104 protein-coding genes and 4 pseudogenes (1 of these 108 cut by a window edge) are annotated in these 111,764 nt (G+C 67.4%); 57 read left to right on the forward strand and 51 right to left on the reverse strand.

Annotation, left to right across the window (positions count from 1 at the left end):
• A protein-coding gene (locus ACUVWL_RS05040; protein WP_445978874.1) for a sensor histidine kinase crosses the window boundary here: on the reverse strand, positions 1-795 show its start. 2,235 nt of this gene lie to the left of the window's left edge; the window shows 795 of its 3,030 coding nt (coding positions 1-795); its start codon is at positions 793-795; the stop codon falls past the left edge of the window.
• 95 nt (positions 796-890) lie between these two features.
• On the opposite strand from ACUVWL_RS05040, the gene ACUVWL_RS05045 reads away from it, so the two are divergent.
• The 7 genes from ACUVWL_RS05045 (at position 891) to ACUVWL_RS05075 (ending at position 7,667) form a co-directional block, all read left to right on the forward strand.
• Complete coding sequence (locus ACUVWL_RS05045) at positions 891-1,223, forward strand: hypothetical protein (RefSeq protein WP_046431144.1); 333 nt, start codon at positions 891-893, stop codon at positions 1,221-1,223.
• Between the two features lie 77 nt (positions 1,224-1,300).
• Positions 1,301-1,717, forward strand: a complete 417-nt coding sequence (locus ACUVWL_RS05050; protein ID WP_445978875.1) for a helix-turn-helix transcriptional regulator — start codon at positions 1,301-1,303, stop codon at positions 1,715-1,717.
• A complete protein-coding gene (locus ACUVWL_RS05055; protein ID WP_014647472.1) occupies positions 1,714-2,370 on the forward strand; it encodes a hydrolase in 657 nt (218 codons plus the stop codon). Before ACUVWL_RS05050 ends, ACUVWL_RS05055 begins: the two co-directional genes overlap by 4 nt.
• Before the next feature lie 2 nt (positions 2,371-2,372).
• Complete coding sequence (locus ACUVWL_RS05060) at positions 2,373-2,798, forward strand: DoxX family protein (RefSeq protein ID WP_288495276.1); 426 nt, start codon at positions 2,373-2,375, stop codon at positions 2,796-2,798.
• Between the two features lie 119 nt (positions 2,799-2,917).
• The gene (locus ACUVWL_RS05065) at positions 2,918-4,765 is read left to right on the forward strand and encodes an amidohydrolase (protein ID WP_180835401.1); all 1,848 of its coding nucleotides are present in this window, start codon (positions 2,918-2,920) and stop codon (positions 4,763-4,765) included.
• Positions 4,744-6,027: an alginate export family protein gene (locus ACUVWL_RS05070; protein WP_445978876.1), complete on the forward strand. Its 1,284-nt coding sequence runs from the start codon at positions 4,744-4,746 to the stop codon at positions 6,025-6,027. Before ACUVWL_RS05065 ends, ACUVWL_RS05070 begins: the two co-directional genes overlap by 22 nt.
• The gene (locus ACUVWL_RS05075; protein ID WP_049420754.1) at positions 6,021-7,667 is read left to right on the forward strand and encodes an MFS transporter; all 1,647 of its coding nucleotides are present in this window, start codon (positions 6,021-6,023) and stop codon (positions 7,665-7,667) included. The genes ACUVWL_RS05070 and ACUVWL_RS05075 overlap by 7 nt, the downstream gene beginning before the upstream one ends.
• Before the next feature lie 114 nt (positions 7,668-7,781).
• On the opposite strand, the gene ACUVWL_RS05080 is transcribed toward ACUVWL_RS05075, so the two are convergent.
• Entirely contained in the window at positions 7,782-8,606 is an 825-nt protein-coding gene (locus ACUVWL_RS05080; protein ID WP_014647467.1) for an alpha/beta fold hydrolase, read from the reverse strand.
• A gap of 186 nt (positions 8,607-8,792) precedes the next feature.
• On the opposite strand from ACUVWL_RS05080, the gene ACUVWL_RS05085 reads away from it, so the two are divergent.
• Entirely contained in the window at positions 8,793-9,179 is a 387-nt protein-coding gene (locus ACUVWL_RS05085) for a hypothetical protein (RefSeq protein ID WP_014647466.1), read from the forward strand.
• 75 nt (positions 9,180-9,254) lie between these two features.
• Here ACUVWL_RS05085 and ACUVWL_RS05090 read toward each other — a convergent pair whose 3' ends face one another.
• The 13 genes from ACUVWL_RS05090 to ACUVWL_RS05150 all read right to left on the reverse strand — a co-directional run bounded on the left by ACUVWL_RS05090 (position 9,255) and on the right by ACUVWL_RS05150 (position 21,861).
• The gene (locus ACUVWL_RS05090; protein ID WP_014647465.1) at positions 9,255-9,965 is read right to left on the reverse strand and encodes a DUF2968 domain-containing protein; all 711 of its coding nucleotides are present in this window, start codon (positions 9,963-9,965) and stop codon (positions 9,255-9,257) included.
• Between the two features lie 105 nt (positions 9,966-10,070).
• Positions 10,071-12,221 (reverse strand): TadG family pilus assembly protein, encoded by a 2,151-nt coding sequence (locus tag ACUVWL_RS05095; protein ID WP_445978877.1) that lies wholly within the window; start codon positions 12,219-12,221, stop codon positions 10,071-10,073.
• 8 nt (positions 12,222-12,229) lie between these two features.
• Complete coding sequence (locus ACUVWL_RS05100; RefSeq protein WP_075077222.1) at positions 12,230-12,700, reverse strand: DUF3613 domain-containing protein; 471 nt, start codon at positions 12,698-12,700, stop codon at positions 12,230-12,232.
• Entirely contained in the window at positions 12,697-13,587 is an 891-nt protein-coding gene (locus ACUVWL_RS05105; RefSeq protein WP_032962555.1) for a Flp pilus assembly protein TadD, read from the reverse strand. Before ACUVWL_RS05105 ends, ACUVWL_RS05100 begins: the two co-directional genes overlap by 4 nt.
• A complete protein-coding gene (locus tag ACUVWL_RS05110; protein ID WP_014647461.1) occupies positions 13,587-14,522 on the reverse strand; it encodes a type II secretion system F family protein in 936 nt (311 codons plus the stop codon). Before ACUVWL_RS05110 ends, ACUVWL_RS05105 begins: the two co-directional genes overlap by 1 nt.
• A 28-nt stretch (positions 14,523-14,550) precedes the next feature.
• On the reverse strand, positions 14,551-15,507 hold the full coding sequence (locus ACUVWL_RS05115) for a type II secretion system F family protein (protein WP_445978878.1): 957 nt from the start codon (positions 15,505-15,507) through the stop codon (positions 14,551-14,553).
• 2 nt (positions 15,508-15,509) lie between these two features.
• On the reverse strand, positions 15,510-16,859 hold the full coding sequence (locus tag ACUVWL_RS05120) for an ATPase, T2SS/T4P/T4SS family (protein ID WP_197574543.1): 1,350 nt from the start codon (positions 16,857-16,859) through the stop codon (positions 15,510-15,512).
• Entirely contained in the window at positions 16,844-18,100 is a 1,257-nt protein-coding gene (locus ACUVWL_RS05125) for an AAA family ATPase (protein WP_445978879.1), read from the reverse strand. Before ACUVWL_RS05125 ends, ACUVWL_RS05120 begins: the two co-directional genes overlap by 16 nt.
• 27 nt (positions 18,101-18,127) lie before the next feature.
• A complete protein-coding gene (locus tag ACUVWL_RS05130; RefSeq protein ID WP_032962552.1) occupies positions 18,128-19,486 on the reverse strand; it encodes a type II and III secretion system protein family protein in 1,359 nt (452 codons plus the stop codon).
• Between the two features lie 18 nt (positions 19,487-19,504).
• Positions 19,505-20,539: a Flp pilus assembly protein CpaB gene (gene cpaB / locus ACUVWL_RS05135; RefSeq protein WP_046431112.1), complete on the reverse strand. Its 1,035-nt coding sequence runs from the start codon at positions 20,537-20,539 to the stop codon at positions 19,505-19,507.
• A 25-nt stretch (positions 20,540-20,564) separates the two neighbouring features.
• Positions 20,565-21,041 carry a TadE/TadG family type IV pilus assembly protein gene (locus ACUVWL_RS05140; protein WP_032962550.1) on the reverse strand — a complete coding sequence of 159 codons (477 nt, stop codon included), beginning with the start codon at positions 21,039-21,041 and terminating at the stop codon, positions 20,565-20,567.
• Positions 21,038-21,583, reverse strand: coding sequence for an A24 family peptidase (locus ACUVWL_RS05145; RefSeq protein ID WP_445978880.1), 546 nt, complete (start codon positions 21,581-21,583; stop codon positions 21,038-21,040). Before ACUVWL_RS05145 ends, ACUVWL_RS05140 begins: the two co-directional genes overlap by 4 nt.
• An 89-nt stretch (positions 21,584-21,672) precedes the next feature.
• Positions 21,673-21,861, reverse strand: coding sequence for a Flp family type IVb pilin (locus ACUVWL_RS05150; protein WP_005416979.1), 189 nt, complete (start codon positions 21,859-21,861; stop codon positions 21,673-21,675).
• Between the two features lie 692 nt (positions 21,862-22,553).
• Here ACUVWL_RS05150 and ACUVWL_RS05155 point away from each other — a divergent pair.
• From ACUVWL_RS05155 to ACUVWL_RS05170, 4 genes are all read left to right on the forward strand, one after another.
• Entirely contained in the window at positions 22,554-23,534 is a 981-nt protein-coding gene (locus tag ACUVWL_RS05155; RefSeq protein WP_032962548.1) for an AraC family transcriptional regulator, read from the forward strand.
• A gap of 235 nt (positions 23,535-23,769) precedes the next feature.
• Positions 23,770-29,325, forward strand: a complete 5,556-nt coding sequence (locus ACUVWL_RS05160) for an ESPR-type extended signal peptide-containing protein (RefSeq protein WP_445978881.1) — start codon at positions 23,770-23,772, stop codon at positions 29,323-29,325.
• Positions 29,326-29,386: 61 nt separating this feature from the next.
• Complete coding sequence (locus ACUVWL_RS05165; protein ID WP_329768148.1) at positions 29,387-30,229, forward strand: OmpA family protein; 843 nt, start codon at positions 29,387-29,389, stop codon at positions 30,227-30,229.
• Between the two features lie 148 nt (positions 30,230-30,377).
• On the forward strand, positions 30,378-30,641 hold the full coding sequence (locus ACUVWL_RS05170) for a DUF6959 family protein (RefSeq protein WP_223224455.1): 264 nt from the start codon (positions 30,378-30,380) through the stop codon (positions 30,639-30,641).
• 80 nt (positions 30,642-30,721) lie between these two features.
• On the opposite strand, the gene ACUVWL_RS05175 is transcribed toward ACUVWL_RS05170, so the two are convergent.
• On the reverse strand, positions 30,722-31,549 hold the full coding sequence (locus tag ACUVWL_RS05175; protein WP_445978882.1) for a class I SAM-dependent methyltransferase: 828 nt from the start codon (positions 31,547-31,549) through the stop codon (positions 30,722-30,724).
• Positions 31,550-31,612: 63 nt separating this feature from the next.
• On the opposite strand from ACUVWL_RS05175, the gene ACUVWL_RS05180 reads away from it, so the two are divergent.
• On the forward strand, positions 31,613-32,020 hold the full coding sequence (locus ACUVWL_RS05180) for a MerR family transcriptional regulator (protein WP_046431094.1): 408 nt from the start codon (positions 31,613-31,615) through the stop codon (positions 32,018-32,020).
• 73 nt (positions 32,021-32,093) lie between these two features.
• Here the strand turns inward: ACUVWL_RS05180 and ACUVWL_RS05185 are convergent, their stop codons facing one another.
• The 3 genes from ACUVWL_RS05185 to ACUVWL_RS05195 all read right to left on the reverse strand — a co-directional run bounded on the left by ACUVWL_RS05185 (position 32,094) and on the right by ACUVWL_RS05195 (position 36,828).
• Entirely contained in the window at positions 32,094-32,810 is a 717-nt protein-coding gene (locus tag ACUVWL_RS05185) for an MgtC/SapB family protein (RefSeq protein WP_014647448.1), read from the reverse strand.
• 101 nt (positions 32,811-32,911) lie between these two features.
• Positions 32,912-34,684, reverse strand: a complete 1,773-nt coding sequence (locus ACUVWL_RS05190; protein ID WP_227864338.1) for a chloride channel protein — start codon at positions 34,682-34,684, stop codon at positions 32,912-32,914.
• 62 nt (positions 34,685-34,746) lie between these two features.
• Complete coding sequence (locus ACUVWL_RS05195; protein WP_445978883.1) at positions 34,747-36,828, reverse strand: TonB-dependent receptor family protein; 2,082 nt, start codon at positions 36,826-36,828, stop codon at positions 34,747-34,749.
• A gap of 131 nt (positions 36,829-36,959) precedes the next feature.
• On the opposite strand from ACUVWL_RS05195, the gene ACUVWL_RS05200 reads away from it, so the two are divergent.
• Entirely contained in the window at positions 36,960-37,880 is a 921-nt protein-coding gene (locus tag ACUVWL_RS05200) for a M14 family metallopeptidase (RefSeq protein ID WP_046431082.1), read from the forward strand.
• A gap of 87 nt (positions 37,881-37,967) precedes the next feature.
• Here the strand turns inward: ACUVWL_RS05200 and ACUVWL_RS05205 are convergent, their stop codons facing one another.
• The gene (locus tag ACUVWL_RS05205) at positions 37,968-38,819 is read right to left on the reverse strand and encodes a LysR family transcriptional regulator (RefSeq protein WP_014647444.1); all 852 of its coding nucleotides are present in this window, start codon (positions 38,817-38,819) and stop codon (positions 37,968-37,970) included.
• Positions 38,820-38,981: 162 nt separating this feature from the next.
• On the opposite strand from ACUVWL_RS05205, the gene ACUVWL_RS05210 reads away from it, so the two are divergent.
• The 4 genes from ACUVWL_RS05210 to betT all read left to right on the forward strand — a co-directional run bounded on the left by ACUVWL_RS05210 (position 38,982) and on the right by betT (position 42,299).
• Positions 38,982-39,335, forward strand: coding sequence for an SMR family transporter (locus ACUVWL_RS05210; protein WP_010485170.1), 354 nt, complete (start codon positions 38,982-38,984; stop codon positions 39,333-39,335).
• Positions 39,335-39,658, forward strand: a complete 324-nt coding sequence (locus ACUVWL_RS05215; RefSeq protein ID WP_014647443.1) for a DMT family transporter — start codon at positions 39,335-39,337, stop codon at positions 39,656-39,658. The genes ACUVWL_RS05210 and ACUVWL_RS05215 overlap by 1 nt, the downstream gene beginning before the upstream one ends.
• Before the next feature lie 97 nt (positions 39,659-39,755).
• Complete coding sequence (locus ACUVWL_RS05220) at positions 39,756-40,136, forward strand: VOC family protein (protein ID WP_046431075.1); 381 nt, start codon at positions 39,756-39,758, stop codon at positions 40,134-40,136.
• Between the two features lie 183 nt (positions 40,137-40,319).
• On the forward strand, positions 40,320-42,299 hold the full coding sequence (gene betT, locus ACUVWL_RS05225) for a choline BCCT transporter BetT (RefSeq protein WP_049407437.1): 1,980 nt from the start codon (positions 40,320-40,322) through the stop codon (positions 42,297-42,299).
• Positions 42,300-42,409: 110 nt separating this feature from the next.
• Here the strand turns inward: betT and ACUVWL_RS05230 are convergent, their stop codons facing one another.
• Positions 42,410-45,037, reverse strand: a complete 2,628-nt coding sequence (locus ACUVWL_RS05230) for a TonB-dependent receptor (RefSeq protein ID WP_046431072.1) — start codon at positions 45,035-45,037, stop codon at positions 42,410-42,412.
• Between the two features lie 230 nt (positions 45,038-45,267).
• Positions 45,268-46,245 carry a zinc-binding dehydrogenase gene (locus ACUVWL_RS05235; RefSeq protein ID WP_445978884.1) on the reverse strand — a complete coding sequence of 326 codons (978 nt, stop codon included), beginning with the start codon at positions 46,243-46,245 and terminating at the stop codon, positions 45,268-45,270.
• A 433-nt stretch (positions 46,246-46,678) separates the two neighbouring features.
• Here ACUVWL_RS05235 and ACUVWL_RS05240 point away from each other — a divergent pair, with 433 nt between their 5' ends.
• The 4 genes from ACUVWL_RS05240 (at position 46,679) to ACUVWL_RS05255 (ending at position 50,984) form a co-directional block, all read left to right on the forward strand.
• Positions 46,679-49,042: a ribonucleoside-diphosphate reductase subunit alpha gene (locus tag ACUVWL_RS05240; protein ID WP_046431067.1), complete on the forward strand. Its 2,364-nt coding sequence runs from the start codon at positions 46,679-46,681 to the stop codon at positions 49,040-49,042.
• Between the two features lie 110 nt (positions 49,043-49,152).
• Entirely contained in the window at positions 49,153-50,193 is a 1,041-nt protein-coding gene (locus tag ACUVWL_RS05245; protein WP_445978885.1) for a ribonucleotide-diphosphate reductase subunit beta, read from the forward strand.
• Between the two features lie 13 nt (positions 50,194-50,206).
• A complete protein-coding gene (locus ACUVWL_RS05250; RefSeq protein ID WP_041864216.1) occupies positions 50,207-50,686 on the forward strand; it encodes a flavodoxin in 480 nt (159 codons plus the stop codon).
• The gene (locus ACUVWL_RS05255) at positions 50,658-50,984 is read left to right on the forward strand and encodes a thioredoxin family protein (protein WP_005409967.1); all 327 of its coding nucleotides are present in this window, start codon (positions 50,658-50,660) and stop codon (positions 50,982-50,984) included. Before ACUVWL_RS05250 ends, ACUVWL_RS05255 begins: the two co-directional genes overlap by 29 nt.
• Positions 50,985-51,071: 87 nt before the next feature.
• Here the strand turns inward: ACUVWL_RS05255 and ACUVWL_RS05260 are convergent, their stop codons facing one another.
• Entirely contained in the window at positions 51,072-52,403 is a 1,332-nt protein-coding gene (locus ACUVWL_RS05260) for an Nramp family divalent metal transporter (protein ID WP_445978886.1), read from the reverse strand.
• Between the two features lie 117 nt (positions 52,404-52,520).
• On the opposite strand from ACUVWL_RS05260, the gene mntR reads away from it, so the two are divergent.
• Positions 52,521-52,991, forward strand: a complete 471-nt coding sequence (gene mntR, locus ACUVWL_RS05265) for a manganese-binding transcriptional regulator MntR (protein WP_014647435.1) — start codon at positions 52,521-52,523, stop codon at positions 52,989-52,991.
• A 114-nt stretch (positions 52,992-53,105) separates the two neighbouring features.
• Here mntR and ACUVWL_RS05270 read toward each other — a convergent pair whose 3' ends face one another.
• From ACUVWL_RS05270 to fabR, 3 genes are all read right to left on the reverse strand, one after another.
• Positions 53,106-53,654, reverse strand: coding sequence for a thioredoxin-like domain-containing protein (locus ACUVWL_RS05270; RefSeq protein ID WP_262225027.1), 549 nt, complete (start codon positions 53,652-53,654; stop codon positions 53,106-53,108).
• A complete protein-coding gene (locus tag ACUVWL_RS05275; RefSeq protein ID WP_445978887.1) occupies positions 53,644-55,803 on the reverse strand; it encodes a TonB-dependent receptor plug domain-containing protein in 2,160 nt (719 codons plus the stop codon). Before ACUVWL_RS05275 ends, ACUVWL_RS05270 begins: the two co-directional genes overlap by 11 nt.
• Before the next feature lie 269 nt (positions 55,804-56,072).
• Positions 56,073-56,729 carry an HTH-type transcriptional repressor FabR gene (gene fabR, locus ACUVWL_RS05280; RefSeq protein ID WP_014647432.1) on the reverse strand — a complete coding sequence of 219 codons (657 nt, stop codon included), beginning with the start codon at positions 56,727-56,729 and terminating at the stop codon, positions 56,073-56,075.
• Positions 56,730-56,821: 92 nt separating this feature from the next.
• Here fabR and ACUVWL_RS05285 point away from each other — a divergent pair, with 92 nt between their 5' ends.
• Together ACUVWL_RS05285 and ACUVWL_RS05290 are read left to right on the forward strand one after the other, a co-directional pair.
• A complete protein-coding gene (locus tag ACUVWL_RS05285) occupies positions 56,822-57,892 on the forward strand; it encodes a ferredoxin reductase (RefSeq protein ID WP_046431056.1) in 1,071 nt (356 codons plus the stop codon).
• A gap of 11 nt (positions 57,893-57,903) precedes the next feature.
• Positions 57,904-59,052 (forward strand): fatty acid desaturase family protein, encoded by a 1,149-nt coding sequence (locus ACUVWL_RS05290; RefSeq protein ID WP_014647430.1) that lies wholly within the window; start codon positions 57,904-57,906, stop codon positions 59,050-59,052.
• A 5-nt stretch (positions 59,053-59,057) separates the two neighbouring features.
• Here the strand turns inward: ACUVWL_RS05290 and ACUVWL_RS05295 are convergent, their stop codons facing one another.
• From ACUVWL_RS05295 to ACUVWL_RS05315, 5 genes are all read right to left on the reverse strand, one after another.
• On the reverse strand, positions 59,058-59,393 hold the full coding sequence (locus tag ACUVWL_RS05295) for a tetratricopeptide repeat protein (RefSeq protein ID WP_014647429.1): 336 nt from the start codon (positions 59,391-59,393) through the stop codon (positions 59,058-59,060).
• Entirely contained in the window at positions 59,390-59,968 is a 579-nt protein-coding gene (locus tag ACUVWL_RS05300) for a flavin reductase family protein (RefSeq protein WP_032962524.1), read from the reverse strand. The genes ACUVWL_RS05295 and ACUVWL_RS05300 overlap by 4 nt, the downstream gene beginning before the upstream one ends.
• Entirely contained in the window at positions 59,965-60,594 is a 630-nt protein-coding gene (locus ACUVWL_RS05305) for a superoxide dismutase (RefSeq protein WP_049440860.1), read from the reverse strand. The genes ACUVWL_RS05300 and ACUVWL_RS05305 overlap by 4 nt, the downstream gene beginning before the upstream one ends.
• Positions 60,595-61,179: 585 nt before the next feature.
• Positions 61,180-62,700 (reverse strand): thioredoxin family protein, encoded by a 1,521-nt coding sequence (locus ACUVWL_RS05310; RefSeq protein ID WP_445979157.1) that lies wholly within the window; start codon positions 62,698-62,700, stop codon positions 61,180-61,182.
• Positions 62,701-62,797: 97 nt separating this feature from the next.
• On the reverse strand, positions 62,798-63,247 hold the full coding sequence (locus ACUVWL_RS05315; RefSeq protein ID WP_346601205.1) for a GNAT family N-acetyltransferase: 450 nt from the start codon (positions 63,245-63,247) through the stop codon (positions 62,798-62,800).
• A gap of 66 nt (positions 63,248-63,313) precedes the next feature.
• Between ACUVWL_RS05315 and ACUVWL_RS05320 the strand changes: the two genes are divergently transcribed.
• The 10 genes and pseudogenes from ACUVWL_RS05320 to ACUVWL_RS05365 all read left to right on the forward strand — a co-directional run bounded on the left by ACUVWL_RS05320 (position 63,314) and on the right by ACUVWL_RS05365 (position 75,015).
• On the forward strand, positions 63,314-64,249 hold the full coding sequence (locus ACUVWL_RS05320) for a TIGR03571 family LLM class oxidoreductase (RefSeq protein ID WP_346601204.1): 936 nt from the start codon (positions 63,314-63,316) through the stop codon (positions 64,247-64,249).
• Between the two features lie 125 nt (positions 64,250-64,374).
• Positions 64,375-64,686, forward strand: a complete 312-nt coding sequence (locus ACUVWL_RS05325) for a DUF3817 domain-containing protein (RefSeq protein WP_041863547.1) — start codon at positions 64,375-64,377, stop codon at positions 64,684-64,686.
• Positions 64,687-64,837: 151 nt separating this feature from the next.
• Positions 64,838-66,034, forward strand: a complete 1,197-nt coding sequence (locus tag ACUVWL_RS05330) for an MFS transporter (RefSeq protein ID WP_014647422.1) — start codon at positions 64,838-64,840, stop codon at positions 66,032-66,034.
• Entirely contained in the window at positions 66,031-67,224 is a 1,194-nt protein-coding gene (locus ACUVWL_RS05335) for an isochorismate synthase (RefSeq protein WP_329767905.1), read from the forward strand. Before ACUVWL_RS05330 ends, ACUVWL_RS05335 begins: the two co-directional genes overlap by 4 nt.
• On the forward strand, positions 67,221-68,873 hold the full coding sequence (locus ACUVWL_RS05340; RefSeq protein WP_197574564.1) for an AMP-binding protein: 1,653 nt from the start codon (positions 67,221-67,223) through the stop codon (positions 68,871-68,873). Before ACUVWL_RS05335 ends, ACUVWL_RS05340 begins: the two co-directional genes overlap by 4 nt.
• Entirely contained in the window at positions 68,873-69,505 is a 633-nt protein-coding gene (locus tag ACUVWL_RS05345; RefSeq protein WP_111205410.1) for an isochorismatase family protein, read from the forward strand. The genes ACUVWL_RS05340 and ACUVWL_RS05345 overlap by 1 nt, the downstream gene beginning before the upstream one ends.
• Entirely contained in the window at positions 69,505-69,762 is a 258-nt protein-coding gene (locus ACUVWL_RS05350; RefSeq protein ID WP_049439394.1) for a phosphopantetheine-binding protein, read from the forward strand. The genes ACUVWL_RS05345 and ACUVWL_RS05350 overlap by 1 nt, the downstream gene beginning before the upstream one ends.
• Entirely contained in the window at positions 69,759-73,649 is a 3,891-nt protein-coding gene (locus ACUVWL_RS05355) for an enterobactin synthase subunit F (RefSeq protein WP_111205411.1), read from the forward strand. The genes ACUVWL_RS05350 and ACUVWL_RS05355 overlap by 4 nt, the downstream gene beginning before the upstream one ends.
• Positions 73,640-74,398, forward strand: coding sequence for a 2,3-dihydro-2,3-dihydroxybenzoate dehydrogenase (locus tag ACUVWL_RS05360; protein WP_445978888.1), 759 nt, complete (start codon positions 73,640-73,642; stop codon positions 74,396-74,398). The genes ACUVWL_RS05355 and ACUVWL_RS05360 overlap by 10 nt, the downstream gene beginning before the upstream one ends.
• Positions 74,399-74,568: 170 nt before the next feature.
• Positions 74,569-75,015 (forward strand): annotated as a pseudogene (locus ACUVWL_RS05365) (REP-associated tyrosine transposase).
• A gap of 249 nt (positions 75,016-75,264) precedes the next feature.
• Here the strand turns inward: ACUVWL_RS05365 and ACUVWL_RS05370 are convergent.
• From ACUVWL_RS05370 to ACUVWL_RS05385, 4 genes are read right to left on the reverse strand one after another with little or no spacing between them, the layout of a single operon-like run.
• The gene (locus ACUVWL_RS05370) at positions 75,265-75,720 is read right to left on the reverse strand and encodes a DUF2894 domain-containing protein (protein WP_343229550.1); all 456 of its coding nucleotides are present in this window, start codon (positions 75,718-75,720) and stop codon (positions 75,265-75,267) included.
• On the reverse strand, positions 75,638-76,276 hold the full coding sequence (locus ACUVWL_RS05375; protein ID WP_049439405.1) for an OmpA family protein: 639 nt from the start codon (positions 76,274-76,276) through the stop codon (positions 75,638-75,640). The genes ACUVWL_RS05370 and ACUVWL_RS05375 overlap by 83 nt, the downstream gene beginning before the upstream one ends.
• On the reverse strand, positions 76,273-78,537 hold the full coding sequence (locus ACUVWL_RS05380) for a DUF802 domain-containing protein (RefSeq protein WP_445978889.1): 2,265 nt from the start codon (positions 78,535-78,537) through the stop codon (positions 76,273-76,275). The genes ACUVWL_RS05375 and ACUVWL_RS05380 overlap by 4 nt, the downstream gene beginning before the upstream one ends.
• Positions 78,538-78,547: 10 nt before the next feature.
• On the reverse strand, positions 78,548-79,201 hold the full coding sequence (locus tag ACUVWL_RS05385; protein WP_014647411.1) for a DUF3348 family protein: 654 nt from the start codon (positions 79,199-79,201) through the stop codon (positions 78,548-78,550).
• A 146-nt stretch (positions 79,202-79,347) separates the two neighbouring features.
• Between ACUVWL_RS05385 and ACUVWL_RS05390 the strand changes: the two genes are divergently transcribed.
• The gene (locus tag ACUVWL_RS05390) at positions 79,348-80,268 is read left to right on the forward strand and encodes a M14 family metallopeptidase (protein ID WP_033835608.1); all 921 of its coding nucleotides are present in this window, start codon (positions 79,348-79,350) and stop codon (positions 80,266-80,268) included.
• Here the strand turns inward: ACUVWL_RS05390 and ACUVWL_RS05395 are convergent.
• The 7 genes from ACUVWL_RS05395 to ACUVWL_RS05425 form a co-directional block, all read right to left on the reverse strand.
• On the reverse strand, positions 80,172-81,980 hold the full coding sequence (locus ACUVWL_RS05395) for a phosphoethanolamine transferase (RefSeq protein WP_445978890.1): 1,809 nt from the start codon (positions 81,978-81,980) through the stop codon (positions 80,172-80,174). The two genes, ACUVWL_RS05390 and ACUVWL_RS05395, sit on opposite strands and share 97 nt — an antisense overlap.
• Positions 81,981-82,053: 73 nt before the next feature.
• Positions 82,054-82,440: a diacylglycerol kinase gene (locus ACUVWL_RS05400; protein ID WP_014647409.1), complete on the reverse strand. Its 387-nt coding sequence runs from the start codon at positions 82,438-82,440 to the stop codon at positions 82,054-82,056.
• Between the two features lie 47 nt (positions 82,441-82,487).
• Entirely contained in the window at positions 82,488-83,741 is a 1,254-nt protein-coding gene (locus ACUVWL_RS05405) for a HAMP domain-containing sensor histidine kinase (RefSeq protein WP_049439413.1), read from the reverse strand.
• Positions 83,738-84,412 carry a response regulator transcription factor gene (locus tag ACUVWL_RS05410; protein WP_014647407.1) on the reverse strand — a complete coding sequence of 225 codons (675 nt, stop codon included), beginning with the start codon at positions 84,410-84,412 and terminating at the stop codon, positions 83,738-83,740. Before ACUVWL_RS05410 ends, ACUVWL_RS05405 begins: the two co-directional genes overlap by 4 nt.
• Before the next feature lie 104 nt (positions 84,413-84,516).
• A complete protein-coding gene (locus ACUVWL_RS05415) occupies positions 84,517-85,047 on the reverse strand; it encodes a nuclear transport factor 2 family protein (RefSeq protein ID WP_049439415.1) in 531 nt (176 codons plus the stop codon).
• A 35-nt stretch (positions 85,048-85,082) separates the two neighbouring features.
• The gene (locus ACUVWL_RS05420; RefSeq protein WP_445978891.1) at positions 85,083-85,535 is read right to left on the reverse strand and encodes a hypothetical protein; all 453 of its coding nucleotides are present in this window, start codon (positions 85,533-85,535) and stop codon (positions 85,083-85,085) included.
• 32 nt (positions 85,536-85,567) lie between these two features.
• Positions 85,568-86,188: a hypothetical protein gene (locus ACUVWL_RS05425; RefSeq protein WP_134808980.1), complete on the reverse strand. Its 621-nt coding sequence runs from the start codon at positions 86,186-86,188 to the stop codon at positions 85,568-85,570.
• Positions 86,189-86,680: 492 nt separating this feature from the next.
• Here ACUVWL_RS05425 and ACUVWL_RS05430 point away from each other — a divergent pair, with 492 nt between their 5' ends.
• A complete protein-coding gene (locus ACUVWL_RS05430; protein ID WP_401729678.1) occupies positions 86,681-86,995 on the forward strand; it encodes a hypothetical protein in 315 nt (104 codons plus the stop codon).
• Positions 86,996-87,045: 50 nt separating this feature from the next.
• Here the strand turns inward: ACUVWL_RS05430 and ACUVWL_RS05435 are convergent, their stop codons facing one another.
• The 5 genes from ACUVWL_RS05435 to ACUVWL_RS05455 all read right to left on the reverse strand — a co-directional run bounded on the left by ACUVWL_RS05435 (position 87,046) and on the right by ACUVWL_RS05455 (position 92,022).
• The gene (locus ACUVWL_RS05435; RefSeq protein ID WP_049439424.1) at positions 87,046-87,393 is read right to left on the reverse strand and encodes an RcnB family protein; all 348 of its coding nucleotides are present in this window, start codon (positions 87,391-87,393) and stop codon (positions 87,046-87,048) included.
• A 134-nt stretch (positions 87,394-87,527) separates the two neighbouring features.
• A complete protein-coding gene (locus tag ACUVWL_RS05440) occupies positions 87,528-88,964 on the reverse strand; it encodes an efflux transporter outer membrane subunit (RefSeq protein WP_445978892.1) in 1,437 nt (478 codons plus the stop codon).
• The gene (locus tag ACUVWL_RS05445; RefSeq protein ID WP_014647402.1) at positions 88,961-89,845 is read right to left on the reverse strand and encodes an efflux RND transporter periplasmic adaptor subunit; all 885 of its coding nucleotides are present in this window, start codon (positions 89,843-89,845) and stop codon (positions 88,961-88,963) included. Before ACUVWL_RS05445 ends, ACUVWL_RS05440 begins: the two co-directional genes overlap by 4 nt.
• 1 nt (position 89,846) lies before the next feature.
• Positions 89,847-90,056 carry a DUF1656 domain-containing protein gene (locus tag ACUVWL_RS05450; RefSeq protein WP_014647401.1) on the reverse strand — a complete coding sequence of 70 codons (210 nt, stop codon included), beginning with the start codon at positions 90,054-90,056 and terminating at the stop codon, positions 89,847-89,849.
• 4 nt (positions 90,057-90,060) lie between these two features.
• The gene (locus ACUVWL_RS05455) at positions 90,061-92,022 is read right to left on the reverse strand and encodes an FUSC family protein (RefSeq protein ID WP_445978893.1); all 1,962 of its coding nucleotides are present in this window, start codon (positions 92,020-92,022) and stop codon (positions 90,061-90,063) included.
• Between the two features lie 79 nt (positions 92,023-92,101).
• Here ACUVWL_RS05455 and ACUVWL_RS05460 point away from each other — a divergent pair, with 79 nt between their 5' ends.
• A complete protein-coding gene (locus ACUVWL_RS05460; RefSeq protein ID WP_014647399.1) occupies positions 92,102-92,896 on the forward strand; it encodes an AraC family transcriptional regulator in 795 nt (264 codons plus the stop codon).
• A 35-nt stretch (positions 92,897-92,931) separates the two neighbouring features.
• On the opposite strand, the pseudogene ACUVWL_RS05465 reads toward ACUVWL_RS05460, so the two are convergent.
• Positions 92,932-93,474, reverse strand: a pseudogene (locus tag ACUVWL_RS05465) (alpha/beta fold hydrolase); the annotation flags it as partial.
• Here ACUVWL_RS05465 and ACUVWL_RS05470 point away from each other — a divergent pair.
• The 8 genes and pseudogenes from ACUVWL_RS05470 to ACUVWL_RS05505 all read left to right on the forward strand — a co-directional run.
• Positions 93,404-95,455: pseudogene (locus tag ACUVWL_RS05470) on the forward strand (RHS repeat-associated core domain-containing protein); the annotation flags it as partial. The pseudogenes ACUVWL_RS05465 and ACUVWL_RS05470 overlap by 71 nt on opposite strands.
• Positions 95,456-95,920: 465 nt before the next feature.
• A complete protein-coding gene (locus ACUVWL_RS05475) occupies positions 95,921-96,256 on the forward strand; it encodes a DUF6984 family protein (RefSeq protein WP_049439430.1) in 336 nt (111 codons plus the stop codon).
• An 83-nt stretch (positions 96,257-96,339) separates the two neighbouring features.
• Positions 96,340-97,206: pseudogene (locus tag ACUVWL_RS05480) on the forward strand (RHS repeat-associated core domain-containing protein); the annotation flags it as partial.
• Positions 97,207-97,381: 175 nt separating this feature from the next.
• Complete coding sequence (locus tag ACUVWL_RS05485) at positions 97,382-97,822, forward strand: hypothetical protein (protein WP_141098601.1); 441 nt, start codon at positions 97,382-97,384, stop codon at positions 97,820-97,822.
• A 318-nt stretch (positions 97,823-98,140) separates the two neighbouring features.
• A complete protein-coding gene (locus ACUVWL_RS05490) occupies positions 98,141-98,464 on the forward strand; it encodes a hypothetical protein (protein ID WP_445978894.1) in 324 nt (107 codons plus the stop codon).
• Between the two features lie 474 nt (positions 98,465-98,938).
• Positions 98,939-99,316 carry a hypothetical protein gene (locus ACUVWL_RS05495; RefSeq protein WP_049439435.1) on the forward strand — a complete coding sequence of 126 codons (378 nt, stop codon included), beginning with the start codon at positions 98,939-98,941 and terminating at the stop codon, positions 99,314-99,316.
• A gap of 98 nt (positions 99,317-99,414) precedes the next feature.
• Positions 99,415-99,801, forward strand: a complete 387-nt coding sequence (locus ACUVWL_RS05500) for a hypothetical protein (protein ID WP_126412430.1) — start codon at positions 99,415-99,417, stop codon at positions 99,799-99,801.
• A 244-nt stretch (positions 99,802-100,045) separates the two neighbouring features.
• Positions 100,046-100,432 carry a hypothetical protein gene (locus tag ACUVWL_RS05505; protein WP_445978895.1) on the forward strand — a complete coding sequence of 129 codons (387 nt, stop codon included), beginning with the start codon at positions 100,046-100,048 and terminating at the stop codon, positions 100,430-100,432.
• A 19-nt stretch (positions 100,433-100,451) separates the two neighbouring features.
• On the opposite strand, the gene ACUVWL_RS05510 is transcribed toward ACUVWL_RS05505, so the two are convergent.
• Positions 100,452-100,826: a hypothetical protein gene (locus tag ACUVWL_RS05510; protein WP_126412428.1), complete on the reverse strand. Its 375-nt coding sequence runs from the start codon at positions 100,824-100,826 to the stop codon at positions 100,452-100,454.
• A 566-nt stretch (positions 100,827-101,392) separates the two neighbouring features.
• Between ACUVWL_RS05510 and moaA the strand changes: the two genes are divergently transcribed.
• The 11 genes from moaA (at position 101,393) to ACUVWL_RS05565 (ending at position 109,240) form a co-directional block, all read left to right on the forward strand.
• Positions 101,393-102,373, forward strand: a complete 981-nt coding sequence (moaA, locus tag ACUVWL_RS05515) for a GTP 3',8-cyclase MoaA (RefSeq protein ID WP_329767888.1) — start codon at positions 101,393-101,395, stop codon at positions 102,371-102,373.
• Between the two features lie 8 nt (positions 102,374-102,381).
• Positions 102,382-103,377: a bifunctional molybdenum cofactor biosynthesis protein MoaC/MoaB gene (moaCB, locus tag ACUVWL_RS05520; RefSeq protein WP_049439441.1), complete on the forward strand. Its 996-nt coding sequence runs from the start codon at positions 102,382-102,384 to the stop codon at positions 103,375-103,377.
• Positions 103,377-104,630 carry a molybdopterin molybdotransferase MoeA gene (locus tag ACUVWL_RS05525; RefSeq protein ID WP_049439443.1) on the forward strand — a complete coding sequence of 418 codons (1,254 nt, stop codon included), beginning with the start codon at positions 103,377-103,379 and terminating at the stop codon, positions 104,628-104,630. The genes moaCB and ACUVWL_RS05525 overlap by 1 nt, the downstream gene beginning before the upstream one ends.
• Complete coding sequence (locus tag ACUVWL_RS05530; protein WP_005409914.1) at positions 104,630-104,890, forward strand: MoaD/ThiS family protein; 261 nt, start codon at positions 104,630-104,632, stop codon at positions 104,888-104,890. Before ACUVWL_RS05525 ends, ACUVWL_RS05530 begins: the two co-directional genes overlap by 1 nt.
• 3 nt (positions 104,891-104,893) lie before the next feature.
• Positions 104,894-105,394: a molybdenum cofactor biosynthesis protein MoaE gene (locus ACUVWL_RS05535; protein ID WP_049439445.1), complete on the forward strand. Its 501-nt coding sequence runs from the start codon at positions 104,894-104,896 to the stop codon at positions 105,392-105,394.
• Entirely contained in the window at positions 105,360-105,926 is a 567-nt protein-coding gene (gene mobA, locus ACUVWL_RS05540) for a molybdenum cofactor guanylyltransferase (RefSeq protein WP_445978896.1), read from the forward strand. Before ACUVWL_RS05535 ends, mobA begins: the two co-directional genes overlap by 35 nt.
• The gene (locus ACUVWL_RS05545) at positions 105,923-106,288 is read left to right on the forward strand and encodes a hypothetical protein (RefSeq protein ID WP_014647390.1); all 366 of its coding nucleotides are present in this window, start codon (positions 105,923-105,925) and stop codon (positions 106,286-106,288) included. Before mobA ends, ACUVWL_RS05545 begins: the two co-directional genes overlap by 4 nt.
• 68 nt (positions 106,289-106,356) lie before the next feature.
• The gene (locus ACUVWL_RS05550; RefSeq protein ID WP_046430997.1) at positions 106,357-107,133 is read left to right on the forward strand and encodes a helix-turn-helix domain-containing protein; all 777 of its coding nucleotides are present in this window, start codon (positions 106,357-106,359) and stop codon (positions 107,131-107,133) included.
• An 18-nt stretch (positions 107,134-107,151) separates the two neighbouring features.
• The gene (modA, locus tag ACUVWL_RS05555; protein ID WP_142234850.1) at positions 107,152-107,895 is read left to right on the forward strand and encodes a molybdate ABC transporter substrate-binding protein; all 744 of its coding nucleotides are present in this window, start codon (positions 107,152-107,154) and stop codon (positions 107,893-107,895) included.
• 3 nt (positions 107,896-107,898) lie between these two features.
• Positions 107,899-108,582, forward strand: a complete 684-nt coding sequence (modB, locus tag ACUVWL_RS05560; protein WP_049439453.1) for a molybdate ABC transporter permease subunit — start codon at positions 107,899-107,901, stop codon at positions 108,580-108,582.
• Positions 108,572-109,240, forward strand: a complete 669-nt coding sequence (locus tag ACUVWL_RS05565) for a sulfate/molybdate ABC transporter ATP-binding protein (RefSeq protein ID WP_445978897.1) — start codon at positions 108,572-108,574, stop codon at positions 109,238-109,240. Before modB ends, ACUVWL_RS05565 begins: the two co-directional genes overlap by 11 nt.
• Before the next feature lie 138 nt (positions 109,241-109,378).
• Here the strand turns inward: ACUVWL_RS05565 and ACUVWL_RS05570 are convergent, their stop codons facing one another.
• Together ACUVWL_RS05570 and ACUVWL_RS05575 are read right to left on the reverse strand one after the other, a co-directional pair.
• A complete protein-coding gene (locus tag ACUVWL_RS05570; RefSeq protein ID WP_445978898.1) occupies positions 109,379-110,908 on the reverse strand; it encodes a diflavin oxidoreductase in 1,530 nt (509 codons plus the stop codon).
• The gene (locus ACUVWL_RS05575; RefSeq protein ID WP_005409905.1) at positions 110,905-111,333 is read right to left on the reverse strand and encodes a PAS domain-containing protein; all 429 of its coding nucleotides are present in this window, start codon (positions 111,331-111,333) and stop codon (positions 110,905-110,907) included. The genes ACUVWL_RS05570 and ACUVWL_RS05575 overlap by 4 nt, the downstream gene beginning before the upstream one ends.
• Positions 111,334-111,764: the final 431 nt, after the last annotated feature.

The following is a 111,764-nucleotide window of genomic DNA, read 5'->3' on the forward strand; positions in this document are numbered from 1 at the left end:
CAACCGCCGTGCCTCGCGCTCGCTGTCCGGCAGCAGGCCTCGTACGTTGGCCAGCGGCGACGTACCGCGCACGCGGTCGGCCAGCCACACTTCCCCCTGCGGACTTTCGGCCAGCGTCGCCATCTGCGAAACGGCGATGCCGGTGTCCTTGAAGGCCGCCTGGCCGGCCGCGCGCACCCAGATCTTCAGGTCGGCCAGTACCCAGAAGGTGCCGCGGCTGTCGTGCAGCAGCCATTGCACGCGATGTTCCGGCACCCCCATGCCAGCGGGCAGCGGCTGCCAGCGTTGGCCAGTGAATTGGCGTAGTCCACCATTGATCGCGGCCCACAGCCGGCCGTCACGGTCCTGGCTGAAGTGTGGCACCACACCCACCGGCACGCCCTGGTCGCGGCCGTAGTTGTGCAGCTGGCCGCGCGCAAACTGACTGATGCCGGCCTGGAAGTAGCCGATCCACAGTGCATCGTCGCGGCCCCGCGCAAGGGTGACCATGTTGGTGGACGGGAAATGGCTGCCCGCGGGAGCGGCCTGGCGTTCAAAGCGACGACCGTCGAAGCGGTACAGCCCTGAGCCGGTGGCCAGCCACAACAGGCCATCGCGGTCCTGGGTGATGTCCCAGATGTCACCGGGGGCGCCCTGGCCGACGCGCCAGGCCGTGTGCTCGTAATCGGGCAACCCGCCGCTCACCGGCGGGCGCTGCACGGCAAGGGCGGGCAGGGCGGTCAACAGCAGCAGGCAGGTCAGCAGCGTCCGCAGGTGACGTTGCAACAGGAAGGGGCGGCCACGCATGGCGCGCATTCTGGCAGGTGCGGGGCAGTCCGGGGTGACCCGAACGGGGTAGGCAGTGGCCGCCGTGGTCGGCTATCACGCCGGCATGACCCCTGGAGCCCGCCATGCAGCGCCTGTTCGTGATGTTCCCTGATCGCGGTCCGGGCATCGGCCTGCTGTGGCTGCGGCTGTGCCTGGCCGCCGCGCTGTGCGCGCCTGGCACGCATGCTGGTTGGGGGGCGGTGCTGTGCGGGCTGGCGGCGGCCATGCTCGTGCTGGGCGTGTTGACGCCGCTGGCGACCCTGATGGCAGCCGCGACCATGTTCGCGCAGCAGGCACCGTGGCCGCTGGTGGCGTTGCCTGCGGCGCTGCTGATGCTGGGGCCGGGCGCCTACTCGGTGGATGCGCGCTTGTTCGGGCGCCGCCTGCTCGGCCGTCGGCCTCCCCCATTCGGGTAGGTGCCGGCCTCGACCGACGGGGGTAGGGCATCGTGCGCCGGCCACGCACCATGGGCCACCCCCTCGCGGCGCCCCGCATGGCCACCGTCAGTCCGTCCGATCCGTCCGCCACCCCGCTTGCCCCGCAGCAGGCCGCCGCACTGCAGCGCGCCCTGCGCTATGTCGATGAGCACCTGTCGCAGCCGCTGCGGGTGACAGAGCTGGCGCGGGCTGCCTGTGTCAGCCGCTTCCACCTGGTGCGCCTGTTCCGTAGTGGCACCGGTGCCAGCCCGCTGCGCTACGTGCGCCGCCGCCGCATCCAGCGTGCCTGCCAACTGCTGCCCGGCGCGCAGTTGCCGATGGCGTGCCTGGCCCAGCAGCTGGGCTTCTTCGACCAGAGCCATTTCGTCCGCAGCTTCCGCGCCGAGACCGGCTGCAGCCCCGGCCAGTATCGGGCCGGCGATGCGGCCCTGCTGCTTCCCCCTGATCATGTTTCCCACGGAGTCCACCCATGAGCCTTGCCACCGCCACGCCCGCCCCGGCCCTGCTGTCGCCCACCGACCATGCCCTGGTGCTGATCGACTTCCAGTCGCAGATGGCATTTGCTACCCACACGATCGACATCTCCGCGCTGCGCAACAACGTGTCGCTGATCAGCAAGGGGGCCAAGGGGTTCAACGTGCCGGTCGTGTTGACCACGGTGGCCGAGACGTCATTCTCCGGCCCGATGTTCCCGGAACTGCCGCAGATCTTCCCGGGCCAGCCGGTGTTCGACCGCACTTCGATGAATACCTGGGAAGACCAGCCGGTAATCGATGAGATCAACCGCATCGGCAAGCGCCGGCTGGTTCTTGCCGGCCTGTGGACCAGTGTCTGCATCGTGGGTCCGGCGCTGTCGGCGCTGGCGCAGGGCTTCGAGGTCCACGTGATCACCGATGCCTGTGGCGATGTCAGCGAAGAAGCGCACGAGCGTGCGATCACCCGGATGGTGCAGGCCGGCGCGGTGCCGATGACCAGCGTGCAGTACCTGCTTGAACTGCAGCGTGACTGGGCACGCGGTGAAACCTACGACCTGACCACCGGCATCGCCCGCGACCACGCCGGCGGCTATGGCATCGGCATCCAGTACGCCAAGCGCATGTTCGGCGCGCAGGAAGGCGGGCACTGAGCATGCTGGCCGGCCACGGCCTCGACCTGGCCCTGCTGATGCTGCGGGTGGCGGCAGGCGGCTTCCTGCTGCCTCACGCGCTGGGCAAGCTGTTTGGCTGGTTCGGCGGACCGGGGCTGGCCGGCTTCGCCACCGAGCTGCGCGGTTTCGGGCTGCCGGCAGTGGCGCCGTTGCCGCTGCTGTTGTCCCTGCTGCAGGTGCTGTCCGGGCTGGCCGTGCTGCTGGGCTGGCAGACCCGCATCGCCGCGCTTGCCGCCGCTGCCTTCATCGGCTTCACCGTCCTGTTGGCCTTGCCCAGGGGCTGGTTCTGGATGCGCGGCGGCAGTGAGTACCCGCTGATGTGGGCCACGGTGCTGCTGGCCATCGCCCTGGCCGGGCCGGGGGCCTGGGCGCTGGACGGTCCACGACTTCCGGGAGCTTTCGCATGAGTCACGATCCCCTCGACCACGGCCGCCGCAACGTGGTGCTGGCCAGCGGTGCCGCGGTTGCGCTCGGCCTGGCCGGTCGCGCCGCTGCCGCACTTGATTCCACTTCCAAGGAGCGTCGCATGAGCACGCTGGTCATCCGCAATGCCCGCATCACCACACTCGACCCGCAGCAGCCGCACGCGCAGGCGCTGGCCGTTCAGGAGGGCCGCATCGTCGCTGTCGGCAGCGATGAGGAGATCATGCGCGGCTGGGGCAATGAAGCGACCCTGATCGACGCGCAGGGCCGGCGCCTGCTGCCCGGCCTAAACGACAGCCATACCCATCTGATCCGCGGTGGCCTGAACTACAACCTGGAGCTGCGCTGGGACGGTTTGCGCTCGCTGGGCGACGCGCTGGACATGTTGAAGGCCCAGGTCGACCGCACCCCGGCACCGCAGTGGGTGCGCGTGGTCGGTGGCTTCACCGCCGCACAGTTCAACGAGAAGCGCCTGCCGACGCTGCAGGAGCTCAACGACATTGCGCCGGATACGCCGGTGTTCCTGCTGCACCTGTATGACCGCGCGCTGCTCAACCGCGCCGCGCTGCGCGCCTGCGGCTACAGCAAGGACACGCCGGATCCACCGGGCGGGCAGATCGTGCGTGACTCGCTGGGCAACCCGACCGGGCTGCTGCTGGCCAAGCCCAACGCGCTGATCCTGTATGCGACGCTGGCCAAGGGGCCACGCCTGCCGATCGAGTACCAGGCCAACTCGACGCGCCACTTCATGCGCGAACTGAACCGGCTCGGCATCACCTCGGTGATCGACGCTGGCGGCGGTTTCCAGAACTACCCCGAGGACTACCAGGTCATCGAGCAGCTGCATCGCGATGACCAGCTGACGGTGCGCATCGCCTACAACCTGTTTACCCAGAACAAGGGCAAGGAAGTGGACGACTTCCGCGGCTGGAGCGAGATACTGCAGCCGCGCCAGGGCGATGACCTGCTGCGCCACAACGGCGCTGGCGAAATGCTGGTGTTCTCCGCGGCCGACTTCGAGCTGTTCAACGAGCCGCGCCCGGAACTGCCGCCTGAGCTGGAACCGGAACTGCACGATGTGGTGAAACTGCTGGTCGAGAAGCGTTGGCCGTTCCGCATCCACGCCACCTATGACGAGAGCATCACCCGCATCCTCGATGTGTACGAACAGGTCAACCGCGAGGTGCCGTTCGATGGCCTGCACTGGTTCATCGACCACGCCGAGACCATCACCCCGCGCAACATCGAACGCATCCGCGCGCTGGGCGGCGGCATCGCCGTGCAGCACCGCATGGCCTACCAGGGCGAAGCCTTCGTCGAGCGCTATGGTGTGCAGGCGGCGCGGCACACGCCGCCGGTCAAGCGCATGCTGGCCGAAGGCGTGCCGGTCGGTGCCGGTACCGATGCCACCCGCGTGGCCAGCTACAACCCGTGGGTGGCGTTGTCCTGGCTGGTGACCGGGCGCACCGTGGGCGGGCTGGCCCTGTATGGCGATGAGAACCTGCTCGAGCGCGAACAGGCGCTGCGCCTGTGGACCCAGGGCAGCGCCTGGTTCTCCGGCGACGAAGCGGTGAAGGGCACGCTGAAAGCTGGCCAGCTGGCTGATTTCATCCTGCTCTCGGCCGACTTCTTCCGCGTTGATGACGCGCAGATCGCCGACATCACCAGCCTGCTGACCGTGGTCGGCGGCCGCATCGTGCACGCCGACGGCGACTACGCCGGCCTGGCGCCGCAGCTGCCGCCGGCGATGCCGGACTGGTCGCCGGTCAACCGCTTCGGTGGCTACCACGTCGGCGGTGCTGCCACCGGATTGGCCGCCGCCCATCGCCACCATCACGGTGTCGCCTGCAGCACCCACGGCGCGCACGGGCATGCGGCCCGGCATGCGGCACCCACCGATGACCTGACCGCCTTCTGGGGCGCGATGGGATGCTCGTGCTTCGCCTTCTGAGCCTGGCGCTGCTGGCCGCGCCAGCGCTGGGGCTGGCCTGCGACGGCGGCCGCCGCACCGACATGGGCACCGGGCAACTGCAGGGGGACGCCTCGCTGCGCTTCAGGGGCATGTACTACGACCCGGCCCGATTCGGTATCGGCGGCAGTGAAGACGGCTACGGTCTGCTGCGTGCACTGGCGTCGGCCACGTATGTCGAGGACAACTGGCAGGCACGGGTGCAGCTGGGCGTGCATGCCGAGAATGGCAAGGCAGGTAGACCCGGCCGCACCGACCGCAGCGCGCTGGACGTGCAGCAGGCGTACTGGCGCTGGCAGCGCGGTGGCTTCCATCTGCAACTCGGCCGGCAGGAAGCCGGCTATGGCAGCTTGCGGCTGTTGTCGGTGCGCGATGGGCCGAACATCCGCCTGGCGTTCGACGGTGCGCGCGTGGGTTGGAAGGGTAGATCCGGCACGCTTGAACTGATGGCGCTGCGTCCGCTGGAGAACCGACCGGGTGCCCTCGATGATCGCGGCGAACACGGCGCCCACCTGTGGGGTGCCTATGCCACCACGGCACGCGGGCGGGGCGCGGGACAGTGGGATCTGTACCTGCTGGACTACCGTCGCGACGGCGCGCGCTTTGCCGCCGGCAGCGGCACCGAACGTCGGCAGACCCTGGGCGCGCGCTGGTTCGGCCAGGCTGGTGCACTGGACTGGAACAGCGAGCTGGTGGCGCAGGGCGGTGAACTGCGAACGACCGCCGGCACGCTCGCTATCCACGCCTGGACGCTGGCCACCGATACGGGGTGGCGCTGGACGGACCTGCCGCTGCAGCCGCGTCTGGGGCTGAAGGCCGACATCGCCAGTGGCGATGGCAATCTGCACGACGGCCGCCTGGGCACCTTCAATGCCTTGTTCCCGAAGTCGGCCTATTTCAGCGAGGCCAGCCTGCTGGCCCCGGCCAACCTGATGGACGTTCAGCCGACCCTGACACTGCGCCTGCACGACGCGCTGACCACGGAACTGGGCGTACAGGTGGCCTGGAAGCATCGTCGCGCCGATGCGGTCTACACCACGCCGGCACCGCTGGTGGCGTTGCCGGGCAGCGCCGGCGGCGCGCGCCGCATCGGCACGCAGTACAAATCCGAAACCCGCTGGCAGGCCAGCGAACACTGGCAATGGCAGCTGCAGCTGGCCTGGGTCGATGCCGGGCCTGCACTGAAGCAGGCCGGCGGCCGGGACACGCTGTTCGCCTCGATCGTTGGAGCATGGCAATGGTGAACGCAACCGCGTCGCAACCCCCCGCACAGGCCGCAGGCGCCTGGTCCCCACTGAAGATCCAGATGTTCCGCTCGATCTGGCTGGCGATCCTGGCCAGCAACATCGGCACCTGGGTCAACGACGTGGCCGCCGCCTGGGTGATGGCCGAACGTACCGGCTCGCCGTTGATGGTGGCCCTGGTGCAGTCGGCCACCACCGTGCCGATCGTGCTGCTGGCACTGGCCGCCGGAACCCTGGCCGACATCGTTGATCGCCGCAGGTACCTGCTGGCCACCCAGGGCTGGATGCTGCTGGTCGCCGCCGTGATGGCGGCGCTGACCGCGATGGACATGCTGACCCCGCAGCTGCTGGTGCTGCTGACCTTCTGCATGGGCTGCGGTGCGGCGATGGCGATGCCGGCGCAGGCCGCTATCGTGTCCGAACTGGTGCCACAGCCGATGCTGGCCTCGGCGGTGGCGCTGAACTCGATCGGCATCAACATCGCGCGCTCGATCGGCCCGGCCATCGGCGGCGTGATCGTCGCCCAGCTCGGTGCGGTCTGGGCCTTCGGCTTCAACGCCATCACCTTCGCCGCGATGCTGTTCGTGGTGTGGGGCTGGAAGCGCGACCCGAAGCAGTCCAGCCTGCCGCCGGAAGGCTTCGGTGCGGGCCTGAAAGCGGGCCTGCGCTATGCCAGCCGCGCCGGGCGGTTGCAGGCGGTGCTGATCAAGTCGGTCGGCTTCTTCTTCTTCGCCGCAGCGATGAATGCGTTGCTGCCGGTGGTGGTGCGTGGGCAGATGCAGGGCGGGGCGGGCCAGTACGGCATGCTGCTCGGCTGCATCGGCATCGGTGCGGTGGGGGGGGCGCTGCTGCTGCCGAAGCTGCGCGCGCAGCTGGATCGCGACCTGCTGGTGCTGCTGGCGACCCTGTCGCTGGCCATGAGCCTGGTCGGGCTGGCGCTGACCCGAAGCTGGTACGTGCTGCCGCTGGTGATGCTGGTCAATGGCTTTGCCTGGATCACCGTGCTGTCGTCGCTGCAGATCGCGGCGCAGACCGCAGTGCCGGCGTGGGTGCGTGCGCGTGCGCTGGCGCTGTACATCATGGTGTTCTCTGCCGGCATGGCCGCCGGCGGCCTGAGCTGGGGCGCACTGGCTCAGCGCACCTCGCCGGAGCTGGCCCTGCTGGTGGCTGCCGCGGGTGCGGTCATCGGCGGGTTGCTGGTGTGGCGCGTGCGCATCGCCGGCACCGAAGACCTGAACCTGCGTCCGGCGGGGCACTGGCCAGCCCCCGAACTGTCGGTACCGGTATCCAATGATCGAGGCCCGGTGCTGGTGACCATCGAGTACCGCATTGACGATGCTGATCGCGCCGCGTTCCAGGCGCAGATGCGCGCACTGGGCACCATCCGCCGCCGCGATGGCGCCGTGGTCTGGGGCGTGGTCGAGGATGTGGCCACCCCGGGCATCCACCTGGAGTATTTCGTGACCCCGTCGTGGCTGGAGCACCTGCGCCAGCACGAACGCATCACCGCCGACGACAGGGCGATCCAGGAAGTGCTGCGCGGATTGCATCGCGGTGAGCGTGCGCCGGTGGTGCGCCACTTCGTGGGTGGGCATGACCCGCTGCCTGCCGCTGTGCCGCATCACCACAACGACATCTGACAAAAAAAGGGGACGGAGGGGATTAAGTCGTTTGTGCACAAACGACTTAATCCCCTCCGTCCCCTTTTTGCGATCGAAGGGGCGGCGGCACCGTTACAGTGCCGCCGCGGCGCATCAACTGCGCGCGAACGCCAACAGGTCGGCGTTGAACTGCTCGGCGTGGGTGATGGTCAGGCCGTGCGGGGCACCGGCGTATACCTTCAGTTCGGCATTCTTGATGATCTGCGAGGAGAGCTTGGCCGAGGCATCGAACGGGACGATCTGGTCGTCATCACCGTGCACGACCAGTGCCGGCACGTCGATCTTCTTCAGGTCTTCGGTGTAATCCACTTCCGAGAATTCGTGCACGCAGTCGTACTGGCCCTTGACGCCACCGAGCATGCCCTGCAGCCAGAACGCATCACGCATGCCCTGGGTGACCGTGTTGCCATCGCGGTTGGCGCCGAAGAACGGGGTGGTCAGGTCCTTGAAGAACTGCGAACGGTCGCCGCCGGTGCCCTTGCGGATGCCGTCGAAGACCTCCAGCGGGGTGCCGGCCGGGTTGCCGGCGGTCTTGAGCATCAGCGGCGGCACGGCGCCGACCAGCACCACCTTGGCCACGCGCGTGCTGCCGTGGCGGCCGATGTAGTGGGCCACTTCGCCGCCGCCGGTGGAATGGCCGACCAGGATCGCGTCCTTCAGGTCCAGCGCCTCGATCACTGCAGCCAGATCGTCGGCGTAGGTGTCCATGTTGTTGCCGTCCCAGGTCTGGCTGGAACGGCCGTGGCTGCGGCGGTCGTGGGCGATCACGCGGTAACCGTTCTGGCCCATGAACAGCATCTGCGGGTCCCAGGCATCGGACGACAGCGGCCAGCCGTGGGCGAACACGATCGGCTGGCCGTTGCCCCAATCCTTGTAGAAGATGCGGGCGCCGTCGGCGACGGTGACGAAGTTGCTCATTGCAGGTTCCTTGGCGGAAGGGAGGGAAGGCACCGGCAGGCTGCCGGTGCCTTCGGCAGTACAGCGCAGGTGCCGGCGACGGACTTGCACCGCTGTGCTGGATTGCAGAGGATGTGACGCATATCGCTCTGGCGGGACCCGAGTCGCGCGCCGAGGATGTCCGCAGCCCGCCTGTGGAATGCCCGGATGCCCGCCACGCGATGGTCCCTGCTGTTGTGCCTGCTGTTGCCGATGGCCGCGCCGGCTCAGACCAATGTCTACAAATGCGTGGATGGACCGCATCCGGTCTACCAGCAGACACCCTGCCAGGGCCGGGCGGCGTGGCGCTGGGATGTCCCGGCGGAGCAGTCATTGTCCCGTGGGGCGGTGGTTCCCGCAGTCACGCCATCGAAGCCGTCGCGTCGCCCGCGTCGTGCCGTCCGGGCGCAGGGCGCATTGATCACGATCAGTACGGATGCGGCGGCCTGCGAGCGTGTGCGCCGCCAGCGCGGACAGGCGCTGCTCAAACGTCGGCGGTTGGATTTCGTGCAGCGCCGGCAGCTGGATGACGCGGTCTACGACGCCTGCCAGTGAAGTGGTGCACTGAAGCGCCGAAAACAACAACGGCGCCCTGGGGCGCCGTCGTGTGCAATGCCGTGAGTGCAGCTCTCAGCGGCCGTCGCTGGTGGCGGCCGGTGCCGGCGAGGGCACGCTGTCCGGCTTGGGCAGGCTCAACTCCGGGTTGCCCTGTTCGGCCTGCAGGATCTGGATGCGGCGCTGCAGGGCGTCCAGCTGGCTGTTGGTGCTCTGCACATCGGTGCTGAGGCTGACTGCCTGCTGCTGGGCCTGCTGCAGGGCGGCGCTGACCTGCGCCGACTGTGCCTGCTGCTGTTCCATTTCCTGCTGCAGGGTGCGCAGGCGTTCTTCGTTGTAGGCCACCAGGCGCTCGGTGTAGCGCTTGCCGGCTTCCAGGCGCGTGGTGTCGATGTAGACCTGGGCCAGCTGCTCGGACTGCTGCGCGAAGGTGCGGTAGACACGTTCGGCGTTGTCCACCGCATCGGTCTTGATCACCCGCCAGAAGTTCTTCTCCTGGAACAGGGCGACGTAGTAGGTCAGGGTATTGGCGTTGAACAGCAGGCTGGCGCCGTAGTTGCCGTTGTAGGTGGTGCGCAGCTCGGTCAGCTGGCGCGAATCCATCAACTGCTTGAGCTCGTCCACGGTATTGCGCACCACCGGCGCGCTGCGCGCCGGTTCGGCTGCAGCCTCGCGGTCGCCACGCGCGGCCATCGCCGCCGGTGCCACCAGCATCATGGCCACGGCCAGCACTGCTGCGTTGCGCGCGTGCCGGGCGAAGACCGCGCCCCCTGAAGTTTCTCGCATGTCTAGACCATCCACGGATGAGTGTGGGTTGAGATGAAGGTGGTTCCCCGCCGGGAGTCTAGCATGGGCGCGGGCGCCGCCAAGGGCGGCGGTCACGGCGCGATTTCAATAGACCAGCTGTGCCGCGCTGCACTGGATCGACTGCACGTTGACGTCGGTCCGGCCCAGTTCCAGGCCCAGCACGCTGGCCAGCAGGTTGGTCAGCAGAGTGCCGACACTGTTGAGCACCGGTCGCAGTGCTGCCAGGATCGGCTTCAGCACGGTGCACAGCAGGCCGCTGCAGCTGACGCTTCCGTCCGGGTTGGCGACGCCGCTGCCACTGGCGCCATCGAGGAAACCCGCCGGCGCGGTCTGGATGTACGACGCCAGGTTGTTGCGCACGCAGCCGTTGTAGTCGATCAGGTTGCCGAGCAGGCTGTCGCAGCGGTTGATCAGCAGGCCGCCGACCAGCGAGCCGAGCAGGCCATCGAGCAGGCCCAGGCCCTGGCCGGTGACGGTCGTCCTGTAACCGGTCCACACCGAACCGTCTTCCCAGCAGGTGGTCAGGCCCAGCAGGCAGGGCTTGGGGACGCCATTCTTCACCGTCCAGTTGCCCAGCGGGGCGAGGTTGCGTGCCGGATCGCCATCGCGCAGCAGCGGGATGACCTGGTCGACGTTGTAGCGTCCGCCAGTGGGAAAGGCCGCCTGCAGGTAACGATCGGCCAGCGCCTTGGCCGTGTCGTTGGCACTCATGCCCTGCTTGGGCGAGCTGAGCATGCCCGACAGCACCCGCAGCAGCTCGTTGACCAGGCTCGACACTGCGTCACCGATCGCGAGCGGATTGATCCGGGTCGAGCCGGTCTCGCCCGCAGCCAGGGTCAGGTTCTGTGAGCCGGTGAGGGCGGGCAGGGTGATCCTGTCGTTGATCAGCGGCTGTCCCAGCAGCTTCAACAGCTGTTCGTTCTGCAGCGTGGCGTCGCAGACATTGGCCTTGGAGAATCGCTGTGCGGGGTCGACGTTGCCGACGCAGGCACGCAGCACCGAGGAATCGACCTGGATGGTGGCCTTGGGGGGACTGCCGCCGCACTGGATGCCGGTCAGGGTACCCATGCCGTTGGCCACGTCGACGTGCAGCGGCAGGTGCAGGCGCGTGCCGAGCAGGTTCAGCAGCGGCCCAAGCGCGAACAGGTTGTTGCTGTCCACGTCCACCATCAGCCGCACCTGCGCATTGTAGGCGCGGGTGCCGACGCCGCCGATGGCGATCGACGGCGGCTCGACCACGCCGCCCTGGATGTTGATGCCCAGCAGGTCCAGCCCCTTGATCGTCACGCCGTTGCCATCGTTGGCGATGGAGATGGCGGTGCTGATCAGGTTGAGCACGTTGATCTTCGATTCCAGTGCGCTGCCGACGGTGCCGTCGGGTGAGACAACTTCCGCGAACAGCCCGCCGCCGCCGGCCTGGCTGCCGAGCACGATGTTGAGCTTGTTGATGTCCAGCTGGGTGGCGACCAGGTCGGACAGGGCGCGCAGCTGCACGCCCACCGTCGAGTCACGGCCGACCACGGTGGCGGTGGCATCGACCAGTTGCGCCAGCGAGATCTTGTTGACCGACAGCAGGCGGTTGAAATCGGCCACGCTGAGGTTGGCGCTCACCGGGATGTTGAGTGCCTTCAGCAGGCCGGATGGGGTGACGTTGGCCTGCGCCAGACCGTCATAGGACAGCACCGTGGCACTGCTGACATCCAGGCCGACCAGGCGCAGGGTCGACAGCAGTACGGAATCGCCATTGGTGCGCAGCAGCTGCGAGCCCACCGCGAACACCGCCGTGGGCTCCGAGCGGCGGGCGACCGCCTGCACGCTGACGGTCGGCAGGCTGGTGTTCTGGCCGAAGAAGGGCAGCACGCTGCGCTCGGCGATCACCTGCACCGCATTGCGCGGGTTGCTGGCATCAACGCTGGTGACGAAACGGTTGCTGGTACCGCGGCTGGCACTCCAGTTGCCGCAGCGGACCTGCAAGGTGCCTGCGAACCTGTTCTGGGCCAGTGCGCTTTGCCGGGCGGCGCTGTTGTCGCTGTTGTCCGCGCTGCACAACTCCAGTCGCTGCGCGCCGGCCAGTGCGGCCAGATCGGCAACCTTCTGCGCATCGCGCTTGGCCCAGAACAGATAGCCGATCTCGATCAGGCCCAGCATCGCCAGCAAGGCCAGCATGACCAGCATCATGGTGACCGACATGCCGCCGCGTGCGCGGCCGAAACTGAACTGGCGTGGGCGTTTCATGGCCTACCTCAGCGTCCGGAGGAGGAGGCATCCTTGGACCGGGCAACATCGGTCTCAAAGAAGTCCGGGATCTCGTGTTCAAAGCTCTTCAGGTAACGCGCATAACTCAGGGTGGCCTGGTCACCCAGGATCGGCAGGCGCTGGCCGGCCTGCTGTCCCGACGCCTGCAGGCGGAACAGGTTGCGGGTGGCTTCGCCGCTCTGCAGGCGCGCACGCGGTGTTGCCGGCGGGGCACCGTCGGTTGCGGGGAGTGCCGGTGGCACCGCTGCCACCGCTGCCACCGCCGCGGATGCGGCGGGTGCGGCCAGCTCCACGGTGGGAAGCGGCTCGGCCTGCATCGGTGCTGCGGCCGGTGCCGACGGCAAGGGGCCACCTAGCATCTGTCCGGTCAATGGCTGTTGCTGGGCCTGCACGGCACCGGCAGCAAGCAGGCAGGACAGCACGGGCAACAGGCGTCGGGTCAGGCGCATCGCAGTCATGGTGTGCTTCCGGTCGGGTGTTCGGTGGTGCTGAAGCGTTCCAGCATCGACGGTGGCAGGCGCTGCGGATCGCGCTCGTCACGTGCTTCGCGGCGTGGTTCGGCTGCCAGCCGGGTGCTGCCCGACGCACGGGCGCCGTGTTCGCTGCTGGCCGCGGACGCAGGCGCAGGGGCGTTGACGGCGGCCGCCGCCTGCCGCTGCTGCAGGCGCGTGCGGATCTGCTGGGCCTGCTGCTGGATGCTGCGGCGCGTTTCGTCGTTGAGGTTGGCCTGTGCCGCCAGGCGCTCCGCGGTGGCCTGGTCGCCGCGCAGGAGCGCCCACAGTGCGAGATTGGCCGTGGCCTTGGCGTTGCCTGGCGACAGTTCCAGGGCCTTGGCCAGCGGCTCGCGCGCCTGGTCGAACTGGCCGGCGCGCAGCCGCGCATAACCCAGGTCGCCCAGGTAGTCGGTGTTCAAGGGCTGCAGTTGCGTGGCGCGCGCCAGCGCCTGTTCGCTGCCGGCGTCGTCATCGCGGCGTGCAGCGATCAGGCCCAGGCCGTGGGCGGCCGCAGCGGCCTGCGGCCCGCTGGACAGCTCGCGATACAGCGCGACCGCTGCGTCGCTCTGGCCAGTCTCGCGCAGGGCGTCGGCCTGCAGCAGGCGCAGGGCGGGGCGATCACCATAGCGTTGGCGGAAGGCCTCCACGTGGGCGAGCGAGGCATACCAGGCGCCCTGCTGCTGCATGCGCTCGATCAGCTCCAGATAGGTGTTGCGGCTGTCCTGCGGATCGGGCTCCGGCGGCGCAAGGCTGGGCGCCCGCACGTACTTCGGCGTGGTCGATGCGCAGCCACTGGCCAGGGTGGCGAGGGCGACGGCAAGCAGCAGGCAGGGGGTGCGCAGGGCAGGCATCAGGGCGATCCCATCTTGGACATGGTGGTGGCCAGCGCGACCAGCGCTGGACCGGCAAGCACCAGCATCAGTGCCGGCAACAGGGTCAGCATCATCACCACGGTCATCTTCACCGAGAGCTTGCCGACCTTTTCCTTCAACGTGTTGCGGCGCTGCTCGCGCAGGCGGATGCTGAACTGGCGCAGCGGTTCCTGCACGGCGCCGCCGTGCGCATGCACCTGCAGGATCAGCTGCATCAGGCTGGCCAGGTCGTCATCGGCGTAGACCTCGCTCAAGCGCCGCAGTGACTGCGCGCGGGTGCGGCCGTGGGTGTAGGCCACGTTGGCTTCCTGCAGTTCGCCGCCCAGTACCGGCAACGCATCGCGCAGCTTGTCGCCCAGCGTCTGCAGGCTCTGGTCCATGCTGAAGCCCACGCCCTGCAGCAGGCGCAGCAGATCGATCAGCAAGGGCAGTTCGTTCTCGACCGCGCGGCGGCGGCGCTTGACCCACGACGACAGCACGAACTTGGGCAGCAGCAGCCCGGCCGCCAGCGCACCGATCACCACCATCACCCTGGCCAGACCGTGCGCGCTGCTGAACGCCAGCGCCAGCGCCAGCACCAGCAACGCAAGCAACAGGCGCAGGCCGAGATAGATGGCGGTGCCGCGGCGCGTGTTCCAGCCGGCCAGGTCCAGCAGCAGCCTGTCCTCGTTGGCCAGCAGCGCGGCCTCCAGGCGGCCACCACTGAGCGAGCGCCCGAAGCGCTCGAGCCAGCCCAGCGAGTCGCGGCGCGTGGCCTCGGTGTCGCGGGCTTCCTCGCGCGGCTGCAGGGCGGTCTTCAGCGCGGCCGAGGTGCGGTGCTCGCGATGGCTGCGCACCCAGCCGGCAATGCCGAGCAGGGCGACGCCCGCTGCCAGCACCAGCAGCGAAAGGGCGAACCAGGCGCTGGCGCTCATCGGGCACCTCCCGGGTAGCTGCGGGCGGTCATAGCGATTTGGCCAGGCGGTACAGCAGCAACGCCCCGAGCAGTTCCAGGCCCAGTGCGATCAGCAGGATCCTGTGGCCGAGCGGGTCATGCAGCACCGGCTGGAAGAACGCCGGGCTGGAGATCGCCATCAGCACCGCACTGGCCGGTGGCAGCAGCCCCAATACCCAGGCCGACATGCGGGTTTCCGAGGTGGTGGCGGCCAGCTCCTGCTGGGCTTGCTCCAGGTCGCGCATGAAATCACCCATGCGCTGCAGGATCTGGTCGGCGCGCCCGCCGATGCGCACGCTCACCCCGATCACCACCGCCAGCACCTTCAGCACGTCCATCCGGTACGGCTGTGCGGCCAGGCTCAATGCACGATCCAGCTCCATGCCGCTGCGCGCATAGCGCACCGTGGTGTCCAGCAGGCCGCGCAGTGGCGCGCTGGTCTGCATCGAAGACACCTGGAACGCGGCCTGCAGGCTGTTGCCCAGCGCGGTGAGGCGGACCAGGTTGTCGAGGAAGTCCGGCATCTGGTGCAGCAGCTGCGCGCGCAGTCTCGTGATCCGGCGCATCACCCACAGCCAGCAGCCCAGCAGGTACAGCAGAAGGGTCAGCGGAAACATCCAGGCCGTGCCCAGCCGCACCGCCGCCACGACCGCAAGCACCAGTCCCGGTACCAGCAGCATCAGTGGCAGCTTCCAGCCCGGCTGCAGGCCGGCGCGCTGCAGGACGCCATCCCAGGGTAATGCGCGGCTCCCACTGCTGGCGGGGCGGGCCGAATCGTTCGCCGCCGCAACGGCAGGCCCGGCCGGCACCGCACCGGCCGTGCTGCCGCGTGCCAGCTGCTGCTCGGTGTGCTGCAGCGAGGCCTGGCGCTGTTCACGGCTGCTGGCGGTACCCCACAGCCAGACGGCCAGCGCCAGCAGCACCGAGATGATGCTCAACACGCCCAGCAGCAGGTCGGTGCCCATGTTCAGAAGTCCCCGTAGAGTGATTCGCGCAGCTGCTGGCGGAACGGCTCCAGCTTGTGCGAATGCGGATGGAAGCCCAGGCCGATCCAGCGGTCGATCTCGCGGCCGGTGCCATCGATCTGCACCTCGTGGCGGAACATCTCCTGGGTGGTGATCAGGTTGTCGCTGACCCCGGTGATCTCGGTGATCGAGACCAGCACCCGGCGCCCGCTGCCCAGTCGCGAGATCTGCACGATGAAATCAATGGCGCTGGCGATCTGCCGGCGCAGGCTGTCTTCGCTGCCCTGGAAGCCGGCAAACCCGGCCAGCATCTCGATGCGGTACAGGCAGTCGCGCGGCGTGTTGGCGTGGATGGTGGCCATCGATCCGTCGTGGCCGGTGTTCATCGCCTGCAGCATTTCCAGCACTTCAGCGCCGCGCACTTCGCCGACCACGATGCGGTCCGGGCGCATGCGCAGGCTGTTGCGCACCAGGTCGCGGATGCTGACCGCGCCCTGGCCCTCGGCGCCGCCGATGCGGCTCTCCAGGCGCACCACGTGCGGATGGTTCAGCGAAAGCTCGGCGGTGTCCTCCACGGTGATGACGCGCTCATCGGCCGGCACGTAGCTGGCCAGGGCATTGAGCAGCGAGGTCTTGCCCGAGCTGGTGCCGCCGGAAACCAGGATGTTGCAGCGCCCCAGCACCATCGCCTTCAGCAGTGCCTGCATCGGTGCGTCGAAGGTACCCTTGGCGAGCAGTTCGTCGGGGGTGAACGGGTCCTTGCGGAACTTGCGGATGGACACCATCGGTCCGTCCACCGCCAGCGGCGAGATGATCGCGTTGAGGCGGCCACCGTTGGGCAGGCGCGCGTCGACCATCGGATTGGAATCATCCAGCCGGCGGCCGAGCGGGGCGAGGATGCGGCGCAGGATGCGCAGCAGGTGGGTATCATCGGTGAAGCGCTGGGTGGCGCGCTTGAGCTGTCCGCCCTGCGAAACGTGCACGTCCTTGAAGCCGTTGATCAGGATGTCTTCGATGGATGGGTCGTGGAGCAGGTCGTCCAGCGGGCCGAAACCGGTCAGTTCCTTGACCAGTCCCTCGGCGACCACCTGCATCTCTTCTTCGTTGATCGGGATGCGCCATTCCTGGATGAAGCCCACGGTCTGGACCTGCACCCAGCGGGCGATGGTGTCCGGGGCCCAGGAATCGATGTCGATGCGCTCGTCCTCGATGCTGTTGAGCAGGTGCTCATGCGCGGCCGACAGCACCTTCTGGTACTGCTCGGTCTGCGCGAACGGCAGGTGGCCCGGGGCAGATTCGGGCAGTACCGGGCGGGCAACGGCGTGCGGGAACGGGGTTACCTTGTCTTCCATTGCGATCCACCCAGGGCAAGGGAGAGTCTTTCCCGCAGGCCATGCGGCTGGACCGGGCAGGCGGCCGGATCCAGGCGCGACACGAGCGGGGCGAGGGCACGCAGATAGGGGTCGCGCGGGGCATCCTGCAGCAGCAGGTGTCCCTGGCTGGCGGCCAGGCGCACGCGCGGTCGTTCGGGCAGCGTCGCCAGCAGCGGTACTTCGAAGCGGCGTGCGATCTGTTCCGGGCTCATGCCGCTGCTGTCATCGTGGCGGTTGATCACCAGTTGCAGGCGCTTCTCGCGCTCACGCTGGCCCGCCAGGTGCTTCAGGGCCTGGTCCAGAGAAACCAGCGTGGCGATCGAGGCATCGGTGACCAGCCAGATCTCGTCGGCCTGGTCCAGCAACAGGTGCGGAAGCTGCCGCAACGGGCAGCCGCCGGCATCGCACAGCACGCTGGCGAACACGCCGCGCAGGCGCTGCAGCAGCGCGCCAGGATCCGAGGGCGGAACGGCATCGCTGCCACTGGCACGATCCAGCAGCACCAGCCCGGAGTCATGGCGCGCCATGGCCGTGCGGGCGAGGGTGGCATCGATGCGGCTGGCATTGCGCAGCGCGTCTTCGTAGTGGAAGCGGCTGTCGAGATTGAGGTACAGCGCGAGGTCGCCGGAGGGCTGCGCCAGCTCCATCAGCAGGCCGTCCTGCTGCACGGCTTCGCCCTGGGCCAGGGCGCGCGTCTGCTGCGCCAGCACCGAAAGATGTGCGGCCAGGGTGCTGGTGCCGACGCCGGCGCGCACACCCAGCAGCACGATCAGGCGTGCCTTGTGTGCGTGCTGGGCAACCGCTGCCGGGCGCGGAGACAGGGCGCGCCGCAAGGCCGCCTCGATGCCTGCGTCGTCACTGTCCAGGTCCAGTACATCGCGCAGGCCGGCGCGCAGCGCGATCACCACGCCTTCGACCTGGCCGGCGCTGGTGGCGCCCACGGCCACCAGCGGCAGGTCCGGTTGGGTCTGCTGCAGCTGCTGCGCCAGCACGCTCGAGGCGGCCGCATGCTCGGGCCGGAAGTCGAGCAGCACCAGGCTCTGCGGGCCGCGTTGCAGGTCCTGGGCGGAGGTGGGGGCGTTGCTGTCCTGCCAATGCAGGGCGGTGCTCGGCGGCAGCTTGGCGGCCAGCCGGGGCAGCAGTTCGCGGTCGATGCCGTACAGGACCAGGTTCATTGGCGGTCCTTGCGGATGCAGCGGCTGGGCGGTGGCGTAGGGCATGGGCGTGGTATCGCAGGCATCATGGAGTCAGCGCGAGAATCCGGGCACCGGGTCCTGGCTGACCGGACCCAGCAACCAGGAACCCCACTCGGGGAGATGCGGCCTGGCTTCGCGCTCGCCGGGCAGCGGCAGTTCGGTGTTGCGCGCCAGTGGCTGCACCAGGCGCGGGGTGACGATGATCACCAGCTCCTTGTCCTGGCGCTTGTAATCGAAGTTGCGGAAGAACGAGCCGATGATCGGCAGGTCGCCCAGCAGCGGAATCTTGCTGACGTTGGAGACGATGTTGGAGCTGACCAGGCCCCCGATGACGAAACTCTCGCCATCACCCAGCTCGACGGTGGTGTCGGCGCGGCGGGTGGTGATCGAGGGAATCTGCACGTTGTTGAGCACAATGGCATTGCTGTAGTCCAGGTCGCTCGCTTCGGGCGCTACCTTCAGCGCGATGCGGTTCGCTGCCAGCACGGTCGGGGTCACGGTCAGGCCGATGCCGAACGGCTTGTAGGTGATGGTGGTAGTGCCAAGCCCCTGCGGTTCCAGGATCGGCAGTTCGCCACCGGCCAGGAAACTGGCGCTCTGCCCGGACAGCGCCACCAGCGTCGGCTCGGCCAGTACGCGGGCCATGCCATTGGCCTGCAGCAGTTCGACATCGGCGTTCCACAGCCCCTTGGTCGAGCCGAAAACAAGGCGGAATGCCGAGGAAATCGGCGAGACGGCCTCGTTGCTGCTGTTGCCTTCCTTCATGCCGGGCAGCAGGCCGGTGTTGCCCGGCAACCCGGTGCCGGGCCGCGCGAAGCCGTAGGCGAAGCCGCCGTTGCGGTTCTGGAAGTTGATGCCGATCTGCTTCATCGCGGTCTTGTTGAACTCGACCACCTTGACCTCGACCTGGACCACACCGCCGCTGCTGATGGTGGACGTATCGGCAAGCGCACCTTCCTTGCCCAGTGCCATCGCCGCCGTGCGTTGTTCCTGCATGTGCGAGAGCACGCTGTCAGTGCTTCCCTGCAAAAGGCCCTGCTGGTCCTGCTGGGTGAACACCAGATCGTTGCCGCCGGTGCTGGCCGCACCCTGTACGGCGCTCTGCACCCGTACTGTCACCCGTTGCGGCTCGGCCTGCTTGCGGTGCCACAGCAGCAGGGTGGTGGTGCCGGGCATCCTGCCCACCAGCAGCGCCTGGCGCTGGCCGCGCAGCATCACGATGTCGGCAACGCCGGGGTCGGCAATGGCCACCCGTTCCAGGTCGGCCGGCAGGTTCCAGGGACGCTGCTCACGGGCCTGCAGCACCAGGTCATCGGCGGCCACGCTCGTTGCCGGTGCCAGCAGCACCAGCAGCAGGGCCAGCCACCGCTGGCGGGGAGAAAGGCGTGGACGGCGGCGACGTTCGGTCATGGATGCGCTCGATGCAGGTCAAAGGGAGCCACGGGGGGCGGAACTGTCGCCACGGATGATCTCGATACCCGAAGCGCGCGGGGGGCTGCGACGGGGCGCCGGCGCACGCGCGGGTGCATCCGCGTTGCTGCGTGGCGGGGCACTGCCGCGGCCGGCCAGCGCGTCGCCGTCGATACCGGCGAAGGCGTGGTTCTCCGGGCGCTGCAGTGCCAGCTGCTGCTCTGCGTCGAGCCCACGCAGCGGATCGATCACGCCGCGCGACTGAGGGAACAGTGCGAGGTCGGGCAGGCCCGTATCAGCGGGATTGCGCAGCGCCAGGAACAGCTTGCCCTGCTGCGCACCCAGCAGCAGTCGATTGGCGTCCGCCACCGGTACCGCCAGCACCGCGCTGCGCGCGGGTTGCGGGGCTTCATTGCTGCTGTGGCTGCCGCCACTGCCGGTGATGTCGGCCGCGCGCGGGTCGTTGCGGGTGTCGGCCTCGCTATTGGAGGTGGCTTCCGAGGCGACCGGCGCGATGTCCTGCTGCCCATAGCTCAGCACGCGCAGGCGCGACAGCAGCAGGCGCGTCTGCGCGGCTTCGGCGGGGCTGTTGATGCTGGGCTGGGCATTGCGCAGGTTGAGGAAGACGTCGACGAAGTCGCCGGGAAGGATGCGGTTGCCGGCACCAACCAGTTCGTCCACGGGCACGGCCAGTGCGCGCTCGCCCGGCCGCAGCTGCAGCGAGAAGCCCTGTGCCAATGCGCTGCTGCTGATCGGGCTGCCTTCGGCGATGTCCTGCACCGGCACCTTGCCGACCACGGCGGCGATGCTGGTGGCGGCACCGGCGACGGGGGAGGTGCGCTGGGCCAGACGCAGGTCGTTGGCGCTGATCGGCTCGCCCGCGGGCAGGCGCGCCACGGCTTCCACCACCGTGATGGCCTGTACTTCGTTGTGCGCGATCGGCGCGGCCGTGACCGGTGCGGCCGGTTTGCGCCCGATCATGAAGGCGATCAGCGCCAGCAGCACGGCCAGGCCGATCAGGGCGACGGCAGCGATGCGGGTCAACTTGAGCATGGAACCGTCTCCAAAATACCGGTCATCAGTTGCCGCTGCCGAGATCGAGCTGGGCGACCGCGACGCTGCGGATGGGAGCCTGCATCACCCACTTGTAGAGCGTGGCGGTGCCGGGCAGGAAGGGATGGCTGGCGTAGTCGTAGCTGACTGTCACGGTCATGCACTGGGCCGTGGCCAGGCCGGCGCAGGGCGCCTGCGCGGACACCACGATGGCATTGCTGCCCCCCGCGCTGCAGTCCACGTTCTGCTTGGAGAACTGCAGCAGCCATTGCATCGAGGTGCGTGCGGCGACGCAGGCGGCGGTGCGCCGTTCGCCGGCGGTGCCGTAGCGCAGCGAGGCGCGCGCACCTTCGGCCGAGGCGGTGGCCAGGGTCTGCTGCGCTGCCATGATCATCACCCCGGAGAAGGTGAACAGCAGCAGCGGCAACAGGCCGAGCATCAGCATCAGGGCGAACTCGATGCTGGCGACGCCGCGTTGCCGGCGCGGGCTGCGGATGTTCATGGTGCACCTCCGTAGATGCTTGCCAGCACCCAGCCGATGGCGGCGAGTGCGAGGTAGGCGGCATAGGGAATGCCACGTCGTCCCTGGCGTGCGGCCTGCATGTCGCGCAGGGCCGGATGCGCGTGCCATTGCGTGCTGGTGCGATTCACCTGCATCTGCAGGTGGCCGGGCAGCAACACGCCCAGGCGCCGGCCCGCCAGCACCAGCACGGCGTGCAACCCGGCGGCGATGCTGGCGACCAGCCAGACCGGCAGCAGCGCCTGCCAGCCCAGCATCAGCCCCAGCACGGCAAAGAACTTCACGTCGCCGGCGCCCATCCAGCGCAGGGCATAGAACGGCAGCAGCGCCAACAGGCCGAGCACCGCGCCGGCAACGTGGGGCAGCCACGGCTGGCGCGGCGCACTGAACTGGCCGAAGACGATCACCACGGTGGCGATCACGCAAGCGGCGATCAGCCAGGCGTTGGGCACCCGACGGGCATACAGATCACTGATCGCGATCCGCAGGGATACGCCGATGGCCAACAATCCCAGCAGTGTCATCGCACACTCCGTCGTCCGTCACTGGACGGTCTTCGCCTGGTTCCATGCGCCCCACCGTCGCGGCTCTGCCGGCCGCGCGCGGTCGCCGCTCAGGTCGTCGAGCCCGACGCCTTGGTGGCCAGTGCGGAGAGGTTCTTGAACAGCGTTTCGAAGAACCCCTTGATCTGGTCGTTGCCGACCGCGATCAGGACACCAGCGATGACGGCAGCCAGCAGCCCGTACTCGAGCGCGGTGACACCGTCTTCTTCCTTCAGGAATTTGCGGATCGATGCGTTCATGACCAATGTCTCCCTCTACCTGTCTGCGGATGCAGTACACCTGCGTTGGGCGGTGGCCCGGCTCCGCCGGGATCGTCCGTGGGCCTCCGCGCGTCCTGGCGGAGGAGGCACGGCGGGATGGGCCCGCTGTGCTCAAGCAGGGTGATCGTCTCCAGGCAGGCCGCCAGCCGCACGGTCGCGACCGCTCGGCCCGGGCCGGTGGTCGAGGCATCCAATGATGCGTGCGTGGTCATGCTGTCCCCCTGGGTGCGGCCGGATGAGTTGGCCGGATCACCGTGCTATCGACTTTGCCTGAATGGAAGTTGGCTGCAACAGGAACCTATATGCAAATTCGGCAGAAACCCCGCGATGCTGAAACTTTCAGGCCGTTTCTGTGACGAGAATCCGTTCGACGGCAAAACGATTCATGGTCGTGCAGATTATGTGATTTCCATTTTCCGGCGCATGCGAGGACCGTGCCAATGGCGCCGACATTTTCTTCATCTGTGTATCCTTTTTCTTCATTGCAGCCCGCGGGTTTACCTTCGCCGATTATCGGGCATACTCCCATTCAAGCTGTTGCATTTCCATGGTTGGCCGCATCGGAGCCGATGCGGCCTGCGCGACAACGGAAGTGGTTTCTGGATCGCTGCGCGCCCTGTCAGGCAGTGGGGGCCGCATCGCATGGCGGATCAACGGGGGACAACACTGTCATGGTCGATGGTGGGGTAGGAGACAGCGGCGACAGCGGCCTGCGGTCGATAGACCTGGCCACGCTGAGCGGCGTGCTTCGTGTCTGTGATGTCGAACTGCTGCTGCTCGATGGCAATGGGCCACGTGCGGCATTCGCTTCGCGCGTGCACGAGGAAGCCCTGTTCTGCAGCATCAGCTGCGGTTTCCACTGCCGCGGCCGTTTCATGCTGCCGCCGGACTGGGCGATGCTCGGGTACCTGCACGCCACCGATGAGACGCTGAGCTGGTGCCATGGCGTACCGCTCACGCCGGGGATGGCGTTGACGATCATGCCGGAAGGCATCAGTGAGTTTACCCTGAGCCCAGGCACGCACATGACCCTGATGCTGCTGCCGGTGGCACGGGTGCAGCGCAAGCTGACCGAACTGAGCCTGCGCAGCACGCCTCCCGCTGGCCAGGCACTGTCACTGTTCAATCTGGCCAGCGAAGGCACGCCGTTGGCACGCCACTACCAGCAGCTGCACCTGCAGCTGGGGCAGGGTGCAGGCCTGCAGCCGGAAGAAACTGAAACCCTGCTGCACGAGCATGTGCAGGCCCTTCTGGGTGCCGGTGCGGCGGATCGCCCGGGTTGCAGCCGTGCACGGCGTACGCATTATCTGATCGCACAGCGGGCAGAGAACTTCATGCGGCTCAACCTGCGCCGCAATATCTACATGAATGAAATCTGCGATGCGGCTGGGGTCAGCGAGCGCGGCCTGCGTTATGCGTTCGAGGACCTGTTTGGAACCTCGCCCAACCGGTATCTCTCCATGCTGCGCCTGTGCGCGGCCTGCCGCAGCCTGTCGATGGCCGATTCCAGCCGTCGCTCGGTGAAAGCAATCGCCCTCAGCTGCGGCCTGTGGGATCTTTCGCGCTTCGCCGACAATTACCGCAAGGTATTCGGCGAACTGCCGCGCGATACCCTGATGCGCGCGCCCGCGCAGATCGGCCAACCGGCCTGAGCCAAGCCCCGCAAGGGTTTTCGCGGCATTCGTGCCGGAATTGCACATCCGCTTGCCGATCATGTTGCCGCTTCTGCATAAACGGCTGCCGATTCCGGCCGTGGATTTGCCGGAATGCGCGATTGCCGTGCCGGATTGAAGTGCGCCGCCACCGTTGCAACCGCTGAAATGTCAGTCACCTGCCTAACGGCAAGTCCACTGACATTCCAGTTGTTCGCCTACGGGGGAAATGCTCATGAACCGCATCTACCGGCGTGTATGGAACCGCCAGCTCAATGCTCTGGTTGTGGCCTCGGAACTGGCCACCGGCGACAGCGGCGGCAGCGCCGCACGCGATCCGCGCGCCTTCCTGCTGATGCCCACCGCGCTGGCCCTGGCACTGCTGTGCGCGCTGGCCAGCGGCCACGCAGGGGCATCGGAAACCAATCAGTCGCTGCGCGACCTGCAAGCGCTTGCGGCGAAGTATGCGCAGCCGATGCCGGTCAAGGTCGACGCGGAAGTGGCCTTGGCTGCCGCCGCGCGACAGGCGCAGAGCAGCCCCGCGATCAGTGCGGACGCTCGCCTGGGCCTGCAGTTGAACACCACATCGCTGCCGGTGGTGCGTGACGTATTGCCGGCCGCCGTGCAGGTGAAGCTGGCAGCGAACACCACGCCGAAGCAGGTGGCCGTGCCGGCGCTGGCGGCCGATGTACGCGCCACTGTCGGCCTGGGCAACACTGCGATCAAGGCGGCACAGGTGGATGCATCGCTGGCAGCGCACGTTGCGCCGGGCGCGCAGGCGCCGCTGGGCGTGGCTGCCGATGCGCGCGCCAGGGCCAAGGTCGGCATCGCTGGCCATCAGGTCGCTTCGATCGATTCGGGTGCCCGGGCGGCAGCGGGCCTCAGCGGTTCGTCCCTGAAGGCCTCTGTCGACGGCGACACCGACGCGCATCTGGCGGTGGCTGGCCATCACATCGAGGGGCAGGGCCAGGCCCGGGCGACGGCGGCGGTCACGCTGCCGGCCAAGGAGGAACTGCCGGGTGACACGCATGATCGCGCCATCAGTGCCGCGTTCGATGCCGGCGCCGCGGGCAAGGTGCGCGTGCAGGCGCCGGACGGCCAGGAAGTAGTCGCCGATCGCAACCTGAAGCTGGCCGGGCAGGCAACCGTAGCCGCGCAGCACAGCGCGCTGGGCGTCGGCGGTCTGGTGGGCGGAGCAGTGGATGCTGTCGGCGGGACGCTTCACGGTGCCGCGGGTGCGGTCGGTAGCACGGTGGGTGGTGCGCTGAACGGCACCGTTGGCACGGTTGGCGGTGCAGTGGGCGGCGCTCTGAACGGTACTGTCGGAACAGTCGGTGGCGCAGTGGGCGGTGCACTCAACGGCACAGTCGGCGCGGTCGGCGGTGCAGTGGGTGGCACGCTCAACAACGCGGTGGGCGCAGTCGGTGGTGCGGTTGGCGGTGCACTGAACGGCACGGTAGGCACGGTCGGTGGCGCAGTGGGCGGTGCACTGAACGGCACGGCAGGCACAGTTGGCAGCGCCGTGAGCGGCGCGCTCAACAACACGGTCGGTGCGGTCGGTGGTGCTGTGGGCGGAGCTCTGAACGGCACCGTTGGCCAGGTCGGCAGCGCAGTGGGCGGTACGCTCAACAACACGGTCGGCGCAGTCGGTGGTGCAGTTGGCGGTGCTCTGAACGGCACGGTCGGCACAGTTGGCGGCGCAGTCGGCGGTGCACTGAACGGCACCGTCGGTACCGTCGGCGGTGCGGTGGGCGGAGCTCTGAACGGCACCGTTGGCCAGGTCGGCGGCGCCGTGGGTGGCGCTCTGAACGGGACTGTCGGTACGGTCGGCGGTGCAGTGGGCGGCACGCTCAACAACACGGTAGGCGCAGTCGGTGGCGCTCTGAACGGCACTGTCGGTACCGTCGGCAGTGCGGTGGGTGGCGCACTGAACGGCACTGTCGGCCAGGTCGGCGGTGCAGTGGGCGGCACGCTCAACAACACGGTGGGCGCAGTCGGTGGCGCATTGAACGGTACCGTCGGCAGTGCGGTGGGTGGCGCTCTGAACGGCACCGTCGGCCAGGTTGGCAGCGCGGTGGGCGGCACGCTTAGCAATACCGTCGGCACGGTCGGTGGTGCAGTGGGCGGCATTCTCAACGGCACCACCGGTAGCCCCGGCACAGGCCTGGGCGGCGTGCTGGGAAGCACGCTGGGCAACGTCGGCAGCGCGGTGGGCAACCTGCTCAACGGCAATCTCAATGGCACTGTCGGCAACCTGGGCAGCGCCGTGGGTGGCCTGGTGGGTGGCACGCTCGGCGGTCTCGGCCTGACCCAGCCGTCGGCGATCCCGCCGACCAGCCCGAAGGCACCGGCGCCGGCCGACCCGAATGCCGGCCTGATCATCGGCACCGGTGGCCTGGTCGGCAATGTCGGCCAGCTGATCGGGCCGACCACCACCAGCCTGTTCGGCGGCAATGGCTACCTGAGCAATGGCAATCTCAAGCTCAGCAATGCCAACGTGATGCAGACCTATTCGACGGTCAATGTGCTGGGCCTGCCGGTGGTCAACCTGTCGCCGGTCGGCAGCACGCTCAACGGTCTGGGCGGCGCGGCCACGGGCGGCAGCTCGCACCTGACCCTGATCGGTGGCGTCACTTCCGACAGCTACATCTACAACATCAACAACGGCAATCCGGGTGGCCTGCTGGGCCTGCTGCTGCCGAAGGATTCCCCGGCCTGGGCGGCCAAGTGCCTGGACATCGCGCTGGCCGACATCTCCTGCTGGGCCGTCAACGCCGCGCAGGACTACCAGGTGCTGATGGGCGATGGCGCCTTCGCCAACGGCTCGAAGGAAGTGGTGATCGGCGCCAACGCACGCCATGAACTGCCGAAGGTCGATGCCAACGTCGCCTTCCCCGGTGATGGCGTGAACGATCCCAGCAACCCGACCGGCGTGCCGACGGCCGACTACGCCGCGCGCATGGGCCATTCGGTGATCGTCGGCGACAGTGCCGTCGGCACCGCCAACGGGCAGACCCTGCTGGGTGCCGAGTCCACCTCCAACCAGGCCAACTCGGTCGCGCTGGGCTACCGCTCGGCCGCACTGCGTGGCGCGCAGGCCAGCTACAGTGCCTACGGCCTCACGGCGCCGCAGGTCTCGGCCGGTGAAGTATCGGTGGGCACCGCCGGTGGGGGCGAGCGCCAGATCACCAACGTGGCTGCGGGCAGCGGCAACACCGACGCGGTCAATGTAGCGCAGTTGAAGGGGGCCATCAGCCTGATCAATGGCGTGGCCGATGCCGCGGTGACCTACGATCTGGACGCCGGCGGCAATCCGAACTATCGACGGGTCACCCTCGGCGCAGGCACCGGCACCACCACCATCGGCAATCTCGCCGCCGGTGCGGTCACCGCGGGCAGCCTCGAGGCCGTCAACGGTGGCCAGCTGGCGGCAACGAACAGCGCGATCGCCAGCTTCTTCGGTGGTCGTGCAGCCTTTGACCCGGCCAGCGGCATCTTCACCGCACCGCTGTTCGAGATCAGCACGATCTCCACCACCGGCGCCATCGCCCAGGGCCTGTACACCAACGCCACCGATGCCTTCGCGGCGGTGGATGGTTCGCTGGTCAACCTCAACACGCAGATCACCGATATCCGCAACGGCGGTACCAAGTACCTGCGGGTGAACTCGACCGGTACCGAGGCCGTGGCCAGCGGCGCCGATTCGATCGCGGTCGGCACCAATGCGCGGGCGACGGCAGCCAACAGCATCGCAGTGGGTGCGGGAAGCCTTGCCGATCGTGCCAACACGGTTTCCATCGGTGCCGCTGGCGCAGAGCGTCAGGTCATCAACGTGGCGGCCGGTACCGCGGCCACCGATGCGGTCAACGTGGGACAGCTGCAGGCCTCGGAGCAGGGGGCACTGCGCTATGACCTCAACGCCGATGGCAGCGTCAACTATGCCAGCGCCACGCTGGGCCAGGCCGGCACCGCCACCACGCTGCGCAATCTCGGCCCGGGCCAGGTCAGCGCCACCAGCAGCGAGGCCATCAACGGGGCCCAGCTGTTCGCCGCCAACCAGGCTGTGGCCACCCACCTCGGCGGTGGTGCTGCGGTCAGCGCCAGCGGCGTGCTGACCGCACCGACGTACTCGATCAACAACGTCGCCGCCAACGGCACCGTGACCAAGGGCAGCTACAACGACGTCGGCACCGCCTTCGATGCGGTCAGCAACTCGCTGGCCAACGTTGCCGACCAGACCGGCGAGATCGACAAGCTGGCCGTGAAATACGATGTCGACGGCAGTGGCAACGTGCTCAACAGCGTGACGCTGACGGGCACCGGTACCGGTGCGGTGAAGATCACCAACGTCGCCGCCGGCAGCATCCTGGCCGGCAGCAGCGACGCCATCACCGGCGACCAGCTGTTCAGCACCCACAGCACCATCGCCAACTACTTCGGCGGCACCACTGCCTACAACGGCACCACCAACGCGTGGACCGCGCCGACGTTCAGCATTTCCAGCATCGCCACCGATGGCACCTTCACCAGCGGCGATTACAACAACGTCACCGCCGCCTTCACTGCCGTCGATGGCTCGCTGAAGGTCCTCAACCAGCGCATCACCAACGGTGGCGGTGGCAGTGCCTACCTGGCGGTGAACTCGACGGCGGCCGCAGCCACCGCGGCCGGTGCGGAAGCGGTGGCGGTCGGCCCGCAGGCCAGTGCAGCCGGTGCCAACAGCGTGGCGGTCGGCAACGGTGCCAGCAGCAGCGCTGGCAACAGCGTGGCACTGGGTGCCGGCTCGGTGGCCAGCGTTGGCGCACAGAGCGGCTATACCGGCGCCTACGGCCAGACCGGTGCCAGCAACTCGGCCGGTGAGGTCTCGGTCGGCAGCAGCGGCAGCGAGCGCAAGATCACCCACGTTGCCGACGGCTCGGACACCTACGACGCAACCAATGTCGGCCAGCTGAAGAACGGCGTGAATTACGCCATCGACGAGTCGAAGAAGTACACCGACCAGAAGATCCAGAACATCACCAACGTGGCGGGCAGCTTCCGCGCCAACAACACCAACAACCTGGCCGATCCGTCCGCCAGCGGCGCCAACTCCGCCGCCGGTGGTGCAGGCTCCACTGCCGCCGGTGCCAACTCGACCGCACTCGGCAATGGTTCACAGGCGCAGGCCGACAACTCGGTGGCATTGGGTGCAGGTTCGGTGGCGAACCGGGCCAACACGGTCTCGGTGGGTGCCAGCGGCGCCGAACGCCAGGTGGTCAACGTGGCCGACGGCTCGCAGGCCACCGACGCGGTCAACGTGCGCCAGCTGCAGGCGTCGCAGCAGGGCACCATCCGCTACGACACCACGGTGAACGGTGCGACCAACTACAACAGCGTCACCCTGGGCAGCACCAGCAGCGGCCCGACCACGGTGCGCAACGTTGCCGCTGGCACCGCCGGTACCGACGCGGTCAACGTGGATCAGCTGAAGTCGGGCATGGCGCAGACCCTGGACTGGTCCAAGGCCTACACCGACGAGCGCATGGGTGGCTTCGAGCGCGACCTGCGCAAGACCGACAACCGTGCTTCGGCCGGTATCGCCTCGGCGATGGCCACCGCAGCGCTGCCGCAGCCCAGCGAGGCGGGCCGCAGCATGGCCTCGATCGCGGCTGGCAGCTACAACGGCGAATCGGGCGTGGCGCTGGGCATCTCCGGTGTATCCGAAGGCGGGCGCTGGATCTACAAGTTCAGCGGTTCGACCAACAGCCGTGGCGAGGCCGGCGTGGCCGTCGGTGCCGGCATCCAGTGGTGATCCCCGCCGCCGGGCCGCGCCCGCGGCCCGGCATCGCGGAAACGTCTACAGGGGGAATGACATGAAACAGCATCGCATCGCCCGCGCCGGCCAACATGCCGCTACGCTGGGCCTGATCCTGGGGATGGGCCTGCTGGCCGCCTGCCGCAGCCATGCGCCGGCCACCGACGGTCCCGTCGAAGCCACCGCCGTGCAGTTCCCGGAGGCCTCCAGGGCCTCGTTGAAGGAAGGCATCTATCCGGACGCCGCCGACCTGCGCCGCTTCGCGCCGGGCATGAGCAAGCGGCAGTTGTACACGCTGCTGGGCACGCCGCATTTCAATGAAGGCATGTGGGGCGTGCGCGAGTGGAACTACCTGTTCAACTTCCGCACCGCGCAAGGTGCGGAGTATTTCACCTGCCAGTTCCAGGTCCGCTTTGACAGCAAGGGCATTGCCCAGGCGGGTTACTGGAAGCCGGAATCGTGCGCGGCCGTGCTGGAGCCGCCGCGGCCACCGGTCCCGCCGGCACCGGCACCGGCACCGCTGCCGGAACAGCCGCTGCGGCTGTCGGCCGACGCGTTGTTCGGCTTCGACAGCGCGGTGCTGAGCGCGGAAGGGCAGCAGGCGGTGCAGGGCATCCTGGCGCAGGTACGCGAAGCCGCACAGGTGCAGTCGATCAGGGTGACCGGCTATACCGACCGTATCGGCAGCGCCAGCTACAACCAGGCGCTGTCGCAGCGCCGCGCCGAGGCCGTGCGCAGCGCGCTGGTGCAGGGCGGCGTGCCTGCGGCCAGCATCAGCGCCGAAGGACGCGGCGCGGCTGAGCCGATCGTGCAGTGCGGGCAGCGCAACCGGCGCGAGCTGATTGCCTGCCTGGCGCCGAACCGGCGCGTGCAGATCGCCGGGATGGCACAGCCACGTTGACCCTCCTGCGCCGGGGCGGTGCCCCGGCATCCCGAGTCCCCCCTGACCGCCGGCAGGCGTGGCAACGTCTCCCCCGTCGTCCACGCCTGCCTGCGGCTCAGGTCTTCAAACGGTGCACGCGATGAATGCCCAATTCCTGCCACTCTCCATGAAGACGGAAGCTACGCTCAGCGTGTACGGCCAGCTCGGCAACCATGCCGTGGTGCGCATCCCGGGCCGGCGCCTGCCCGGCCTGATCCTGCAGGCCGATACCGTGGCAGGGTTCCTGGCCCAACTGCAGGAAGCACAGGCCTGCCTGCGCAGCGGCCGCGCACAGCGCACCGACGCCGAGCTGGACATGCTGATCGACGTGCTGCAGCAGTGGTACGCCTTGATCGAATCGCGCCTGGCCGACGCCGGCGAGGCGCTGTAAAGAAAAAGGGGACGGAGGGGATTAAGTCGTTTCCTGCACACGCGGGGCAAGAACGACTTAATCCCCTCCGTCCCCTTTTCCTACGCGCGGGCGCGGACCAGCCAGCAGGCGGCATCCACGCGTACGCGGTCGCCTTCGATGAACGGCGCGAATGCAGCCAGCGCCTGGTGGCGAAGCACGGTGGCACGGGCTTCCGGCATTGAGCGCAGGGCCAGCCCCAACGGGCCCAGCTGGCCGACATAGGTGGGCAGGTCTTCGCGGGCGATCGAGCAGGGCAGGTCTACCGCAACCACCTCCACATCCTTCCAACCGGCGGCCCGCACAAGCCGCTGTACCTGCCCGCCGTCGGCAAAGGCGAACTGTCCCGGCGCGCCGGGTACCCGGGGCGGCAGATCCAGTGCATCGCCGATGGCGCGCTCGGCCGTGGTCATGAATGGATTCTCGTCGGCACTGCGCCAGGCGATGAAGCGCAGCCCAGCGCCGGGTGTCGCGGCACGATGCAGGTTGGCGAACGCGGCCTGGCTGTCCTCGAAGAACATCACGCCCAGCCGCGACTGGATCCAGTCGAAGTGCGCGGACGGCAGAGGATGGCGCTGCGCGTCTGCCACGATGAAGTCCGCGTCCAGTCCCGCAGCCTCGGCGCGCTGGCGGGCCAGCGCCAGCATCGGCGCGGAGATGTCCAGGCCGGTGCTGTGTGTCGCTGGGCGTGCGGCGGCTGATGCCAGCAGGCTGGCACCGGTACCGCAGCCTACATCCAGCAGTTGCGTGACGGTCTCCGGAAGTTCGGCCACCAGCAGGTCGGCCATGGGCTGGAACAGGCCATCGAGAATGGCCTGCTGCGCAACCCAGACCTGGCCGCCAGGACCGTTCCACAGGGCGCTCTGATCAACGGGGGGTGTACGGGTCATGGTCTTGCCTTGCAGGGAAGTCGCCCATAGGTTGGCGCTTGAAGGTCACTTGAGGTCAAGCCCGTGCGTGAACTGGATATCGGCGAAGTGGTCAAGCGCAGTGGCGTGCCGGCCTCGACCCTGCGTTACTACGAACAGCTTGGGCTGCTGCAGGCAGTGGGCCGTCGCGGCCTGCGCCGGCAGTACGACGAGCAGGTGCTGGAGCGGCTGGCACTGGTCGGCCTGGGCCAGGCGGCCGGGCTGTCGCTGCAGCAGATCGGCGCATCGCTGCCGCCGCAGCGCGGATGCCTTACGCTGGATCGTGAGGCCCTGCTGGCGCAGGCTGATGTGCTGCAGCGGCAGATCATCCAGCTGCAACGGGTGCGCCGGCACCTGCAACGTGCGGCGGCCTGCCCGCAGGCAGAGGATGCCCGGAAGTGCGGCTCGTTCCGGAAGCTGCTGCGGGCACAGCAGCGCATGGCGGGTGGGTGAGGGAAGCGTATCCACGCATGGCGTGAATCCACTGCAGCACGACCTCGGCAGATCCACGCCCTGCGTGGATGATTCAGTCGCGGGTGCTGACTTCCCACGTGGCATGCAGCACCCCCGGCACGTGCTCCATCCGTGCCAGCACCAGATCCAGCTCGTCGGCACTGACCGCAGTACTGACCAGCACCGCGATCACGTCGGTAGGCGCGTCGGCATGCTCGACCACCTGCACATCGCCCACCGGATACTGCGCGGCCTCCAGCGCATCGACCAGTCGCTCGCGCACCCGCGGTACGGCTTCGGCATCCACGCTCAGGCGCACTTCGTAGGTGGCTTCGGTCGCCGCCTCGTTGATCGGGATGCGGTTGATCGCATTCACCAGCGGCCGCAGCAGCGTGTTGCCGGCGATGATCAGCACGGTCAGCAGCACGCCCTCGGCCAGCATGTCCGCGCCGGTGCAGCTGCCGACCGCCGCCGAGCACCACAGGGTGGCGGCGGTGTTCAGGCCGCGCACGTTCATGCCTTCCTTCATGATCACGCCGGCGCCGAGGAAGCCGACACCGGAGACCACGTAGGAGATCACCCGTACCGCCTCGGCGCTGCCGGCGATGCGCATGCCCAGGTCGACGAAGGCGGCGGCGCCCACTGCCACCAGCACGTTGGTGCGCAGGCCGGCGGTGCGTTGCCGGTACTGGCGCTCGGCGCCGATCAGCGTGCCCAGCACGAAGGCGGCCAGCAGGCTGACCACGGTGTCGGCGAAGGGACCGGCCTGGAAGGTCTCAATGAAGCGCATGGCCGGAGTCTACCCGGTCGAGGTGACAGTAGATCCACGCCATGCGCGGATTTCGAAAGTGTCAGAAACGACTTAATCCCCTCCGTCCCCTTTTTGCGGGGTCAGTCCGTGTCGTCGACGCGCTCGCCCATCAGTTCGCGCTGGCGCTTGTCCAGTTCCTCGGCGTAGCGCTTGCGGACGAAGGCTTCAGAGACCACGCCCAGGACCTGGCCGTCGGCGGCGACCACGGCCAGTTCATCGGCCTGGGTCTGGTCGAAGCGCTGCATCACGCTGACCACGTCCGCGGCCGGTGACAGTGACACGTCCCGGTTCTCGGCCAGCTCGCCGATCATGGTCTCCGGCTTCACGCCGTCGCCGTAGACGCGCGGAATCTGCACGATGCCTGCGTAATGGCCTTCGCTGTCGATCAGGATCACCCGGCTGCCCGAACCCAGCGGGAAGCGCTGGCGGAACGTGGTGGCATCGAGATCGGCCGGCGCGGTAGCCACGCCCTTGCGCATCAGCCGGCCGGCGTTGAGGTTCTGCACCCAGCCCACGTCGCGTGCGCTCTTGATGGTCTCGCCGCGCAGGTGCATGCGCCAGGTCGAGAACGAATAACCGAACCACTGCCGTACCAGCGTGCTGGAGACCAGCACCGCACTCATCACCACGCTGGTCAGCAGGAAGTCGTGGGTGCCTTCCAGCACCAGCATGGCCATGGTCATCGGTGCGCCGACCACGGCGGCGGCCAACGCTGCCATGCCAGCCAGCGCGGCGGACGTGGCATCGATCACCGGCACACCAGTGGCCATCGCCAGCAGGCCGGCGAACAGGGCGCCGACCAGGGTGCCCATGAACAACGAGGCGAAGAACAGGCCGCCGCGGAAACCAAACCCGAGCGAGATGCCCGAGGCCAGGCACTTCAGGGTCAGCAGGCCGCCGATCCAGATCAGCGGCAGGTGCGTGGTCAGGTCCAGGTGCAGCGCGCCATGGCCGGACGACAGCACCTGCGGGCTGGCCAGGGCCAGCGGAATCAGCAGCAGGCCGCCCACCACCGGCCGACCCCAGGCAGGCAGCGGGCTGCGCTTGACCGTGCCTTCGATCGAGGCGATCAGCCGCATCACCGCGATGCCGACCATCGCGCAGCAGCAGCCAAGCAGGCCGTAAATGGCGTAGTCGGCGGCGCGGACATCAATCGTCGAGGCAGCCGGCAGCAGGTAGGGCTCGATGCCGGCCTGGTCGGCCACGAATGCACCTGCCAGCGCGGCCACCGCCACTGGCGCCAGTGCGGCCGGGGTGTAGGCGCCGATGACGATCTCGAAGGCGTAGAACGCGCCGGCCAGTGGCGCCCCGAAGGCGGCCGCGATGGCACCGGCGGCACCGGCGCCGACCAGGATGCGCACGTCGTTGCGGCGCAGGCGCATCACCCGGCCCAGCTGCGAGCCGCTGCCCGCTCCCATCTGCGTATACGAAGCCTCCAGCCCGACCGAGGCGCCGCAGCCATTGGACAGCAGGGTCTGGGTCAGCACGATGAGGTTGTCGCGCATCGACATGCGCCCGCCATGCAGGGCATTGGCTTCGACCGCATCGAGCAGGGGCCGCTTGAGCCGGGTCGCGGCCAGGCTGACCAGGCCGACCAGCAGGCCACCCAGCGGCAGCACCAGCAGTGCGGTCCAGGTCAGCGCGGGCAAGGAGCTCAGGCGCATGCCGTCGTCCAGCCCGTACAGGGTGCCCTGCAGCCAGCGTGCGATCCCGGACTGCAGCAGGGTCAGGTAGCCGGCGATCAGGCCGACCAGCAGGGCAAGCGCGATGAACCACAGGTCGCTGCCGCGCAGGCGCAGGCGCAGGCCCTGGAAGGCCAGATGCAGGCGCGATGGCGAAACAGGCAGTGACATGGTGGCGGCATGATACGCCGCCACCGTGTTCGCCGCCGTCACTGCATCGGGCGGTTACCGCGTCAGAAGCGGTAGCGGCCCTGCACGTAGAAGGTGCGTGGCGCAGCCACCATGCGGCCGGCGTTGCCATCGACGTTGCGGGTGTACCAGCGCTTGTCGGCCAGGTTGTTCACGCCCAGCGCGATCTCGCTGTCGTCCAGCCCCGGCACCTGCCAGGCCACCTGCGCGTTCCACAGGCGCACGCCCGGCACGCGGCCCACGCGCGCGTCAGCGGTTTCTTCCCAGGTGTTGGCGGCATCGGAGAACTGGCCGCTCTGGTGGGTGCTGGAGACATTGAAGGTCCAGCCGGCCAGTGCGTAGCGGGCGCCGACGCTGTCGGTGTCGCGCGAGTAGAAGGGCACGTCCAGGCCGCGGTTGTCACCGGACTGCTGGGTCGCCTGGGTCCAGGTGTAGTTGGCGTACAGCTCCAGCCCGGCCAGTGCACTGTCCTGGGCGAAGTGGTACTCCAGCGCGCTCTCCACGCCCTTGTGGTCGGTGGCGCCGATGTTCTGGAAGGTCGGTGGGGTGATCCCCGGCACCTGCAGGATCTGGTTGTCGAAGCGCATCTTGAACACGGTCACTTCCGCGCGCAGTGCGCCGTCCTGCCAGCGCGCGCCCAGTTCGGCGGTCTTTGCCACTTCCGGTTTGAGCGGATTGCTGGCGGTCTGGGAATTCAGCTGGATGTTCTGCACCGGCCCGAACGAGGTGGTGTAGTTACCGAACACAGTCAGCCGCGGCGTCAGCAGGTAGGCGATGTTGAGCGAGGGCAGGGCCTTGTCGTTGCGGCTGCTGAAGGTCGCCGTGCCACCGGCCTGGCGGCGGTCCATGTCGATCCATTCCATGCGCACGCCCGGGGTGATCCGCCACTGGCCGATCGCGATGCGGTCGTCGATGTAGAACGCATGGGCATCGGTCGCGTTGTCGAAACGGGTGGTGGCACTGGCCACGCCGGTGCGGCGGCTGACGGTGTCGCTGCGGTCGTTGCCGCGCTCGCGCAGGAAGCGGTAGCCGGCGGTGATGTCGTGCACGCTGGCGCCCCAGTGCAGGCGCTGGGTGTAGCGCGGCTCGATGCCAAGCACGCGGTAATCGCGCGGCTGCACGGTCAACTGGGTATTGGCCGTGTTGATCAGCGAGCTGGCGCGGCTGCTTTCGTTGTAATAGGCCAGCACCTCGAACTCGCTGTTGGCCGACAGCGTGTTGGTGTAGCCCAGGTCGATGCCGGTGCGGTGGCCCTTCCAGAAATCGGTGGAGCGGGTGTTCTGGAACGGGTCGGCCTCGTATTGCGCGCGGGTCAGGCCGCCCGGGGTCAGCGAGCGCACATCGTAGTACGACAGCTTGGCACGCAGTTCCTGCTGCGCGTCGATGGCATAGGCGAACTTCAGCGCCAGGTCGTTGAAGCGGTCATCGCTGCCCTGGCGCCAGCCACGCCCGTCCTGGCCGGAGTACAGCAGGGCCGCGCCCAGGCCGTTGTCGCCGGTACCGCCGAGGAAGGCGTTGTACTGGGTGCTGTCACCGCCGCCATGGTCGTAGGCGGTGTAGCGCACGCCCGCTTCGCCGTGCAGGCCTGCCTCGGTGGGAATGGCGCGGGTGCTGAAGTTGATGATGCCGCCCACGTTCTGCGGGCCGTAGCGCACCGCGCCGCCGCCGCGCACCACGTCGATCGATTCGATGTTGGACAGGCTGGTCGGCGCGAACGACAGCTGCGGCTGGCCATACGGCGCCACCGCCAGCGGTACGCCGTCCAGCAGTACGGTCGAGCGCGGCGAGTAGCGCCCGGTCAGGCCGCGCACGCCGATGTTCAGCGAGACCGAGCTGCCGGCCGTACCGGAGTTGTCGGTGACCTGCACGCCGGGGATGCGGCGCATGGCATCGCCGATGCTGGCCGCGCCGCTGGCCTCGATGCGCTGGCGGTCGACCACCGTGCGCGCGCCGGCGAAGCGCTTCACGCTGTCATGCAGGCCGGTACCCAGCCAGCTGCCAGAGACCTGGATGCTGTCGAGCGTGGTAGCGCCGTCCTGGGCGAAGACGCTGGCGGCCGGAAGCAGGCACAGGGTGAGGGCGGCGGCCAGGGGCAGGCGGGCCGGTTGCAGGGCGTGGATGGGCATCGGTGCAGGCTGTGGAAGGTCGTAAATGAGAATTATTGCTGATTCGATTCGCCAATGGAATGCGCGTCGGGTTCATGCCGTTGACCCGGTGGTAGAGTGGGCGATTGCTTCCTGACTCGCCGAGATCCGCCATGTCCCAAGCCGCCTTCTACCCCGTCGGAACCCCTGGCCAGCCGTGGGGAGCGGCGGAACGGGAGCTGTGGCGTGGTCGCCAGCAGCGCCTGCGTCGCTATGACCAGGAGGTGCTGCCGCGCATCGAAGCGCTGGCCTCGCGTTTCGACAAGGTGGCCTATGGCCAGCTCGACTACGCTGGCGAGACCTATACGTTGTTCGCCCTGCGCAGCCGCGACTGGAACCCGGCGCTGCCCGCCGCGCTGGTTACCGGTGGCGTGCACGGCTATGAGACCAGTGGCGTGATGGGCGCGCTGGAGTTCCTCGAGAAGCACGCCGCCGACTATGCCGGCAAGGCCAACCTGCTGGTGGCGCCGTGCGTGAATCCGTGGGGCTTCGAGCGCATCAACCGCTGGAACTTCGATGCGATCGACCCGAACCGCAACTTCCGCGCCGATGGCCCGGCCCGCGAGTCGACCGCGCTGATCGAGCTGGTTGCACCGATCAAGGGCCAGTTCGTGCTGCACATCGATCTGCACGAGACCACCGACAGTGATGAAAGCGAGTTCCGCCCGGCGCTGGCCGCGCGTGACGGCAAGCCGTTCGAGCCGGGCCTGATTCCGGATGGCTTCTACCTGGTGGATGACAGCGAGGCCCCGCAGCCGGCGTTCCAGCAGGCGGTCATTGCCGCCGTGGAGAAGGTCACCCATATCGCCCCCGCCGACGACAAAGGCGAGATCATCGGTTCGCCGGTGATCGCCCACGGCGTGATCGAGTATCCGCTGGTGAAGCTGGGCCTGTGCGCCGGCATTACCGGCGCGAAGTACACCACCACCACCGAGGTCTACCCGGACAGCCCGCGGGCCACCCCGCAGCAGTGCAACGACGCACAGGTGGCAGCGGTGTGCGCGGCACTGGATTACGCGCTCGCCCATCGCTGACAGATAAAAAGGGGACGGAGGGGATTAAGTCGTTTGTGCCCCAGTACCGCCGGGGCACAAACGACTTAATCCCCTCCGTCCCCTTTTTCACCCCAACGCGTCGGCCCACCAGAGTGCGGCTGGGCCTGGCGGCGTGTCGCGTCGCCACAGCAGGTCGCTGTGGATGCGCCGCGGCCAGCCCGGCAGCACCAGTTCCACCAGCCGCCCACGGTCATAGCGCTGCACCAGCGCCCGCGGCAGTTCGGCCCAGCCGATGCCGTCCTCGGCCATCTCCATCACCATCAGGTAATCGGTGGCGGTCCACGCGAGGCCGGTGACCAAGCGGGTCTGATCGACTTCCGCGCTCAGGCGCACCTGCCGATGCCGTGCCAGTTGTGCGGCGGCGCGACGCCCGGCGCTGGCCAGCGGGTGTCCGCGCGCCACGTACACCGACAGTTCGCTGTGGTGCGCCAGCGGCCGCGCCACCAGCCCATCGGGATAGCGCTCCTGCCTGGGCAGCAGGCCCAGCGCGGCGCGGCCGCCGCTCACCCGTTCCAGCACGTCCTCGCCTTCGGCATCCAGCCACTCCAGCTCGATCTCCGGGAACGCTTCGGCGAAGCGCTGCAGGATCCGCTGCTCCGGATCCAGCTGGTAGACATCGGAAAACACCACGGTCAGGCGCGGCTCGACCGGCGCGGACAGGCGCACGCTCAACTGCTGCAGGCGCGCATCGGCGGCCAGGATCTCCTGTGCGTGGCCCAGCACCTGGCGCCCGGCCTCGGTCAGCCGCGGGTAGCGCCCGCTGCGGTCGAACAGGCTCACGCCGAGGTCGGCTTCCAGGTGGGCAATGGCGGTGCTGACCGTCGACTGGGTCTTGCCCAGCCGCCGTGCCGCGGCCGAGAACGAGCCCAGCGCGGCGGCTTCCACGAAGGCCTGTAGGGATTCAGGGGAATAGGGCATTGATCCATCGCTCCTGTCGATGGAATCCATTTTGATACCACCGTAAAAGGCGATGATACTAACCCCCGTCGCCCCTGTCTGCGAGGGGCGTTCCGGACCCTCCACGCGCGGCGTGGATCCATTGATGAGGCGGCGCGGTCCCCGTCCTGCAAGGAGTTTCACATGTCCCGTACTGTTCCCGCCCGTGGCGCGCTGGTCGCCTGGGCCTGCCTGACCGTGGCGATCGTCGCCGAAGTGGTCGGCACCTCGTTCATGGCCCACGCCGCCCGCGATGGCGGCTGGACCGGTTATCTGATCATGGCCGGTGCGCTGGCGCTGTCCTACTTCTTCCTGGCGCAGTCGGTGCGTCGCATCGCGGTGGGCGTGGCCTACGCGGTATGGGAAGGCCTGGGCCTGACCCTGCTGACCGTGGTCGGCCTCACCGTGTTCGGCGAGAGCCTGTCACTGCAGCAGCTGGCCGGCCTGGTGCTGGCGGTGGTGGGCATCGTCTGCGTCACCCTCGGGGAGGCACACTGATGAATACCCTGGCTCTGTTTTTCGTGATCTGTTCGGCGCTGATCGATGTCGCCGCGAACATGATGGTGGCCAAGTCGGAAGGCTTCCGCCGCTGGCGCTGGGGTGTCGCTGCGATCGTCATGGTCTGGATCGCCTTCGCCCTGCTGGGCCAGGCGGTGCGTTACATGGACCTGGCCACCGCCTATGCGATGTGGGGTGCGATCGGCGTGATCGGAACCGCCACCTGCGGACGCCTGTTGTTCGGCAACCGCCTGCGTCCGATCGGTTGGATCGGCATCGGTCTGGTCACTGCGGCGGTGCTGCTGCTCAGCACCGCCAAGTAGCAACGGGTCTTTTCGCGGGCGTGGCGGCACCGGTGCGGGCGATTTGCGAAGTCGCCCGCGCTCGCCGACACTGCGGCTTTCCACAAGGAGTGCCCGCATGTTCAGCCACATCACCGTTGGAACGAACGACATGGACGTCGCGCATCGCTTCTACGATGCCCTGTTCGCCGCGATGGGGGCACGTCCGGGTGTGTTCGACGAAAAGGGTCGGCTGCTGTACTTCAAGGATGGGCGGATGTTCGGCGTGACCGCGCCGATCGATGGGCAGCCAGCGTGCCATGCCAACGGCGGCACCATCGGTTTCAGTCTGGGCAGTGCAGAGGCCGTGCGTGCCTGGCAGGAAGCTGGCGTGGCTCACGGTGGTACCGCAATCGAAGATCCGCCCGGCGTCCGCAACATGTCCGGTCGGCAGGTGTTTCTGGCCTATCTGCGTGACCCGGATGGCAACAAGCTGTGTGCGGTGCATGTAATGTCGTGATCGGACAGGATGCGCGTGGCCGCGCCGCGGCCCGCGCGGGCAAGGTTGCGCTCCGGCGCGCGCGTGATAACACGGAATGGTGGGCCGGGCCTGTGACCACAGGCCGCAACTTCATGCTCTGTCCACTGCGGTTCAGCCAGAATCGGTCGGCTAACCCTTTGATCTACCGGAGAACGCCGCCCCATGGATGTACTGGAGCCGCAACAATCCCCGGTGCGCACCCTTCGGCCTGTGTTCGCCTTTGCGGCGATCGTTGTCGTGGCGTTCGCGCTGTTCGTCAGCCTGTTTCCGCTCGGTGCGGGCCGCCTGCTGGTCAAGGCGCAGGACTGGGCCGCACTCAATGTCGGCTGGTACTACCTGCTGGCGATGACCCTGTACCTGGTGTTCGTGGTCGGTGTGGCGCTGTCCAAGTATGGTGGCATCAAGCTCGGCGCCGACCATGATGAGCCGGAGTTCAGCTATCTTTCCTGGGCCGGCATGCTGTTCGCCGCCGGCATCAGCATCACCCTGTTCTTCTTCTGCGTCTCCGAACCGCTGACCCACTACCTGCAGCCGCCGCAGGGCGAACCGGCGGCGGGCGAGGCCGGGGCGCGCCAGGCCATGCAGCTGCTCTTCCTGCACTGGGGCCTGCATGGCTGGGGCGTGTTCGCACTCGCAGCGATGGCGATGGCCTACTTCGCCTATCGCCACAACCTGCCGCTGGCGCTGCGCTCGGCGCTGTATCCGCTGATCGGCAAGCGCATCAACGGGCCGATCGGCTACACCGTGGACGCGCTGGGCATTGTCGCCACCGTATTCGGCATCGGCGCCGACATGGGCTTCGGCGTGCTGCACCTCAACGCGGGCCTGTCGCACCTGTTCAACATCCCGCACTCCAACCTTGTGCAGATCATCCTGGTGGTCAGCATGATGGGCGCGGCGGTGGCCGTCGCGGTTTCAGGCGTGGAGAAGGGCGTGCGCTGGATGGCCAACATCAACATGCTGCTGGCGATCGCGCTGGTGCTGTTCATGCTGTGCGCCGGCCCCACCCAGTACCTGCTGAGTACGCTGATGCAGAACCTGGGCGACTACCTGGGCAGCGTGGTCGGCAAGAGTTTCGATGTGTACGCCTATGGCGGCCGGCCGGAATGGCTGGGCGGTTGGACGGTGTTCTACTGGGCCTGGTGGATCGGCTGGGCGCCGTTCGTCGGCCTGTTCATCGCGCGCATCTCGCGTGGCCGCACCATCCGCGAATTCGTGTTCGGCGTGCTGCTGATCCCGCTGGGCTTCACCCTGGCCTGGCTGTCGATCTTCGGCAACAGCGCGCTGGACCAGGTGCTGCACCACGGCCAGCAGCAGCTGGCGCAGCTGGCGGTGGATGACCCACCGACCGTGCTGTATGCACTGTTGGATGGCTACCCGTGGAGCCGCACGGTGATCGCGGTGACCGTGCTGGTCAGCTTCATCTTCTTCGTGACGTCGGCTGATTCGGGGGCGGTGGTGTTGTCCACGCTGTCCTCGCACGGCGGCGCGCCGGAGGATGATGGTCCGCGCTGGCTGCGCGTGTTCTGGGGCACGGTGATCGCGGTGCTGACCGCCGGGCTGCTGCTGGCCGGCAGCATCGATGCACTGAAATCGGCGGTGGTATTGGCCTCGCTGCCGTTCTCGGCGGTGCTGCTGCTGATGATGTGGGGCCTGACCCGCGCCTTCAGTGACGAATCGCACCGCAAGCGCGCGCTGCAGTACCGGCCCTCGCCGCTGATCGGTGACGATCGCCACCATCAGGGCTGGCGCCAGCGCCTGAGCCAGGCCATGCACTTCCCGGTGCGCGACCAGGTCTACCGCTTCATGGATGACACGGTGAAGCCGGCGATGGAAGCGGTGGCCGAACAGCTGCGCGGGCAGGGCTGGGACGTGGCCACGCGCTTCGAGGCCGGCGACATGGAGCTGACGGTGAACCATGGCGAGCAGCAGGATTTCCTGTACCGGGTGATCCTGAGTGGCTACCTGACCCCGTCGTTCGCCGCGCAGCAGCTGCGCAACCAGCGCTACTACCGCGCGGAAGTGCATCTGTTCGAAGGCAGCCAGGACTACGACCTGGTCGGCTACAGCCGCAAGCAGATCATCAACGACATCATCAGCCAGTACGAACGGCACCTGCAGTTCCTGCACCTGAGCCGGTGATGCGGTGGGTGCGGACCGTTGGTCCGCACACCCCAGCAGAGCCGAGCCCATGCTCGGCTTCCTGTTGCCGAAGAGCAGCCGAGCACGGGCTCGGCTCTACAGGTGGCGCATCAGAACCGGTAGCGCGCGCCCAGCGAAACGAACTGCCCGCGCAGGTTGTACTGGCTGATGTCGAAACCGTTGGAGCCGCCGGCCGGGTCGAACGGCGGGTCCTTGTCGGTCAGGTTCAGCACCGACAGCGACAGCGTGGTGTTGGGAATGCCTTCGTACGCCACGTACAGGTCCAGCTGGTGATACGGCTTGACGCGGTCGCGCAGGCCCGGATTGCTGGTGGCCGTCGCCACGCGCTGGTCGTAGCCGCTCACGTACTGCAGGCTCAGCGTGCTGCTCCAGTCGCCCACCGCCCAGTTCAGCGAGGTGGTGCCGCGCGTACGCGGCAACGCGCCGTGGCGATTGTTGCCAGCCCCCTCATACGGCGCCTGACCGGCTACCAGCGGTTGCTTGAAGCTCAGCAGGTGGGTCCAGCTGCCGGCCACGGTGAAGTTGCCCCAGCCCTCGGTGCGGAAGGTGTGGTTGGCGTCCAGGTCCAGCCCGGAGGTGGTCAGTTCGCCCTGGTTGGCGTACCGGTTGGTGATGAACTGGATGCGCCCCTGCGCATCACGCTGTACACGGCCGGGGAACAGCGTCGGGTTGTCGACGATGAACTGCGCGCTGTCCGGCTTGACCAGGTTGTCCTGCTCGATGCGGTACCAGTCCAGGCCGATGCTGGTATCGCCATCCGGTGACCACACCGCGCCCACGTTGAAGTTGCGCGAGCGTTCGGCCTTCAGGTCCGGGTTGCCGGTGCGGATGTTGGTCACGCCACGGCTGCCACCGGGCTGCAGCGGATCCAGCGGATCGATCACCGAGCCGTAGCTGACGGTCTGGCCTGGCGCGATTTCCGGCAGCGAGGGGGCGCGGAAGCCGCGCGAGAACGAACCGCGCAGCAGCAGGCTGTCCAACGGCTGCCAGCGCAGCGCCAGCTTCGGCGAGAACGCCTTGCCGAAATCATCGTAGTGGTCGCCGCGACCAGCCACCTGCAGCTCAAGCGTGCGGTGCAGCGGCACGCTCAATTCGGCGTAGGCGGCGCTGACCTGGCGCTCGCCGTTGACCACGTTGATGGCCGGGCGCAGTTCGGTGCCCGACAGCACCTGTGCACTGGTGCGCGCATCCAGTGACTCCTTGCGGAACTCGGCACCCCAGGCGAAGCCGACCGCACCGGCCGGGAGGTCCCACAGCGAGGTCGAGGCCTTGACGTTCAACGCGTGCAGCTTGTACCAGCCTGGCCGCTTGGTCTGCAGGCGCAGTGCATCCAACGCGCCCGGCGTGCTGGACGGATTGAGGAAGTTGTAGCTGCCATCGCGCAGGATCTGCTCGAACGCGTAGCGGTTGACGAAGTTGTCGACGTATTCGCGCTGCGCGCTCTGCGAGGTCAGCGCCGCCACTTCCCAGTCCCATCGCTCGCCGCTGCCGCGCACGCCGGCCAGCGCACGGTAGAACACCTGCGTGTTGTCCTTCAGGCGCGGGCCGAGATCGAAGAAGGTGTACTCGAACGGCAGCGGCGCGCTGCCCGGGTTGTTCGGGTGGCCGACCGGCAGCACCGCCGGCACGTCGATCAGGGTGCCGGTGGCCGGGTTGTAGGCACGCAGGCCCGGGCCGACGGTCAGCGGCGCGCTGAAGATCTGGTCGGCCTTGTTGTGGCTGTACAGTACGTCGGCGAAGGCTTCGACGCTGTCGTTGAAGCGGTAGGTCGCGCTCAACGACGCCTGCAGGCGCTCGGCGCCGGGCTGCAGGGTCTTGAACGGCTGGGCGTTGAAGGCGCAGGCCTGGCCGGGCAGGGTGCTGCCGAAATCGCTGTACGGGCGCAGCTGGCTGCCATCCGGGCAGTTGGCGAACGGTTGCGGTGCGCGCGGGTTGGACAGCCAGTTGCCACCGGCGGTGGACCAGCCGGCCAGGCGGCCACCGGGCTTGTCGCGGAAATCGCCGCTGCGGGTGTAGGCACGCTGGTCGGCGTCGAGGCGATCACGCTTGAGCAGGTCCAACCCGAACAGCACGTTCCAGCCCTGCTGTTCGAGATCACCGAAGCCGGCCAGCAGGTTGGCCTTGTGCTCATCGAGGCCGCCCTGGGTGGCGGTACCGAAGCCGCCGCCGACTTCCACGCCCTGGAAGTTCTTTCGCAGGATGATGTTGATGACGCCGGCGATGGCATCGGAACCGTACACCGCCGAGGCGCCATCCTTCAGCACTTCGATGCGTTCCACTGCGCTGATCGGCAGCGCGTTGAGGTCAACGAAGGTGTCCTGCGTGTTGAGCGCAAAGCCGAAGTTGGACACGCGATAGCCGTTGACCAGCACCAGCGTGTTCTTCGGCGACAGGCCGCGCAGGCCGATCGATGCAGAACCGGCGGCGAAGCTGCCGGTGTACTGCTCGTCGAAACTGTTGCCGGCATTGGCCGACAGGTTGCGCAGCACGTCGGTGAGGGTGGAGCGACCGGTCTGCTCGATCTGTTCGCGACTGACGATCTGCACCGGGTTCGGCCCGGCGGTGTCGCTGCGCTTGATGTTGGAGCCGGTCACCAGCACGGTGCCCAGGGTGGTGCTGTCCTTGCCGGCATCGGCGGTTTCAGCGGCGCCGGCAGCGCCGGCGGTGAGGCCCAGCGCGATCGCGCCGGCAAGCAGGTTCAGGGTGGTGCGGTACATGGAAGCGACAACGCCGAACGGGGGAGGAGCCGTCAGTACCGCATGCAGGCAAGTACGCCTTCCAATGACGAAAGCGCATTCAGTTATACATCACAGGTTCTTAACGAACTGACTCGGTGGGTGCGGACCGTTGGTCCGCACTCCTCCTGGGGGTCAGATCCCTTTCCAGCGGAAAGGGATCTGACCCCGGTTGTCCAGCGGAAAGGGATCTGACCCCGGTTGTCCTACCCTCAAGGCCGCAGCAGCACCTTGCCGTTGCGGCCCGAACCGGCGCCCGCCTTCGCTGCCTGGGTAATGTCGTCCAGTGCGAAGATCTGCTCCACCGGCAGGGTCAGTTCGCCGCTGGCCGCACGCTTCAGCAGCTCGCCGACCAGCCGGCGCTTGTCCTCCACCGCCATCGCCTGGCTGACTTTGCTGCCCCAGAAGCCCTTCACCGTGGCCTCCCTGTAGATCAGGCCACCGGCGGGAATGCGCATCGGCTCGCCGCTCATCACCCCGAACGACACCAGCGTGCCGTGGTGGCCGAGCAGGTCGACCAGGTCACCGCTGGCGTCGCCGCCGATGGAATCCACCGCGGCCGCGGCCTGTGCTTCGCCAGTCGCTTCACGCACGCGATCCTTCCAACCCTCCACCGAGGTGTCGAACACATGATCGATACCCAGCGCCTGCAGTTGCGCGACGGCATCGGCATTGCGCACCAGGTTGGCCACATGCACGCCACGCGCCCGCGCCAGCATCGCCAGCGACTTGCCCACCGCGCCATTTGCGGTGTTCTGCACGATCCACTGGCCTGCTTCGACGTGCAGGAATTCCAGCAGCATCAGCGCGCTCAGCGGCATGGCGATCAGCTGCGCGGCCATTTCGTCGGGGATCGCCTCGGGCATCGGAATCACCATGCGTGCCGGTGCAATGAACGCTTCGGCCCAGGTGCCATGCACCGAGGCGGCGGCCACCCGCTGGCCGATCTGCAGGCCGTCGACGCCTTCGCCGAGTGCATCGACCACGCCCAATGCTTCACTGCCACCGATCGCCGGCAGTGTCGGCTTGTAGCCGTAGAGGCCGCGCACGGTCAGCAGGTCGTGATTGTGGATCGAGGCCAGCACGGTGCGGATGCGCACCTCGCCGGGGCCGGGCTCGGGGAGGGTGGCATCGGCAATGGCGAGGACGTCGGCCGGGTTGCCGAAGGAAGGGTACTGGGCAGCGCGCATGGGCGGTGTTCCGCGGAAAGTTGATGTTGTACCGAACTGGGGACGCAGGCGCTGTCGACAAGGCGCCGCAGGTGCAACACGGCATCCTGCGACTGATCGTCGCGGCATGTCGTGATTGCCGCATCTTGTGTTGACGGTTCCGATTATCCCCACTATGTTGTGGTCGTCACTCCCGGTCAGCCGCCGCCGCCGGACACGCAGCAAACGTCCCGCGGCCCGCCCCTGAAGGCTTGCCGTGTCGACGCGGCCGCCATCGTGCGGACCCAGATCGCCCCCACGGCCCGGATACCGGCCGCAGGCGCAGGCTGTTGCCGACGATCTGGTGTTCCCGCGCTTTGGCATCCCACCCCGACCGCCCCGTGCGCCGGTATCGCGTGCAGGGCCGCCATGGCATCGACCGCCAACGCGCGTGCGAGCCTGGAGCTTCACCACCATGACCGACAGTACCTTCCGCGTGGCCGATCTGGCCGGCGCTGGCGACGCCTTGCGCGCCGGTGGCGAGCGCGTGCCGACCTGGATCACCAAGGAGGCCGGCAACCGCCGCCTGCCATTCGACGCCGGGCGACTGCAGCGCAGCATCGATGCGGTGCACGCCGAGTTCCCGCAGCTGGATGTGAGCGACTACCGCCGCGTGGTGCAGGCAATGGTCGAGCGCAAGCCCAGCATCAGCGCCGATGACCTGGTCGATCTGCTGATCCGCGAGGCCGAATCGCGCGTGGACCTGGTCGCGCCGGAGTGGGAGCAGTTTGCCGCGCGCATCTACCTGCGCCGCCTGTACAAGCGTGCCAGCCGCAACCGCTTCTACGATGTCGGCCTGAAGTACGGCTCCTACGTGGGCCTGCAGGAAAGCCTGGCTGACCGCGGCATCTACAGCAACGACATCCTGCGCTGCTACTCGAAGGAAGAACTGCAGCAGGCCGGCGGGATGATCGACCCGGAACGCGACCGCCTGTTCGCCTACAACGGCCTGTACCTGCTGGCCACGCGCTATCTGGCCAGCGACCGCAGCCGCGAGGTCTATGAGCTGCCGCAGGAGCGTTGGCTGACCATCGCGCTGTACCTCATGCAGGAAGAAAAGCCGCGCGAGCGGCGCATGCAGCTGGTCGGCGAGGCGTACTGGGCGCTGTCCAACCTGTACATGACGGTGGCCACGCCGACCCTGGCCAACGCCGGCAAGGTCGGGGGGCAACTGTCCAGTTGCTTCATCGACACGGTGGACGACAGCCTGCAGGGCATCTATGACTCCAATACCGACATCGCCCGCGTGTCCAAGCACGGCGGCGGCGTGGGTGCCTATCTGGGCTATGTGCGCAGCAGCGGCGCGCCGATACGGGGCGTGCCCAATTCCTCCGGCGGCGTGGTGCCGTGGATCAAGCAGCTCAACAACACCGCAGTGTCGGTCGACCAGCTTGGCCAGCGCAAGGGCGCGGTGGCGGTGTACCTGGACATCTGGCACCGCGACATCGAAGCCTTCATGGACCTGCGCCTCAACAACGGCGACCAGCGCCTGCGCGCGCATGATGTGTTCACCTCGGTGTGCGTGCCGGACCTGTTCATGGAAGCAGTCGAACGCCGTGCCGACTGGTACCTGTTCGACCCGCACGAGGTGAAGCAGGCCAAGGGCTGGTACCTGCAGGACTTCTACGACGAGAAGCGCGGCGCGGGCAGCTTCCGCGACCGCTACGCCGAACTGGTGGCCGACGAGCGCATCAGCCGGCGCACGGTGAAGGCGATCGATCTGTTCAAGCGCATCATGCTCAGCCAGCTGGAGACCGGCAACCCGTTCCTGTTCTACCGCGACGAGGTCAACCGCCGTAACCCGAACAAGCACGCCGGCATGATCTATTCCAGCAACCTGTGCACCGAGATCCTGCAGAACATGAGCCCGACGCGGATGATCCAGGAGATCGTCAGCGGCGACCAGATCGTCACCACACGCCGCGCCGGCGACTTCGTGGTCTGCAACCTGTCTTCGATCAACCTCGGCCGCGCGATCCATGCGCCGGATGACCTGCTGGCCACCGATGTGCTGGAGCGCCTGATCCCGATCCAGGTGCGCATGCTGGACAACGTGATCGACCTCAACGCACTGCCGGTGCCGCAGGCCACGATCACCAACCGCAAGTACCGCGCCATCGGACTGGGCACGTTCGGTTGGCACCACCTCCTGGCGCAGCAGGCGATCCAGTGGGATTCACCGGATGCCGAACAACTGGCCGACCGCCTGTATGAGCGCATCAATTTCCTGACCATCCAGGCCAGCGCGCAACTGGCGAAGGAAAAGGGCAGCTATCCGATGTTCACCGGCAGCGATTGGCACAACGGGCGTTACTTCCGTGATCGCGACTACACTGGCGCCGCATGGGACAGCCTGGCGCGCGAGGTCGCCACGCACGGCCTGCGCAACGGCTGGCTGCTGGCGGTGGCGCCGAACATGAGCACCGCGCAGATTGCCGGTTCCACCGCATCGATCGACCCGATCTACAGCGCGTTCTACTACGAGGAAAAAAAGGACTTCCGGCGGCCGGTGGCAGCGCCGGGGTTGTCGCTGGAAACCTGGCCGTACTACGAGAAGGGGGCGTACAAGGTCGACCAGTTCGCCAGCGTGCGCCAGAACGCGCGTCGCCAGCGCCATGTTGATCAGTCGATCAGCTTCAACCTGTACGTGCCCAGCACGATCCGCGCCAGCACCCTGCTGGAGCTGCACCTGAGCGCCTGGCGTGAAGGCCTGAAGACCACGTACTACGTGCGCTCCAACGACATCGACATCAGCGAATGCGAGTGGTGCGCCAGCTGACCGCTGCGGCCCCTGTAGCGCCGAGCCCACGCTCGGCTCCGACGCGAAGAGCAGCCGAGCATGGGCTCGGCTCTACATCTGCAACGCACGTAATACGAAGGTAGACGACCATGGCAACACCCCTCGACCGCATCAAGATCCTCGAACCGCGCCATCCCAACCGCAGCACCGGCATCATCAACGGCCGCACCAGCGGGATCCTGAACTGGAATGACATCCCGTACCCGTCGTTCTATCGGGCCTACAAGGAGCTGTCGACCAACTTCTGGATCCCCGACGAGGTCGACATGAAGGCCGATGCGCGCCAGTACGGCGAGCTGTCCGGGCGCGAAAAGAACGCCTACGACTCGATCATCGGCCTGCTGGCCACGCTCGACTCACCGCAGACGCGCTTCATCTACAACGTGGCCGAGTACATCACCGACCCGGCCGCGCATGCCAATGCCGCGATCATCGGCCAGCAGGAAGTGATCCACAACGAGAGTTACAGCTATGTGCTGGCCTCGATCACCGACCTGCCGAACCAGAACCGCGTATTTGAACTGGCGCGCACCCATCCGACCATCATCAAGCGCAACGCGCCGATCATGGGCGCGTATGACGACTTCATGCGCGAGAAGACCGCCGAGACCCTGTTGAGGTCGTTGATCCAGTCCTCGATCCTGGAGGGCATCAACTTCTATTCCGGATTTGCGTACTTCTACAACATGGTGCGGCAGAACCGCATGACCGGCACCGGCAAGATCATCAGTTTCATCAACCGCGACGAACTGGCCCATACCAAGTTCATCAGCGAGCTGATCCGCGCCATCATCGGCGAGAACCCGGAGCTGCAGACCAACGAGCTGACCGCCTATGTGCACCAGGCGTTCGAGCACGCCATCGAACTGGAAACCCAGTGGTCATCGGAAGTACTGGACGGCATCGATGGCATCGATGTGGAGGAAATGACGCGCTACGTGAAGTACCGCGCCAACAAGATGGCCGGCATGCTCGGCATCGAGCGCCTGTACAGCGACACCACCGACAACGTGATGCCGTGGATCAAGGCCTACGCTGACAACTTCACCGAGACCAAGACCGACTTCTTCGAGATGCGCAATGCAAGTTACAAGAAGACCAACGTCGACAACGGCTTCGACGACCTCTGAGTCCGGCACGGCGCTGAGCATCCTGCTGGTGGTGGCCTCACTGAGCGGCAACACCCGCGAGCTTGGCCGGCAGATTGCCGAGCGTTGCCGCGCTGCAGGCCATGCCGTGCACTGGCAGGAGGCCGACGACCTGCAGCAGGCGCCGTCCCTGGCGGCCGACGAGGCCGACCTGGTGCTGCTGGGCTGCTGGACCGACAACGCCGGCCGCACGCCTTCGGAGATGAAGGCATGGGTGGCTGGCATCGCCGAGCGCGGCGAGCGGCCGCGGCAGCTGGCGGTGTTCGGTACCGGTGAGACACAGTGGGGGCAGGAGTACTACTGCGGTGCTGTGCACCGGCTGATCCGCTACTTCCACAGCGACTATCCGCCGCTGGAGATCGAACAGATGCCGCATGGCGAGCGCCATGCCGCGGCCATCGAGGCTTGGACCGATGCGGTCCTGGCCCATTACTGGAGCAACAGCGATGCAGATCATCGACGCCACCACGCCTGAGCAGTTCCAGCAGCTGCTGGCCGAACACCCGCGCGTACTGGTGGACTTCCACAAGGACCAGTGCCCGGGGTGCCGGATGCTGGAGATGTCGCTGCACCGGGTGGCCAACAGCGTCGCGGGGCAGGGCACCACGCTGCTGCGCGTGCAGCTGGAGGTGCTGGGCGAGGCGTTCTTCAGGGAACTGGGGCTGCGGCAGACGCCGACGCTCTCGCTGTTCCGTGACGGGGACGAACGTACCCGCCTGGCAGGGTTCCAGTCGCCGCAGCAGATCGAGGCCGCGATTGCGTTGCATCTGTAGAGCCGAGCCATGCTCGGCTGCTGTTCGTGCGGTGTGCGATGAGTCGAGCATGGCTCGACTCTACACAGGCGTCCCTGGTACTTCGCGCTATGCGCCGTTGAGGGTGTCCACCAGCAGCTTCACGTTCAACACCACGATCACCAGCGCGATCACCCAAGCGATCGCGCCCAGCCAGCGCGGTGCGACCAGCGCGCCCATCGTCACCTTGTCGGTCACGATCCGTACCAGCGGGATGATCGCGAACGGCAACTGCATCGACAGCACCACTTGGCTCAGCACCAGCAGCTTCACCGCGCCCTGGTCGCCGAACAGCAGGATCACCACCACCACCGGGATGATGGCCAGCGCACGCGTGATCAGCCGACGCAGCCACGGCGGCATTCGCAGGTGCAGGAAGCCTTCCATCACGATCTGGCCGGCCAGCGTGGCGGTCACCGTCGAATTCAGGCCCGAGGCCAGCAGGGCCACCGCGAACAACGTCGCCGCCGCGCCCACACCCAGCATCGGTGCCAACAGCTGGTGCGCCTGCTCGATGTCTTCCACATCAAATCGGCCATTGGCATGGAACACCGCCGCCGCCAGGATCAGGATGCTGGCGTTGATGAACAGCGCCAGGGTCAGCGCGAGGGTGCTGTCGGTCACCGCCCAGCGCAGCGCACTGCGGCGGCCTTCATCGGTACGTGGGTAGGCGCGGGTCTGCACGATGGACGAATGCAGGTACAGGTTGTGCGGCATCACGGTGGCACCAATGATGCCGATCGCGATGTACAGCGCGTGCGGATCGGTCACCACCTGCGCGCGCGGAATGAAGCCGCCCAGCACCGCCATCACCGGCGGCGCAGCCATCGCGATCTGCACCACGAAGCAGGCGAAGATCACCATCAGCAGCGCGATCACGAACGCTTCCAGCGCACGGAAGCCGCGGTTCATCAGCAGCAGCACCAGCAGCGTGTCCAGCGCGGTGATCACCGCACCCCACAGCAGTGGCAGATCGAACAGCAGTTTCAGTGCGATGGCGGTGCCGATCACCTCGGCCAGGTCGCAGGCGATGATCGCCGCCTCGCACAGCGCCCACAACGCCAGGTTCACCGGCTTGGGGTAACGCGCGCGGCAGGCCTGCGCCAGGTCCATGCCGGTGGCGATGCCGAGCCGCGCCGACAGCGCCTGCAGGATCACCGCCATCAGGTTGGAGATGAGGATGACCGACAGCAGCAGGTAGCCGAAGCGCGAACCGCCGGCGAGGTCAGTGGCCCAGTTGCCAGGGTCCATGTAGCCGACCGAGATCATGTAGCCCGGGCCGAGGAAGGCCAGCAGGCGGAGCCACCAATGGCCCTTGTCGGGCACCGCGACCGAGGCGTTGAGCGCACCCAGGCTGGCCGGAGTGGAGGCCGAAGGGTCGCGGGGCGCCAGGGTGTTCATGGGTCCGAATATAGCTCCTGCTATAGTCATTAGCAATGTGAAACAATCGTCTTTATCGTGTGACTGGTCCAGAATTCAGGTTCAACACCGGATTGCACCGGAAGGACAGGCGCAGGCGTGGGCAAGACCGACGATTCGACATCGCTGAAAAGCACCCCCTTGATCGAGGCCGAGCGCCAGGTCGAGAGCTTCCGGCAAGTGCGCGAGGCGCACCGGATGGAACTGGTGGAGGACTATGTCGAGCTGATTTCGGACCTGCTGGCCGACGGCGGCGAGGCCCGCCAGGTCGACATCGCCACCCGACTGGGCGTGGCCCAGCCCACCGTGGCGAAGATGCTGCGGCGCCTGGCCCGTGATGGCTGGGTGGTACAGCGGCCGTACCGTGGCGTGTTCCTGACCCCGGAAGGCGAGGCGCTGGCCCACGCCAGCCGCCAGCGCCACCAGACCGTGGAGCGTTTCCTGCTGGCGCTGGGCGTGGACGCGGATACCGCGCGGCGCGATGCCGAGGGCATCGAGCACCATGTGAGCGAGCAGACGCTGGCCTTGTTCGAAGCCTTCGTGCGCAAGGCCGAGGGCGAGGCGCCGTAACGGTAGCACCGGGCCATGGCCTCCGGCCGTTCGCGCGATCCCGGTTTTTGTAGAGCCGAGCCATGCTCGGCTGCCGTTCGCACGGTGATCGAATGCGTCGAGCGTGGCTCGACTCTACAGATCGGGCGGGCAGCGCGCCTGCTGCTGCGCACACGCCCGTTTCATCCATTCCTTCAACACCGGCTGCAGGCCTTCATAGCGCCGGCCTTGCCAGCCGTTGGCCAGCACCGTGCCGTCGGCATCGATCAGTACCAGGTTCGGCGGTGCCAGCCCGGCCAATGCCTGCAGCGCCGGCATGCGCGCGGCGCGGCGCGGGTCCAGCACCGGCCACGGCATGTCCTGCGCGTGCATGTAGCGGCGCAGCGCGCTCTCGCTCTCATCCAGGCTGACGTACACCACTTCGGTATCGGCGCCGGCTTCGCGCAATGCGTCGCGCACGCTGCGCAGCGTGGGGACGAACGCATGGCACGGTGCGCACCAGTCGGCACCGAAGTACAGCGCGACCAGCTTCGGCGGCGGCGACCTCTGCATCGGCCGCAGCGAGCGCTGCTCCGGCCGCATCAACGAGGCCGAGACCTGCGCGTGCAGGTCCGCAGCCACCGTCGGTGCGGTCGGCAGCACGGCACAGGCCAGCACCAACGCTCGCAGCGCTTCAGAACGCATAGCGCAGGTTGACATACCACGAGCGCGCGAAGCGCGGCCCGTAGACATAGTCGCTGTCACGCAGCGCGCCCACTTCCAGATCCTTCTGGCGCTGATCGAACACGTTCTTGACGCCCGCGGCCACCGACACTTCCTGCTGCGCCTGTGCGCCCAGGTGACGGTGCCAGCGCGCCCCGAGATCGGTGACCAGGAACGAACGCGTGCGGTGCAGTTCGCCCAACCGGTTGTTCAGCACCGACATCGGCCCGGTATGGCGCAGCGCGACGAAGGTCTCCCACGGTTCGGCCGGCATCCAGCTGAGCTGGGCCAAGCCGGTCCAGCGCGGAGTCTTCAGGTAGTCGCGGCTTTCGATCACGGTGTCGCCACCGTCGCCGCTGTCGTCGAAGATGCGCTGCGGCTCGCGGAAGCGCGAGCGGTACCACGAGGCGCCGGCGGTCAGGCGCCACTGCGGCGACGGCTGCCAGCCGAGGTTGGTTTCCGCACCCAGCACGTCCGAGCCGGAGGCGTTGTAACGCAGCTGGCTCAGCTGGCCGTCATCGCTGCGCTGGATCTCGCCCAGCGCGAAGGTATCGCGGATGCGTGCATAGGAGGCGGTAGCATCCCAGCTCCACACCGGATTGGCCGGGTCCGAGCGCCAGTCGAAGCCGAACAGGGTGGTCAACGCGCGCTCCTCCTTCAGGCCATCGGTATTGCGCACGCGCACCTGCTCGCCGCCGAGCGTATCGACATGCACATCCTCAACGAAGATCTCCGGAGCACGGAAGCCGGTGGCGATGCCCGCCCGCCATTTCAGGTTCGGTGTAGCCTGCCAGGCCAGCGCGATGCGCGGCGAGAACACCGCGCTGTCCAGTTCCGAGCTCTTGTCCACGCGTGCACCCAGCACCAGGTCGACGTTGTCGCGCAGGCTCCATTCGTCCTGGATGAACGCGCCCAGGTTGTGGAAGGTCGCATCCTCCAGCACCGCAAGACGCTGCCCGTCACCGGTGCGGTTGTCGTCGCGCAGCGCCTCGTGCTTGTACTGCACGCCGAAGGCCAGCGCATGCGCGCCCAGCCGCCAGTTCAACTGGCTGTCGATGTAGTGCAGCGGGTTGTGGGTGCGGCCGTACTGGCGCCACGAACGCGAGGCCGCGCTGCCGGCCACGTTGCGGTCCAGCTGCGACGGGTCATAGCCGGGTGCGGACGGATCGGTGACTACGTCGCCGAGACCGCCGTAGAAGCTGTCGCGGTCTATGTCGGCGAAGGCGTAGGCCAGGCGGAAATCGACGTCGGCAGTGATCTCCTGGTCCCACGACACACTGCCGCGCCGGTATTTCGTATCCAGCGATTCGGCGATGTTGGCCAGGTATTCGGGCTGGTCCAGGCGGTTGCAGCCGCGGCGGGTTTCATCGGTCACCTGCAGGTCCAGGCGCAGCCGCGTGCCCGGTGTGGGCGCGTACCACGCCTGCAGCCCGCCGACCTTGAGGTTCTTGCGGGTGATCTCGGTGTAGCCGTCACCGTTGTAGTCGATGCCGTTGTTCCAGTTGCGCTGGGCAATCACCGACAGGCCGGCGTCTGCGTCCCTGGCCACCAGGTCCAGCCGCACGTCGGCGTTCTTCTGCGGCGTACCTTTCAGGACATCCACGCCGGCCTGGACATGGCCGCCACTGCGTGCCGGCAGCGGCGGAATCAGGTTGATCACACCGGCAACCGCACCCGGGCCGTACAGCGCCGAGCCACCGCCCTTGACCACTTCGATGCGGTCGACGAACCCGGCCGGGATCTGTTCCAGGCCGTACACGCTGCCCAGCGTGGACAGCAGCGGGATGCCATCGAACAGCAGCTGGTTGTAGGCACCGGGCAGGCCCAGCAGCTGCACTTCGCTGGTGTTGCAGTTCTGGCAGTTGCTCTCCACGCGCAGGCCGTTGATCAGCTCGGCGGCGCGCGAGAAGTCGGTGGCCGCGCGCAGCGCGATGTCTTCCTTGCGCAGCACCTCGGTGCGGATCGGCACGTCCGACAGCAGGCGTTCGCTGCGCGTGGCGGTGCTCACCTTGACCTGCACACGGTCCAGTTCGGTCGGTTTCGGAGTGGCGGCCAGTGCAGCCAGCGGCAGGGTCAGGGCAATGGCGGCGGCCAGGGGCAGCCGATCGAAGAGGGGCGTGGCAACGGGCATGAGGGCGTCGTCCTTGGGGGAAAGAAAGGCGGCGAGGGCGACCTGGCTGACGCATATGAAAGCAGTGGCTTATCAATATAGCAAGTGCTATATAATGACGCCGCAGTCATTCCGAGCGGAACCCCGATCGAGCCAGATCATGGCTGTGTTATAACATTACATTTGGCGGCCACAACCCTGCCTGTGGTCATGCACGGAGGTTGGTGTTGCTGTGTGGTTGGGGTCAGAGCCCTTTCCCCTGGAAAGGGATCCGACCCCGGGGGCGATCGTCAGCCGCGGCGGAACGCGGCGGGCGTGCGGGCGCCGACGATGATCATGCGGATCATCGTGGAGATCTCTTCGATCAGCTCCGGGTCCTTCTCCGGCGGCAGGTCCATGGCGGTGGCACCCATCGCGAACACCAGCCGGGTGATGGCCTTGGCCACCAGTTCCGGGGCATGCAGCACGGCGCCGTCCAGCGCGGCCAGACGCACCAGGTCGTGCTGCAGCTCTTCCTCGAAATAGTGCAGCTCACGTTCGACCGCGTGCTTGAAGTCGTCCGAACCCACCGCGCCTTCGCGCAGCAGTACGTGCAGCAGCTTGTCGTCGGCGCGCAGCTGTTCCATGAAGGTCTCCACCGAAACCCGCACCACGCTGGTGGCGGTGGAGGTGGCGCGCTGGCGGGCCTCGCCGATGATGGTCCGCAGCGAACGGCCGGCGGCGTCGATCAGCGCCACGGCCAGTTCGTCCATGTCGCGGAACTGCCGGTAGAAGCTGTTCGGCGCGATGCCGGCCTCACGTGCCACTTCGCGCAGGCTGAGCGTGGACAGGCTGCGGTGCGGCCCGATCAGTTTCAGGGCGGCGGCCAGCAGGTCCTCGCGGCTCACCGTACGGCGGGCCGGGCTGTTGGCATCTTCAGGCGTCGACAAGGCGGTGGCGGCGGCCATGGGGGTTCCGGTGGGGCGAGGCTGAATCATACCCAATCCGGTTCAATATACACATGTATACACAGGTGTATGTGCGCCCGTATAGTTCGCCCATGAGCGCTGTCGTCCGTCCGTCCCTGTTCTCTCCGTACCGCTGGGTCTCGCCGTCGCTGTTCGATTTCTGGGCGGGCCAGCTCAATCCCCTGTGGACCCTGCGCGAGCCGGTGGCCCGCCTGGTCCGGCGAGAGCCGGCCGGCGAGGGCGCGGCGACCCTGGTCCTGCGCACCAACCGGCACTGGGCCGGCATGCGCGCCGGCCAGCACGTCACCCTGGGCGTGGAGATTGAAGGGCGCCTGTGGCAGCGCAGCTACAGCCCCACCGCACTGGGTCGGCGCGAGCTGGCGATCACCGTCAAGGCGATCGACGGCGGCCTCGTCAGCCAGCACCTGGTCAACCACGCGCAGCCGGGCGAACTGTTCCGCCTCGATGCCGCCTTCGGCGAGTTCCACATGCCGGCTGCGGCGCCGGTGTTGCTGCTGGCTGCCGGCAGTGGCATCACGCCGATGCGCAGCCTGTTGCGCGACGCCTGCCAGCGCCCGCTGGCAGCGCCGGTGGACCTGTTCTACTGGGAACGCAGCGCCGCCCACCTGCAGTTCCGTGATGAGCTGCAGGCGTTGGCCGCCAGCCAGCCGAACCTGCGTGTGCACCTGCTGACCACCCGCGAAGGGGATGTGCCCGCCGCACGTATCGATGCCCACGACCTGCAGGTGGCGGGCGATGACACCCCGTTGGCGCAGCGCCATGTGCTGGCCTGCGGCCCGGACGGCTTCGTTGCCGCCGCCCGCGAACGCCTGGCGCACCAGGTTGCCGGTTTCCAGGCGGAAGCGTTCACTCCTCCCGCACCGCTGCGTGACGCCAGCAGTGAAGGGGAGGTCGTGCTGACGCTGGCGCGCAGTGGCCGCCAGCTGAGCGTGCCGCGTGGCAGCTCGTTGCTGGAAAGCCTGGAAGCCCATGGCATCAAGCCCAGGCATGGCTGCCGCATGGGCATCTGCAACACCTGCAGTTGTGACCGCGTCAGTGGCGCCACCCGCCACCTGCGCACCGGCGACCTGCAGTCCGAATCGGCGCAGCCGGTACGGATCTGCGTGAGCGCACCGACCACCGACCTGACCCTGGATCTCTGAGGACGCCTGCCATGACCCGCGCTACCGACCGTGCCCTGAGTACTGCCGAGATGCATGCCTTCGGTGAGGAACTCGACGCGATCCGCGACCGTGTGATCGGCAGCCTCGGCGCCTCCGATACCCGCTACATCCGCCGCGTGGCCGCCGCCGTGCGCTGGTTTGGCGTGGGGGGCCGTGGCCTGCTGTTCCTGGCGGCGTTCTCGCCACTGTTCTGGATGCCGCTGCTGTGGCCGGCCGCGATCACCGGCACGCTGCTGCTGGCGCTGTCGAAGATCCTGGAGAACATGGAGCTGGGCCACAACGTCATGCACGGCCAGTTCGACTGGACCGGCGACCCCAAGCTCAACGGCAATACCTATGAGTGGGACATCGTTGCCACTGCCGACAACTGGCGCAAGACCCACAATTTCCGCCACCACACCTATACCAACGTGCGTGGCATGGACGATGACATCGGTTATGGCCTGCTGCGCATCTTCCCGGAGCAGCGCTGGAAGCCGTTCTACCTGCTGCAGCCGATCATCGCGCCGATCTTCGCGCTGCTGTTCCAGTGGGGCGTGGCCGCGCAGGACCTGCGCCTGGGCCGCTGGCTGAAGGGCCGTATCAGCGGCCGTGCGATGTGGCTGCAGACCCGCCCGGTGGCGCGGAAAATGGCCCGCCAGGTGCTGAAGGACTACGTGTTCTTCCCGCTGCTGGCCGGCCCGTTCTTCCTCACCGTGATGCTGGGCAACATGGTGGCCAACGGACTGCGCAACATCTGGACCTACGTGATCATCTTCTGCGGCCACTTCACCGCCGAATCGGAAACCTTCCCGAAGGAATGCCTGCGCAATGAATCGCGCGGCCACTGGTACCTGCGCCAGCTGCGCGGTTCATCCAACATCAGCGGCGGCTTCCTGATCAACGTGCTGTCGGGCAACCTCAGCCACCAGATCGAGCATCACTTCTATCCGGACCTGCCGGCCAACCGCTATGCGGCCATTGCCAAGGAAGTGAAGGACATCTGCCGTCGCTACGGCCAGCACTACAACAACGGCTCGCTGCCGCGCCAGTTCGGCCAGGTGGTCTGGCGCATCCTGCGCCACGCGTTCCCGAGCAAGCCGCGCCGCCTGCCGATGTCGGACATCATGTCCGCACCGGCATCGGCCAACGCGGGCTGATCAACTCAGCCCGCCTTCGCCGGCTCCGCCTGCTCGCGGTCCAGGCGGCGCAGGAACACCTGCATTTCCTTGCGTGCCTGCTGGTCGCCCTTGCTGCCGGCCACGCTCAATCCGCGCTGCCAGGCTTCGCGCGCTGCCTGCGGCTGGCCACTGGCCAGCCAGGCCTTGCCGAGCAGCTTCCAGGCCGCCGAATACTGCGGATCAAGCACCACGCAGCGGCCCAGATGGGTGGCCGCGCGCACCGGGTTGCCGGCATCCAGCCAGCCCTTGCCCAGGCCGAAGCGCAGCAGCGCGCCATCCTTGCCGGCGGCGAGCATGCATTCCAGAGCTTCGATGTTCATCCGCGCACCTCCACCAGCAGTTCGGCCGGGCCGGGCTGGAAGCGGCCGCGATGGAACAGCAGCGGCGCGCCGCCGTTCTCGTGCACGTCGATGATGCGGCCGGCCAGCAGCAGGTGATCGCCCACCGGCCACTGTGCGTGGCGAGTACAGGTGAGATGGGCGACCGCACCGGCGATGCGGGGTGGGGCGTCCTCGTCGTCATCCAGCAATGCCAGGCCGTCGAAGCGATTGCGGACCTGCGGATCGGCGAAGCGCCGGGCCAGCGCTTCCTGGTCGGCCGCCAGCACGCTGATTGCAAAGCGGGTGGCGCGCTGGAAGGTGGACAGGCTCTGCGCGTGCAACGCCAGGTTCCACAGCACCAGCGGTGGCTGCAGCGAGACCGGTACGAACGAGTTGATGGTCAGGCCGACCGGCTTGCCCTGTGCATCGCGCGCGCAGACGATGGCCACGCCGGTCGGGAAATGGCCGAGCAGCCGCCGCAGGGCACGCGGCGGCATCTCGACCGACGGCACCGGCGCCGGTGCGGGGAAGACCCCCGCCCACGGCCCGGCGTACGGCACTGTCTCGCCGCTCATGAGGCCCGGGCCTGGCGGTAGCGCCGGCCGACCTCGGTCCAGTTGATGATGTTGAAGAACGCACCGATGTAGTCCGGGCGACGGTTCTGGTAGTGCAGGTAGTAGGCGTGTTCCCAGACGTCCAGCGCGAGGATCGGGGTATTGCCTGACAGGCCCACGGTTGCACCCATCAGCGGGCTGTCCTGGTTGGCGCTGCTTTCGACCTGCAGGCGGCCGTCGCGATCACTGGTCAGCCAGGCCCAGCCGCTGCCGAAACGGGTCTGCGCGGCCTTGCTGAAGGCGTCCTTGAAGGCATCGAAGCTGCCCAGGTCACGGTCGATGGCGGTGGCCAGTTCCTCATCGGGTGCACCACCGTCGGCGCTGAGCACGGTCCAGAACAGGCTGTGATTGGCGTGGCCACCGCCGTTGTTGCGGACCGCGCCACGCTGCGCCTCGGGCACGGCACCGAGGTTGGCGATCAGCGCCTCGACCGGCAGCTCGGCGATGCCGGCCTGCTCGATGGCGGCATTGAGGTTGTTGACGTAGGCCTGGTGGTGCTTGCTGTGATGGATCTCCATCGTGCGCGCATCGAAGTGCGGCTCAAGGGCGTCGTAGGCGTAGGGGAGCGGGGGAAGCGAGTACGACATCGAAGCAATCTCCGTGGGGAAGGCCAGGGGCTGGCCGTGGGGAGATTGTTATCGCACCTCAACATTGGTTGAGGTCAAGGGGCGGGATTGAAATGCGTGCGCGTTCGTCGCCTTGATTCTTCCTGGCAGGCAGGGGCTGATGGGTCAGCGCAGGACACGCCGTGAACCCATCCATGGGGGCTCGATGGCGCCATCCGTGGCGCCACCGGTCCTGCGCTGACCCATCAGCCCCTGCAGGACAGCTCCCTGCGCTGGCGCGGAGACGGAGTCAAAGGCAGGAGCAGGAGCGGCATGGTAGTGCCGGCCGCTGGCCGGCAATCAGCGAAGGTCGGGTTGCCGGCCAGCGGCCGGCACTACCAGAACCCGCTTTTCGAACCTCACCGGCGCGCTGTTGTGCTGCCCGCGCTCGCAGGAAACCGTCGGGTGGCGGGGGAAGGGGCTGGCCGGGACCGTTGGCGCCATGGATGGCGCCATCGAGCCCCCAAGGATGGGTTTACGGCGTGTCCCGGCCAGCCCCTTCCCCCGTCACAGCCGATATCAACAAAAGCGCCGGCAGGCGAACCAGCCGCCAGCGCCTTCATCAACTCAACTCAACCAATCCTTGCACGCACCATCAACCTGTTCCCCGCACGCCTGCTGCATCCGCTGCTGCAGCCGCGCCAGTGTTTCGGCGCCCTGGTGCTTGCCGCTCCACGTCTTCAACTGCCCGGCCAGGCGCTCGAAACGCTGGCGGGTACGCTGGTGGTAGCCCGACGGCTGCGCTTCCAGTTCGGCGATCAGCGAGGCGGTGGCCTGCTCGATGCGTGGTGCATCGTCCGGCGCCAGCTTCAACAGGCCCTCCACGTACAGCACGCCCCACTGCACGCGGGTGGCCGGGCCCTGCGCGCCATCGTAGGCGCGCTTCAGCCACTCCAGTGCGCCGGCGGTGTCGCCGCGCTGCTCGGCCAGTTCGGCCAGCTCGGGCATGTAGTAGTACGGCTGCTCGCTGCGCTTCAGCTCGGCCAGCAACAGCGCCTCGGCGCCCGCGTCGTCGCCGACCTGGCGCAGTGCGTAGACCGCGCTGCTGATCGTGGCCTGGCGTGCATGCGCATCGGTGGCGGCGGCATCGGCAGCGGCCACGCGCTGCTTGACCCGCTCAACCAGGGCCGCGGGCAGTGGGCCGTTGGGCTGCTGCTGACGTGCCAGCGACACTTCGGTCAGCGCACGCGACAACGCGTCGTCGGCGCGATCACCGCGCTCGGCATCTGCGCGCTCCAGTGCGACCAGCAGCTGCCGTCCCAGCGTGTTGCTGGTGGCCGGCCCCGCACTGGCCTGCTTGACCAGCGTCGCGCCCGCGTAACCCAGCAGTTCGCGGTTACGACGGACTTCGGCAGGTTGCGCCAGCACTGCCTGCAGCAGCTCACGCACCTCGGTGGGCGAGCTGGCGGGCGTGTCGGCGGTGGCCAGGGCCAGCAGGGCGAAGCGGCGTTGCAGCGCCGCGTCGGGTGCGGCCTTGGACAGCTGGCGCAGCACATCCTGGCTCCTGCGCTCGCCGGCCAGGCGGTTGGCGTCGACTTCCCAGCCGTAGTCGCCCAGCACCTGCCAGTCTTCGGCGGCCAGCCTGTCCGGCGTGGCCAGTGCCGTCGCCAGGGTGGCGGCGATGGCGCTGCGGCGCCCGGCCGCGACGGTCAGCGCACGGGTCAGTTCGGCCGCGTCGTTGCCGCCGGCCACGCGGGTGAGCTCAGTGCGTTGTGGGTCCAGCACGATCAGGGTCGGATAGCCGCGCACCCCGAAGCGTTCGCCCCAGGCCTGTGCCCCTTCCTCGTCGCCATCCAGGTAGACCGGCACGAACTTGCCGGTCAACGCGATGAACGCCGGGTCCTTGAACAGGCCGGCCTTGAGCTGGTTGCACGGCGGGCACCAGACCGCGCCCCAGTACAGCAGCACCGGCTTTCCGCTGTCGGCGGCCTCGGCGAAGGCATCGTCCACATCGCCCTGGCGCCAGGCGATGGCGGACGCCGGCGCGGGCGCCTCGGCGGAGCTGGCGGTGGACACCGGGGCCGGGGTGCAGGCGCTCAGCGCCGAAGCCAGCAGCAACACGGAAAGCGCGACGCGCATCGGCGGCATCTCGAAGGGGGGACAGTCCATTGTAGGAATGGCCGGGGAGTGTGCTGATTCAGTTTGCTTATATCGGCCGTGCAGCGGGGCATGACACCCGCTGCCCTCAGGCGGCTGCCCGCACCATCTGCTGGTACACCAGCCCGTTGAACTCGCCGACATCACCGTCCAGCACGAAGCCATAGCGCAGGTAGGTAGGCACTGCGTTGAGCGAGGCGCGCACGGTCAGCACCGGTGTGCGCAGGTGCGGCAGCACGGCTTCGAACAGGGCATGGCCGATGCCCTGGCCCTGGCAGGCGGGATCGACGAACAGCATCGCCAGGTGGCGGCCTTCCTTCAGCTCTACCACGCCGAGGATGCGGCCATCCTGCTCGGCCACCAGGATGTGGTTGTCACCCTGCAGGCGTGCAGCGAACGCATCGGCGGCGGCGACACTGCCGAACGTAGCAATGCCGGCCGCGCTGAGCGAGGGCGCGACGGCCGCAGTGAATGCGGCCAGGCATACCGCGCTCATCGCGGGCATGTCATCGATGTGGGCGGGGCGGATCCTCGGCATGCAGCGATCTTCCTGTGGCGTGTGGCGTGTGATCGTCGCCGGTTGCCTGCACGCTAAGCTGGTCCCATGAGTGAATTCAATCCCGCCTACGCTTCGTTGTTTCCGCAACAGGGACTGAGCCTGGGCCTGATGACGCCCGTTGCGGCGCATGGGCTGGCCGATCCGGGCGCGGCGCGGCGCATTGCGCGGCTGGCCGACGATCTTGGTTTCGCCGCGTTGTGGGCGCGCGATGTACCGTTGATGGTGCCGCAGGGTCCGGACGCGACGGCGAGCGCGCTGGACGACCCCTTCCTGTGGCTGGGCATGCTGGCCGCCGCGACCACGCGCATCACGGTCGGTACCGCCGCCATCGTGTTGCCGTTGCGCCAGCCGTTGCAGGTGGCGAAGTCGGCCTTGAGCCTGGACCGGATCAGTGCAGGGCGGTTCGTGCTGGGCCTGGGTTCGGGTGACCGCCCGGAAGAATTCGCCGCCTTCGGCGAGGATCTGGAGGGCAGGGCGGCGACCTTCCGTGAGCGCTGGACGTTGCTGCGCGCGGCGTTGTCACCGGAGGCCGATGCGCGGACCGCCGTACTGCAGGCCACGGGTGGCTTCGACGTGCTGCCGGCGCCGGCTACCCGCATCCCGATGCTGGTGGTGGGTACCGCGCGGCAGAGCCTGCAGTGGATCGCGCGCGAGGCCGAAGGCTGGGCCACCTATCATCGTGAGGAGGCCGCGCAGGAGGGGCGCATCGGCCTGTGGCAGCAGGCGCTGGTGCAGCGCGGTGGGCCGGGCAAGCCATTCGTGCAGTCGATGCTTCTGGATCTGCAGGCAGATCCGCAGGCGCCAGCCGAGCCGCTGCCGCTGGGCCTGAAGGTCGGCCGCGATGGCCTGCGTGACTATCTGCTGCGCGTGCATGGGCAGGGCGTGGCGCACGTGATGTTCAATCTGGTCGACAACGGGCGGCCGATGGACGCGGTGTTGCGTGAGATCGGGGGGCAGGTTCTGCCGAATATGCCCCGGTAGGTGTCCACCTTGGTGGACACGCTCCAGCAGTCGAGCACGGCTCGGCTCTACATGCAGTGTGCATATGCGTATCATTCGCATTTGATACCCCGCTGCCGGAGCCCCGTGTGACCCAACGTTCCCCCATGCACCCGAGCGGACGCCTGTTCGCCGCGGTCGCTTTCATCGAGGCCGTGACCTGGGCCGGCCTGCTCATCGGCATGTGGATGAAGTACGGCCCCATGGCCAACGTGGCCCTGGTGAAGCTGTTCGGACCCCTGCACGGCGTGGCGTTCCTGCTCTATGTGGCGGTGACGCTGTTCGCGGCGTTGCGCCTGCGCTGGCCGTGGTGGGCCAGTGCGCTGGCGCTACTGGCAGCCATCCCGCCGCTGGTGACGCTGCCATTGGAATGGTGGTTCAAGCGCCGTGGCCTGTTGGGCCTGCGCGCGGTGCGCTGAAGTCGCTGTTGCGTGCCCGTTCAAGAGAATGGGTATCAAATGCAAATACGAGCCGTTATCATTTGAGGATGGCGTCCGGTCCTGAGCAGGGCCGGCGCCGGGCGGGGCGCACGTGCGCCCGGCGATCCCTTCCTGTTACGGCTGGTGTTCCATGCACGCACGTCCCGTCGTTCCCGGCTTGCCGGCGCTGGTAGTGGCCGCCCTGATCGGCACCATGGCGATGATGTCCTTCGTCGCCGTGATCGGTCCGGTGGTCCGCATGCTCGGGCTGTCCGAGTGGCATGCCGGACTGTCGGTCACCGCCGCGGGCGCGTTGTGGATGCTGGCCGCGCGCCCATGGGGCCAGCTCAGCGACCGCATCGGCCGCAAGCGCGTGCTGATGCTGGCGATGAGCGCCTACACCGTGGTCTACATCGCGCTGGCGGTGTTCATCGACGTTGCCCTGCAGGCGGTGCCGCCGGTACTGGTATCGGTGCTGGTGCTGGTCGGTGCGCGAGGCCTGATCGGCCTGTTCTACGCGGCGGTGCCGCCCACCGCAGCCGCGATCATCGCCGACAAGGCACCGACCGGCCAACGTGCGAAATTCCTCGCCCGACTGGGCAGCGCCAATGCGCTGGGCATGGTGCTCGGGCCGGCCGCTGCCGGCTGGCTTGCCTATACCAACCTTTCGCTGGCGCTGTACGTGGCCGCGTTGCTGCCGCTGCTGGCACTGGCATTGCTGGCCTGGCGGCTGCCGGCTACACCGCCGGTGGTTGGCGCGTCCGCACAGCGCCGCGCGCCGATGAGCCGCCTCGACCCGCGCCTGCGCCTGCCGCAGCTGGCGGCGCTCATCGCCATGGTCTCGGTGACCATCGCGCAGGTGACGGTGGGCTTTTTCGCGATTGATCGCCTGGGCCTGGATGCTGCCGCTGGTGCACGCATGGCCGGCATCGCGCTGACCGCGGTCGGCATCGGCCTGATCCTGGCGCAGGCGCTGGTGATGAAGCTGGAGGTGCATCCGCGCCGCTGGATCATCCTCGGCGCGCTGATTTCCGGCATTGGCTTTGCTTCGGTGGCGGGCGTGCAGCAGGGCTGGCAGTTGCCGGCGGCATACGCGCTGGCCGCGTTCGGCATGGGCTTCGTATTCCCCTCGTTCCAGGCGCTGGCCGCCGACGCGGTGGAAGCGCACGAGCAGGGTGCCGCGGCGGGCACGGTCGCTGCCGCGCAGGGGCTGGGCATGGTGGCCGGGCCGATGCTCGGCACGCTGTTGTATCGCGGCGGGCCCAGCCTGCCATATCTGCTGGTCGGCGCGCTGCTGCTGTTGCTGTGCGCGCTGGCTGCAGCGCATCGGATGAAGGAGACCCCATGAACGATTCCCTGATGCAGGGCGCGTGGCCGGAGGCTGCGCCCGCGCCGCTGGAGAGCACTGACGACGCGTCGTTGTTCCTGCTGCAGCATGCCGGCCAGCATGTGCACGCACGCGGTTGCCGCCTCGCGCTGCCGGGTGGCGCGCTGGCAACCCTGGCGGAGCGCGTTGCGGCCTTCTTCGCCCAGCAGCGTGGCGGTCCGGGCCTGCTGGTCGGTGCGGTGCCATTCGAACCGCGTGCCGACGACGCGTTGTACCAGCCCGAGCGCCTGCTGCCGGCCCTGCCGTTGCAACCACGGGCGGCGCCGGCGCTGCAGGGTCCGCTGCAGGCGGAGCCCGCAGCGCAGGACTATGCAGCCGCGGTTGCCGCGGCAGTGAAGGCGCTGCGCGCGCCCGACCAGGACCTGCACAAGGTGGTGCTGGCGCGCAGCCTGCTGGCGCACAGCCGCCATGCGCTGTCTCCAGAGGTGCTGCTGGCGCGGTTGGGCGCGGATCCCTCGGTGGCGACCTATGCGGTGCCGCTTCCGGTTGAACCGGGGCACGCACCGGCCTGGCTGGTCGGCGCAACACCGGAGCTGCTGCTGCGCAAGCGTGGCGCCGAGCTGTTGTCGCACCCGCTGGCCGGGTCCGCGCGCCGCAGTGCCGATGCCGCCGAGGACGAGCGCGCCGCGCAGGCGCTGCTGGCTTCGAACAAGGACCATGACGAGCACCGCCACGTGGTCGAGGCCATCATCGAGGGCCTGGCGCCGTACTGCAGCCACATCGATGCGCAGCCGCGCCCGGTGCTGCATGCCACCGCCAGCATGTGGCATCTCGGCACCCGCATCCACGCCACCCTGAAGGATCCGAAGACATCGGCGGCCGAGCTGCTGGCGCAGTTGCATCCAACGCCGGCGGTCTGCGGTACACCCCGGCTGGCGGCACTGCAGCGTATCCGCGAGCTTGAGCCGGTGCCGCGTGGCTTCTATGCCGGTGCGGTCGGCTGGCTGGATGCGCAAGGGGATGGTGACTGGTATGTGGCGATCCGCTGCGCACGCCTGCAGGGCACGCAGCTGCGCCTGTACGCCGGCGCCGGCATCGTTGCCCAGTCGCAGCCCGAGGCCGAGGTCGCCGAAACCGCGGCGAAGTTTGCCGCCCTGTTGAACGCGTTGGGCGTCCACGACGCCGCGCCCGTCATCGAGCCTGCTGCATGAACACGCCCACTGTTTCTTCCCGCCTGCCACTGCAGCAGGCATGGCCCGATGCGCTGGTGGCGCGCTATCGCGAGGCGGGCTACTGGCGCGGCGAGACCTTCCCGGCGTTCCTGCGTGAGCGTGCGGAACGCTACGCTGATGACATCGCCGTGGTCGCTGGCGATGTGCGCCTGAGCTACGCGCAGCTGTGGCACGAGGCCGGTCGCATCGGTGCCGGACTGCTGGCACTCGGCCTGCAACCCGGTGAGCGGGTGCTGGTACAGCTGGGCAACACCGCCGGGTTCATCGCCACCGTATGCGGGCTGTTCCGCGCCGGCCTGGTGCCGGTGTACGCGCTGCCGGCGCACCGCATCACCGAGCTGGTGCACTTCGCCAACAAGGCCGAAGCCAGTGCCTACATCACTGCCGACCTGCACGATGGCTTTGATCATCGCGGGCTGGCGCGGGCGCTGCAGGCCGAGGTGCCGGCACTGCGCAACGTGGTCATCGATGGCGACGCAGCAGAGTTCACCACGCTCGAGGCGCTGCAGGGAGACCGCAACCAGCTGCCGGCCGACCCGGACCCGCAGTCGGTGGCGTTCCTGCAGATCTCCGGTGGCAGCACCGGGCTGTCCAAGCTGATTCCACGCACCCACGACGACTACATCTACTCGTTCCGTGCCAGCAATGACCTCTGCGGCATCGACCGCGACAGCGTGTACCTGGTCGCGCTTCCGGCCGCGCACAACTTCCCGATGAGCTCGCCCGGTTTCTTCGGCGCGCTGTATGCAGGTGCCCGCGTGGTGCTCAGCCCCGGTCCGGGGCCGGACGTGGCCTTCCCGCTGATCGCGCGTGAGCAAGTGACCTGCTGTGGGCTGGTGCCGCCGCTGGCGCTGTTGTGGGCACAGGCCGCCGCCACCAGCAAGCACGACCTGTCCAGCCTGCAGGTACTGCAGGTAGGCGGGGCCAAACTGGTGCCGGAAGCCGCACGGCGGGTGATTGACGGCCTGGGCTGCACCCTGCAGCAGGTGTTCGGCATGGCCGAAGGCCTGGTGAACTACACACGGCTGGATGATCCGGAAGAACTGATCGTAGCCTGCCAGGGCCGGCCGATCAGCCCGGACGACGAGGTGCGCGTGGTCGATGACCATGACCAGCCGGTGCCGGAAGGCGAGGTAGGGCATCTGCTGACCCGCGGCCCTTACACCATCCGTGGCTACCACAACGATGCGGTGGCCAATGCGCGTTCGTTCACCGACGACGGCTTCTACCGCACCGGCGACCGCGTGCAGCAGCTGCCCGGAGGCTACCTGGTGGTGCAGGGCCGTGCCGGTGACCACATCAACCGGGCGGGCGAGAAAATCTCCGCCGAGGAGATCGAAGATCACCTTCTGGCCCACCCCGGCGTGTTCGACGCCGCCGTGGTCTCCATTCCTGACGAGTATCTCGGTGAGCGCAGCTGCGCGTTCGTGATCCAGCAGGGTGAGCCGATCAAGGCCCCGGCACTGAAGGCCTGGATGCGCGGGCGCGGCCTGGCCGCGTTCAAGGTGCCCGACCAGGTCGTGTTCGTCGACAGTTTCGATACCACCGCGGTCGGCAAGATCAGCCGCCGCGAACTGCGCGCGCAGCTGCGTGCGCGTCATCTGCAACAGACAGGAGGAACGCGCTGATGGCGCTGCCCCGTATCACCGATTACCCCTTGCCGACTGCCGCCGAACTGCCGCAGGCGCGCGGCCCGTGGCGCCCGCAGCGCGATCGTGTCGCGCTGCTGGTGCACGACATGCAGCGCTATTTCCTGGCCGCATTCGACGCCGGCAACGCACCGCTGCGGCCGGCAGTGGACAACATCGCACGGCTGCTGGCGCATTGCCGCGCGCACGGCATTCCGGTGTTCTACACCGCCCAGCATGGCGACCAGGACCGCCGTGACCGTGGCCTGCAGGCCGACCTGTGGGGACCAGGCATGCGTCGCAGCACCGACCATGAACCAATCATCGAGGCACTGGCACCGCAGCCTGGCGAGCACGTGCTGGTGAAGCACCGCTACAGCGCGTTCCAGCGCAGCAACCTGGAGACGCTGATGCGGGTGCGTGGCCGCGACCAGTTGCTGGTGACCGGCGTGTACGCGCATATCGGCTGCACCGCGACCGTGGTCGAAGCGTTCCAGCGTGATATCGAGGCCTTCATCGCCGCCGATGCCGTGGCGGACTTCTCGCGCGCCGATCATGATCAGGCGCTGCACTGGATTGCGCGCACCAGCGGGGTGCCGATGACCACCGACCAGCTGCTGGAGGTGCTGTGATGGCTGCCACGGGTGAGGTGCTGGATCTGGAGCGCATGCGTGCCGACGTGGCGCGCGTTCTGGAGTGCGAGCCAGCAGAGATCGGCGACGACGACAACCTGATCGACCTGGACCTGGACTCGATGCGCATGCTCGGCCTGGTCCTGGCCTGGGGCAACACCGGATTGCCGCTGGAGTTCTCACAGCTGGCCGAGCACACCACGCTGCGCCAGTGGTGGGCTGTGGTGCAGCAACTGCAGGCCGCGCAGAACGCATGAACGCCGCTGCGCTGGCCACACCGGTGGCATTGACCGAGGCCCAGGCCGGACTGTGGTTCGCACAGCGGCTGGCACCGGACAATCCGTCATTCAATACCGCGCACGCGGTGTGGATCGACGGCCCGTTGGACGTGGCCGCGTTCATTGCAGCGGCAGACCAGGCTGCAGGCGAGGCCCAGGCCTTCGCATTGCGCTTTGCCGAAGGGGCCGATGGCCAGCCGCTGCAGTGGCATGACCCGGCACACGTGCCGCTGCTTTCGGTGCGCGATGTTTCCACCGCGGCGGATCCCGCCGCTGCGGCACGCAACCTGATGCACACCGACCGTCTGAGCCCGGTCGATCCCACCCGTGACCGGATCAGTCAGCAGGTGTTGTTTGACCTGGGCGGGCAGCGCTGGGTCTGGTACCTGCGCGTGCATCATCTGGCCGCCGATGGCTACGGCATGGCGCTGTTCACCGATCGCGTGTGCGCGTTGCATGCCGGTCGCATGGCTGAACCGCTGCCAGGGCTGGCGGGCGTGCTGGCGGATGACGCCGCCTATCGTGCCGACCCGCGTCGTGCGCAGGCCGGGCGCTGGTGGCGCGAGCAGTTGCAGGGGGCGCCGGCGGGCGTGGGCCTGGCCGGTACCGTGGCGGCCAGCGACGATGCGCTGCGCTGGGTGCAGCCGCTCGATGCGGCCTTCCGTGAGCAGCTGCTGCAGGCCTCGGCACGTTGGCTGCAGCCCTGGCCGGATGTGCTGGCCGCGCTGGCGGGCGAGTACCTGCGGCGGATGAGCGCCGCCGATGAAGTGGTGCTGGGCGTGCCCTACATGGGCCGGCTCGGCAACGCGTCGGCGCGGGTGCCGGCGATGGCGATGAACGTGTTGCCGCTGCGCGTAGCGGCCGGCGAGGGCAGCGTCGAGGCCTTCACCCGCGGCCTGGGCCGGCAGCTCAGCCAGGGTCGCAAGCGCGGCCGTTACCGCAGTGAGCAGCTGCGCCGGGACCTGGGGCTGGTCGGCGCGCAGCAGCGCCTGCACGGTCCGCTGGTGAATGTGCAGCCGTTCTACAAGCCGCTGGCGCTGGCCGGCGTGCAGGCGACGCTGGAGGTGCTGTGCACCGGGCCGGTGGATGATCTGACACTGGGCTTCCGTGGCGATGGCCAGCACCTTCTCGATCTGGAGATCGAGGCCAATCCCGCGCTGTACAGTCGCGAGGATGTCGAGGCGCATGCAGCGCGGTTGCTGCATTTCGTGTCGGCAGCATTGCAGGCTGACGATATCGCAGCCGTGCCTTTGGCGACGCTTGAGGAGGCGCAGCAGGTGCTGCACGGTTTCAATGCCACCGCGCACGCGCTTCCCGAGACTACCCTGGTTGAACTGCTGCAGCAGGGCATGGATCGGGATCCGCACGCGCCGGCGCTGGTGTTCGGCGACACTACGCTCGACTATGCAACGCTGGAAGCGCGCAGTTTCGCGCTTGCCGCACAACTGCGCGGGATGGGCGTCGGCCCGGGCAGCGTAGTCGCGGTGGCATTGCCGCGCTCGCTGGAACTGGTGCTCGCGCTGGTCGCGGTGCTGCGCGCAGGCGCGGCCTATCTTCCGCTGGACCTTGCCCATCCTGACGAGCGGTTGGCACGTATTCTTGCGTCGGCGCAGCCGGTGTGCGTACTGGCTGCGCCAGACGTATCGGTGCGCATGGCCGGTGTGCCGGTGCTCGCGCCGGAGCAGTGGACCGCGCTGAGTTTTGCGGCGCCATGGGCGGATCCTGCGCCCAGCGATGCCGCCTATGTGATCTATACCTCCGGTTCGACCGGCGAGCCCAAGGGCGTGGTCGTCGAACACCGCGCGATCGTCAATCGCCTGCTGTGGATGCGCGAGCACTACGACATCGGCGCCGATGACCGCGTGCTGCAGAAGACCCCGGCCACCTTCGATGTCTCGGTCTGGGAATTCTTCCTGCCGCTGCTGTGCGGGGCAACGCTGGTGGTTGCCAGGCCCGATGCGCATCGCGATCCCACCGAGCTGGCGCGCTTGATCCGGGGCCATGGCATCACCACCGCGCATTTCGTGCCGTCGATGCTCGACGCCTTCCTCGCTGCGCCGGCCTCCGAAGGTTTGCAGCTGCGCCGCGTATTCACCAGTGGCGAGGCGCTGGACGCTGCGTTGCGCGACCGCTTCCATGCGCGCGTGCGCGCAGAACTGCACAACCTGTACGGCCCGACCGAGGCCGCAGTGGATGTCAGCTATTGGCCGGCGTCAGCGCAGGATTGCTCGCGGCCGGTGCCGATCGGCTTCCCGGTCTGGAACACCCGCCTGTACGTGCTGGACGCCCGGATGCAGCCGGTGCCGGTCGGTGTGGCCGGTGACCTGTACCTGGGCGGCGTGCAGCTGGCACGCGGCTATCTCGGTCGCGACGATCTGACCGCCGAACGCTTCCTTGCCGATCCTTTCCTGGCGGGCGAGCGCATCTACCGCACCGGCGACGTGGCGCGCTGGCGCCGCGATGGTGCGGTGGAGTACCTGGGCCGCAGCGACCATCAGGTGAAACTGCGCGGCCTGCGCATCGAACTGGGCGAGATCGAGGCGGCTTTGCGCGAACTGCCGGGCATGGAGCGGGTGGAAGTGCTGCTACGCCAGGATGCTCCCGGCGAAGCGCGTCTGGTGGCCTATGTGCCGACCGCGCTTGCCGATGCCGTAATGCTGCGCAGCCACCTCGCCACGCGTGTGCCGGACTACATGGTGCCCTCGGCCATCGTTGGTGTGGACCACTGGCCGGTGACCGCCAACGGCAAGCTCGACCGCAATGCGTTGCCGAAGCCACCGCAACGTGAAGTTGCCGGCTTGGCGCCGCGCACGCCGTTGGAACAGGAGCTGGCGTTGCTGTTCGCACAGGCGCTTGGGCGTGAGGCGCCGGTGGCGGTGGATGCGGACTTCTTCAGTCTCGGCGGTGACTCGCTGTCGGCGGTGCACCTGCTGCTGGCGATCGAGCAGCGCTGGCGCTGCGATCTGGGTTTGGGCGCCTTGTTTGCCCAGCCCACCGTGGCCGCGCTGGCGGTTCGTATTGCCGCGCCACCCGCGCTGGCCGATCACGCGCTGGGGCCGGTGATCGCGCTGGCCGCAACCGACGCTGCCGGGCCCACGCCGCTGTTCGTGCTGCACCCGGCCGGTGGCATCGCCTGGAACTACCGCACGCTCGCCCGGGCACTGCAACCAGCCCGCCCGGTGTATGGCCTGCAGTCGCCGGCACTGGACGCGCGGCTGCCACTGCCGAGCAGCATCGAGGCGATGGCCAACGACTACGTACAGCGCGTGGTCGCACTGCAGCCGAAGGGGCCGGTGCATCTGCTGGGCTGGTCGGTGGGCGGCATCCTGGCCCAGGCGATGGCGGTGCGGCTGCATGAGATCGGCCGCGACGTTGGAGAGCTGGTGCTGCTGGACGCCTATCCCAGCGAGTGCTGGCGGGCCGAGCCTGAACCGGACGCCGTCGCCGCACTGCGGGCACTACTGGCGATTGCCGGCCATGACCCGGATGCGCATCCGGAACTGGACAGCCGGGAACGCATACTCGCGTTCCTGCGTCGCGGCGGGAGTGCACTGGGCAGCCTGCCGGATGTGGTGCTTGACGGCGTGGTGCGCGCGGTGACCGGTACCAATCGGCTGATCCGTGAACATATCCACCGGCCGTTCGAGGGCACGCTGGTGCACGTCCGCGCTGGCCGGGATCACCAGGCGCGGCCACAGCTGCAGTCGGCGTTGTGGCGGAGCCACGCGCGCAAGGTGCAGGCACTGGAACTGCCGTTCCTGCACGCCGAACTGACCGGCCGCGATGCGGTGGCGCAGCTGGCACCGTGGTTGTCGGCGCGGTTGCGCCACTGGGACGAGCAACAGGAGACCGCAACATGCAATTGACCGGTTTTGAAGGTCGTGTGGCGCTGGTGACCGGTGCCGCCGGGGGCATCGGTGATGCACTGGTACGGCTGTTGGCCGCGGCCGGTTGCATCGTGGTGGCGACTGATCGCGAAGCGCCCATGTTCGCGGATGCACGTGTGCAGGCGTTTGCTCTTGACGTGACCGACAGTGCGGCCGTCGACGCCTTGGTGGATCGGGTCGAGTCCAGCATCGGACCGATCATGCTGGCCGCCAGCGTGGCCGGTGTGCTGCATGTGGGCGGCGTGACCGAGACCGGCGATGACGACTGGCGCCGGGTGTTCGCGGTGAACACCGACGGCGTGTTCCATGTCGGGCGTGCTCTGGCGCGGGTGATGTCGCCGCGCGGGCAGGGCGCGATGGTTACCGTCAGCTCGAATGCGGCCGGTGTGCCGCGACACGGGATGGCCGCCTATGCGGCATCCAAGGCCGCCGCCACCATGTTCACCCGCTGCCTCGGACTGGAGCTGGCGCCGTTGGGCATCCGCTGCAACATCGTCGCCCCGGGATCGACGTTGACCCCGATGCAGACCGGCATGTGGCAGGACGAGCACGGTGCCGAGCGGGTGATCGCCGGCAACCTGGAGACCTACAAGGCCGGCATTCCACTGCGCAAGCTGGCCACCCCCGAGGACATCGCGCACTCGGTGATGTTCCTGCTCTCGGAACAGGCCGGGCACGTGGCGATGAGCGACTTGTACGTCGACGGCGGCGCCACCCTGCGCGGCTGAGCCCCGACGGCCGCCTGCCGGCTGTGGTCGTGCCGGCCGCTGGCCGGCAACCTACGGCCCCCGGTAGTGCCGGCCGCTGGCCGGCAACCTCATTCACCTTCAGACATCTCCCAACCCCCGTCGAGCCATGGCCCGACAGCCAACGCGCAATGATCGACCCACCATGGCGCATGAGCAGCCATCGCCTCCGCCTGGGCCGTCACTCGATCATCGGCCAGGTCTACGTTCTGACAACTACCACGCATCAGCGCCGCCGGCTCCTTGAAAGCAAAGCTGCAGCAGCATGTGTGATCGACCAGTTCGATTACATCGAGCAGCGCGGGCTCGTACGGTCACACGCATGGGTCGTCATGCCGGATCACGTCCACCGGATGTTCGAGCTGCGCGCAGCCCACCTTCCAGACATCGCACGCCGGATGAAATCGTCGAGCGCGCTTGCCCTGAATCGCTTGGCGGGCCGTTGAAGTACGGTGTGGCAGCCCGGCTACTTCGATCATGCCGTGAGGGCCGAGGAGTCGATGGCGCGGCAAGCGCTATACATCCGGGGGAATCCGGTACGCGCCGGTCTTGCTGGGCAGATTGGCGAGTATCCGCATGCGTGGTCGGTCTGGGTGTGATGCCGGCCAGCGGCCGGCACTACCAGTCAATGTTCAGCGCGGCCATTCGCTGTTCGGCGCCGCTTGAGTGCGCTTCGGCCGTGGTCGGTCCGGTTTGATGCCGGCCAGCGGCCGGCAGTACCACGGCAGAACCGAAGCGCAGCGCAGATCGTGTTCCGCGCACAGAGCACCCGCGATGGTAGTGCCGGCCGCTGGCCGGCAACCCCATGACCCGCGCGGAGACGCGTAGCCGCCGGCCAGCAGCCGGCGCTACTCCTTCGGCGTCTGGCGCGGCTTGCGCGTGCGCTTCGGCTTTGCGCTATCCGCACCGCTGGCGGCGCCATCCTGCAGTGCCTGCAGCCAGGACAAGGTGTCCACGTAGTCGATGAAGTGGCGCAGGTAGCCGGGGCTGGTGGCCTGCATCGTGTCCAGCATGCGCTGCACCAGCACCGCCGAGTTCAGCGGGCCGCCGTCAGCCGGGGCCTCGGCGCGCAGGGAGCGGCGCACCTGCAGCTCGCTGCGCAGCTCCGACCACTCGCGCTGCACCTGCTGCAGCATCGGCACCTGCGGGTAATGCGGCAGCGAGCGCGACCCTGCATCAAGGTCGCGCACCAGTGCGCGCAGGCCTTCGAGCGCTGGCGACTTACTTGGCATCCGGGGCCTTGGGCTTGGGAATCGGCGCGATCTCGACGCGACGGTTGCGTGCGCGGCCTTCCTCATCGGCATTGGAACTGACCGGCTGCTCGCTGCCGAACGCAGCGGCGAACACGGCGTCCGCCGGTACGCCATCGGCGATCAGGGTGCGGGTCACGGTCAGCGAGCGCTGCGCCGACAGCTCCCAGTTGTCGGCGAAACGCCGGTTGCCTTCGCGTACCGGCGCGTCATCGGTGAAGCCGCTGACCATCAGGATCTCTTCGCGGCTGCCCAGGTAGGCGGCCAGCGGTGCGGCCAGGCTGCGCAGCAGCTCCTGGCCTTCGGGCTGCAGCTGGTCGGAGTTCAGCGCGAACAGCACGCTGCCGCTGATGCCGATGCGGCCATCCACCAGCGTCACGCGGCCGGCCGCCAGCGGTCCAGCCAACGCTTGCTCCAGCGTCTGCAGGCGCTTGCCTTCGGCCTGGCGCTGTTTCACTTCCTGGTCCAGTCGCTGCGACAGCTCCAGCTGCACGGCGACCACACCGACCAGTATCAGCACGAACGCGCCCAGCAGCACCGACATCAGGTCGCCGAAGGCTGCCCAGATCGGGGCATGCGAACCGCCGTCGACCTCCAGCTCGTCGCTCATGCGCTGCCGGCCTTGCCGCGGCGCGCGGCCAGCTGCTGCAGTTCTTCCATCACCTGCTTCTGCGACAGCAGGCTGAGGTCGACCACCTCGCGCGCCTGGGCTACGTAGTAGGCCAGCTGCTCGTCGCTGCGGGCCAGCGAGGCATCCAGTGCGCCGCCGATCTGTTCCAGGCGGCCGGACAGCTCGGTGGCGGCACTGCCGAACTGCGCGACCGCTTCGCCGAACGTGCCGGCCAGCTGGCCCACTTCGGCAGCGCTGCCGTTGAGCGCTGCGGCAATGCCATCCAGCTTGCCGGTCTCTGCGGCGATATGGTCGGTGAAGCGATTGCCAACCCGCTCCAGCAGCTCGGCCGAGCCACCGACCAGTGCGTCCACAGCGGTGCGCTGCTCGTGCGAAGCGTGATTGATCGCATCCAGCAGGGTCTGCACGGTGGCCAGCAGGCGGCCGCGCTCTTCCAGCATCGCGTTGTCACGCACCAGGCTCTCGGACAGCGTGCTGCGCAGCTCGTTGATGACGTCGGCAGCAGCCTTGGGCGCGGCCGCGGCGGTCTGCAGCAGGGTAGACACTTCAGCCAGCGTGGCGCTGGCCTGCGCGCGACCGTTCTCGCCGATCTGCTGTGCGGTGGCCGCCAGGGTGTCGCAGACCTGCTGCTGCTGCGCAGCCAGGTGTTCGCCGTTGGCCTGCAGGCGCTCGGCCAGGTCGCTGGAAACGTGCTGCAAGGCTTCGCTCCAGCGCTGCAGGCGCTGTTCGTCGCCGGCCTGCAGCTGCGCCTGCAGCGCGGCGTGGGCCTGCTGCAGCTCGGCGCTGATCGCGTCCCAGCGCGCCTGGCGCTGCTGCTCGCGGCTGTCCAGGCCAGCCTGCAGTTCGGCGTGCGCGGCCGCGGCAGCGGCCTGCGCGGCCTGCCACTGCTGCGAACGCTGCAGTTCGTGGTCCTGCAGCAGCGCCTGGCTGGTGCTGTGGTGCTGCTCCAGCGCCTGTAGCAGCGCCTGCGCGCGCGCGTCCAGATGCTCGCTGGAGGCCAGCAACGCCTGCTGCTGGCGTTCGACCAGCGCGCTGTTGAGTGCCTGCTGCTGTTCGGCGGCGGCGCGCCATGCCTCGGCATTGCCGCGGGCATTGGCCTGCAGGCGCTCGCCGATACGCGCGACCAGTGCTTCGGCGTGCGTGCCCTGGCCATCGCTGAAGGCCTGCAGGTGCTGGCGCAGATCACTGACCAGCGCCTGTTGTGCCTGGGTCTGCTCGCTCACCACCTTGGCCCAGCTGGCCTCGGTGGCGACGCGGCTGCGCTCGAAACCCTCGCTCAGGCCGGCCAGCTGCTGCTGCACGGCCTGCTCGACGCGGGCATGCAGTGCTTCGCCGTGATGGGCCAGGCCAGCCAGGGTGGTTTCGGCCATCGGCTGCAGCGCACCACCGATGGCGGCGGCGCTGGCTTCGGCACCTTCGCGCAGCGACTGCTGCAGCGAGACGGCCAGGCGTTCCTGCAGGGCCTGGCTCTGGGTCAGGAACTCGGCCTGGCCGGCCAGCAGGCGCTCATTGGCGGCCGCACTGTGCTGTTCAAAAGTGCTGGTCATCGCCTGCAGGCGGTCGACCAGCGCCGGCAGCGCCGCAGACTGTGCCTGCAGCAGGCGCAGCGATTCGGCGCGCTGCCAGGCCTGCGAGTACGGATGCAGGTCGCCGGCAATGGCGCGGTCCAGCTGCTGCACGGCCTGCAGGCGGTCACGACGCAGCAATGCCGCCAGCAGGCCGAGCATGGCCGAGCTGGCCACACCGGCGATCGAGGTACCGAATGCCACCGCCAGGCCCTGCACCGGCGAGGCCAGCGAGCCGCGGATCGCGGCCATGTCGGTCGCACTCTGCAGCGCCAGGCCGGTGCCACGCAGCGTGTCCATCATGCCCAGCAGGGTGCCGAGCATGCCCAGCAGCACCAGCAGGCCAACCAGGTATGGGGTCAGCACCGGTGCGGGCAGGGCGGTGCGCTCGCCTTCCACGCGCAGGCGCACGGCGTTGCGCAGGCCCAGCGGCACGCGTTCCAGCCAGGCGGCGAGGCTTTCCTTCGCGCTGGACAGGTCGTTCAGCGCGCTGCGCAGGCCGTTGCTGGCCTGGCGGTAGCGATACAGCTCCACGCCACCGGCGACGTAGCAGGCCGCGATGATCGCCGCCACCGCTGCACCCAGCGGATGCACCGAAACGTAGCCAATGCCGATCCAGCACACGGCCAGCAGGCCGACAAGGAAAACAACGACATGGAAAACAGTTCTGGACATGGTGTTCCGGTCAGTGGGAGCGCAGGGCGTCTTGCAGCCCTTCGATCGGGTGGAAGCGCAGCTGCAGCTCGGCGAGCAGCAGGGTGCGCATGTCATGGCGGAAGGCCGCGCGCCAGCCGGGCTGGCCGTGCACGCGTTCAAAACGGGCGCCGAGTACCGCCGGCGCCGTGGCCAGCAGGCTGTGCTCGCGCGGGGTGAGGGTCTGTTCCATCACCGCATCGACCTCGGCCAGCCGCGCCAGCTCGGGTGAAACCTGCACCAGCTGGTCGCGCAGGCGGCCGCGCAGGCGCCCGGTGGCCGTCTGGATGGCCTGCTGCAGCACCCGATAGCGCTGGCGCAGCGAGGCGAAGTTGGGTACAGCGGCGGCTTCGGCCAGGTCCAGCAGGCGCTCGGCTTCGGCATCCTCACTGATCGAGGCCAGCAGGCTGGCGTGCGCCTGCGCGCAGTCGGCCAGCACATCCTCGAGCGCTTCGGCGGCTTCACCGGGCTCGGGCAGGCGTCCGCCGAGCGCCCCGGACAGGGCCACGGCGCGGCTCCAGTCCACCCACTGGCCGAGGCGATCGGTCAGGGCGGGACTGGTGGCCGGCATCGCGCCGTCGCTGAGACGGGCGAGCAGGCGGAGGAACTCCGGTCCACCCAGGACCGGCTGCGCTGCGTTCGCCATCAAGGGGTGAGGGGCCAAAAACCGTTGATTTTACAACCAGATGACCCGGCCTGGATGAAGGCGGGGCCGGGGGGAGGGGCCCCGCAGGCGCGACAAGGCTTAGAATGTCCGGCTGCACCCATCCGTTCGACCCCTGGAGTTCCCCAATGACTGTTGCGCAGTTCTACCCGATCGGCACCCCCGGACAGCCCTGGGGCGACGCGGAACGCGCACAGTGGCGGGCCCGCCAGCAGCGCCAGCGCAGCTACCACGACGATGTGGTGGCCGCGCTTGAACGCCTGGACGACAGCTTCGATGTGATCCAGTACGGTCAGCTGGACTACGCGCCGGACCATTACCCGCTGTTCGCCGTGGTCAACCACGACTGGAACCCGGCGCTGCCGACCGCGCTGATCACCGGCGGCGTGCACGGCTATGAGACCAGTGGCGTGCATGGCGCCCTGCAGTTCCTGGAACAGCAGGCCGAGCGCTACCTGGGCCGGCTGAACCTGATCGTGGCGCCGTGCGTCAGCCCATGGGGCTACGAGCGCATCCAGCGCTGGAACCCGGATGCCGTCGACCCGAACCGCAGCTTCCGTGACGGCGGCCAGATCGAGGAAGCCGCCGCGCTGATGCGCTGGGTGGCCGAGCGCAAGCCGAACCTGCTGGTGCACCTGGACCTGCACGAGACCACCGACAGCGACCTGCACGAGTTCGATCCGGCCCGCTGCGCCCGCGACGGCAAGCCGTTCGAGCGCGACACCATTCCGGACGGCTTCTACGTGATCGGCAACAGCGAGGATCCGCAGGCCGAGTTCCAGAAGGCCCTGATCGCCGCCGTCGCCCCGGTCACCCATATCGCCCCGGCCGACGCCGAGGGCAACCTGGTCGGCCTGCCGTTGCAGTCGCCGGGCGTGGTCTGGGGCGAATCGCGTTCGATTGGTGCCTGCGCCGGCTTCACTGATGCACGCTTTGCCACCACCACCGAGGTCTACCCGGACAGCCCGCGCACCAACCCGCAGGAATGCAACGACGCCCAGGTGGCGGCGGTATGCGCCGGCCTGGATTTCGCCCTGGCCGCACAGTAGCGTGCCACGTTCCGGGCGGTGACCGGCATCAGCCGGTGCCGCTTGGCCGGCGCGGTGGCGAGCGGCGCGCCGGTCGTCGCCCGGCAGCCGGCGAAGACATCCAGATCGCGCTGGTACACGCTGCTGCTGACACCGAACAGGCCCAGCAGGGAATGGAAGACATTGTCGTGGCTGTAGGCGCGGTGCAGCGCATTCCCACGCAGGCAGGCCATGTCCAGGCCCGCGTTGCGGCTGAACTCCGTTGAGAACCACATCACCATCGGCACCTGGGTCTGTTCGCGCGGGGCGATGAAGTAGGGCGTGCCGTGAAGGTACATGCCGCGTTCGCCGAGCGACTCACCATGGTCGGAGATATAGATCAGCGCAACGTCGCGGTGGTCCGAATAGCCCTGCAGCAGGTCGATGGTCTCCGCCAGCACCTGGTCGGTATGCACCAGGGTGTTGTCATAGGTGTTGACCAGTGCCTCGTTGCTGCAGTGCTGGATCTGGTTGCTGTCGCAGGTCGGGCTGAAGGCCCGCGACGCTGCGGGATACCGTTCAAAGTAGGTCGGCCCATGGCTGCCGAGTTGATGCAGCACGACCAGGGCATCGCCGTGGATGGCGTCGATGCGTGCGCCGAGCTGATGCAGCAGCACGTCGTCGTAGCAGGTGCCGTCGGCGTTGACGCACCGGCCGGCCACCTTGAGTGCGGGCATGTCCTCGGTCGGAACGCGCTCGCACACGCCCTTGCAGCCGCCATTGTTGTTGTTGCGCCAGAGCACGCCGACGCCGGTACGCTGCAGGATGTCGAGCACGTTCTCCTCGGTCGCCGCGCGGACGTCGTCGTATTGCTGGCGGGTCATCTGCGAGAACATGCACGGTACCGAAATCGCCGTTGCGGTTCCGCATGAGGAAACATCACTGAAGCTGATGACGCCATCCTTGCGCGAGAGCCGGGGATTGGTCGCGCGTGGGTAGCCGTTGAGCTGGACGTTCTGTGAACGCGCGGTCTCGCCGACGACCATGACCACCAGCTTCGGGCGCGGGCCCGGAAAGCGCCGCGCGTCCGTGCCGATTGGGCGCAACGGTTGCTGGCGGGTGCTGTAGAGGCTCTTCAGGTAGCCGTGGGTATGGCGCACCACGTTCAACGGCAGTACCTGGTCGCGGATGTAGCGGTTGTTGCGCAGCAGCGAGGAGTAGTCCTTGTAGAACGAAAAGCCGATCACCAGCAGCACCACAAGCGACGCCAGGACGTTGGCCGGCCACACCAGCAGCGAACGTATCGAACCGGCCCCGCTGGTGGTGCGCACCAGGGCGAGCCCGGCAGCGGGCAGCATGCCCAGCGCCAGCAGGGTCAACAGCAGCGGCAGCGACAGATAGGCGTTCAGTTCGGCCTGATTGGTCTCGAACACGTTCTGCACCATGCTGCGATCGATCAGCACGTTGTAGTGCAGCATGAAGTAGCTGCACGCGGCGCTGACGACAACGAGCAGCACCAGCAGCGGCCTGCGCAGGAATGGCAGTGCCAGCAGTGGCGTCAGCAGCAGGTTGAACAGGCAGAACAGCAGCGGCGGCAGGCTGGCCAGGAACAGCATGCTGCGCAGGCTGTTGAGATCGATCAGCCCCCAGAGCGTCTTCCAGAGGGCAATGTTTCCAATCGTGGCGAAGAACAGTGCGGCGGCCCAGACCAGAACGATTGGATGGGACCGCGGGAAACGGAGGCATTGACGCACGAGCAGGTTCCGCGGAACAGGAGTGCGCGCAGTATCGAAACGGCCTTATCAGGAAGTTGTCAGGATTGCCGGGCTAGCCCAGCAGGATCACGCCCCACACCGCACCCACCATCAACAACGCGGTGGTCTGCGCGGCGCTGCCCATGTCCTTGGCGTTCTTGGACAGCGGATGCTTCTCCAGCGAGATGCGATCAACCACGGCTTCAATCGCCGAGTTGAGCAGTTCCACCAGCAGGCTGATGAAGCAGACCGCCAGCACCAGTGCCCGCTCGACCGTGCTGATGTCCAGCACGAACGCAGCCGCCATCAGCAGCGCGTGCAGCAGCAACAACTGGCGGAACGCCGCCTCGCCGCGAAAGGTGGCGATGAAGCCATCGCGCGAATGGATGAGGGTGTGGAAGATGCGGCTCAATCCGGTCTTGCCGTGCGGGTACTTGCCGCTGTCCTTGGGGTGCTGCATGCCGTCTCCAGAGCGGGGGAGCAGCCCGGAGCATGTGCAGCCCGATGTCAGGAATCCGTCAGATGCGGGGGGCGGGGCCAGCGCAGGGTGAACCGGCACCCCTGCCCGGAGGATTGCACGGTCATCGTCCAGCCCAGGTGCTCGACGATGCGCTGCACGATCGACAACCCCAGCCCCTCGCCGCTGTGCGCGCCACCCGGCGCGAAGCGCTGGAACTGCCGTGGGTCGATGCTGGACGGCAGGCCGGGTCCGGTGTCAGCGACGATGAGTGCGGTGTCGTGGAGGGTGATTCGCACCTCGCCGCTTTCGGTGTACTGGCAGGCATTGCGCAGCAGATTCCAGATGATGCTGTGCGCCAGATCCGCGTTGGTGACCAGCACGGCGTCATGCCGGGCATCAAACGCAACGGTCACCGGCTTGCCGGAAAGCCAGGGCTGGCAGCGCTCCATGCAGGATTCGAGCAGCGGACGCAGGGCCACCGCGTTGCGCGGCACGGCGCCGGGGGCACGCGAGAGCAGCAGCAGGCAGGTCAGCTGGCGCTGCATCTCCTGGGTGGTACGCAGGATGCGTGCCGCGCTGGGAACCAGGTGGCTGTCGGCCGGAAGCTGGCAGGCCAGCGTTTCGGCAGCACCGCCGATGATGGCCAAGGGCGTGCGCAGCTCGTGGCTGGCATCGCCGCTGAAGCACTGCTCGCGATGCAGGAACCGTTCGAGCTCGTCACTATGGCGGGCAAAGGCGCGCGCGAGCACGCCGATCTCGTCGCGTGCGTCCTGGTAGGGAAAGGGCTTGTGGCCGTCCTGCACCGCATCGGCCAATCGTGTGATGGGCGCGATGACGTGGGTAGCGACCTTGCGGCCGATCAGGAAGGCGCCGAACACGCAGACCGAAATGACCAGTGCCGCAAAGGCATTGATCAGGTGTTCCAGATAGCCATAGGGTGCGGCGTCCTGCAGCAGGTAGTAGCGTTGGCCACCACTGTCGAACACACGCAGGTGCCACTCGTTGGGCGCCTCTTCGCCGTGGTAGCCCGGGCCGTATTGGCGCAGCACGACAGGCACGTCCTGGGCATCGAACAGCTGGGTCCCTGGTGGCAGGGCGGGGCGTTGGCCACGATCCAGCGCGGCCTGCAGCCTTTGCACTTCGCCGTGCTGGGTCCGTGCGACGACAGCAGTCCGGACCTGGTCGTAGTCGACCTGTTCGGCCAGTACGATGAAGCCCATGGCACCGGCCATCAACAGCACGAACGAGATCGTGATGCGGGTGCGCAGGCTCAGGCGGCGGTAGAGGGAGGCAGGGCTCACGCCTGCATGCGCCAGCCGACGCTGTGCACCGTGGTGATCAGCGCGGTGTCGAAGCTGCGGTCCACCTGCAGGCGCAGCTCATGGATGTGGGTTCGCAGCGCGCCGCTGTCCGGTGGCTCGTCGCCCCAGACCAGGTATTCCATCTCCTGCTTGCGCACCACGGCGGGAGCTGCACGCACCAGGCACATCAGCAGCTTGTGCGACGTGGGCGTCAGCGCAATGCAGCGGCCTTGCCGCCAGGCCTGTGGCGAGCGCGTGTCCACCTGCAGGTCCTTCCACGCCAGCACGCTCTGGACCTGGCGCCCCTGTGCCCTTCGTACGAGGGCCTTGATCCGTGCATCCAGTTCCACCAGCGAAAACGGTTTGACCAGGTAGTCATCCGCGCCCAGGGCCAGGCCCTGCACACGGTCTTCGACCGGATCGCGCGCGGTCAGCATCAGGATCGGCACCGGGTTCTGGAACTCCTGGCGCAGCTTCTGGCACAGCGTCATGCCGTCCAGGCGCGGCAGCATCAGGTCCAGCAGGATGGCGTCGTAGTCGTGCTGCGTGGCCCGGCGCAGGCCACTGGCGCCGTCGCGCGCGTCGTCCAGCACGTAGCCGAGCGGTTCAAAGAAGGCATACAGGTTGGCAACCAGCTCGGGGTTGTCTTCGATGATCAGCAGGCGGGTCATGGCATGCGTCCTTGCGCGTGGCCGAACTCTGCCCGATCGATGGCCGAATGCCAATGCCCTTGCTGAATGGATCGCGGCCTGGGTTCGGCCCGGTCAAGCGACGTTCAATCGCCCGGGCTGCGTGAATCGCGGATCGAGTAGATCACCGAGAAGATCTTCCAGCCCTGCTCCGTGCGGACCAGCTGCCACATTTCCTTGCCCCAGTTGGTCTTCACCCCATCGTCGTGGAAGCTGTAGTCAAACGAGACCGAGGCCACATCGCCGTCCGTCTCGATCTTCGTGTTGGAGAACTTCTCCTCCTTCGGCTTCGGCGAGGCGACCGCCCCGTCGATCAGCGCGATGAAGTTGTTGGCGGGAATCTGCCGTGCCTTGATCGCATCGGGCTTGGCCTTGCGGATGTCCTGCAGGCGCACATCCTCGGAAACGAACTGCCAGCCGATGTCTTCCGGTTTATCAGAGAAGAACAGGCCCATGTAGGTCGGCTTGTCCTTGTTGATCAGCGAGGTGCGGAACGCTTCGACCACCTGTTCGATCGCCTTGACGTCGGCGGGGGCGTCCTTTGCGGCGTGGGCCGGCAAGCACGCCGGGAGGAAAAAGGCGAGGGCAGCGAAGCGTGCACGTGCGTTGGGCATCATGGGGTCCTGGGGAGGAATAGGGTGGCGCGGGCGCATCACCGCGCGCAGGTTCGCCAGAAGAGCACGTGGTCTTCGGTCCTGTTGATGGCGACGAAGACTGATTTTCCGGATTCGGGCGCGCAGCGAAAGACGTGGTACGACGACTTGAGCGTCCCGTCGCCCGGCCACCAGTATCGATCGAACGCAACAGGATCGCTGCTACTGAATGTCGTTGTCTGGCAATCCGCAGGCAGCTGCAGTGATACCGCAGGGGGTTTGGTGAAGGCCAGCGCGCTGGTGCTCGAGTCGAGGTCATGTACCTCCCGCAGGTCGGTCGCCGCTTGCGGCACCCAGCCGGGAATCCATCCCTTGTTCACCATGTCGGAATCGAGCGCCTCGCGCAGCGTGTCGAACGAACTGTCCATAACCAGGCCGCAGGCGCATAGCACCGTGCAGGCCGCCAATGGAAAGGCAGATCGCAACTTGATCCAGGTGGTGGGTGGAAACATGGTTCCTGCTACCCCGGGGAATACCGTCCGACCTATCGGGTCAGTGCGTCGAACAGGCGATTGCGGTCCGCATCGCTCATCGACCAGCTCTGCCCGAGCGGGGCCATGCGCACGGATTCGGTCTGGCCACAGGCCCGGTACTGCCAGGTTTCCGAGCCATCGGGCTGGGCGGCCACGTCGATGCCGTCCAGGCGCGCGCACTGCAGCCGAGCCAGCACCATCGGTGCAAAGTGCAGCATGTAGTGCTGCACCCGGTCGGCCGGCATTGCCGTGCCGGAAGGCAGCGGGTGGGCCGGGCCGTACTCGGCGAGCAGGCCAACGCAGGTCGCTGCGGCGGACAAGGTATTGCGACCGAAGGCGCGGGAGGCATCCCGCTCCACACTCTTTCCCAGAGTCCTGCCTTCCTTGCTGCTGGCATAGGCCTCGGCGGCCTGCAGTTGCGCGGCGTCGAGTGTCGACAGCCAGTGCTTGCGGCCCTCCTGCAACTGCAGTTCCAGGCCGGGCAGGCTCTTCTGGCAGCGCGCGGTGATCGCCTGTGTCTGCACGAAATCCTGCCCACGATCGCCCGGCATTGCGGTCGCTGTTGCGGCCGCTGTTGCCGCCGCTGGGGCAACAGCCAGGGCCATGCAGGCGATCACCAGATTCCGTCCCATTCCATTGCGCATCCTGCACCCCATGGAGAGTTTGACGGCGCACGCTAGCACGGATGCCGGGCGCTGCAACAGGCCCGCGTGTCGAGGTTTGACGTTGAAGAAGGTCTGCGCGGATGATGCGCGGGCGCGCGGCGCAGGAGGGGATCTGTCAATGAGGGCACTGATGTGGGGGCTTGCGGGCCTGTTCGTGGCGTACGTTGCCGGTTGCTCGGCGATCTCGGCGTGGCATTCCCACGCGCTTGCCTCGGTCCCGGTCGGGGCGAGCAGGGGCGAGGTACTGCGGGCGCTGGGGCCCCCTGACGTGGTGGAGCACGCCGATGTTCCCTTCACCCGCTATGCCAGCCGTGGATGCAGTGGTCGCTGTGCGCAGCGATGGTGGTATGAGAACCGGCTGGGACTGGATACCGAAGCCTGGTCGGTGGAACTGGATGCTTCCGATCGCGTAATTGCAACGTCGCGCCTGACATCACCGTAGACGACCGCAGCAAGCGCATGCGTATCCATCGTCCTTTCATCTTCATCGCAAGCCTGGCCCTGATGGCGTGGTGCGGGCTGATGGGCGTACTGGTGCTCATCCATGGCTTCAACGAGCACGGCCTGCGCTGCGGCAGGCTGTGCTCACTGCAGATCTCCATCCGCCTGCTTTTGGGTGATCGAGGATTCGAAATACTGGTGGCGATGGGGCTATTTGCCACAGCGCTGATGTGCGGGTATATCGCGCTGCGGGAGGGCCTGCATGGCGGGCCGCGGAGGCGGGCGGGGCGCCGTGGGCGCAGACACCGCCGACCGGGGCGGCCCCGGTCGTAAGGTGTCTGCACCGATGTAAATCGCTGCGTGTGCGGACGCTGCAGGTCGCTTCAGCGATGCAGGGCGTCGATGATCAGCCCGGTGGCGATCTCCACCAGCAGGTACTCGTTATCGGACTGGCGCACCCAACGCCGGTCGCGGCCCGGTTCGCGCAGGTCATAGCGCGCGTAATCGTCTACCCAGTAGCGGCGGTCCACTTCGGCCCACGGCAGGCGCTCGCCACGTCGCCAGGCCTTCTTCTGCCAGCCCGGCGGCGGCGCATCGCGGTTATGCGGGCCGCCCGCATGCGGCGGCGGGCCGTTGCCGCGGGCGTGGTGCGGCGGATCGGCGAAGGCGGGGGCCGCAGCCAACGCGGTGGTGGTGGTCAAGGCGATGGCAAGCAAGCGTGTGGTCTTCATGGAGATGCCTCCGTCATGGCCGCAGCATGCGGCGCTGTGGCGGGAATATAGGGCAGTCAGTGTGAATGAATACGGGTGTAGGCGGTACATTCCTGAACAGACGGCGCGGCCTGCAGCCGCTGCCAGGCAACGGGTCACTGGACCCCGCCCGGGGCTGAATCTGTTGCAGCCCAGCCTCCACCCAACGACAGGAAAAGATCCATCTGCCGGTCAATGCGCTCCGCGCGCGAGACGGCCAATGCGGACTCCGCATCTGCCAGCGCGGCCTGGGCAGAAAGCAGGTCGAGAAAATCGATCCTGCCGAAACGGTAGAGCTGCTGCGCCTGCCCGGCGGCCCGCGCTGCATCCCCACGCGCCTGCGCCAGGCTGCGCTCGCGTTCAAGCTCCTGCGTGCAGGCAGAAAGCGCGGTCTCGGTCTGCCGCAGTGCCTGCAGCACGACGCCGTCAAAGGACGCGAGCGCGGTATCTGCGTTGGCACCGGCCGCTGCGATGCGGGCCTTGGCCACGCGGCGGTTGGGCCAGTGCCATGACAGCACGGGACCGATGCCCGCACCGAAGCCGTCGGCCGACAGCAGATGCGCCGGTGTGCCGGCCACGCCCGAAGAGGCGCCCAAGGTGATCTGCGGATAGAGACCCGCCGTCTCGACACCGATCATTGCAGTCGCGGCGGCCAGGCTGCGTTCGGCGGCACGTATGTCGGGGCGCCGCTGGAGCAGCTGCCAGCCATCACCGACCGGCAGCGCCTGCTCCAGCTCAGGGGGCTGGGGGCAGGCTTCGGCCTCCCTGGGATAGTCCGCCGGGAGCCTGCCCATCAGTGCGGCCAGTTCGAACAGTGCGGCCTGCCGTTCCGCCAGCAGGTGCGGTATCGCCGCCGCGCTGCGATTGACGGCGGCACCGGCACGGCTGACATCGAAGTCCGTTCCGCGCCCGCCTGCAGCCAGGCGTCGGGTTGCGTCCAGGGTGGCGCGCTGCACCGCCAGCACCTGCCGGGTTGCAGCGAGCGTGTGATTGCGGGTGCACACCTGGAGATAGGCACGGGTGACGGCCGCAGCGACGACCACGCGGACCTGGTCGCGTGCCGCAGCAACCGCCTCCGCGTCGGCGTTGGCGGCTTCGATGCCGCGGCGGATGCCGCCTGCAAGATCCAGTGGATAGGAGAGGTGAAGGCCGAGCGCATACGACTGTGGCGCGGCCGATGCCTGGGTGTAGCCACCGGCATGGGTGAGCGTGCCCGATGCATCCACGTCGGCTTGCACGGCACCGCGCGCGCGGTACTCCAGCACGGTGGCGCTGGCGCGCCGAAGGTTGGCATCGGCGGCGCGCAGGTCGGTATTGGCCGCCAGTGCTTCGCGTACGTAGGCGTCAAGCTGGGGGTCGCCATACAGGTGCCACCACCGATCCGGTGGCACGTCGTGACTGAGCGACGGGTCCTGGCCCGAGACGAACGCCCGCGCAGCCTGTTGTGAAGCTGCGACGGCGTTCGCAGGCAGGTGATAGTCGGGGCCGGATACGCAGGCCGTCAGGGGCAGCAACAGGGCAAGCAGCCCACCACGTACTGTCCGCACGCTCACTTGCAGGCTCCCGGTGCCGAGGGCGTGATGGTCACACTCGCAGTGCGACCCACGATCAGGCGCGTATCCGGCGGCGCATCATCGATACGGATGCGTACCGGGATGCGCTGTGCCAGCCTCACCCAGGTATAGGTCGGCGCCACGGCCGGCAGCAGGTTGTGCGTGCTGGAGCGCTGATCGTCGGCAATGCCGGCGGCGATGGTCTCCACGTGTCCGCGGACATCGCGGGTGTCGCCCATCAGCCGCGCCACGGCGGCATCGCCCTCGGTGATGCAGCCCAGTTTGGTTTCCTCGAAGTAGCCCTCGATGCGCAGGCTGCCGGTGTCGATCAGCGCCAGCGCCTGCGCGCCCGGTTGCAGGTAATCGCCCGCATGCAGGTCCAGGTTGGTGACGATGCCGTCGGTGCTCGCGCGCACCTCGGTGCGTTGCACGTTGAGCTGGGCAACGCGCTGTTCGGCCCGTGCCTGCGCCAGGGCGGCCAGCTCGGTATCGACCTTGGCGGCATTGCGTTCGCGTGTTTCCGAGGCGACCAGGTTGCCAAGTGCGTTGTCCCGCGTCGATTCGCGGCGGGCCAGCGCCAGCGTCGCGCGTGCGCTGCTGACCGCTGCGTCGGCCTTCTCAAGCGCGGCAGCCAGGCGTGGCTGATCCAGCACCAGCAGCAGTTGTCCGGCGCTGACCCGCTGGTTGTCGTGCACCAGCACCTGGGTGACCAGCCCCCCCATGTCCGACGCAACGCGCACCACATCGGCGCGGACCCGTCCATCCCGCGTCCACGGGCGTGTTTCGTAACGCTTCCAGATGGACAGCGCGGCGACGACAGCAATCGCGAATACAACCAGCGTAGCGCTCCAGCGCCCGATGACAGCAAGCAGGTGTTTCATTTCATTTCTCGAGCAGGGGCGAGAGCCGGATCATCAGCTCCGCCAGGATCACGAACAGGGACAGGCCCACCAGTGGTCGCGCGGCGAACAAGCGGTACAGACCGAGACTGGCGAGCAGGCGCGAGGTCAGCATCGACAGCGCCAGCGCGGCGGCGGCCACGGCGAGCAGGCCGGGGATCAGCACGCCATCAATGGAGAGATCAGAAAACATGAGGTCAGTGCCGAAGGGTGAGAGCAGGCGCCAGCAGGTCGCGGCGCAATCCGCAGAGCAGGTGCGACAGATGCTCACGATCATCCCCGCTGCTGGCCACTGCTGCCTCGCGCATGCGGTCGAGCAGTTCCAGAAGATGGGCGTCGACACTGCGTGGCGCGTGCGCGCGGATCCTGAAATGTGCGGCGACGCGTTCGATCAGCGCCGCATGAAGCACCCGGACCTGCGGGTTTTCCTGGCACTTGTCCAGTGCGCGGAGTTGGTTGGATGCACGTACCGCACGCACGTCCGCAAACAATGCCCGCAGGTCGTCTGCGGTACTGGAACCGCCCCGCAACCGGGGAGCGAGCAGCCCGATTCGATCCAGCATGCGGCTGAGCCAGGCCCGGGCCACGCCACCTTGTCCGGCGGCGTGTCGTGCGATATCCCGACGGATCGAACGCTCCAGCCGTGCGCGGTTGCGGCCCGCATCGGCGGTCTGGAACAGCTGCATGCTGCACAGTGCCACTGTCGTACCCACGAACAACGCTACGCTGTTGTTGAGTGCGCCGACGATGTTGACCGTATTGGTCGCGCCCAGTCCCGCGATGAGCGGAAACGTCAGCACCACGCCCAGGGCAGCCATGATGAAGGGAGGCCGGGCCAGGAACGATCCGCACAGCAGCAGCGCAGGCGCCAGCGCGGCAGTCAGGCCGACGACATCGGACAGCGCGGGGAAGATCAGCAGACCGTAGAGCAGGCCGACGCCAACGCCGATCAACGATCCCACCAGATAGCGCATGACATGCGGCGCAGGCGCTTCGATCGTGCCGAACAGCACGCACGCCGTGCCGATGATGGACACCGCCGTGGCGCCGTCCGACCAGCCGGTAACGATCCACAACACGCAGCTCAGCAGGATGCCGACGAACGCGCCCAGCGCGCTGCGCAGGGCAAGCCGATGATCCCGGTGAAGTACCGCACCCTGCGCATGTCGCGCAAGGCGGGCAGGTACATGCCGGCGCCAGTCGGGCCGGGCAGTGCATAGTTGTGCCTGCAGCACGCGGCAGTCGGTGTGGGCGAGGTCGAGCTCGGCCTGTTGCGCGGCGAGGCCGGTCTGCATCAGCTCGCGCCAGCCAGGCGAATCCATCGCGCTGGCCTGTGATGAGCGCAGCCGTGCGAGGGAATCTTCCACCGCGCTGGAGAGCATCAGTACATCCAGCATCCGGTCATGCAGGGCGCGCAGGATCTGCACCTGGGCCACGCCGTGGGCGCTGTCGAAGGGCAGGTGGATCGACAGCACATGCAGCTCGAGCAGGTCGGCGGCCACTTTCGAGCGGTCCGTCGCCAGCACCGTGTCCGATGCACCGGCGCGCATGTCCCGTGTCCATCGTTCCGCGTCATCCAGCACGGCAGCAACCCGCGCGTGCACGCGTATCGAGACCCGGCGCGGCAGCACCAGCGCGTGTACCAGCGTTGCGGCCAGGATGCCGATGGCGATTTCCTGCACCCGCGTGATGGCAATGGTGAACACGTCTCCCGGCACCATCACCGCAGGAAAGCCGATCAGGCTGGTGGTATAGCCGGCCAGCAGGAACGCATAGGCACGTGGCGTGCGGTCGAGCATCGCCAGATACAGGCACAGCGCCATCCAGGTCGCGAGCGCGGCGCTCAGCACCAGGGGTGCATTGGCGAAACGTGGCACCAGCACGACGGTGGCGACGGCTCCGCCCACGGTACCGAGCAGGCGGAACAGGCCGCGGCTGAGTGTCGCCCCGGACAGAGGCTGCGATACCAGATAGACCGTGCCGATCACCCAGAACGGGCGATTCAGGCCGATCCTTAGAGAGACATACAGCCCCAGCGACGCGGCGAGCAGGCATTTGAGCGAGAACAGCACCGCCTCCTGGTCGGTCCTGAGGGCAGGGCTTTTCAACCAGGCGAATGCCTGGAACACGTGGAGACGGGCAGGGGTGGGGGCGTGCATGCGGCTCATGCTAGTGATCGGCCGCACTGGCGAATTTCGCTACAATGACAATCAATCGCTAAAACCGGTCAATGTGAGAATGGCTCGCATTTCGCTCCCCGGCTTTGACCTGGACCCGGACGAGACCGATCGCCCGGCGGTTGCCAGCCGCCTGCAGGTGGCCGAGCACGACGCGGAAATTCCGGTGCATGAGCACCGCAAGGGTCAGCTCATTCTTGCGCTGCATGGCGCGGTGACCTGCGAAGTGGCCAATGCGCTGTGGATCGTGCCGCCCCAGTGTGGCGTCTGGATTCCGGGCGGCATGCCGCACAGCAACCGCGCCACCGCCAACGCGCGCCTGTGCTACCTGTTCGTCGAGCCCGGCATCGTCGACCTGCCGGCGCAGTGCGTGACGCTGGCCATCTCGCCGATGCTGCGCGAGATGATCCTGCATCTGGCCGACGCGCCGCTGGACTATCCGCATGGCAGCCACACCGACCGGCTGGCGCGGGTGTTGCTGGACGAGCTGGTACAGATGCCGGCCGAGCATCTGTCGCTGCCGGTCAGCCATCACCCGAAGGTGCGTGCGCTGGCGGCGGCGCTGTCGGCGGATCCGGCAGACCGCAGCACCATCGGCCAGTGGGCCGTGCGCCTGGCCCTCGGCGAGCGCACGTTGACCCGGCTCATCGAACGGGAAACGGGCTTGTCCTTCGGGCGCTGGCGGCAGCAGCTGCACCTGCTCATCGCCATTCGTGAACTCGCCGCCGGTGCACCCGTACAACGCGTTTCCGAGACGTTGGGCTATGAGTCGGTGACGGCCTTCATCACGATGTTCAAGAAAGCGCTTGGCCTTTCCCCGGCGCGGTACTTTGCGGTGCGCCTGCGTGGGCAGTAGCGGGGAACAACCCGGGAAGCCCCTGCCTGGAACAGCTACTTCGAGGTGCCGGAGACCGATTGAATCGCGGCCACCACCGCAGCAGGCTCCTCGCGCTGGAGGGTGTGGCCGGTTGCCAGGTAGCGGTACGAGCCGCGCGTGAATCCCGAAAAGAGCAGGGCGTGCTGTGCTTTCCAGAGTGCCTTGCCCTCTGCGGTTTCCTCGAAGAACAGCGGTTCGGCAGCCAGCTGGGTTGCAGTCAGCAGCGCTACCGGCACGTCCGGCATCGTGCGCGGGGTTTCCGCACCGGGTGCATCCAGCTGTTCGGTCAGGACGGCGTAGTCGGCGGCCATGGCCGGCGGCAGCATCGCCCGCAGCTGGGCATCATCTGCCTGCACGCGGGCACTGTCGGCCTGCTTGAACGCATGGCGCTGACCCATCGTGGCCGGGTCCACCAGCACCAGGCCCTGCAGGCGCTCCGGTTGGCGGCGTGCAAACTCCGTGGCCAGCAGGCCGCCATAGGAATGACCCACCAGCACCACGCGGCGACCGGGGGCGAGCGTATCGATCACGGCCGTGAGGTCGGCCAGATGCGCATCGCCGTCCGGCCAGGTGCAACAGATCACCGAGCCCGACGGCAGCAGCGTTTCCTATGTCTACGATGCGGCGCTGCGCTTGACCGATATCGAGGACAACGCGGGCAACACGATTCACTACACGCTGGACAATGCCGGCAATCGCCTCAAGGAAGACACGCTCGATGCAGGCGGTACCCTGCGCCGCACCCTGGCACGGACGTTCAACACGCTCGGCCAGCTGACCGCACTGAAGGACGCGAGCAATCACGCCACCGGCTTTGCCTACGATGCCAACGGCAACCCGCAGACGGTGACCGACGCACTGCAGCGCGTGACCAGCCAGCAGTACGACCCGTTGAACCGCTTGGCGCAGACCCTGCAGGACGTGGGCGGCGTGGCGGCGGAGATCCGCAGCCAGTACAACGCGCTGGATCAGGTCACCCAGGTCACCGACCCGAAGGGTCTGCACACCACTTATGCCTATAACGGTTTCGGTGATCTGACCGGGCAAGTCAGCCCGGACAGCGGTGCCAGCAGCTTCACCGTGGATGCCGCCGGCAATCGCAAGACGGCCGCCGATGCACGCGGCGTCACCGCCACCTATCACTACGATGGGCTCAACCGCCTGATCGGCATCGCCTATCCGGACCCCAATCTGGACGTGGGCTACAGCTATGACGTGGCGCCGGCCGCCTGTGCCGCCGACGAGCGCTTCGCCAAGGGACGGCTTGGGCAGGTGCTGCATGCCAATGGCAGCACCCAGTACTGCCATGACCGCTTCGGCCAGGTCACCCGCAAGGTACAGACCGTCAACGGCGTTGCCAGCACGCTGCGCTACGCCTATAGCAAGTCGGGCCGCCTGACCGCGTTGACCTACCCCGACGGCAGCGTGGCTGACTACGTGCGCGATACCCAGGGCCGCATCAGCCAGATCGGCCTGACCCGCCCCGGCCAGGCGCGCCAGATCGTGGTGAACAACGTGACCTATGCGGCCTTCGGCCCGGCGACCGGCTGGACCTACGGCAACGGCCGCCAGCTGCAGCATCCGCTGGATCTGGATTACCGCCCGCAGGCGGTGCATGACCCGGCCGCCGGTGGCCTGTCGCTGGGCTATGGCTACGATCCCGTCGGTTCGATCACCGAGCTGAAGAACGGCACAGGCTCGACGGTGCTGGCCAAGTACGCCTATGACGCGCTGGGTCGCCTGACCCAGACCCAGGACGGCACGACCGGCACGCCGATCGAAACCTATGCCTATGACGCCACCGGCAATCGCACCGCGCTGACCACCTCGGCAGGCACGGCCAGCTACACCTATCCCGCAACCAGCCACCGGCTGACCGCCGTGGACGGCGAAGCGCGCGACCATGACGCGGTGGGCAACACCACCCGCATCGGCGGCAAGTCGTTCATCTACAACGATGCCAACCGCATGAACGCGGTGAAGCAGGGCAATGCGGTGCTGGAAAGCTACGGTTACAACCATCGCGGCGAGCGCGTGTTGCGCTCCGCGGCCGCCGGCGCGGCTCAGATCACCTTGTACGACGAGGCGGGGCAGTGGCTGGGCAACTACTCGGCCACGGGGCAGGCGCAGCAGCAGGCCATCTGGCTGGACAACTACCCGGTGGCACTGATCAACACGCCGGCTACCGGCGTGCCGGAGCTGGCCTACGTGCAGCCGGATCATCTGGGCACGCCGCGCGTGGTGATCGATCCGGTACGGAATGTCTCGATCTGGGAGTGGAGCAACAAGAGCGAGGTGTTCGGCAACCAGATTCCGAGTGCAGACCCGGACGGGGATGGTGTGGCGTTCGAGCTGGCGCTGCGCTTCCCGGGCCAGCAGGCCACGGATGCGAGTGGGTTGTTCTACAACTATCAGCGGGAATACGACCCGGCGGTGGGGCGGTATTCGCAGAGTGATCCAATTGGATTGGAGGGTGGGATTTCCACCTTCTCATATGTTGGCTCTCGGCCAACCTTCTCGATCGATCCGCAGGGGCTTCAGGTTATCGGAAGCCCAAGGGAGATGGTCAATCCCCTCGATGAGTCCCAGGCAAGAATGTTGCTTCCATGGGTTGCGGACATGACTCCAGGTGTCGGGGACGTCAAAGGCATTTACGAAGCATGTGAGAACCCAACGCCGGGCAATATTGCGATGGCGGCGATCGGTATTGGCCCTCTTAAGCTCCTGAAACTGCCAGTCAAAGCTGGCCGGATACTGCTCACATTTGGCCGAGTGGACAATCAGGTTTATCACGCCTTCCGGCACGTCGAAAAGGCTGGGATGGATAGCGTTAGTGTGAAGGCGGCGATTGCCGCCGATATTGAGCGAATCGGGGCGAATCACCCCTCTGGAACATATTCTGGCTCTGTGACGGTCGACGGTGTTAAAATTGAATACAGCTCCCATAAGTTTCCTGATGGAAGCATTAATGTAAGTAGAATTACTCCGCCCAGGAATTGATGCATGTACAGGCATTTATCGGAATCTGAAAAATCATTAGTGAAATTGATGCTTCAAGGTGTGGATTTTCCGGGCATCACTGCTGATTCACTTGCGGCGATTGAAGTTGAGGAGATGGATGATGGCGGGATGGGGAGCCTGCTGTTCAAATCAAGCAAGCTCGACCGTTTGCTTGGAAAGGAGCTGGCCAGCAAAACCTTTGTCGACACGGATGGGGTTGAAGTTATAGTGACACTTTCACTGGACAATTATGGAGATCTTTTTGAGTTGGATGTATGGAAAGTCGACTTCTCGCCAGTTATTAGCCTTCGTCCCAGGAGGGCGTCCGCTGCGGGCTAGTAAGAGCCTAAACGTTTCCGCCCTCGCTCCTTAGCTATCCAAGGAGGCGCCCGGACTGAGGATGTTCCGAGCAATAGGTGATCGGTTGGACCTACGGCAACGGCCGCCAGCTGTAGCGTCCGTTGGATCTGGATTGCCGCCCGCAGGCGGTGCATGACCCGGCCGCCGGTGGCCTGTCGCTGGGCTACGGCTATGATCCGGTCGGTTCGATCACCGAGCTGAAGAACGGCACAGGCTCGACGGTGCTGGCCAAGTACGCCTACGACGCGCTGGGTCGCCTGACCCAGACCCAGGACGGCGCGACCGGCACGCCGATTGAAACCTATGCGTATGACGCCACCGGCAATCGCACCGCGCTGACCACTTCGGCGGGCACTGCCAGCTACACCTATCCCGCAACCAGCCATCGCCTGACTGCTGTGGATGGCGAGTCGCGTACCCATGACGCAGCGGGCAATACCACCAGCATCGGCATCAAGACGTTCACCTACAGCGATGCCAATCGCATGAACACGGTGAAGCAGGGCAACGCCACACTGGAGAGCTACGGTTACAACCACCGCGGCGAGCGCGTGCTGCGCACCCCGGCTGGTGGCGCTGCTCAGATCACCCTGTATGACGAAGCAGGGCAGTGGCTGGGCAACTACTTGGCCACGGGCCAGGCGCAACAGCAGGCCATCTGGCTGGACAACTACCCGGTGGCGCTGATCAATGTGCCGAGTACCGGCGTGCCGGAACTGGCCTACGTCCAGCCGGGTCACCTAGGTACGCCGCGCGTGGTGATCGACCCGGTACGGAACGTCTCGATCTGGGAGTGGAGCAACAAGAGCGAGGTGTTCGGCAACCAGATTCCGAGTGCCGACCCGGATGGCGATGGTGTGGCGTTTGAGCTGGCGCTGCGCTTCCCGGGCCAGCAGGCCACGGATGCGAGCGGGTTGTTTTACAACTATAGTGGTTCGATCAAAACATCAAGGGCGACTCTGCCGCTGACTCCGCTGCGGATCAGTTGGCAAATCGCCTCGGACGATCATCTGGACAAATGAGTCGTACGGGGAGTTGCTCGCAGATGTGCGGGAGCTATCGTCCCGGTGGAAACTTCCCCTACTGATGATTTGGACGCCTCAAATGTACGCCCCCAAGCTGCTCCCAGTCGTGATGCTGTCAATCGCACTTTCTGGTTGCATGGAAGTTGCCAGCACCGAGTATGCAGACCGCAATCAAGCCGTCTCAAGACAAGCAATCGGTGAATCGAAATGGTTGCCTTCATGGTTGCCTGAGGACGCAGTCAACATACGCGAGTCGCACGACATGGACACAAATGAATCGTGGCTGGTTTTCCGCCTGACCAGCGGGGTTCTTGCTTTGCCCGAAGAATGTAGGCTGGTGAGCAGGCCGGAGATGTCCGACGCGCGAGTCATGCGGAGATTTCCTCCGTTTGCCCGCAACGCGTGGTCGCGAGCGTCAAGCTATGGCGGCAAGTTCTATCTGTGTCCGGAGGGAAATGCTGGCCGCTGGGTCATGCGCGATGAAGAGCTGGGCCTTGTTTACAGCGGAATAAAGTTATAGGTGGCTGGGCGGTCTCACCTAGTAAGCGAAATGCGTGAGTGGCACGTGGCGATCTCCTTTCCCGGTGCCTGATTCGGCACTTTCCGGCCGAGCGTCGTGTGGGTTCGGGTATGTGTCAAATCGACCTTGCCACTTGTCCGTGTTCACGAATGGGAGGGCCGTGTAAGAAGATCGGATGGTCCGGCAAGCTTCAAGCACCCAGGCGTTCGGCAGGAAGATTGCTGGGCCGCGGTGACGACTGTGCGGGAGGACCTATGGGATATCGGCTCCATGGTCTATTGTGGCTGCAGCGCAGGTGGTGGATGGAGGCGAATGGACATGAAAGAATGCCTGAGAAAAAGAGGCGTGCTGTCGCCAACTGGCTTCTATGACCAATACTATGCGGAGAGTGGTCTGGATCAGGAAACCGTAGTGGAGCTGCTGGAGCATGTTGCAGACGAGCTTCGTTTGCCCTCCGGGAGGCTCCGTCCTGGAGATCGATTTTCGAAGGAACTGTCGCCTGGTGAAGCTCATGGCTGGGACTCGGGGTATGGGGTGTTGATATTCGAGCTTCAATCGCTCGCAAAAAAGCGTGGTATTGCAGTCGAGCGGCGGGTGGATTCGCTCGACGACTACATTCGTATCATGGCGGGTATCTATTGATGAGATTGATGCATCCCTGAATGGCTATCGGCGTAGACGTCGCAGTGCGTACTGAGAATTCGGGGATGCCGAAGGTGAGGTATGCCGCCGCTGTCGTTGCCGGTCTGGTTCTGGCCGGCTGTGCAACATCGGGTGGCGATATGATCGTGCGCGTCTCGGGAAGCGTGCCGCCAGGTCAGGGTGACGTTCGCGCTCTAGATTGTGAGCTGAGTATGCTCGGGGAGGACGAAGGTGTAGTTTCGTCGAAACCGGTTGGAAGCACATTCTCGGTCCCCATGATGGTCGTTGCAGGGCCGGAACCCAGAAGCTACCAATTCGCCGTCGAATGCAGGGATGGTCGAAGGTTCGCATCCAAAGAAGTACAGATCAGTAGTCGGCGGTCATATGCCCGGGATCTCAATCTTGGGGAGCTTCAGGAGCGGTGACCGGTGATCGTCCTCGCGCATCCCAGAGCTCTGATCGGGAATCTAGTACATGAGATTCATTTACGTGTTGCTCTTCATCCTTCTCACAGGTGCGGCGCTGTTTTCATTTCGCAAACTCCAACGAGGTGAGCTGGGCGAGAAGCCGGTTTATGCCGCTTTGCAAAGCGCCGAGCTGGAGTACAGACGCCAGCCGGTTGGCGACCTGATCTATGAAGAAGGGGGCGGGCATCTGCTCGCCGGGTTCTCTGTAGACGCGCAAGCGAGGGTTTGGGTTGCGTTGGACACAACGAGGGACAATGGGGATCTGTTTGTCGTCCCTATGCACGGGGAACAGAGAATCTCTTGTCAACTCGTCGATCAACTGGTGTCGGCCAATGTTGGATCAGCACAGGCTAGGCACGCGTTGAAGTCGTCTTGCGTGAAGTAGGGCGTTGCGAGGCTGAAGAAATTCCCCGTACACGCCGCAGCAATGATGGCGGCGGTGATTCGGTCGTTCTGTTGTATGGGTTTGGGGAATTCCAGTAGATGAGAGATTTCAACGCGCTCGAATGGTGTGACGCGACGTTGCTGGCTATCAACATCGATAGAAGGAATCCAGGCGTATGCGATGAGGTAAAGGTCCACGTGCGCTGGCCGGACGGTCGGGAGTCAATCGTTTGCTTCCCGGAAGCGTACGGGTGCTCTGCGCTCATGAACTTCGGCGTACTGGGTGACGAGGGAATTGAGTTCGCCAGAGTTGACGATGACGCGCCGGGACTCGCTGATCTTCTTGATCGTTGGAAGGCGGTCGGCTATCCGCTGTCCGGCCTGAAGTGTTTTCGTATCGAGACCACCTCGACCGGTAGCGTCATTCTGATCTACGCCAGGACATGGCGGATCGAGCATCTGCCGATGGCGGGTGCAGTGCCCTGAAAGACATTCCGTGCCCAGATTCCTCACCCCCGACAAGGTCTCCCTCATCCGGCGGAAGGCGCCTGAGAAGACCGAGCGGAGATATCCTTGGGGTCATGATTTTTGACTCTGCGGCGGCGTTGGCCGCCACACCTTGCATATTGGGGCCTTGATGATGGTGAGGATCCTGACAGCACTACTTCTGATTGGAGTCGGACTTGGATTCTCTGGCGGCGCATGGGCTCTAGGAAAGCGGCCCTTCAAGATGCTCCAGTTCTGCGTGCATGACCAAGACGGCTTGAAGCGGTTCAAGCAGACCCTCAGCTCTATTGCCAAGGACGAAGGAATGCAGTTCTTTGATGGCAGCGCTGAATTGGATCGCCAGCTTGCCAGGGCAAAGGTGGACGTGAAGCGCCCCGTCGTCTACGTCGGAGTGAAGCGGGAAGATGGCTCTGGACTGGAGGCGGGGAATCTCGGATTGGATCGCTTCGAGATAGCTATCGGCTTTTCTGAAGGGAAGATGCCCGCCGAGGCACGGTCATTTTCTGTCCGCGTCGAACGCGCTTTGGCAGATCGCTGGAATGTACACGCAGTTCCCCCGAACAAGGGCGCTGCGCCGACGGCGTGTCGGGCGGGAGGCGATCCTCGCTGAAGTCCGTTGCACATGGCATTCACCCTTCGGGCTGCAACCGCCCTACCGCCTGCGCGCACAACGACTGGCAGGCCATGACCAATCCTTCCATCACCCGGTCGCCCACGTACTGCCCGGGTTCGCCGTTCTGACGGGTGCGTTCGGCCGCCAGCAGCATTTCCAGCACCACCCGCAACCCGCTCAACGCGCAATCGGCGTCGGCCAGGGCCAGGCAGCGCCCGGGCAGCTGGTGACGCTCCGGCCAGGGTTGTCCGTCGGCCGCAGCACCGGAGCCGATGCGGTGGAGGTTGGCAATGAAGGTGTTCCTGTCCACTGTTGGCGCAGCCTGTGGCGCACCGTCGTCGCCGGCGGTGCTGCGGTAGGCGTGCAGATGCGGGAAGTCCGATTCGTTCATGGCAAGGCTCCGTGCAGGGCAATCGGTAGCCGCCACCCATAAAAGTGGCGGACGGTACGTGGTTCGAACACCGGGTTGATGTCAGTCCGGTGGGCCCGAAGGCCCCCACGCACCGCCCGCCATAGCCGGCAGACGGATTGCCAGCCGGCGCCACGCTAGGGTGGCGCCGGCTGGCAAGCGCATACATCAACATCAACTCGGGTGTTCGAAGCCCGGCCACCCTTTTCCGGTGGCACGCCATCTGAGCCCCTGGCGCTGTGCAATGCCAATCAGAAGAGTTGTAAACATCACTCGATTGGAGACGCTTTTGACATTGTCCTACGCTGTTAAGCCCCGCCAGTGCTGGCTGGCGTAGTGATCCGCCCGCAACCTGCAATCTGCGACAGGTGTCGAGGTTGTCACGGCGAACGGGCCGGGCGGGGAGGGCCTATCACGACAGGCGGCGCCAATTCAGGCTGCGTGGCTCACGGGTTGACGCTTTCAACGCCCCAGCGCACTCTGCGGGTTGGGGTCGACAACCCGTTCAGGGGCAGGGCTGCAGAGTGGTACCAGGAGGCGGAACAGCCATGAGCCAACTCACCGACAGCTTCGGACGCAGCTTTCCGTACCTGCGCTTGTCGCTCACCGAAGCCTGCAACTTCCGGTGCAGCTACTGCCTGCCCGACGGGTACCAGGCCGACGGCCGCCCGCGTTTCCTGCAGGTGGATGAGATCGGCCGCCTGGTGCGGGCCTTTGCGGCGCTGGGCATGAGCAAGATCCGCCTGACCGGCGGCGAGCCCAGCCTGCGCAAGGATCTGGACGAGATCATCGCCACCGTGGCGGCGGTTCCGGGCATCCGCAAGGTGGCCATCACCACCAATGGCACGCTGCTGCCGCGGCGCCTGCCGGGTTGGCACCGGGCCGGGCTGACCGCGCTGAACGTGAGCGTGGACAGCCTGCAACGCGAGCGTTTCCACACCATCACCGGGCACGACCGTCTGCCGGAGATCCAGCAGGGCCTGGCCCTGGCGCAGGCGCTGGGCCTGCCGGCGATCAAGCTCAATGCGGTGCTGCTGCGTGGCCTGAATGACGACGAGCTGCCGCAGTGGATGGACTACCTGCGTGACCGCCCCTTCAGCGTGCGTTTCATTGAACTGATGCGCACCGGCGACAACGAAGCCTATTTCCAGCGCCACCACCTGCGCGCCGACGTGGTGATCGAGCAGCTGCTGGCTGCCGGTTGGCACGAGCGGCCGCGCGCGGCCGATGCCGGCCCGGCGCGCGAGTTCGGCCACCCCGACCATCGCGGCAGCATCGGCATCATCGCCCCATATTCGCGTGACTTCTGCAAGGGCTGCAACCGCCTGCGGGTGACCGCCAAGGGCGACCTGCGGCTGTGCCTGTTTGGCGAGTTCGGCGTGCCGCTGCGTCCGCTGCTACAGCGCGATGAGGACCACGACGCGCTGCTGGCACGCATCACCACCCAGCTTGGCCTGAAAGCGGCCGGGCATGGACTGCACCAGGGCCAGACCGGGCTGACCCCGCACCTGGCCTCCATCGGAGGATGAGCAACACGATGAGTGGGGAATTGAACGCGGCCTTCCACATGGCCGATGTGCGCAACAAGCGCATCAGTCGCCGCCGTGCGGTGGCGGTGGGCGAGCTGCATGCCGGTCCAGTGGCCTATCCGCTGATCGTCGAGCGCCGCCTGCCAAAGGGCGATGCGCTGGTGATGGCCGAGATTGCCGGTCTGCAGGGCGCCAAGATGGCGTCGATGCTGATGCCGCTGTGCCATCCGCTGCCGCTGGAACTGGTGCAGGTGTTCTGCGCGCCGGTGCCGGAACGGCAGGCGATCCGCGTGTGGTGCGAGTGCGCCAGCGAGGCGCGCACCGGCGTGGAGATGGAGGCACTGGCCGGCGTCAACGCGGCGCTGCTGACCCTGTACGACCTGAGCAAGCCGGTGGAGCCGGCGTTGCGCATCGAAGGCATCCGCCTGCTGTTCAAGGAGGGCGGCAAGCGCGGTGTCTGGCTGCACCCGGACGGCATGGACGAGGCCGAGCGTGAGCGGTTCAAGCCGCGTGCGCCGAAGGGCCTGGAAGGCGCGGCCTGCGCGGTGATCACGCTGAGCGATCGCGCCAGCGAAGGCACCTATGAGGATGCCTCTGGCCCGACCCTGGTGATCGGGCTGAAGAAGCTGGGGGGCGAGGTGGTGGCCGCCGAAGTGCTGCCCGATGGCATCGAGCCGTTGGCGGGCCGCCTGCAGGCGTTGGCTGCCGAGGGCGTGCGCCTGTGCCTGTGTACCGGGGGTACCGGGCTGGGCCCGCGTGACCTGACCCCGGAGGCGCTGCGTTCCTTGAATGCGCGGCCGGTGCATGGCCTGGCGCAGATGGTGCGGGCCCTGAGTGCGCAGCACACGCCGATGGCCTGGCTGAGCCGCGCCGAGGTGGTGCAGCTGGGCAACATGCTGGTGTTTGCATTGCCGGGCAGCCCCAAGGCGGCGGCACAGTGCCTGGACATCCTGGCGCCGGTGCTGGGCCACGCCCTGGCGATGGTCGAGGGTGGTGGCCACTGATGATTGCCTACAGCGAGGCCTTGCAGCACCTGCTGGACGCGGCCACGCCGCTGCCGGCCGAGCGCCTGCCGCTGCATGAGGCCGGCGGCCGTACCCTGGCCCGTGACATCCACAGCGCGCAGTCGCTGCCGCCGTTCGACAATTCGGCGATGGACGGCTTCGCGCTGCGCGCCAACGGTACGGCGTTCGAGGCCGGTACCGAATTCGCGGTGCAGGGCTGGCAGGCGGCCGGCGATGCCGGTGCCGACGGCGGCGAGGGCGCCTGGGAGATCATGACCGGCGCGCGCATGCCGGTCGGGCTGGATACGGTGGTGCCGGTCGAGAACGTCGAGATCCTCACCAGCGAAGATGGGCGCCCGACCCGCATCGCCCTGAAGGCATCGGTGAAGCCGGGCCAGAACGTGCGCCTGCGTGGCGAGGATGTGAGCGACGGCGAGCGCGTGCTGCAGTCCGGGCAGGTGCTGGACATCAACGCGCGCACCTTGCTGCATGCCATCGGCGTGGCTCAGGTGGCGGTGGTGGCACGGCCGAAGGCGGCGGTGATTGCCACCGGCAAGGAGCTGGTGACCGAGGCGGCGCAGACGCTGGAATCCGGGCAGATCCGTGACAGCAACCGGCCGTACCTGGTCGGCCGCCTGCAGGCCGCCGGTGCCGAGGTGGTCTGGCAGGGCACGGTGGGCGATGAGGTGGCCGCCTTCAATGCCGTACTGGATCAAGCACTGGACGCGGGTGCGCAGCTGTTGATCAGCACCGGCGCGGTGTCGGCCGGCCGCTACGATTTCATTCCCGACGCGCTGCGCGGCCGGGGTGCGCGCATCGTGTTCCACAAGGTGGCGATCCGCCCCGGCAAGCCGTTGCTGTTCGCGGTGCTGCCCAATGGCGCGCTGTATTTCGGCCTGCCGGGCAACCCGGTGTCGGCTGCGGTGGGCCAGCGCTTCTTTGTCGAGCCGGTGCTGCGCCGCCTGCTGGGGCTGGCACCGGAGCAGGTGCTGATGTTGCCGCTGCAGGCCGACGTGCGCACGCCGCCGGGCCTGCGCTTCCATGCGCGGGCCCGGGTGGAAGTGGACGCGCAGGGCCGCCTGAGTGCGCGCGTGCTGGCAGGGCAGGAGTCGTTCCGTTTGATGTCCATGCTGCAGGCCAACGCCTGGGTGGTGCTGGACGGCGAGGGCGGTCTCGCCCCTGCCGGCACGCCAGTGCGCGTGCAGGGCTGGGGTCATCAGGACCCTGTGCAGCTGGCAAGCCAGGAGCCGTGATGAGACAGGTGAATCTGCAATTGTTCGGTGCGTTTTCCGATCTGGATGCCAGCCGCGAGATCGCCGTGGATGTAGCCGGTGGCACCGTGGCCGATCTGCGCCAGGCGCTGCGCGAGCTGCTGCCGCTGCGTTGGCCGGGTTTCCGTGCCGGCTTGCTGGATTACTCGGCATTCGCCGACCAGCAACGCGTGCTGCGCGACCACGAGGCGTTGCCCGACGATGGCCGGGTGGCGATCCTGCCGCCGGTGAGCGGGGGCTGAGCGATGAGCGAGACGATCATCGCCAAGGTCGTGGACCGCGCGCAGGCGGCAATCGATCCGGCCGAGGGCATCGCGGCGGTTTCCGATACGGGCTTCGGCGGCATCGACGTGTTCATCGGGAAGGTGCGCGACGTCAATGTGGGCCGGCGGGTGACCGGGATCACCTACGACCTGTTTGAACCGCTGGTGCTGAACGAATTCAAGCGCCTGGCCGCCGAGGTCGAAGCCACGTTCGGTCCGAAGCTGAAGCTGTATGTGGCGCATGCCAAGGGCCGGCTCGGCATCGGCGATGTGGCGGTGGTGGTGGCCGCCGGCAGCCCGCACCGTGACGAGGCGTTCCGCGCCTGCCGGCAGTTGATTGAAGTGGTCAAGCACCAGTGCCCGATCTGGAAGCAGGAGCATTACGAGGACGGCGACAGCGCGTGGAGCGAGGGTTGCAGCCTGTGCCATGCGGACGGCGAACCTGGCCATGACCATGCGCACGGTCACGAACATCCCCATTGATGGCATCGTGCTGGCCGGCGGCCTGTCCAGTCGGATGGGCCGCGACAAGGCGCTGCTGCCCTGGCACGGCCGCACGCTGCTGGAACACATGCGCGGCCTGCTGCTGCAGGCCGGCGCCGGGAGGGTATGGGTGAGCGGCGACTACCCAGCTTTTGGTGGCATCCCGGACCGGGTCGCACGCTGCGGCCCGCTGGGCGGCCTCTACAGTGTGGCGATGCAGATGCCAGACGGCCCCGCCTGGGTGGTGCCGGTCGATACGCCGCGGGTGACACCCGCGCTGTTGCAGCGGCTGCAGGCCGATCAAGGGCGTGCCTGCACGGTATTCGACGATGAACCGTTGCCGATGCGGTTGCGGATCGATGATCATTGCCGCCGCGTGCTGCAGGAGCTGATTGAGGATCCGACGGCGCGCCGTTCACTGCGCGCCCTGCAGGAACGCCTGGGCGTGACACGGATGCCACTGGCGCCGGAGGATCAGGCGTTGCTGCTCAACTGCAACACCCCGTCGGAATGGGAGTCCATCACAGCATGAAGGTCCAGCTGCAACAGCAATCGATGCGCCTGCGCGTGGATGAAGAAGAACTGGCAGGATTGCTGGCCGGCGAATCAGTGGAGAACCTGACGCGCTTTGGTGGCAGCGGTGGCTGGGGCGTGGCGCTGTCGCTGCATGCCGGCGATCAGGCGGTGCTGCTCGATGGCGGGACATTCTGCCGGTTGGTACTGCCTCGCCAGGCCGTTGAGTCGCTGGCGGGCAGGCTGCCCTGCCGGGATGGGCTGGGCTTCGGTATCGCGTTGGATGACGACAGCATGCTGCAGCTGCAGTTCGACGTGGACGTGCGCGACAGCATGCGGCAGCGTGGCCCGCAGCGGCGTTCCGAACCCGCGCCAGAGTAGGTGCACGTTGCGCAGGGCCGGGCGGTGCGCTGTCGTATGATGAGGGCCTTCGTTCCTGCCTCGCTGCAATGCCTCTGAACCCCTCCGCTCCCTCTGCGTCCCGGCCGGCCACGCCCAATCCGGCAGCAGCCGATGACGGAGACGCGCTGCACTTCTGCAGCACCTGTGCGTTCTCCGACGCCTGCATGTCGCAGGGCTACGACAAGACCGCGCTGGGCGAATTGCATGTGCTGGTCGACCACGTCGGCCCGTTCCAGGCCGGCGACTACCTGTTCCGTGCCGGCGATCCATTCGACTCGATCGCCGCGGTGCGTGCCGGCATGGTCAAGACGTTCGTCGATGACAGCCAGGGCAACGAGCAGGTGCTGGGTTTCAGCCTGCCGGGCGAGGTGATCGGGCTCAATGCCATCCACGGCGCGCGCTTCCCTTGCAACGCCGTGGCCCTGGACACCGTCTACCTGTGCCGGATCTCGTTTCCGCGATTGAGCCTGCTGGCCACGCGCATGCCGGGGTTGCAGGCGCGGCTGTTCAGCCTGCTCAGCGCCGAGATCGGCAAGGTCGCCACGCTGGCCGCCAACCATCGCACCGAGGAGCGCATGGCGGCGTTCCTGCTGGATCTTTCCGAGCGCTATGCCCGGCGCGGATTCTCCGCCACCCGTTTCAACCTGAGCATGGCCCGCACCGAGATCGCCAACTACCTGCGGATGGCGCCGGAGACGGTGAGCCGGGTACTGCGCCGCTTGAGCGACGACGGTGTGATTGCGGTGAACCAACGTGAGATGCTGTTGCTGGACCCGGACCGGCTGGCGGAACTGGCCGTAGCCCGGGACGCCGGACTGGACTGATCAGGCAGGGGGCTGGGCATGAAGCGAGCGGCATTGTTGTGGCTGGGCCTGCTGGCCACGGTACCGGCCTGGGCGGCCGACCTGACGGTGTCGGCGGCGTCGAGCCTGACCGAGAGCTTCCGCGAACTGGGTGCGGCCTATGAGAAGACGCACCCGGGAACCAAGGTCGATTTCAACTTCGCCGCCTCTGGCGTACTGCTGCAGCAGATCAGCCGCGGCGCGCCGGTGGATGTGTTCGCGTCGGCCGATGAAGCCACCATGGACCAGGCCCAGCAGCAGGACCTGCTGGCGGCCGGCAGCCGCGCGGTGTTCGCGGTGAACGCGCTGTGGGTGGTGGCGCCGCCGCAGGCCAGGGCCGCGCCGCGCAGCTTGAAGGACCTGGCCGGTGCCGGCGTGCAACGCATCGCACTGGGCAACCCGGACAGCGTGCCGGTCGGCCGCTATGCCAAGGGCGCGCTGGAAGCGGCCGGCCTGTGGCCGTCGGTGCAGGGCCGGATCATCACCACGCAGAACGTGCGCCAGTCGCTGGATTACGTGGCGCGCGGTGAAGTGGATGCCGGCTTCGTCTATGCCACTGACGCGCAGGCGATGCCGGACCGGGTACGCCGTGCCTTCGCGGTACCGGTGTCCGGGCGCATCGCCTATCCGCTGGCGGTGACCAGGGCAAGCGCGCAGCCGGCAGAGGCCAAGCGGTTTGTCGCCTTCGTGCGTTCGGCGCCGGGCCAGGCGATCCTGGCCCGGCACGGATTCGGCAAGCCCTGACGCATGGATCTGGACTGGAGTGCATTGGGGTTGTCGCTGAAGGTGGCCGGCTGGGCCACCGCGGCCAACCTGGTGCTGGGCGTGGCGCTGGGCGCGCTGCTGGCGCGTCGGCGCTTTCCCGGCCGTGAGCTGCTGGATTCGCTGTTGACCCTGCCGATGGTGCTGCCACCAACGGTGCTGGGGTATTACCTGCTGGTGCTGATCGGTCGCAACGGCCCGATCGGCGCGTGGCTGCAGTCGTGGTTCGGCATCAACCTGGTGTTCACCTGGCAGGCTGCGGTGATTGCGGCGGCGGTGGCTTCGCTGCCGCTGGTGTTCAAGCCGGCACGCGCGGCGTTCGAGGAAGTGGACGGACAGCTGGAGCAGGCCGCGCGGACGCTGGGTGTGTCCGAAGCGGCGGTGTTCTTCCGCGTCACGCTGCCGCTGGCCTGGCGCGGCATTCTTGCCGGCCTGTTGCTGGCGTTTGCACGCGCGATGGGCGAATTCGGCGCGACGTTGATGGTGGCCGGCAGCATTCCGGGCCGGACGCAGACGTTGTCGATCGCCATCTACGAGGCGGTGCAGGCCGGTCAGGACGGCAAGGCCAATGCGCTGGTGATCCTGACCTCGGTGGTCTGCATCGTGATCCTGTTGCTGGCTGCGCGGTTGGTGGGCGGACGTCGCCGGGAGCTGCGTGATGTGGCTTGACCTGCAGGTGCAGCGTCGCCTGCAGGCGGCCGGCCAGGATTTCGTGTTGGACGTATCGCTGCAGTGCACGCAGCGGCAGGTGGTGCTGTTCGGACCCTCCGGGGCCGGCAAGAGCCTGACCCTGAAGGCGGTGGCCGGACTGCTGCGGCCAGGCCAGGGCCATGTGCGCCTGCAGGGGCAGACCCTGTTCGACGCGGCCACCGGCGTGGACCTGCCACCGCAGCGCCGTCGGCTGGGCTACGTGTTCCAGGATTACGCGTTGTTCCCGCACCTGAGCGTGCGCCAGAACGTGGCGTTCGGGCTGCAGAAGGGGTGGTTGAATCCGCGGATCGGCCAGCGCTTCGACGCGGTGGAACAGTGGTTGCACGCCTTCCGCATCGACGCGGTGGGCGATCTGCTGCCATCACAGATTTCCGGCGGACAGCGCCAGCGTACCGCGCTGGCGCGCGCGCTGGTGACACAGCCGCAGGCGCTGCTGCTGGATGAACCGTTTTCCGCGCTGGACCATGATCTTCGCCATCATCTGCGCCAGGAGCTGGAGACCGTGCTGGACAGGACCGGCATTCCGCTGCTGTTGATCAGCCATGACCCGCAGGATGTGGCCATGTTCGGCCAGCAGGTGGCGCGCGTGGTGGACGGCCGCATTGTCGACGGTTGACCCGTGATGGACGCGCCGGCGATGGTTGGGCACATCTGATGGTAGTGCCGGCCGCTGGCCGGCAACCACGGAATCCTGAGCAGCCGGCCAGCGGCCGGCTCTACCGGTTCAAGGTCCGTGCGGTCCGGTGGTCATGGATCAGTACAGCTCACAGTGCGTGCGGCCCTCATTGCGCAGCGTGTCCCAGTGGCCTTCGCCGCCGATGGCATCGATGGCCTCGCGCACCGCGCTTTCCAGGTGGCGCTTGTTGCCGCACAGGTACAGATGCCCACCGCGGGCCAGCACATCGCGCACTTCATCGCCGCGCTGCTGCAGCACATGCTGCACATAGATCTTTTCGGCGCCATCGCGCGAGAACGCGGTATGCAGGCCGGCCAGCACGCCACGCGTACGCCAGTCCAGCAGCTGGTCACGGTACAGGTAGTCGTGCTGGCGGTGCTTCTCGCCGAACACCAGGTGCACTTCGCGTTCGCAGGCGTTGGCCTGCAGTTCCTGCAGCAGGCCCATCAAGGGTGCGATGCCGGTACCGGTACCGACCAGCAGCAGCGGTGCCTCGCCGGTATCGGGCAGGTGGAAGCCGGGGTTGGAGCGGCAGTACACACGGGCATGGTCGCCTCCATGCAGGAGGCTGCCGGTGGCAGTGCCGAAGCGTTCGCGGCCGCGCAGGGTGTAGCGCACTTCGCGCACGCACAGGCTCAGCTGGTCGTCGCACGGGTGCGAGGCGATCGAATAGGCACGCGGCAGCCGCGGTGACAGCAGTTCGCGCAGCCGGGCAAGCGGCACGCTGTCCGGCGTGGCGTGGTCCTGCAGCACGTCCAGCAGGTCCAGGCCGTGCAGGTAGGCGTCCAGCTCGCGCTTCTGGCTGACCTTCAGCAGGCCCTTCAGTGCCTCACTACCGCCCAGCCGGGCCAGTTCGCGCAGCACGCCCTTGCTCAGCAGGCGCAGCTCGCGGTCTTGCAGGGCGGCCACGGCGGTGGTGTCGCCGTACCAGGTGGCCAATGCCTGCAGCAGGGCAGGGTCGTTCCCGGGTACTACGTGCAGGGTGTCGCCCGCGCGATAGGCCATGCCACTGCCGGCAATGTCCAGTTGCAGGTGCCACGCGGCCGGGTCGCTGCTGTTCAAGCGGCGGCGTTCGAGGATGCGCGCGGCAAAGGCATTGTCTTCGCCATAGGCGGTGACCTGCAGGTGCAGGTGCTGGCCAGCGCTGAGGTCACCCTCCAGCACCTGGCCCAGCACCGGCTGCCATTGCTGGAAGAACTGCTCGTAGCCCAGATCGGCGTCCACCCGATGCAGCAGCGGCTGGGCCTGGCGCTCGCTCAATGCAGCATCCAGCGCCTTGGTGAAGCCGCAGAAGCTGGGGTAGCCGGTGTCACCAAGGCCGAACACCGCATAGCGCAGGCCGCGCAGCGTCGGGGTCTGGCGCAGTGTTTCGAAGAACTGCTCGCCATTGGCCGGCGGTTCGCCATCGCCGAACGAGCTGGAGATTGCCAGCAGCACATCGCCTTGGCCGAGACTGGCCACGTCGATGTCGTTGAACGGGAGTACCTGCGGCCCGTGCAGCTGCAGGCCCGCGCCCAGGCGCTGGGCCAGGGCGCGGGCGTTGCCCGACTCGGACGCAAAACCCACCAGCAGGCGGCTGAAGGGCGTACTGGTCGGGAGAGCGTTCACGCGGCCTCGTAGAAGTCGTCGAACTTTTCCTTGCTGAACTCGACCAGGTCGTAGTTCTGCATCAGGTCGTTCACCACGCGGCGGATGCTGATGTACGAGGTGATGTTGCCGTCGGCGTCGAACAGCGGCTGCACGGTGGTGTCGACCACGTAGAGCACGCCGCCTTTGCCAAGGTTGGGCACGATGCCGGTCCAGGTCTTGCCGGCCTTGATGGTGTCCCACATGTCCTTGTAGACGGCCTTGGGCACGTCCGGGTGGCGCACGATGCTGTGCGGCTGGCCGATCAGTTCCTCGCGGGCGAAGCCGGTGAGCGTGCAGAACAGGTCATTGGCGTAGGTGATGTTGCCCTGCAGGTCGGTGGTGGAGATCACCATGACGTTCTGCATGGCGTTCAGCAGCTGGGCGTTGTCGGGGGTGTAGCTCATCGCAGGGTCCTTGTGGATGCCGGCAGTGCCGGCGTGTTCGGGTCCTGCATAGAAATACGCCCGCGCGGCGGCCGGCGGTTTGACATTGGTCAAGCGCGTCGCTCGATGGCCTGCGACCGGGTGTCGCAGGAAGAATCCCTGTAGAGCCGAGCCCATGCTCGGCTCACGGGGCAAACGGGATTGCCGGCAGCCGGGCGCGGGCTCGGCTCTACATGAGAGATACGGGCAGGAGGCGGGCGCCTGTCATGTGTACTGAGCTCATGACGCCTTGTCACAAAGAAATCGCCATGGCTTCACGGTTGATTGATCGCATGGAGGGCTATTGTCGTCCTGAGCCTCTCGCTGACGTCCCCCACGTCCTGCGTCGACTTCCTTCCCAGCACAAGCGCCCGTCCGGGCGCCGCTGGCGTCTGTCTGCCTGAAGCATCCGA

It is taken from the genome of Stenotrophomonas muris, from assembly GCF_052751275.1.

Bases quoted from the DNA above. Each gene is read 5' to 3' on its own strand.
- ACUVWL_RS05535 (WP_049439445.1), top strand. From the start codon at position 104,894: ATGAGCGAGACGATCATCGCCAAGGTCGTGGACCGCGCGCAGGCGGCA.
- ACUVWL_RS05100 (WP_075077222.1), bottom strand. From the start codon at position 12,700: ATGACTGCGATGCGCCTGACCCGACGCCTGTTGCCCGTGCTGTCCTGC.
- ACUVWL_RS05300 (WP_032962524.1), bottom strand. From the start codon at position 59,968: ATGAGCGGCGAGACAGTGCCGTACGCCGGGCCGTGGGCGGGGGTCTTC.
- ACUVWL_RS05210 (WP_010485170.1), top strand. From the start codon at position 38,982: ATGTCCCGTACTGTTCCCGCCCGTGGCGCGCTGGTCGCCTGGGCCTGC.
- ACUVWL_RS05270 (WP_262225027.1), bottom strand. From the start codon at position 53,654: ATGCGTTCTGAAGCGCTGCGAGCGTTGGTGCTGGCCTGTGCCGTGCTG.
- ACUVWL_RS05260 (WP_445978886.1), bottom strand. From the start codon at position 52,403: ATGAACACCCTGGCGCCCCGCGACCCTTCGGCCTCCACTCCGGCCAGC.
- ACUVWL_RS05475 (WP_049439430.1), top strand. From the start codon at position 95,921: ATGTACAGGCATTTATCGGAATCTGAAAAATCATTAGTGAAATTGATG.
- ACUVWL_RS05310 (WP_445979157.1), bottom strand. From the start codon at position 62,700: ATGCCGCCGATGCGCGTCGCGCTTTCCGTGTTGCTGCTGGCTTCGGCG.
- ACUVWL_RS05445 (WP_014647402.1), bottom strand. From the start codon at position 89,845: ATGAAACACCTGCTTGCTGTCATCGGGCGCTGGAGCGCTACGCTGGTT.
- ACUVWL_RS05525 (WP_049439443.1), top strand. From the start codon at position 103,377: ATGATTGCCTACAGCGAGGCCTTGCAGCACCTGCTGGACGCGGCCACG.
- ACUVWL_RS05500 (WP_126412430.1), top strand. From the start codon at position 99,415: ATGAGAGATTTCAACGCGCTCGAATGGTGTGACGCGACGTTGCTGGCT.
- ACUVWL_RS05190 (WP_227864338.1), bottom strand. From the start codon at position 34,684: ATGTCACTGCCTGTTTCGCCATCGCGCCTGCATCTGGCCTTCCAGGGC.
- ACUVWL_RS05330 (WP_014647422.1), top strand. From the start codon at position 64,838: ATGCACGCACGTCCCGTCGTTCCCGGCTTGCCGGCGCTGGTAGTGGCC.
- ACUVWL_RS05200 (WP_046431082.1), top strand. From the start codon at position 36,960: ATGTCCCAAGCCGCCTTCTACCCCGTCGGAACCCCTGGCCAGCCGTGG.
- ACUVWL_RS05290 (WP_014647430.1), top strand. From the start codon at position 57,904: ATGACCCGCGCTACCGACCGTGCCCTGAGTACTGCCGAGATGCATGCC.
- ACUVWL_RS05490 (WP_445978894.1), top strand. From the start codon at position 98,141: ATGAAAGAATGCCTGAGAAAAAGAGGCGTGCTGTCGCCAACTGGCTTC.
- ACUVWL_RS05245 (WP_445978885.1), top strand. From the start codon at position 49,153: ATGGCAACACCCCTCGACCGCATCAAGATCCTCGAACCGCGCCATCCC.
- ACUVWL_RS05565 (WP_445978897.1), top strand. From the start codon at position 108,572: ATGTGGCTTGACCTGCAGGTGCAGCGTCGCCTGCAGGCGGCCGGCCAG.
- mobA (WP_445978896.1), top strand. From the start codon at position 105,360: ATGACCATGCGCACGGTCACGAACATCCCCATTGATGGCATCGTGCTG.
- ACUVWL_RS05240 (WP_046431067.1), top strand. From the start codon at position 46,679: ATGACCGACAGTACCTTCCGCGTGGCCGATCTGGCCGGCGCTGGCGAC.
- ACUVWL_RS05220 (WP_046431075.1), top strand. From the start codon at position 39,756: ATGTTCAGCCACATCACCGTTGGAACGAACGACATGGACGTCGCGCAT.
- ACUVWL_RS05315 (WP_346601205.1), bottom strand. From the start codon at position 63,247: ATGCCGAGGATCCGCCCCGCCCACATCGATGACATGCCCGCGATGAGC.
- ACUVWL_RS05165 (WP_329768148.1), top strand. From the start codon at position 29,387: ATGAAACAGCATCGCATCGCCCGCGCCGGCCAACATGCCGCTACGCTG.
- ACUVWL_RS05505 (WP_445978895.1), top strand. From the start codon at position 100,046: ATGCTCCAGTTCTGCGTGCATGACCAAGACGGCTTGAAGCGGTTCAAG.
- ACUVWL_RS05170 (WP_223224455.1), top strand. From the start codon at position 30,378: ATGAAGACGGAAGCTACGCTCAGCGTGTACGGCCAGCTCGGCAACCAT.
- ACUVWL_RS05175 (WP_445978882.1), bottom strand. From the start codon at position 31,549: ATGACCCGTACACCCCCCGTTGATCAGAGCGCCCTGTGGAACGGTCCT.
- ACUVWL_RS05140 (WP_032962550.1), bottom strand. From the start codon at position 21,041: ATGAACATCCGCAGCCCGCGCCGGCAACGCGGCGTCGCCAGCATCGAG.
- ACUVWL_RS05510 (WP_126412428.1), bottom strand. From the start codon at position 100,826: ATGAACGAATCGGACTTCCCGCATCTGCACGCCTACCGCAGCACCGCC.
- ACUVWL_RS05435 (WP_049439424.1), bottom strand. From the start codon at position 87,393: ATGAAGACCACACGCTTGCTTGCCATCGCCTTGACCACCACCACCGCG.
- ACUVWL_RS05050 (WP_445978875.1), top strand. From the start codon at position 1,301: ATGGCCACCGTCAGTCCGTCCGATCCGTCCGCCACCCCGCTTGCCCCG.
- ACUVWL_RS05075 (WP_049420754.1), top strand. From the start codon at position 6,021: ATGGTGAACGCAACCGCGTCGCAACCCCCCGCACAGGCCGCAGGCGCC.
- ACUVWL_RS05145 (WP_445978880.1), bottom strand. From the start codon at position 21,583: ATGACACTGCTGGGATTGTTGGCCATCGGCGTATCCCTGCGGATCGCG.
- ACUVWL_RS05450 (WP_014647401.1), bottom strand. From the start codon at position 90,056: ATGTTTTCTGATCTCTCCATTGATGGCGTGCTGATCCCCGGCCTGCTC.
- ACUVWL_RS05205 (WP_014647444.1), bottom strand. From the start codon at position 38,819: ATGCCCTATTCCCCTGAATCCCTACAGGCCTTCGTGGAAGCCGCCGCG.
- ACUVWL_RS05320 (WP_346601204.1), top strand. From the start codon at position 63,314: ATGAGTGAATTCAATCCCGCCTACGCTTCGTTGTTTCCGCAACAGGGA.
- ACUVWL_RS05385 (WP_014647411.1), bottom strand. From the start codon at position 79,201: ATGGCGAACGCAGCGCAGCCGGTCCTGGGTGGACCGGAGTTCCTCCGC.
- ACUVWL_RS05060 (WP_288495276.1), top strand. From the start codon at position 2,373: ATGCTGGCCGGCCACGGCCTCGACCTGGCCCTGCTGATGCTGCGGGTG.
- ACUVWL_RS05455 (WP_445978893.1), bottom strand. From the start codon at position 92,022: ATGCACGCCCCCACCCCTGCCCGTCTCCACGTGTTCCAGGCATTCGCC.
- ACUVWL_RS05275 (WP_445978887.1), bottom strand. From the start codon at position 55,803: ATGCCCGTTGCCACGCCCCTCTTCGATCGGCTGCCCCTGGCCGCCGCC.
- ACUVWL_RS05460 (WP_014647399.1), top strand. From the start codon at position 92,102: ATGGCTCGCATTTCGCTCCCCGGCTTTGACCTGGACCCGGACGAGACC.
- ACUVWL_RS05090 (WP_014647465.1), bottom strand. From the start codon at position 9,965: ATGCGAGAAACTTCAGGGGGCGCGGTCTTCGCCCGGCACGCGCGCAAC.
- ACUVWL_RS05080 (WP_014647467.1), bottom strand. From the start codon at position 8,606: ATGAGCAACTTCGTCACCGTCGCCGACGGCGCCCGCATCTTCTACAAG.
- ACUVWL_RS05410 (WP_014647407.1), bottom strand. From the start codon at position 84,412: ATGACCCGCCTGCTGATCATCGAAGACAACCCCGAGCTGGTTGCCAAC.
- ACUVWL_RS05425 (WP_134808980.1), bottom strand. From the start codon at position 86,188: ATGGGACGGAATCTGGTGATCGCCTGCATGGCCCTGGCTGTTGCCCCA.
- ACUVWL_RS05545 (WP_014647390.1), top strand. From the start codon at position 105,923: ATGAAGGTCCAGCTGCAACAGCAATCGATGCGCCTGCGCGTGGATGAA.
- ACUVWL_RS05370 (WP_343229550.1), bottom strand. From the start codon at position 75,720: ATGCCGATGAGGAAGGCCGCGCACGCAACCGTCGCGTCGAGATCGCGC.
- ACUVWL_RS05495 (WP_049439435.1), top strand. From the start codon at position 98,939: ATGAGATTCATTTACGTGTTGCTCTTCATCCTTCTCACAGGTGCGGCG.
- ACUVWL_RS05345 (WP_111205410.1), top strand. From the start codon at position 68,873: ATGGCGCTGCCCCGTATCACCGATTACCCCTTGCCGACTGCCGCCGAA.
- ACUVWL_RS05105 (WP_032962555.1), bottom strand. From the start codon at position 13,587: ATGCCTGCCCTGCGCACCCCCTGCCTGCTGCTTGCCGTCGCCCTCGCC.
- ACUVWL_RS05325 (WP_041863547.1), top strand. From the start codon at position 64,375: ATGCACCCGAGCGGACGCCTGTTCGCCGCGGTCGCTTTCATCGAGGCC.
- ACUVWL_RS05115 (WP_445978878.1), bottom strand. From the start codon at position 15,507: ATGGGCACCGACCTGCTGCTGGGCGTGTTGAGCATCATCTCGGTGCTG.
- ACUVWL_RS05430 (WP_401729678.1), top strand. From the start codon at position 86,681: ATGCGTATCCATCGTCCTTTCATCTTCATCGCAAGCCTGGCCCTGATG.
- cpaB (WP_046431112.1), bottom strand. From the start codon at position 20,539: ATGCTCAAGTTGACCCGCATCGCTGCCGTCGCCCTGATCGGCCTGGCC.
- ACUVWL_RS05415 (WP_049439415.1), bottom strand. From the start codon at position 85,047: ATGATGCCCAACGCACGTGCACGCTTCGCTGCCCTCGCCTTTTTCCTC.
- ACUVWL_RS05355 (WP_111205411.1), top strand. From the start codon at position 69,759: ATGAACGCCGCTGCGCTGGCCACACCGGTGGCATTGACCGAGGCCCAG.
- modB (WP_049439453.1), top strand. From the start codon at position 107,899: ATGGATCTGGACTGGAGTGCATTGGGGTTGTCGCTGAAGGTGGCCGGC.
- ACUVWL_RS05420 (WP_445978891.1), bottom strand. From the start codon at position 85,535: ATGTTTCCACCCACCACCTGGATCAAGTTGCGATCTGCCTTTCCATTG.
- ACUVWL_RS05230 (WP_046431072.1), bottom strand. From the start codon at position 45,037: ATGTACCGCACCACCCTGAACCTGCTTGCCGGCGCGATCGCGCTGGGC.
- ACUVWL_RS05255 (WP_005409967.1), top strand. From the start codon at position 50,658: ATGCAGATCATCGACGCCACCACGCCTGAGCAGTTCCAGCAGCTGCTG.
- betT (WP_049407437.1), top strand. From the start codon at position 40,320: ATGGATGTACTGGAGCCGCAACAATCCCCGGTGCGCACCCTTCGGCCT.
- ACUVWL_RS05045 (WP_046431144.1), top strand. From the start codon at position 891: ATGCAGCGCCTGTTCGTGATGTTCCCTGATCGCGGTCCGGGCATCGGC.
- ACUVWL_RS05120 (WP_197574543.1), bottom strand. From the start codon at position 16,859: ATGGAAGACAAGGTAACCCCGTTCCCGCACGCCGTTGCCCGCCCGGTA.
- ACUVWL_RS05070 (WP_445978876.1), top strand. From the start codon at position 4,744: ATGCTCGTGCTTCGCCTTCTGAGCCTGGCGCTGCTGGCCGCGCCAGCG.
- ACUVWL_RS05335 (WP_329767905.1), top strand. From the start codon at position 66,031: ATGAACGATTCCCTGATGCAGGGCGCGTGGCCGGAGGCTGCGCCCGCG.
- ACUVWL_RS05065 (WP_180835401.1), top strand. From the start codon at position 2,918: ATGAGCACGCTGGTCATCCGCAATGCCCGCATCACCACACTCGACCCG.
- ACUVWL_RS05305 (WP_049440860.1), bottom strand. From the start codon at position 60,594: ATGTCGTACTCGCTTCCCCCGCTCCCCTACGCCTACGACGCCCTTGAG.
- ACUVWL_RS05390 (WP_033835608.1), top strand. From the start codon at position 79,348: ATGACTGTTGCGCAGTTCTACCCGATCGGCACCCCCGGACAGCCCTGG.
- moaCB (WP_049439441.1), top strand. From the start codon at position 102,382: ATGAGTGGGGAATTGAACGCGGCCTTCCACATGGCCGATGTGCGCAAC.
- ACUVWL_RS05195 (WP_445978883.1), bottom strand. From the start codon at position 36,828: ATGCCCATCCACGCCCTGCAACCGGCCCGCCTGCCCCTGGCCGCCGCC.
- ACUVWL_RS05130 (WP_032962552.1), bottom strand. From the start codon at position 19,486: ATGACCGAACGTCGCCGCCGTCCACGCCTTTCTCCCCGCCAGCGGTGG.
- modA (WP_142234850.1), top strand. From the start codon at position 107,152: ATGAAGCGAGCGGCATTGTTGTGGCTGGGCCTGCTGGCCACGGTACCG.
- ACUVWL_RS05485 (WP_141098601.1), top strand. From the start codon at position 97,382: ATGTACGCCCCCAAGCTGCTCCCAGTCGTGATGCTGTCAATCGCACTT.
- ACUVWL_RS05360 (WP_445978888.1), top strand. From the start codon at position 73,640: ATGCAATTGACCGGTTTTGAAGGTCGTGTGGCGCTGGTGACCGGTGCC.
- ACUVWL_RS05530 (WP_005409914.1), top strand. From the start codon at position 104,630: ATGAGACAGGTGAATCTGCAATTGTTCGGTGCGTTTTCCGATCTGGAT.
- ACUVWL_RS05235 (WP_445978884.1), bottom strand. From the start codon at position 46,245: ATGCGCGCTGCCCAGTACCCTTCCTTCGGCAACCCGGCCGACGTCCTC.
- ACUVWL_RS05550 (WP_046430997.1), top strand. From the start codon at position 106,357: ATGCCTCTGAACCCCTCCGCTCCCTCTGCGTCCCGGCCGGCCACGCCC.
- ACUVWL_RS05155 (WP_032962548.1), top strand. From the start codon at position 22,554: ATGGTCGATGGTGGGGTAGGAGACAGCGGCGACAGCGGCCTGCGGTCG.
- ACUVWL_RS05150 (WP_005416979.1), bottom strand. From the start codon at position 21,861: ATGAACGCATCGATCCGCAAATTCCTGAAGGAAGAAGACGGTGTCACC.
- ACUVWL_RS05055 (WP_014647472.1), top strand. From the start codon at position 1,714: ATGAGCCTTGCCACCGCCACGCCCGCCCCGGCCCTGCTGTCGCCCACC.
- ACUVWL_RS05110 (WP_014647461.1), bottom strand. From the start codon at position 14,522: ATGAGCGCCAGCGCCTGGTTCGCCCTTTCGCTGCTGGTGCTGGCAGCG.
- ACUVWL_RS05125 (WP_445978879.1), bottom strand. From the start codon at position 18,100: ATGCCCTACGCCACCGCCCAGCCGCTGCATCCGCAAGGACCGCCAATG.
- ACUVWL_RS05400 (WP_014647409.1), bottom strand. From the start codon at position 82,440: ATGCAGCACCCCAAGGACAGCGGCAAGTACCCGCACGGCAAGACCGGA.
- ACUVWL_RS05085 (WP_014647466.1), top strand. From the start codon at position 8,793: ATGCCCGCCACGCGATGGTCCCTGCTGTTGTGCCTGCTGTTGCCGATG.
- ACUVWL_RS05340 (WP_197574564.1), top strand. From the start codon at position 67,221: ATGAACACGCCCACTGTTTCTTCCCGCCTGCCACTGCAGCAGGCATGG.
- ACUVWL_RS05295 (WP_014647429.1), bottom strand. From the start codon at position 59,393: ATGAACATCGAAGCTCTGGAATGCATGCTCGCCGCCGGCAAGGATGGC.
- ACUVWL_RS05215 (WP_014647443.1), top strand. From the start codon at position 39,335: ATGAATACCCTGGCTCTGTTTTTCGTGATCTGTTCGGCGCTGATCGAT.
- ACUVWL_RS05375 (WP_049439405.1), bottom strand. From the start codon at position 76,276: ATGAGCGACGAGCTGGAGGTCGACGGCGGTTCGCATGCCCCGATCTGG.
- ACUVWL_RS05285 (WP_046431056.1), top strand. From the start codon at position 56,822: ATGAGCGCTGTCGTCCGTCCGTCCCTGTTCTCTCCGTACCGCTGGGTC.
- ACUVWL_RS05185 (WP_014647448.1), bottom strand. From the start codon at position 32,810: ATGCGCTTCATTGAGACCTTCCAGGCCGGTCCCTTCGCCGACACCGTG.
- ACUVWL_RS05575 (WP_005409905.1), bottom strand. From the start codon at position 111,333: ATGAGCTACACCCCCGACAACGCCCAGCTGCTGAACGCCATGCAGAAC.
- ACUVWL_RS05160 (WP_445978881.1), top strand. From the start codon at position 23,770: ATGAACCGCATCTACCGGCGTGTATGGAACCGCCAGCTCAATGCTCTG.
- ACUVWL_RS05380 (WP_445978889.1), bottom strand. From the start codon at position 78,537: ATGTCCAGAACTGTTTTCCATGTCGTTGTTTTCCTTGTCGGCCTGCTG.
- ACUVWL_RS05095 (WP_445978877.1), bottom strand. From the start codon at position 12,221: ATGAAACGCCCACGCCAGTTCAGTTTCGGCCGCGCACGCGGCGGCATG.
- fabR (WP_014647432.1), bottom strand. From the start codon at position 56,729: ATGGCCGCCGCCACCGCCTTGTCGACGCCTGAAGATGCCAACAGCCCG.
- ACUVWL_RS05350 (WP_049439394.1), top strand. From the start codon at position 69,505: ATGGCTGCCACGGGTGAGGTGCTGGATCTGGAGCGCATGCGTGCCGAC.
- moaA (WP_329767888.1), top strand. From the start codon at position 101,393: ATGAGCCAACTCACCGACAGCTTCGGACGCAGCTTTCCGTACCTGCGC.